The 115,343-nt window shown below is 49.9% G+C and carries 96 protein-coding genes and 1 riboswitch (2 of these 97 only partly in view); of the genes, 47 read left to right on the top strand and 49 right to left on the bottom strand.

The window, feature by feature from the left end; genetic code table 11:
* Nucleotides 1-735: the 5' portion of an EF-P beta-lysylation protein EpmB gene (epmB, locus tag ACXAH4_RS06335; protein WP_474845129.1), read on the bottom strand. The gene continues 291 nt to the left of window position 1, outside the view; 735 of the gene's 1,026 nt are visible here — the first part of the coding sequence; its start codon is at nt 733-735; its stop codon lies off the left edge, out of view.
* Nucleotides 736-771: 36 nt separating this feature from the next.
* Between epmB and efp the strand changes: the two genes are divergently transcribed.
* The 4 genes from efp to ACXAH4_RS06355 all read left to right on the top strand — a co-directional run bounded on the left by efp (nt 772) and on the right by ACXAH4_RS06355 (nt 5,705).
* Nucleotides 772-1,341 carry an elongation factor P gene (gene efp / locus ACXAH4_RS06340; protein ID WP_303573808.1) on the top strand — a complete coding sequence of 190 codons (570 nt, stop codon included), beginning with the start codon at nt 772-774 and terminating at the stop codon, nt 1,339-1,341.
* Between the two features lie 93 nt (nt 1,342-1,434).
* Complete coding sequence (gene epmA, locus ACXAH4_RS06345; RefSeq protein WP_474845127.1) at nt 1,435-2,412, top strand: elongation factor P--(R)-beta-lysine ligase; 978 nt, start codon at nt 1,435-1,437, stop codon at nt 2,410-2,412.
* Between the two features lie 218 nt (nt 2,413-2,630).
* Nucleotides 2,631-5,042 carry a TonB-dependent receptor gene (locus ACXAH4_RS06350; protein ID WP_474881150.1) on the top strand — a complete coding sequence of 804 codons (2,412 nt, stop codon included), beginning with the start codon at nt 2,631-2,633 and terminating at the stop codon, nt 5,040-5,042.
* Between the two features lie 129 nt (nt 5,043-5,171).
* Nucleotides 5,172-5,705, top strand: a complete 534-nt coding sequence (locus tag ACXAH4_RS06355; protein ID WP_474881152.1) for a GNAT family N-acetyltransferase — start codon at nt 5,172-5,174, stop codon at nt 5,703-5,705.
* A gap of 29 nt (nt 5,706-5,734) precedes the next feature.
* Here the strand turns inward: ACXAH4_RS06355 and ACXAH4_RS06360 are convergent, their stop codons facing one another.
* Both ACXAH4_RS06360 and ACXAH4_RS06365 read right to left on the bottom strand, forming a co-directional pair.
* Nucleotides 5,735-6,334, bottom strand: coding sequence for a peptidylprolyl isomerase (locus ACXAH4_RS06360; protein WP_119500043.1), 600 nt, complete (start codon nt 6,332-6,334; stop codon nt 5,735-5,737).
* 12 nt (nt 6,335-6,346) lie between these two features.
* Complete coding sequence (locus ACXAH4_RS06365; protein WP_474881154.1) at nt 6,347-7,540, bottom strand: methyltransferase; 1,194 nt, start codon at nt 7,538-7,540, stop codon at nt 6,347-6,349.
* Nucleotides 7,541-7,583: 43 nt separating this feature from the next.
* Between ACXAH4_RS06365 and ACXAH4_RS06370 the strand changes: the two genes are divergently transcribed.
* The 4 genes from ACXAH4_RS06370 to ACXAH4_RS06385 all read left to right on the top strand — a co-directional run bounded on the left by ACXAH4_RS06370 (nt 7,584) and on the right by ACXAH4_RS06385 (nt 11,419).
* The gene (locus ACXAH4_RS06370) at nt 7,584-8,237 is read left to right on the top strand and encodes an alpha-ketoglutarate-dependent dioxygenase AlkB family protein (protein ID WP_474845119.1); all 654 of its coding nucleotides are present in this window, start codon (nt 7,584-7,586) and stop codon (nt 8,235-8,237) included.
* Nucleotides 8,225-8,545, top strand: coding sequence for a BolA family protein (locus ACXAH4_RS06375; RefSeq protein WP_119500046.1), 321 nt, complete (start codon nt 8,225-8,227; stop codon nt 8,543-8,545). The genes ACXAH4_RS06370 and ACXAH4_RS06375 overlap by 13 nt, the downstream gene beginning before the upstream one ends.
* A gap of 269 nt (nt 8,546-8,814) precedes the next feature.
* The gene (locus ACXAH4_RS06380; RefSeq protein WP_474881155.1) at nt 8,815-9,771 is read left to right on the top strand and encodes a TIM barrel protein; all 957 of its coding nucleotides are present in this window, start codon (nt 8,815-8,817) and stop codon (nt 9,769-9,771) included.
* A 28-nt stretch (nt 9,772-9,799) separates the two neighbouring features.
* Nucleotides 9,800-11,419 carry a carboxylesterase/lipase family protein gene (locus tag ACXAH4_RS06385; RefSeq protein WP_474881157.1) on the top strand — a complete coding sequence of 540 codons (1,620 nt, stop codon included), beginning with the start codon at nt 9,800-9,802 and terminating at the stop codon, nt 11,417-11,419.
* 101 nt (nt 11,420-11,520) lie between these two features.
* On the opposite strand, the gene ACXAH4_RS06390 is transcribed toward ACXAH4_RS06385, so the two are convergent.
* A complete protein-coding gene (locus ACXAH4_RS06390) occupies nt 11,521-12,453 on the bottom strand; it encodes an AEC family transporter (RefSeq protein ID WP_474881159.1) in 933 nt (310 codons plus the stop codon).
* 208 nt (nt 12,454-12,661) lie between these two features.
* On the opposite strand from ACXAH4_RS06390, the gene ACXAH4_RS06395 reads away from it, so the two are divergent.
* Nucleotides 12,662-13,282 carry a phosphatase PAP2 family protein gene (locus tag ACXAH4_RS06395; RefSeq protein ID WP_474881368.1) on the top strand — a complete coding sequence of 207 codons (621 nt, stop codon included), beginning with the start codon at nt 12,662-12,664 and terminating at the stop codon, nt 13,280-13,282.
* 1 nt (nt 13,283) lies between these two features.
* Here ACXAH4_RS06395 and ACXAH4_RS06400 read toward each other — a convergent pair whose 3' ends face one another.
* Nucleotides 13,284-14,612: a nitrate- and nitrite sensing domain-containing protein gene (locus ACXAH4_RS06400; protein ID WP_474881160.1), complete on the bottom strand. Its 1,329-nt coding sequence runs from the start codon at nt 14,610-14,612 to the stop codon at nt 13,284-13,286.
* Nucleotides 14,613-15,053: 441 nt separating this feature from the next.
* On the opposite strand from ACXAH4_RS06400, the gene ACXAH4_RS06405 reads away from it, so the two are divergent.
* The 3 genes from ACXAH4_RS06405 (at nt 15,054) to cynS (ending at nt 18,188) form a co-directional block, all read left to right on the top strand.
* Nucleotides 15,054-15,911 (top strand): formate/nitrite transporter family protein, encoded by an 858-nt coding sequence (locus ACXAH4_RS06405; protein WP_119500049.1) that lies wholly within the window; start codon nt 15,054-15,056, stop codon nt 15,909-15,911.
* A 90-nt stretch (nt 15,912-16,001) separates the two neighbouring features.
* Nucleotides 16,002-17,723: a bifunctional protein-serine/threonine kinase/phosphatase gene (locus ACXAH4_RS06410; protein ID WP_474845107.1), complete on the top strand. Its 1,722-nt coding sequence runs from the start codon at nt 16,002-16,004 to the stop codon at nt 17,721-17,723.
* A gap of 15 nt (nt 17,724-17,738) precedes the next feature.
* Complete coding sequence (cynS, locus tag ACXAH4_RS06415) at nt 17,739-18,188, top strand: cyanase (protein ID WP_474845105.1); 450 nt, start codon at nt 17,739-17,741, stop codon at nt 18,186-18,188.
* Between the two features lie 84 nt (nt 18,189-18,272).
* Here the strand turns inward: cynS and ACXAH4_RS06420 are convergent, their stop codons facing one another.
* From ACXAH4_RS06420 to ACXAH4_RS06430, 3 genes are all read right to left on the bottom strand, one after another.
* Nucleotides 18,273-18,542, bottom strand: coding sequence for a hypothetical protein (locus ACXAH4_RS06420; RefSeq protein WP_474845103.1), 270 nt, complete (start codon nt 18,540-18,542; stop codon nt 18,273-18,275).
* Between the two features lie 98 nt (nt 18,543-18,640).
* Nucleotides 18,641-19,834, bottom strand: a complete 1,194-nt coding sequence (locus ACXAH4_RS06425; protein WP_474881162.1) for a JmjC domain-containing protein — start codon at nt 19,832-19,834, stop codon at nt 18,641-18,643.
* A gap of 244 nt (nt 19,835-20,078) precedes the next feature.
* On the bottom strand, nt 20,079-20,510 hold the full coding sequence (locus ACXAH4_RS06430) for an OsmC family protein (protein WP_474845099.1): 432 nt from the start codon (nt 20,508-20,510) through the stop codon (nt 20,079-20,081).
* Between the two features lie 430 nt (nt 20,511-20,940).
* On the opposite strand from ACXAH4_RS06430, the gene ACXAH4_RS06435 reads away from it, so the two are divergent.
* From ACXAH4_RS06435 to ACXAH4_RS06495, 13 genes are all read left to right on the top strand, one after another.
* The gene (locus ACXAH4_RS06435) at nt 20,941-22,506 is read left to right on the top strand and encodes a SulP family inorganic anion transporter (RefSeq protein WP_303573792.1); all 1,566 of its coding nucleotides are present in this window, start codon (nt 20,941-20,943) and stop codon (nt 22,504-22,506) included.
* A 355-nt stretch (nt 22,507-22,861) separates the two neighbouring features.
* Nucleotides 22,862-25,405 (top strand): nitrite reductase large subunit NirB, encoded by a 2,544-nt coding sequence (gene nirB, locus ACXAH4_RS06440; protein ID WP_474845096.1) that lies wholly within the window; start codon nt 22,862-22,864, stop codon nt 25,403-25,405.
* Nucleotides 25,406-25,417: 12 nt separating this feature from the next.
* Nucleotides 25,418-25,771: a nitrite reductase small subunit NirD gene (nirD, locus tag ACXAH4_RS06445; protein ID WP_474845094.1), complete on the top strand. Its 354-nt coding sequence runs from the start codon at nt 25,418-25,420 to the stop codon at nt 25,769-25,771.
* Nucleotides 25,772-25,823: 52 nt separating this feature from the next.
* On the top strand, nt 25,824-28,595 hold the full coding sequence (locus ACXAH4_RS06450; protein ID WP_474881164.1) for a nitrate reductase: 2,772 nt from the start codon (nt 25,824-25,826) through the stop codon (nt 28,593-28,595).
* A complete protein-coding gene (cobA, locus tag ACXAH4_RS06455; RefSeq protein ID WP_474845090.1) occupies nt 28,588-29,478 on the top strand; it encodes a uroporphyrinogen-III C-methyltransferase in 891 nt (296 codons plus the stop codon). Before ACXAH4_RS06450 ends, cobA begins: the two co-directional genes overlap by 8 nt.
* The gene (locus ACXAH4_RS06460; protein ID WP_474845088.1) at nt 29,462-30,460 is read left to right on the top strand and encodes a glycosyl transferase family protein; all 999 of its coding nucleotides are present in this window, start codon (nt 29,462-29,464) and stop codon (nt 30,458-30,460) included. Before cobA ends, ACXAH4_RS06460 begins: the two co-directional genes overlap by 17 nt.
* Before the next feature lie 500 nt (nt 30,461-30,960).
* Nucleotides 30,961-32,286, top strand: coding sequence for a CmpA/NrtA family ABC transporter substrate-binding protein (locus ACXAH4_RS06465; protein ID WP_442858449.1), 1,326 nt, complete (start codon nt 30,961-30,963; stop codon nt 32,284-32,286).
* Between the two features lie 21 nt (nt 32,287-32,307).
* Nucleotides 32,308-33,297 (top strand): ABC transporter permease, encoded by a 990-nt coding sequence (locus tag ACXAH4_RS06470; RefSeq protein ID WP_474845086.1) that lies wholly within the window; start codon nt 32,308-32,310, stop codon nt 33,295-33,297.
* A gap of 15 nt (nt 33,298-33,312) precedes the next feature.
* Nucleotides 33,313-34,170, top strand: coding sequence for an ABC transporter ATP-binding protein (locus ACXAH4_RS06475; RefSeq protein ID WP_119500064.1), 858 nt, complete (start codon nt 33,313-33,315; stop codon nt 34,168-34,170).
* A gap of 90 nt (nt 34,171-34,260) precedes the next feature.
* A complete protein-coding gene (locus tag ACXAH4_RS06480) occupies nt 34,261-35,463 on the top strand; it encodes an alginate export family protein (RefSeq protein ID WP_474845083.1) in 1,203 nt (400 codons plus the stop codon).
* Nucleotides 35,436-36,029, top strand: a complete 594-nt coding sequence (mobA, locus tag ACXAH4_RS06485) for a molybdenum cofactor guanylyltransferase (protein WP_474881166.1) — start codon at nt 35,436-35,438, stop codon at nt 36,027-36,029. Before ACXAH4_RS06480 ends, mobA begins: the two co-directional genes overlap by 28 nt.
* A gap of 488 nt (nt 36,030-36,517) precedes the next feature.
* Nucleotides 36,518-37,213: a carboxymuconolactone decarboxylase family protein gene (locus ACXAH4_RS06490; protein ID WP_474881168.1), complete on the top strand. Its 696-nt coding sequence runs from the start codon at nt 36,518-36,520 to the stop codon at nt 37,211-37,213.
* 64 nt (nt 37,214-37,277) lie between these two features.
* A complete protein-coding gene (locus ACXAH4_RS06495) occupies nt 37,278-37,718 on the top strand; it encodes a (R)-mandelonitrile lyase (protein ID WP_474881170.1) in 441 nt (146 codons plus the stop codon).
* Between the two features lie 145 nt (nt 37,719-37,863).
* Here the strand turns inward: ACXAH4_RS06495 and ACXAH4_RS06500 are convergent, their stop codons facing one another.
* From ACXAH4_RS06500 to ACXAH4_RS06510, 3 genes are read right to left on the bottom strand one after another with little or no spacing between them, the layout of a single operon-like run.
* Complete coding sequence (locus tag ACXAH4_RS06500; protein ID WP_474881172.1) at nt 37,864-39,300, bottom strand: efflux transporter outer membrane subunit; 1,437 nt, start codon at nt 39,298-39,300, stop codon at nt 37,864-37,866.
* Nucleotides 39,293-42,364: an efflux RND transporter permease subunit gene (locus tag ACXAH4_RS06505; protein ID WP_474881174.1), complete on the bottom strand. Its 3,072-nt coding sequence runs from the start codon at nt 42,362-42,364 to the stop codon at nt 39,293-39,295. The genes ACXAH4_RS06500 and ACXAH4_RS06505 overlap by 8 nt, the downstream gene beginning before the upstream one ends.
* A 1-nt stretch (nt 42,365) precedes the next feature.
* Entirely contained in the window at nt 42,366-43,448 is a 1,083-nt protein-coding gene (locus ACXAH4_RS06510; RefSeq protein ID WP_474881176.1) for an efflux RND transporter periplasmic adaptor subunit, read from the bottom strand.
* Between the two features lie 161 nt (nt 43,449-43,609).
* Here ACXAH4_RS06510 and soxR point away from each other — a divergent pair, with 161 nt between their 5' ends.
* A complete protein-coding gene (gene soxR, locus ACXAH4_RS06515; protein ID WP_474881178.1) occupies nt 43,610-44,041 on the top strand; it encodes a redox-sensitive transcriptional activator SoxR in 432 nt (143 codons plus the stop codon).
* A 119-nt stretch (nt 44,042-44,160) separates the two neighbouring features.
* Here soxR and ACXAH4_RS06520 read toward each other — a convergent pair whose 3' ends face one another.
* On the bottom strand, nt 44,161-44,310 hold the full coding sequence (locus ACXAH4_RS06520) for a hypothetical protein (protein ID WP_474881179.1): 150 nt from the start codon (nt 44,308-44,310) through the stop codon (nt 44,161-44,163).
* A 202-nt stretch (nt 44,311-44,512) separates the two neighbouring features.
* Between ACXAH4_RS06520 and ACXAH4_RS06525 the strand changes: the two genes are divergently transcribed.
* Entirely contained in the window at nt 44,513-44,866 is a 354-nt protein-coding gene (locus tag ACXAH4_RS06525; protein ID WP_474881181.1) for a cyclophilin-like fold protein, read from the top strand.
* Nucleotides 44,867-44,925: 59 nt separating this feature from the next.
* Here the strand turns inward: ACXAH4_RS06525 and ACXAH4_RS06530 are convergent, their stop codons facing one another.
* From ACXAH4_RS06530 to ccoG, 5 genes are all read right to left on the bottom strand, one after another.
* Nucleotides 44,926-46,314: a sensor domain-containing diguanylate cyclase gene (locus ACXAH4_RS06530; RefSeq protein ID WP_474881182.1), complete on the bottom strand. Its 1,389-nt coding sequence runs from the start codon at nt 46,312-46,314 to the stop codon at nt 44,926-44,928.
* Nucleotides 46,315-46,481: 167 nt separating this feature from the next.
* Nucleotides 46,482-47,084, bottom strand: a complete 603-nt coding sequence (locus ACXAH4_RS06535; protein WP_474881184.1) for an HD domain-containing protein — start codon at nt 47,082-47,084, stop codon at nt 46,482-46,484.
* Nucleotides 47,085-47,151: 67 nt separating this feature from the next.
* Nucleotides 47,152-47,775: a thiol:disulfide interchange protein DsbA/DsbL gene (locus ACXAH4_RS06540; RefSeq protein WP_119500069.1), complete on the bottom strand. Its 624-nt coding sequence runs from the start codon at nt 47,773-47,775 to the stop codon at nt 47,152-47,154.
* Nucleotides 47,776-47,869: 94 nt separating this feature from the next.
* On the bottom strand, nt 47,870-48,877 hold the full coding sequence (locus ACXAH4_RS06545) for a serine/threonine protein kinase (RefSeq protein ID WP_474881186.1): 1,008 nt from the start codon (nt 48,875-48,877) through the stop codon (nt 47,870-47,872).
* Nucleotides 48,849-50,282, bottom strand: a complete 1,434-nt coding sequence (gene ccoG / locus ACXAH4_RS06550) for a cytochrome c oxidase accessory protein CcoG (RefSeq protein WP_474881188.1) — start codon at nt 50,280-50,282, stop codon at nt 48,849-48,851. Before ccoG ends, ACXAH4_RS06545 begins: the two co-directional genes overlap by 29 nt.
* A gap of 265 nt (nt 50,283-50,547) precedes the next feature.
* Between ccoG and ACXAH4_RS06555 the strand changes: the two genes are divergently transcribed.
* From ACXAH4_RS06555 to ACXAH4_RS06565, 3 genes are all read left to right on the top strand, one after another.
* Nucleotides 50,548-50,913: a hypothetical protein gene (locus ACXAH4_RS06555; protein WP_474865243.1), complete on the top strand. Its 366-nt coding sequence runs from the start codon at nt 50,548-50,550 to the stop codon at nt 50,911-50,913.
* Between the two features lie 220 nt (nt 50,914-51,133).
* A complete protein-coding gene (locus tag ACXAH4_RS06560; protein ID WP_474845070.1) occupies nt 51,134-51,664 on the top strand; it encodes a DUF3016 domain-containing protein in 531 nt (176 codons plus the stop codon).
* A 231-nt stretch (nt 51,665-51,895) separates the two neighbouring features.
* A complete protein-coding gene (locus ACXAH4_RS06565; protein ID WP_474881190.1) occupies nt 51,896-56,389 on the top strand; it encodes an ExeM/NucH family extracellular endonuclease in 4,494 nt (1,497 codons plus the stop codon).
* Nucleotides 56,390-56,476: 87 nt separating this feature from the next.
* Here the strand turns inward: ACXAH4_RS06565 and ACXAH4_RS06570 are convergent, their stop codons facing one another.
* A complete protein-coding gene (locus ACXAH4_RS06570) occupies nt 56,477-58,237 on the bottom strand; it encodes an acyl-CoA dehydrogenase family protein (RefSeq protein ID WP_474845066.1) in 1,761 nt (586 codons plus the stop codon).
* Nucleotides 58,238-58,510: 273 nt separating this feature from the next.
* Here ACXAH4_RS06570 and ACXAH4_RS06575 point away from each other — a divergent pair, with 273 nt between their 5' ends.
* From ACXAH4_RS06575 to ACXAH4_RS06585, 3 genes are all read left to right on the top strand, one after another.
* Nucleotides 58,511-60,379, top strand: coding sequence for an acyltransferase family protein (locus ACXAH4_RS06575; RefSeq protein ID WP_474881191.1), 1,869 nt, complete (start codon nt 58,511-58,513; stop codon nt 60,377-60,379).
* A gap of 119 nt (nt 60,380-60,498) precedes the next feature.
* Nucleotides 60,499-61,248 (top strand): SDR family NAD(P)-dependent oxidoreductase, encoded by a 750-nt coding sequence (locus ACXAH4_RS06580; protein WP_474852318.1) that lies wholly within the window; start codon nt 60,499-60,501, stop codon nt 61,246-61,248.
* Between the two features lie 2 nt (nt 61,249-61,250).
* Nucleotides 61,251-62,090, top strand: a complete 840-nt coding sequence (locus ACXAH4_RS06585) for an amidohydrolase family protein (RefSeq protein ID WP_474881193.1) — start codon at nt 61,251-61,253, stop codon at nt 62,088-62,090.
* A gap of 57 nt (nt 62,091-62,147) precedes the next feature.
* Here the strand turns inward: ACXAH4_RS06585 and ACXAH4_RS06590 are convergent, their stop codons facing one another.
* The 5 genes from ACXAH4_RS06590 to ACXAH4_RS06610 form a co-directional block, all read right to left on the bottom strand.
* Nucleotides 62,148-63,512, bottom strand: coding sequence for a TrkH family potassium uptake protein (locus ACXAH4_RS06590; RefSeq protein WP_474881195.1), 1,365 nt, complete (start codon nt 63,510-63,512; stop codon nt 62,148-62,150).
* Nucleotides 63,509-64,165: a potassium channel family protein gene (locus ACXAH4_RS06595; protein ID WP_303573770.1), complete on the bottom strand. Its 657-nt coding sequence runs from the start codon at nt 64,163-64,165 to the stop codon at nt 63,509-63,511. Before ACXAH4_RS06595 ends, ACXAH4_RS06590 begins: the two co-directional genes overlap by 4 nt.
* Nucleotides 64,166-64,362: 197 nt before the next feature.
* Nucleotides 64,363-65,547: a mandelate racemase/muconate lactonizing enzyme family protein gene (locus ACXAH4_RS06600; RefSeq protein WP_119500080.1), complete on the bottom strand. Its 1,185-nt coding sequence runs from the start codon at nt 65,545-65,547 to the stop codon at nt 64,363-64,365.
* A 175-nt stretch (nt 65,548-65,722) separates the two neighbouring features.
* Nucleotides 65,723-66,490 (bottom strand): class II aldolase/adducin family protein, encoded by a 768-nt coding sequence (locus tag ACXAH4_RS06605; RefSeq protein ID WP_474881197.1) that lies wholly within the window; start codon nt 66,488-66,490, stop codon nt 65,723-65,725.
* Nucleotides 66,491-66,609: 119 nt separating this feature from the next.
* Nucleotides 66,610-67,026: a hypothetical protein gene (locus ACXAH4_RS06610; protein ID WP_474865255.1), complete on the bottom strand. Its 417-nt coding sequence runs from the start codon at nt 67,024-67,026 to the stop codon at nt 66,610-66,612.
* Nucleotides 67,027-67,361: 335 nt separating this feature from the next.
* Between ACXAH4_RS06610 and ACXAH4_RS06615 the strand changes: the two genes are divergently transcribed.
* A complete protein-coding gene (locus ACXAH4_RS06615; RefSeq protein ID WP_474845051.1) occupies nt 67,362-68,420 on the top strand; it encodes an efflux RND transporter periplasmic adaptor subunit in 1,059 nt (352 codons plus the stop codon).
* 2 nt (nt 68,421-68,422) lie between these two features.
* Nucleotides 68,423-71,530, top strand: a complete 3,108-nt coding sequence (locus tag ACXAH4_RS06620) for an efflux RND transporter permease subunit (protein ID WP_474881199.1) — start codon at nt 68,423-68,425, stop codon at nt 71,528-71,530.
* A gap of 58 nt (nt 71,531-71,588) precedes the next feature.
* Here the strand turns inward: ACXAH4_RS06620 and tmpT are convergent, their stop codons facing one another.
* The 3 genes from tmpT to ACXAH4_RS06635 all read right to left on the bottom strand — a co-directional run bounded on the left by tmpT (nt 71,589) and on the right by ACXAH4_RS06635 (nt 74,541).
* Nucleotides 71,589-72,215: a thiopurine S-methyltransferase gene (gene tmpT, locus ACXAH4_RS06625; protein ID WP_474881200.1), complete on the bottom strand. Its 627-nt coding sequence runs from the start codon at nt 72,213-72,215 to the stop codon at nt 71,589-71,591.
* Between the two features lie 30 nt (nt 72,216-72,245).
* Entirely contained in the window at nt 72,246-73,805 is a 1,560-nt protein-coding gene (locus ACXAH4_RS06630; RefSeq protein WP_474881202.1) for a sodium:solute symporter family transporter, read from the bottom strand.
* Nucleotides 73,806-74,013: 208 nt separating this feature from the next.
* Nucleotides 74,014-74,541 carry an NADPH-dependent FMN reductase gene (locus ACXAH4_RS06635; protein WP_474881204.1) on the bottom strand — a complete coding sequence of 176 codons (528 nt, stop codon included), beginning with the start codon at nt 74,539-74,541 and terminating at the stop codon, nt 74,014-74,016.
* 239 nt (nt 74,542-74,780) lie between these two features.
* Here ACXAH4_RS06635 and ACXAH4_RS06640 point away from each other — a divergent pair, with 239 nt between their 5' ends.
* On the top strand, nt 74,781-75,923 hold the full coding sequence (locus ACXAH4_RS06640) for an MFS transporter (protein WP_474845041.1): 1,143 nt from the start codon (nt 74,781-74,783) through the stop codon (nt 75,921-75,923).
* Between the two features lie 3 nt (nt 75,924-75,926).
* Here the strand turns inward: ACXAH4_RS06640 and ACXAH4_RS06645 are convergent, their stop codons facing one another.
* Genes ACXAH4_RS06645 through ACXAH4_RS06660 form a run of 4 tightly spaced genes read right to left on the bottom strand, consistent with a single transcriptional unit; the run spans nt 75,927 to nt 80,589 of the window.
* Nucleotides 75,927-77,333 carry an ABC transporter ATP-binding protein gene (locus tag ACXAH4_RS06645; RefSeq protein WP_474881206.1) on the bottom strand — a complete coding sequence of 469 codons (1,407 nt, stop codon included), beginning with the start codon at nt 77,331-77,333 and terminating at the stop codon, nt 75,927-75,929.
* The gene (locus ACXAH4_RS06650) at nt 77,330-78,121 is read right to left on the bottom strand and encodes an ABC transporter permease (RefSeq protein ID WP_474881207.1); all 792 of its coding nucleotides are present in this window, start codon (nt 78,119-78,121) and stop codon (nt 77,330-77,332) included. Before ACXAH4_RS06650 ends, ACXAH4_RS06645 begins: the two co-directional genes overlap by 4 nt.
* Entirely contained in the window at nt 78,121-79,059 is a 939-nt protein-coding gene (locus tag ACXAH4_RS06655; RefSeq protein ID WP_474881208.1) for an ABC transporter permease, read from the bottom strand. The genes ACXAH4_RS06650 and ACXAH4_RS06655 overlap by 1 nt, the downstream gene beginning before the upstream one ends.
* On the bottom strand, nt 79,060-80,589 hold the full coding sequence (locus tag ACXAH4_RS06660; protein WP_474881210.1) for an ABC transporter substrate-binding protein: 1,530 nt from the start codon (nt 80,587-80,589) through the stop codon (nt 79,060-79,062). It lies immediately after the preceding gene.
* Nucleotides 80,590-80,808: 219 nt separating this feature from the next.
* On the opposite strand from ACXAH4_RS06660, the gene ACXAH4_RS06665 reads away from it, so the two are divergent.
* From ACXAH4_RS06665 to ACXAH4_RS06680, 4 genes are all read left to right on the top strand, one after another.
* Nucleotides 80,809-82,941, top strand: a complete 2,133-nt coding sequence (locus tag ACXAH4_RS06665) for a TonB-dependent siderophore receptor (RefSeq protein WP_474881211.1) — start codon at nt 80,809-80,811, stop codon at nt 82,939-82,941.
* A gap of 28 nt (nt 82,942-82,969) precedes the next feature.
* Nucleotides 82,970-83,569, top strand: coding sequence for a succinylglutamate desuccinylase/aspartoacylase family protein (locus ACXAH4_RS06670; protein WP_474881213.1), 600 nt, complete (start codon nt 82,970-82,972; stop codon nt 83,567-83,569).
* Nucleotides 83,570-83,808: 239 nt separating this feature from the next.
* Nucleotides 83,809-84,621, top strand: coding sequence for a 2,5-didehydrogluconate reductase DkgB (gene dkgB, locus ACXAH4_RS06675; RefSeq protein ID WP_474881215.1), 813 nt, complete (start codon nt 83,809-83,811; stop codon nt 84,619-84,621).
* A 21-nt stretch (nt 84,622-84,642) separates the two neighbouring features.
* Nucleotides 84,643-84,936: a putative quinol monooxygenase gene (locus ACXAH4_RS06680; protein WP_303573757.1), complete on the top strand. Its 294-nt coding sequence runs from the start codon at nt 84,643-84,645 to the stop codon at nt 84,934-84,936.
* A gap of 67 nt (nt 84,937-85,003) precedes the next feature.
* Here ACXAH4_RS06680 and tyrS read toward each other — a convergent pair whose 3' ends face one another.
* From tyrS to rpsU, 10 genes are all read right to left on the bottom strand, one after another.
* On the bottom strand, nt 85,004-86,293 hold the full coding sequence (gene tyrS / locus ACXAH4_RS06685; protein ID WP_474845024.1) for a tyrosine--tRNA ligase: 1,290 nt from the start codon (nt 86,291-86,293) through the stop codon (nt 85,004-85,006).
* An 80-nt stretch (nt 86,294-86,373) separates the two neighbouring features.
* Nucleotides 86,374-87,153 carry a response regulator transcription factor gene (locus ACXAH4_RS06690; RefSeq protein ID WP_474845022.1) on the bottom strand — a complete coding sequence of 260 codons (780 nt, stop codon included), beginning with the start codon at nt 87,151-87,153 and terminating at the stop codon, nt 86,374-86,376.
* A gap of 68 nt (nt 87,154-87,221) precedes the next feature.
* Nucleotides 87,222-88,226: an N-acetyl-D-Glu racemase DgcA gene (gene dgcA, locus ACXAH4_RS06695; RefSeq protein WP_474881217.1), complete on the bottom strand. Its 1,005-nt coding sequence runs from the start codon at nt 88,224-88,226 to the stop codon at nt 87,222-87,224.
* Complete coding sequence (gene dgcN, locus ACXAH4_RS06700; RefSeq protein ID WP_474881219.1) at nt 88,226-89,221, bottom strand: N-acetyltransferase DgcN; 996 nt, start codon at nt 89,219-89,221, stop codon at nt 88,226-88,228. The genes dgcA and dgcN overlap by 1 nt, the downstream gene beginning before the upstream one ends.
* A 114-nt stretch (nt 89,222-89,335) precedes the next feature.
* Nucleotides 89,336-90,223 carry a LysR family transcriptional regulator gene (locus tag ACXAH4_RS06705; RefSeq protein ID WP_474865292.1) on the bottom strand — a complete coding sequence of 296 codons (888 nt, stop codon included), beginning with the start codon at nt 90,221-90,223 and terminating at the stop codon, nt 89,336-89,338.
* 151 nt (nt 90,224-90,374) lie between these two features.
* Nucleotides 90,375-91,100: an SHOCT domain-containing protein gene (locus ACXAH4_RS06710; RefSeq protein WP_349584199.1), complete on the bottom strand. Its 726-nt coding sequence runs from the start codon at nt 91,098-91,100 to the stop codon at nt 90,375-90,377.
* A 171-nt stretch (nt 91,101-91,271) separates the two neighbouring features.
* Nucleotides 91,272-93,113, bottom strand: a complete 1,842-nt coding sequence (gene rpoD / locus ACXAH4_RS06715; protein WP_474845012.1) for an RNA polymerase sigma factor RpoD — start codon at nt 93,111-93,113, stop codon at nt 91,272-91,274.
* Nucleotides 93,114-93,407: 294 nt separating this feature from the next.
* On the bottom strand, nt 93,408-95,183 hold the full coding sequence (gene dnaG, locus ACXAH4_RS06720) for a DNA primase (RefSeq protein ID WP_474881221.1): 1,776 nt from the start codon (nt 95,181-95,183) through the stop codon (nt 93,408-93,410).
* 174 nt (nt 95,184-95,357) lie between these two features.
* On the bottom strand, nt 95,358-95,804 hold the full coding sequence (locus tag ACXAH4_RS06725; protein WP_119500099.1) for a GatB/YqeY domain-containing protein: 447 nt from the start codon (nt 95,802-95,804) through the stop codon (nt 95,358-95,360).
* A 124-nt stretch (nt 95,805-95,928) separates the two neighbouring features.
* Nucleotides 95,929-96,144: a 30S ribosomal protein S21 gene (gene rpsU / locus ACXAH4_RS06730; RefSeq protein ID WP_012517258.1), complete on the bottom strand. Its 216-nt coding sequence runs from the start codon at nt 96,142-96,144 to the stop codon at nt 95,929-95,931.
* A gap of 252 nt (nt 96,145-96,396) precedes the next feature.
* On the opposite strand from rpsU, the gene tsaD reads away from it, so the two are divergent.
* Nucleotides 96,397-97,410, top strand: coding sequence for a tRNA (adenosine(37)-N6)-threonylcarbamoyltransferase complex transferase subunit TsaD (tsaD, locus tag ACXAH4_RS06735; protein ID WP_474845008.1), 1,014 nt, complete (start codon nt 96,397-96,399; stop codon nt 97,408-97,410).
* A gap of 82 nt (nt 97,411-97,492) precedes the next feature.
* The gene (locus ACXAH4_RS06740; protein WP_474881223.1) at nt 97,493-98,716 is read left to right on the top strand and encodes an alkaline phosphatase family protein; all 1,224 of its coding nucleotides are present in this window, start codon (nt 97,493-97,495) and stop codon (nt 98,714-98,716) included.
* Here the strand turns inward: ACXAH4_RS06740 and ACXAH4_RS06745 are convergent.
* Nucleotides 98,691-99,887 carry an MFS transporter gene (locus ACXAH4_RS06745; protein ID WP_474881224.1) on the bottom strand — a complete coding sequence of 399 codons (1,197 nt, stop codon included), beginning with the start codon at nt 99,885-99,887 and terminating at the stop codon, nt 98,691-98,693. The genes ACXAH4_RS06740 and ACXAH4_RS06745 overlap by 26 nt on opposite strands.
* 80 nt (nt 99,888-99,967) lie before the next feature.
* Nucleotides 99,968-100,567: a glycerol-3-phosphate 1-O-acyltransferase PlsY gene (plsY, locus tag ACXAH4_RS06750; protein ID WP_119500103.1), complete on the bottom strand. Its 600-nt coding sequence runs from the start codon at nt 100,565-100,567 to the stop codon at nt 99,968-99,970.
* Between the two features lie 144 nt (nt 100,568-100,711).
* Here plsY and folB point away from each other — a divergent pair, with 144 nt between their 5' ends.
* Genes folB through ACXAH4_RS06770 form a run of 4 tightly spaced genes read left to right on the top strand, consistent with a single transcriptional unit; the run spans nt 100,712 to nt 102,764 of the window.
* A complete protein-coding gene (gene folB, locus ACXAH4_RS06755) occupies nt 100,712-101,077 on the top strand; it encodes a dihydroneopterin aldolase (RefSeq protein ID WP_349584215.1) in 366 nt (121 codons plus the stop codon).
* Nucleotides 101,077-101,571, top strand: coding sequence for a 2-amino-4-hydroxy-6-hydroxymethyldihydropteridine diphosphokinase (gene folK, locus ACXAH4_RS06760; protein WP_474881227.1), 495 nt, complete (start codon nt 101,077-101,079; stop codon nt 101,569-101,571). The genes folB and folK overlap by 1 nt, the downstream gene beginning before the upstream one ends.
* A 2-nt stretch (nt 101,572-101,573) precedes the next feature.
* The gene (locus ACXAH4_RS06765; RefSeq protein WP_474881229.1) at nt 101,574-102,374 is read left to right on the top strand and encodes an undecaprenyl-diphosphate phosphatase; all 801 of its coding nucleotides are present in this window, start codon (nt 101,574-101,576) and stop codon (nt 102,372-102,374) included.
* 18 nt (nt 102,375-102,392) lie between these two features.
* The gene (locus ACXAH4_RS06770; protein ID WP_474881231.1) at nt 102,393-102,764 is read left to right on the top strand and encodes a histidine triad nucleotide-binding protein; all 372 of its coding nucleotides are present in this window, start codon (nt 102,393-102,395) and stop codon (nt 102,762-102,764) included.
* Between the two features lie 130 nt (nt 102,765-102,894).
* Here the strand turns inward: ACXAH4_RS06770 and ACXAH4_RS06775 are convergent, their stop codons facing one another.
* The 3 genes from ACXAH4_RS06775 to ACXAH4_RS06785 all read right to left on the bottom strand — a co-directional run bounded on the left by ACXAH4_RS06775 (nt 102,895) and on the right by ACXAH4_RS06785 (nt 108,592).
* A complete protein-coding gene (locus ACXAH4_RS06775; RefSeq protein WP_474881233.1) occupies nt 102,895-104,121 on the bottom strand; it encodes a PepSY-associated TM helix domain-containing protein in 1,227 nt (408 codons plus the stop codon).
* A gap of 128 nt (nt 104,122-104,249) precedes the next feature.
* Entirely contained in the window at nt 104,250-106,505 is a 2,256-nt protein-coding gene (locus ACXAH4_RS06780; RefSeq protein WP_474881235.1) for a TonB-dependent siderophore receptor, read from the bottom strand.
* Between the two features lie 398 nt (nt 106,506-106,903).
* Nucleotides 106,904-108,592 (bottom strand): dipeptidyl-peptidase 3 family protein, encoded by a 1,689-nt coding sequence (locus ACXAH4_RS06785; RefSeq protein ID WP_474881370.1) that lies wholly within the window; start codon nt 108,590-108,592, stop codon nt 106,904-106,906.
* Nucleotides 108,593-108,862: 270 nt separating this feature from the next.
* Here ACXAH4_RS06785 and ACXAH4_RS06790 point away from each other — a divergent pair, with 270 nt between their 5' ends.
* On the top strand, nt 108,863-110,860 hold the full coding sequence (locus ACXAH4_RS06790) for a cache domain-containing protein (protein ID WP_474881237.1): 1,998 nt from the start codon (nt 108,863-108,865) through the stop codon (nt 110,858-110,860).
* 49 nt (nt 110,861-110,909) lie between these two features.
* Here the strand turns inward: ACXAH4_RS06790 and ACXAH4_RS06795 are convergent, their stop codons facing one another.
* The 4 genes from ACXAH4_RS06795 to ACXAH4_RS06810 form a co-directional block, all read right to left on the bottom strand.
* A complete protein-coding gene (locus ACXAH4_RS06795) occupies nt 110,910-112,748 on the bottom strand; it encodes a TonB-dependent receptor plug domain-containing protein (RefSeq protein ID WP_474881238.1) in 1,839 nt (612 codons plus the stop codon).
* Nucleotides 112,749-112,913: 165 nt separating this feature from the next.
* Nucleotides 112,914-113,067, bottom strand: a riboswitch (cobalamin riboswitch).
* 53 nt (nt 113,068-113,120) lie between these two features.
* Entirely contained in the window at nt 113,121-114,170 is a 1,050-nt protein-coding gene (cobD, locus tag ACXAH4_RS06800; RefSeq protein WP_474881239.1) for a threonine-phosphate decarboxylase CobD, read from the bottom strand.
* Nucleotides 114,167-115,129 carry a cobalamin biosynthesis protein CobD/CbiB gene (locus tag ACXAH4_RS06805; RefSeq protein WP_474881241.1) on the bottom strand — a complete coding sequence of 321 codons (963 nt, stop codon included), beginning with the start codon at nt 115,127-115,129 and terminating at the stop codon, nt 114,167-114,169. The genes cobD and ACXAH4_RS06805 overlap by 4 nt, the downstream gene beginning before the upstream one ends.
* Nucleotides 115,122-115,343, bottom strand: partial view of a cobalamin-binding protein gene (locus ACXAH4_RS06810; protein WP_474881243.1) — the 3' portion only. 636 nt of this gene lie beyond the right edge of the window; only the last 222 of its 858 coding nucleotides appear in the window; its start codon lies off the right edge, out of view — the gene reads right to left on this strand; its stop codon occupies nt 115,122-115,124. The genes ACXAH4_RS06805 and ACXAH4_RS06810 overlap by 8 nt, the downstream gene beginning before the upstream one ends.

Raw genomic sequence — 115,343 nt, forward strand, 5'->3', positions numbered from 1 at the left:
CCTGCGTAATGCATCTAAACGGTCGTTCAGTGCCGGACTGAATTCATTGGCGTGGTTAGCATGTAATACCAGAATCGTTTTCACCGGCAATGACGTTAACCAGTCACTGAACTCTGCGTCCAGGCGTTGGGGGAGCACGACCGGCAGGCGTGTATGAATTCGCAATCTGCGGATATGGGGGATCCGTGATATTTCACCGGCCAGCCAGGCCAGATGGGTATCTTTTGCCATCAGCGGATCACCGCCCGAGAAAATCACTTCGTTAATGGCCGGATCGGCAGCAATATAAGCAATGGCGTTTTCCCATTCCTGTTTGCTCACCGCATTGTCGGCGTAGGGGAAGTGGCGACGGAAGCAGTAGCGGCAGTTTACAGCGCATCCGCCTTTTACAATCAGCAGTACGCGACTTTGGTACTTATGTAATAACCCCTTACCGGCAGTATCATGTTCATCCAGCGGGTCGGTGCTGTAGCCGGGGGCGGCTTCAAATTCCTGAGATAAAGGCATTACCTGGCGGAGCAACGGGTCATGCCAGTTGCCTTTTTCCATCAATGAGGCGAAGTGGCGGGGGACGCGCATGGGAAATAACCGTCTGGCAGCGCCGTGATGACCCAGTTGATCTACATCGAGATCCAGGTAGTCCAGCAGGTCTTCCGGGCGGGTAAACGCCATTGCAAGATCTTTTTGCCAGTTTGTCTCTACAGACAGCCGATTTTTAGGTATTATTTGCGCCACTTCGTATTTACACCTTATGTATTGGCAGAGAAAAATATGGCTTTTTACAGCACTAACGAATTCAAAGGCGGCCTCAAGATCATGCTTGACGGCGAACCTTGTAACATTCTGGAAAACGAATACGTAAAACCGGGTAAGGGTCAGGCTTTTAACCGCGTTAAAATCCGTAAGCTGATCTCCGGTAAAGTTCTGGAAAAAACGTTCCGCTCCGGTGAAACCGTAGAAGGCGCAGACGTGATGGATACGGAACTGGCCTACCTGTACACCGACGGCGAATTCTACCACTTTATGAATAACGATACATTCGAACAAATCGCTGCTGACGAAAAAGCGGTTGGCGAAAACATTAAGTGGCTGAAAGAGAACGATGTGTGCACCATCACACTGTGGAACGGCTCACCTATCACAGTAACTCCGCCTAACTTTGTTGAGCTGGAAATCACTGAAACAGACCCAGGCCTGAAAGGCGATACAGCGGGAACCGGCGGCAAGCCTGCTACGCTGTCTACCGGCGCTGTTGTTCGTGTACCTTTATTCGTTCAAACCGGTGAAGTTATCCGTGTTGATACCCGCTCCGGCGAATACGTATCACGGGCGCAGAAGTAATCTGAACCCGCTGCCGGCCGGTACGCACTTACGTGCACTGGCCGGATATATTCTTATGCCCTCTCCGGCCTGATAATTCCCGTATCCGATCTCATGTCATCAAATACTCCCTGGCAACCCACCGCATCGCTGAATAATTTGCGTAAGCGGGCTGAACTGCTGCGCCAAATCCGTGATTTCTTCGCCTGCAGAGATGTGCTCGAAGTCGATACACCATTGCTAAGCCACGGTACCGTTACCGATGTGCATCTGGCTGCCTTTTCCAGTGAATTTGATCACAGCGACACAGGCAGAAAGGAAACCCTGTATTTGCAAACGTCGCCGGAATACGCCATGAAACGGCTGTTGTGTGCAGGCTACGGTTCGATTTATCAGATATGCAAAGCGTTTCGTCATGAAGGGGCAGGGCGCTTTCACAACCCTGAATTTACTATGCTGGAGTGGTACCGTACCGGCTATGACCATCATCAGTTGATGGCAGAAATGGACACCCTGCTGCAACTGACATTGTCGACCGGAACTGCGGAAAAAATCAGTTATCAGGATGTATTCCTCAGGGAATTAAACGTCGATCCTCTTACCGCCACAGTTGAGCAACTGCAGCAAATCGCTTTGCAATGCGGGCTGGATATGCATGCCGGCATGCCGGAAGACGCAGACACCCTGCTTCAACTGCTGTTTAGCCTTTACATCGAGCCCCGTATTGGCGCTGCCGTACCCTGTTTTGTTTATGGCTTTCCAGCCTCGCAGGCAGCACTGGCAAAAGTGAATGAAGATGACCCCCGTACTGCTGATCGTTTCGAAGTGTATTTTAAAGGCGTGGAACTGGCGAACGGGTTTAATGAACTGGCTAACCCCGCGGAACAGCGTCAGCGCTTTCTTAACGATAATGCACAACGCCGTCAAACCGGCTTACCGGAACTGCCGGTGGATGAGCATTTCCTCTCTGCGCTGGAGCAGGGATTACCTGACTGCGCCGGCGTGGCACTGGGTATCGACCGATTGCTGATGCTGAAAACAGGTGCTGAACATATTCAGGACATCATTGCGTTCCCCGTATCGCGGGCCTGAATAAATTCCCTTATCCTACCCTGACAGTATTATCTGCTTTTTGAACGATTCCTGAAATCAATCTGTGATAATTTTGCAAAGTTTATGGCATGATATGTTATATCATCGATAAAACGCTGATGTTGTCGACAAAATGCCGTTGACGTTAACGCTAATTCGCCTGAAAATGTTATAACATTACGAAACAGGCGATAACTCAGTAGTTAACGGAAATCACCATGCATACTCCCTCTCTTATAGCTGTTGCTTTGATGACAGCATTCAGCAGTGCCGCACTGGCCACGACAATAACAGGTAAAGTCACTGATCAAGCCGGCGCTCCCGTTGCAGGAGCAGAAGTCTCAGTAGAAGGTTCAAGGCGCGTAGTCTATACCGACGAAAATGGCATTTATTCAATGGATAATGTCACCGCACAAGACGTCCATATTCATGTGGCAACGCCGAAATATCTGCATGGTGATAAAGATTTAGGCCCCGTTTCTGAAGACCAGCAGGTTAACTTTACGCTTCTGCCAGCTTCCATTGAGAACATCACGGTAACTGCTACCGCAATGCAAACCTCTGTACTGGAAAGCGTGACGCCGGTCTCGGTTATCGGCTCAGAAGAACTGCGCAGAAAACAACAGCCGACTTTGGGTGAAACACTGAAAACTGTTCCGGGTGTGCATTCCAGTTACTTCGGACCGGTCTCAAGCAGTCCGGTCATTCGTGGTGCCGGTGGTCCGCGGGTGAAAATCGTGCAGAACGGTCTGGATGTATCTGATGTGTCACGAATTGGTCCTGATCATAACGTAGCGGCCAGCACTTCCAGTGCCACTCAGGTGGAAGTACTGCGCGGTCCTGCCACATTACAATATGGCTCCGGCGCGATCGGCGGTGTGGTCAACGTGGTCGACAAACGTATTCCTCAGGAAATGCCATACGGCACAGAAGGGGAAGCAGAAATGCGTTATTCCACCGTGGACAACGGTAAGTTCGGTAAGGTGGACGTGACCACCGGAACCGGCAATGTGGCATTTCACTTCGATGGTTTCAAACGCAAAACGGATGACGTGGATATTCCCGGCTACTCAGAGGCTGAGCCGGATGATGATGCCACTTACGGCACACTGGCCAGTACAGATATGGATACAACCGACTTCAATGCCGGTATCAGCTATGTAAAGGATGAAGGCTTCTTCGGCTTTTCTGTAGAAAAACTGGATAACCTGTATGGCGTGCCCGGTCATCATCATCATCATGAGGAAGAAGAGCATGAAGAAGGTGAAGAGCATGAGGAAGAAGGCGCAGAAGAAGGTACCAAAATTGATGTGGATATGACCCGCTATCAACTGGCGGGTGAATGGCATTCGCCCACTGCCGGCATTGACAATATCCGGTTCTCTGCTGCTTATACAGACTACACCCACGTTGAAATTGAAGATGGCGAAATTGGTACGCAATTTAATAATGAAGGCGTGAATGCCAAGCTGACGATTGCCCATACCGGTATTGCCGGATGGCATGGTGTATTTGGTTTCCAGCTGACGGACAGCGATTACGAAGCGATTGGTGAAGAAGCATTTTCCCCGCCAACCAGCACAGATACACAAGCTGTTTTTCTGATTGAACAGAAGAAAGTGGGCGACGTGACTTTTGAGTTGGGTGGCCGTCTTGAGCAAACCTCCTACGATGCGGATGACGCTGAAGTGGAACTTCATGTGGAGCACCTTGACGAAGAAGAGCATGAGGAAGAGGAAGAACATGAAGAAGAGGCTATGGTCTTCAACTTCCCTGACTATGACTTCACCAGTGTTTCGGTATCTGCCGGTGCAAACTGGGAATATCAGCCGGGTTACTCTGCCGCATTGACATTATCCCGTAATGAACGTGCGCCAAGTCAGCAGGAATTGTTCTCCGGTGGTCAGCACATTGCGACCCGGACTTATGAAGTCGGGTTGGTGTATCAACTGGATGATGAAGGTGAGTTATCTGACACGCTCAGAAGTGTAGATGAAGAAGTCAGTACCAACCTGGATCTCACATTCCGTAAATTCAGCGGCAACTGGGGTTACACTGCGTCACTGTTCTACAACCAGGTTGACAACTACATTTATGAAAGTGGTACAGGCCTGATTGCTGTAACCGAAGAGCATGAACACGAGGAAGAAGGGGCAGAAGAGGAAGGTCATGAGGAAGAGGGCACACCGGTGTACTACTTCCGGCAATCCGATGCTGACTTATACGGTATGGAAGCCGAGGTGTTCTACAACATTACCGGTGAATGGCGTGTGGATTTATATGGTGACTACATTCGTGCCAAACTGGATAACGAAGACTTGCCACGCATTCCGCCTCTGCGTATCGGCTCGTCAATCCGTTATCAGGGGCAATCACTTTCCGGTGAGGTGGGGGTGGAATGGTATGACGACCAAACCCGTACTGCACCGTATGAAACCGCAACCGATGGCTACACCTTGCTGAACGCCAGTGTTGAATATGACATCGCATCTGCCGGGGTGGACTGGGTGCTGTTCGCAACTGCAGACAACATCACAGACGAAGAGGCCCGAGTACACACGTCGTTCCTGAAAGATTTAGCGCCGCTGCCCGGCCGCAACTTCTCGGTGGGTGTAAGAGCCGTGTTTTAAGTCCCTGGCATGCCGGCATGGTGATGTGTGTGTTCGTGTAGTTACTGAATCTGTCAGTTTGCTGCGTGAAGCCGGGCCGGCGAGACGCTATACTGACTCCCGTTATGGTTTTCCATTGCGGGAGTTTTTTTGTTAAAGGGCACATCTTTGATTCTTTCTACATCGCGGCTGCATCTGCGCAAGCCGGTGGCTGATGATCGCAACTGGATTTTTGCGTTAAATCACGATCCTCTGTGGCTGCGCTTCATTGGAAACCGGGGCGTCCATACACTTAAAGATGCGAACCGGTATATTGATAATGCGCTGGTGCATTTTGAAAACCATGGCTATGGCCTGTTTGCCGTAGAAGATAAATTAACCGGTAAACCGTTGGGGATGTGTGGTTTGATAAACCGCGGCATTTTCAGTGCACCCGATTTAGGATTCGCCTTGCTGCCGCAAGCCCGCGGGCAGGGGATTGGTGGCGAAGCCGGTGAAGCGGTTATCAGCTATGCCAGAGACATCCTTGGCGTGAATTATCTCACTGCGATGACTCATGCTGATAATACGGATTCTCAGAAACTGTTAATGAAGCTGGGCTTTATGAAGCGGGGCAATCTGTTTATGTCAGGTGTATCCGCGCAACATTTTTTCTGGCTGGATTTAAAAACGCGGCAGCGCTGAATTTACGCGCTGCCACAGCGTCAGCTTTTTTACACCGCCGGAAGTAAAGTGACAGATTTCAGAATGATGGGCTCTTTAGGGGAATTCGGTTCACCCAGCGCCGGCTGATAGTCCAGCTCTACTTCCATCATTTTTTCCACAACAGCTTCGCCTTCCACAATCATACCGAACACGCTGTAACCCCAGTCTCTGCCGGGATCCAGGTTGGTATTGTCATTCATGTTAAAGAAGAACTGTCGTGTCGCTGAATGCGGGTCGTTCTGGCGTGCCATGGAAACCGTGTACATCTTGTTGCTCATGCCACTGCCGGATTCGTTGAAAATCGTGCCGTAATCCGGCTTTTCATCAAACTCAGCATTGTAACCGCCACCCTGGACGATATAGCCGGGTACAACACGGTGAAAAATGGTGCCGTTATAGCTTTTCTTATCAACGTAACGCAGGAAGTTATTCACGGTGATAGGCGCACGGCGGCGGTACAGTTCGACGACAAAATCGCCCATTGTGGTTTCCATTTTCACCCGCGGGTAATAATTGTCCGGCTGAATTTGTGAGCCGTCATCTTTTGGTTTTGCTGCAATAACCGGAGTGGTTACGACAACTAAAGCCAGCAGCAAAGCACGCAGCATAGCATTCTCCCTTTAGCGTTTTGCACAACTTAAAATAACAAACTTCTGATGGCTGGCAACTTGCGTTACGCCACCAAACAAGCGCTTTAATTTAACATGGTAATCGAGATGGCGGTTACCCACCACCACCAGATGTCCGCCTCTGGCCAGACTGGCTTTGGAATCTGAAAACATTTGCCAGGCAATGTGGTCGGTGATCGCGTTCTGCTGATGAAAGGGGGGGTTGCAGAACACTTTGCTGAATCCGCCCTCTTCAGCCTCTTTCAAGGCGTCAAGGCAGTTCGATGGCACAAATTCACATTGCGCCAGTTGTTCAGGAAAGTTCTCTGCCACGTTTTGTCTGGCTGAGGCCAGCGCCATGAATGACTCATCAACAAAGGTGATCCGCGCCTGTGGTGCCAGTGCCAGCGCGTTCAGACCTAAAATGCCGTTGCCGCAACCAAGATCAATAACCCGTTCGTTGTTGGTCACGTTCATATGTTCAATCATGAACCTTGCCCCGATGTCTAAAGAGCGTCCGGAGAATACATTGGCATGGTTGGAAAGTGTCAGCGTTACGCCGTTCTGGCTTTTCGCTGTCCAGCGCACCGGATAAGGAGACTGTACGGGCTTTTTCAGTATCGCTTCATCCGGCTTTGCAAAAATAAGGCGGGATTTTTTCTTTGCCAGTGAAGTGGTGGTGTGACCGGTGTATTTCTCAAACAGCTCCAGCACATTTTTCGTGATGGCCTTCACTTTCGCACCGGCCACAATACGAGTTTCAGGGGTAATGACTTCCTGCAACATAATCAACTGATGTTCCAGCAACGCCAGAGTGCGGGGTATTTTTATAATCACCGTTTGCGGCTTTTCCGGCAACGGAGCAAGGCAATCAGCAGCTTTTAATGGTGAGGCTACCAGTCCGTTGTCATCCTGTGTGGCGGCAATATTGTTACCTTCCAGGTTGTCAGCCAGCGAGCGGTGAGCAATCCATGAATCTGAAATCCAGCATGGATTATCAGTGGCATACCAGCAGCCCAGGGTGCCGAAGTCATCATTAAATATGATACATTTGCCGGGGCCTTCAGGGGCTTCTGTGGCAAGATAATCGATGATCAACTCATCGGCGCTGTCCCAGGCCTGTAAACTGACATGCTGATGTTTTGCCGGGTGGCGTATTAAGTTCAGTTCGCGGTCGCGAAATACAAAGGCTGTGTTGTCGCTCATGCTGTGTTGTCGCTCATGATAACGTTAATCGGGTTCCGGATTTATGCAATTTTCACTGTTCGATGATGGCTGTAACGCCGGCGCTGCGCCTCAGAAACTGGCGTTACCCGGCGCGGATGTTACTTACATACCTGGCTGGATCGGGCCGGATGATGCTGACGCGTTGTACGCATCGCTGGCCTCATCGTTAAACTGGTCACAGGATACCATTAAACTGTTTGGTAAGCCGGTTAAAATTCCGCGTCTGCAAGCCTGGTATGGGGATGCTGTCAGCGAGTATTCCTACTCCGGCCTGACGATGGTACCGCGCCCCTGGACCGCTGATCTGCTGGCGTTGAAAACTCGTTGCGAAAACACCGCCGGTTGCAGGTTTAACAGTGTGCTGGCGAACTGGTACCGGCACGGGCAGGACAGCATGGGCATGCATGCCGATGATGAAAGGGAGCTGGGCGAGCAGCCGGTTATTGCATCTGTGACTCTCGGTGAAGCGAGGCCCTTTCTGTTTCGTCACCGCAGTGGTGCTCCGTCAGTGAAGATCAGTCTTGAGCATGGCTCACTGCTAATCATGCAGGGTGACACTCAGCGCAACTATCTGCACGGCATCAACAAGACGACCCGGCACGTTGATGGTAGAATTAATCTAACTTTCCGATTTATCTATCCCGCTGTGCCGGAGCAGAACCCATGCAAAATGTAAAACAGTTTATCGAACAGCAACTTAATGATGCTCTCACACCTGTGTATCTTGAAGTGCTGGATGAAAGTCATATGCACAATGTGCCCGACGGTGCCCAGAGTCACTTCAAAGTAACGGTGGTGTCTGAAGCGTTTGTTGACGTACGTCGGGTGCCCCGTCACCAGAAGGTGAACGGTTTGCTGGCTGAAGCTTTACAGGGGCCGGTACATGCACTGGCTTTGCACACGTATACCCCTGAAGAATGGGAAGCCAGAGGCGGCAGTGTAACCCCGTCACCGGATTGCCTGGGTGGCAGTAAGTTGGGATAATTTTCCATGATTTTTAAAGAGAAAAAGAGCACGCCGGTCGTGCTCTTTTTTTGTTTTTTGACCCGCCCGGGATCCGTCCGGAAGAGAAGAGATCTCAAACCGGCGTCCGGTTCTGTCACTTGTCTAAAAATGTTAAACAATAGTTGTAAAATGATATCGATGTCATTAATGTAAAGGCCCTAAAGTGAGTTTAACAAATAATTAACTTCTTGCAGGCTCAACGGGACCAACGTGTTGAGCCTGTTTCTTACCGGAGAGAGGAAACAATAATGACTTCGTCACTTACCCGTCGACATTTTCTTAAAGCTGGTCTGGGCGTAGCCGGTGTACTGGCAGCGCCGGGACTGATGGCCAACGCGATGACCGGAGGCTGTAATGCAGCTTCAGGCAGACCTTACGGCGTTCAGATGTACATGCTGCGCGACATGTTTGCAAAAGATCCCGCCGGTACAATTAAAAAACTGGCTGAAGCCGGTTTCAAGCAGCTTGAAATGTTCGGTGTAGGTGGCTCAGTGAATGCAGAAGGCGCGCCGCTGTTCGGTTTAAGCATCGATGATATGGCAGATCTGATGGCAGAATATAAGCTGACAGTGCCGTCTGTACATATTAATTCCGACCTGGAAGACATTGAATATATCAAGGAACTGGGCAGCAAACTGAATATCGATTACTTCATCGAGCCCATGGCCGGCGAATTCCTGAATTTCAAAGATGGTAAAGTAAACCTGAACACCCCTTCTTCTGTTGACGAAGTTAAAGCTATTGCTGCACGTCTGAACAAACGTGGTCAGACAATGAAAGAGCTTGGCTTCAAGTTCGCATACCACAACCACAACTTTGAGTTCGATAAGGTGGATGGACAGGTGATTTTCGACATCATGATGGAGAACACCGACCCGGAGCTGGTTAAAATTGAGCTGGATTTAGGTTGGGTTGCGGCAGCCGGTCATGATCCTGTTGCCATGCTGAATAAATACAAAGGCCGTGTTATCGGCTGTCATATGAAGGATTACGACGGCTCGGTTCCGCTGAGTGACGATCCGCGTATGATCATTCCTGAGATGTCACGCATCTCAACCCCGGGGGACGGCAAATCAGACTTTGCCGCCATCGTTAAACACCTGAACGAAAATGACGTGAAGTACCGCTACGTAGAAGTGGATGTAACAGATACGCCGTTTGAAGATGCTGTGCGCGGACTCTGTCATCTGAGTGCGTTAGGTTAACCGTGGATCAGAATAAGGAACGTTTGTTATGAAAAAACGGCTGTTTGCTTTGTCTGCTGTTGCAGCAGTAATGTTAAGTGCCTGTGGTGAGAAAGTGGCTGAAAGTCCTGCGCCGGTAGCTGAAGATGCATCACCGCAGGTAACGGTTAAAAATGGTACGCTGCAGGGCGTTAAAGATGATGATATCCGCGTTTTTAAAGGGATCCCTTACGCAAAACCTCCGGTTGGTGAAAATCGCTGGCGTTCTCCTCAGCCCGTTGCAGACTGGAACGGTGTGAAAGAAGTGCTGGATTACGGCAACGACTGTATGCAAAAGCCGTTTCCAAGTGACGCTGCACCGCTAGGGAAAGAGCCTGCGGAAGATTGTTTGTACGTGAACGTATGGGCACCGCAGGAAGATGATATCAAGCGTCCTGTGGTTGTGTGGATCCATGGTGGTGGTTACGTGAATGGAGGTGCATCGCCTGCCACCTATGACGGTAGCGAATTTGCCCGTGCCGGTGTGATTTTTGTCAGCTTTAACTACCGCCTTGGCCGTTTTGGTTTTTTCGCACATCCGGCACTTTCAGCCGCTGAAGAAGGTCCGTTAGGCAACTACGGTTTTGAAGATCAGATAGCCGCCATGCAATGGGTGAAAGATAACGTGGAAGCCTTCGGTGGCGATAAGAATAATGTCACCATCATGGGCGAATCTGCCGGCGGCGGTTCTGTACACAATCTTATGCAGACTCCGGGTGCACGGGGTACCTTCCAGCGGGCGATTATTATGTCCGGTGGTGGCCGTTCATTAACCGGCGAACGCAGCTTAACGGAAGAAGTAAACGGTCAGCCTTCTGCGGAGCAGATTGGCGTTAATTTCGCTGAAAAGAATGGCATTTCCGGTAATGGCGCAGAAGCGCTGGCGGCTTTGCGGGCATTGCCGGCAGACAAAGTGGTCGATGGCCTGAATCTGATGGCACTGTTTCAGCCTCCCGGCGGTGTACCGACGTATGTTGGCGGCCCTATTGCTGATGGTGACATTGTAAAGGGCAGCACCCAAACATTGCTGGAGCAGGGTAAAGTCGCGAAAGTGCCGGTAATGGTGGGTACGACCAGCCAGGATATCGGATTCAGCATGTTCCCGGATAAAGAGGCATTGTTCGCCTCATTCGGCGAGTACGCGCAGGCAGCGAAAGATGCCTATGACCTTGAAGGAACCGGTGAATTACAGGATATCGGAGCGGAAGTGGCACAGGACCGTATGATGCAGGAGCCTGCAAGGTTTGTTGCTGAGCGTATGACAGACCTGGACGAAAACGTGTACATGTACCGGTATGGTTACGTGGCAGAAAGTGTCCGTAACGGGAAGGGCGCCCCCCATGCCAGTGAGATCCCGTTTTTCTTTAAAACGGCCGACGTGAAGTATCCGGATGCCACTGAGCAGGATCTTAATGCCTCTGAACTGGTTTTCGACTACGTGGTGAGCTTTATCGAAAATGGTGATCCTAATGTGGCCCGGTTGCCGGAATGGAAGCCTTATGACAATGAAGCGCATAACATCATGACGTTCGCCATGGACGCTACAGCGGTGCATAGTGAAGACCCGTGGACAGAGCGTCTGGATGTGGTCCAGCGTTCAACCGAAGCGGCTCAGGCTGCCATGCGTTAACCGTGTTTTTCAGCGGTATTAAAACGTAAAAGAGCGCATCAATATGCGCTCTTTTTTGTTTTCAATATCTGTTCATTGTGGAGGGTCTTTGTATCAGGACACTATACCAGGTTCAGCGAGGTCAATGTTCCGAATGCCAGAGCTGTCACCGGTAATGAAACCAGTGTGGATACAGCAATAATACTGGCAGCCAGCCGGTGGTCTCCGCCCATATTTCTTACCATCACATAGCTGGCAGCGGCTGTCGGGGCAATCGACAGGAGCAGCACTATCCCCAGGCTCATTCCGGTAAATCCGGCAAGATACGCCAGCCCTACCATCAGCGCGGGATAAAGAATGCACTTGCTTACTGTACTCAACGTAATATTAAACCAGTCGGCGGAGAATGAGCGGAACTGCAGCGAAGCACCGGTACAAATGAGCGCAAGAGGTAAAGTTAACTGGGAAACATATTCACCGGTTTTAAGAATGGCGTCAGGCAGCGTCCATGAGTAATAGGAAAAGGGCAGCGCCACGACAATGGAAATGATCAGCGGATTTTTAGTGATACCCTTGATTTGTTTGCTCACAGAGCGGTGGCCGGTCTGATAAAAGTTAAGCACAATCACAGACAAAATATTAAATAAAATTGTGACACAGCCCAGGTATACAGATGCGGCAGCCAGCCCTTCGGGCCCGTACGTATTGGCGCAGTAAGCCAGGCCGATAATACCCATATTGGCTCTGAAACCACCCTGAACCACAACACCTCTTGCCTGATAAGGCGTCACCGTCATCCTTGCCGTAAGCACCAGCAGAGCACACATGATGAGTGTGCCGGCAATACCCACCCCAATCAGCGGAAAGTTTGCGGCATGGGCAAAGTCGGCCTGACTGATAGATAAAAACAGCAATGCAGGTAATGTGACGTTGAAAACCAGCTTAGAACCGGCTTCAACAAAACTCTCGTTCAGCCATTTTATGCGGAAAAATAACCAGCCCATCAGCAATAAAATCAGCACGGGTAATAGGGTTTCAGTGATAAAGGAAAACATGGGTAGTCAATACAGGAGATGATGGCGGCCATTATACCAAGATTTTCGATACTTGAAGGCGCTGTAACAGCAAAATCTGTTGTATTCAGCGTATTGATTCTTCCGGTAAAGCGATCCAAAGCTGCGCTCAAAAGGAATAAAGACTATCTGTCAGTGACCCTTCGTTTCTATGCAATCCGATCACATCAGGCCATCCGTGTTGCGACTCATGGCTTTTGCCGGACTTTCCGGTTTACTTCTGCTCGCTGCATGGGTACATCTTGACCCAGTGCCCGCCATCGATAAAAGCATTATGTTGATGTTACGCCGTGCCGGAGACCCGGGGCAGCCAGCAGGGCCGTTATGGCTTGCGGTACATTTCCGTGACATGACCACCTTGGGCAGTAACTGGTTTTTAATTGTGATCACCGGCCTGGCAGCTCTGGTGTTACATAAAAAGGGGCAGACCCGTCACGCTGTTTTTCTGATAACAACAGTACTGTCCGGTATGGTTGTCAGTTTTGCACTAAAATATGGTTTTCACCGGCCACGGCCAGATCTGGTTCCTCATATTACGAAGGTATACACCAGCAGTTTTCCTTCAGGCCATGCCATGATGTCATGTTTAACGTATCTTTGTCTTGCGTTCACCGGTGCATCAGTAAGTGGCAACCCGTCGTTGACCCGCTGGTTTTCCGGTATTGCCATGTTAATTATTTTGCTGGTCGGCATGAGCCGTGTGTTTCTGGGGGTTCACTGGCCCACTGACATTCTGGCAGGCTGGTGCGCGGCTGTCCTCTGGCTGTCACTGGCTTTAATGACGGCGGCATACGTACGGCGAACTGGATGAATCATTTACTGCCTGATGTGGCTTTTACCACACGTTCCGCCACATCAATCAGGCGACAATTCTGATCCATCGCTGTTTTTTGCAGGCGACGGTAAGCCTGATCTTCGGTTAGTTGCCATTGCTGCATAATAAGCAGTTTGGCACGGTCGATACATTTTTGATCGGTAATCGCCTGGCGGGCTTCCTCCAACGCTACTGACATGTTTTTGATGTGTTCAGTCTGATCGCATAACAAGTCGTAAAAAGACCGGTGTGCGGATAAATTTTCCGCATTGGAAATGGTATCCGGACCGGACATTTCTGAACCCCGTAAGCCCGGCATTTGCGGATCAAACAGCATTGTCAGTGGTGTGCCCGTTGGATTAGGTTGTTGTTCCAGCGTTTTTACCCGTTGATGATGATTTTTCAGCTCGGCATCTGCACGACTGACCAGCTCTGAAGCCAGTGAAATGAGTTTGGCGGTCAGCGCTTCGTCAATGGATTGCATGGCATCAATGCGGGTGGTGGCAATGTCATACCATACTTCACTGATTTGTCCGTCAATGGGACTGCCATCAGCCAGTTGTTTTATCATTGTTCGCAGGCGGGTAAGGTCGGCCTGGGCATCGCTCTGACAGATGACTTCCCATTGCTGCAGCGTTTGCGGGTCGGCAAAAGCCATAAATATGTCAAAGCTGTGTTGCTGATCCTGCTGCAGTTGATCAAGGCGGTCGCACAATGACTTATTAAAATGGGTTTCAGCAAAGCCAATAGCACCCCAGGCCCGCTCTTGTCCGGCCAGTTCTTTACCCTGTAAAAAATTGAACAGCGCCACCAGAAGCCGGGTGATATCCGGATCGCTCGCTACGTCAGCGGCCTCAAAGATAACCGAGAGTAAACCCGTTACCAGCCGGCAGTATGCCTGTGTTGACTCAAGGGATGTCAGTGCCTGTTCAGCTACCTGATCCCGCAGGGAAGAAAGGTTATCCAGCCCTTGTAGCGCCATGGTGATGCTCACCAGTAAGCGCATGTTAGCGGCACTTTCATCACCTGAGAGATATAGAGATTTTAGCTGGCTGCGTAAGGTTTGTTCGGCAAAATTACTGTCTGCAATCTGATCTTCCCGTTGCTGACCAAACCGTTCCCCTTTCGACGCAAGATATACGTTACTGATACCGCGCTCCCGCTGGAGTTGATGGATCATGTCTTTCACTGAGGTCACCAGTTTGCAGTTGGATGCCAGTTGATTAAGTGCGTGAATTTCGGCGTGCTTTGCCGCCAGTAGGAACCGTTTTGTCGCTTCGCTGAATACTGCCATGGTGGTGCTGGTGTCTTTCTGTGGTGGTCGCAATCGACGTTGCCTGTTTATAAGATTTAGCAAAGCCTGTTCCACCATTTTAACCTGTTGATAATTAGGGATTAGTTTCCTCTGGCTAACTTGTTAATACGCAATCCGTTTGGCTTTGACGGAATTTTCCCCGTTTCACAGGAAATTGCGGATCTTCATTGTGCGCGGATGAACTTTTTTGGTGCAATAAATAAATGAATGCTCGGCAAGTCACACGTGAATATTCATAACTGTCAGAAAAATAATGACAATTTAAATCTGGCCTTTTCCTTGCTGTTTAAAATTGCAACACGGGGTTTTGCATACAACACAATGTAAACTTGGATAACGGCGTCCAATACCACACTGGAAACAGTGCATGGTTGGGCGTTTTTTTGTGCCCGCATTTTGTTGTGTGCAACACATGTCAGCGACTAAACAACACACAACAAAAAGGTATACACAATGGCTTACTTACTTCCGAATGAATTTGTAACCAAGATGGTGGATGCGGGTGAATCCAAAATTTACATGTCTACCCGTGATACATTAATCCGCGGTTATATGGCCGGCGCAATCCTTGCTCTGGCAGCGGTTTTTGCAATTACGATTGCTGTACAAACCGGCGTATTTTTAATTGGTGCGGTGCTGTTTCCTGTTGGCTTCTGTATGCTTTATCTGATGGGATTCGATCTGTTAACCGGTGTTTTTGTACTGACACCACTGGCCTGGCTGGCGAAACGGCCCGGCGTCACATGGTCTCAAATTCTCCGTAACTGGGGGCTGGTATTCTGCGGTAATTTTGCCGGTGCACTGACAGTGGCGTTCATGATGTCATTTATCTTTACCATGGGTTACAACACTGATGGTGGTGCTATTGCAACAAAAGTAGCCGGTATCGGTGAAGCCCGTACCCTGGGTTATGCTCAGTACGGTATGGAAGGCTGGCTGACCATTTTCATCCGTGGCATGTTATGTAACTGGATGGTATCACTGGGTGTAGTAGGTGCCATGATCTCAACCCACGTGAGCGGTAAAATCTTTGCCATGTGGATGCCAATCATGTTGTTCTTCTTCATGGGCTTTGAACACTCTGTGGTAAATATGTTCCTGTTCCCGTTCGGCCTGATCATGGGCGGTGATTTCTCTGTAATGGATTATTTCTTCTGGAATGAAATCCCGACGGCTCTGGGTAACCTGGTCGGTGGTCTGGCGTTTACAGGTTTAACGCTGTACAGCACGCACTTCCGTACTGCTCCCAAGCGTAAGCTGGCTGCGCAATCTGCACCGGTAGCAACAGATTCAAAACCTGCTGCAGTTTAATGAAGATTTGCCGGATATTCTCCGGCACACAGGGCTTGCCGGGCAATGTCCGGCAGGCTCAATTCAAACCTCTCACTGAGCTGCTTCAATATGCTTAGTTTATCCATCGGTCAATATTCCAGTGCAGGAGAAAAGCCGCTGAACCAGGACAGTTATGGTTTCAGGCTTCCCGAAGGTGAATTGCTCACATTTAAAGGCGCTGCGGTGGCACTGGCAGACGGCATCAGTACCAGTTCAGTGAGTCACATTGCCAGTCAGGTATGTGTTAAACACTTTCTCGAAGATTATTTTTGTACCTCAGATACCTGGACGGTCCCCCGTGCGGCTACGCAAGTTATTACAGCAATAAACCGCTGGTTACTCGGCCAGAGTCGCAACAGTCCCTATGCCGGCGAACCGGACAAAGGTTACGTTTGCACATTCAGTGCACTGATTTTTAAACACCAGCGTGTACATATATTTCATCTGGGGGACGCCAGAGTGTACCGGCTGCGGGGCAGGGTGCTGGAGCAACTTACCCGCGACCACCGTCAGATGATAAATGGTGAAAAGCACTATTTGTCCAATGCCATGGGCATTAATGAATCATTGCAACTGGATAAAGACAGCCGCTCTCTGAAAGAGCAGGACTGCTTTCTTCTGCTCACCGACGGTGTGTATGAGTTTATCGATGAGGCCAGCCTCTGCAGTGTAGTGACTGAATATGAGCATGATCCGGATGAGGCAGCGAAGAGGCTGGTGGAAATGGCCTTTGCCAGAGGCAGTAACGATAACCTGACAGCTCAGATAGTCAGGGTAAATACCCTGCCAGCAGCCCATACCAGTGCCGCCGGGTCTGAAGAGGAAGAATTACCCATTCCCGGCGTGCTGCAAAGCGGGGATTTTCTCGATCAGTTTAAAATTGTTCGCAACATCTATCACAGTGCCCGCAGCCACGTTTACCTGGCTCAGAACACAGCAGATGGCAGCCAGGTGGTGCTGAAAGTGCCTTCTGTGGAAATGGCACATGAACTGGCACATCTTGAAGCATTCAGGATGGAAGAGTGGATAGCAAGGCGAATTCACAGCCAGCATGTGGTGAGCGCCCCCGATCAGCAGGCTGCCAAAACAGCATTGTATACCGTGACAGATTTTGTGCCGGGACAAACACTGGCCCAGTGGCTGAATGATAACCCGCAGCCGGATCTGGAAACTGTCCGCATGATCATTGAGCAGGTCGCCAGGGGATTGATGGCATTGCATCGCAAAGATGTTCTCCACCGTGATATCAGACCTGAAAATATCATGATTGATATCAACCATCACATCACACTGGTGGATTTAGGTGGGGCTTCTGTTGCCGGTATCAATGAATTTACCGGTGATAATGATGATATTCCCGGTACAGCTATTTATGCAGCACCGGAGTATTTTCTTGGTCAGGGTGGCAGTGAACAGTCTGAGCAGTTTTCGCTGGCGGTGCTGACCTACTATTTGCTTAGTGGCCGCTTCCCCTATGGCACGCAGGTTGCCAAATGCAGAAGCGTGACATCACAGCATAAATTGAAATATGAAAGCGTGTTAGATCCGAACCGGAGCATTCCCTTCTGGCTTGATCACACGCTAAGAAAAGCACTGCATCCCAATCCGTTCAAGCGCTATGACGCACTTTCAGAGTTTGTGTATGCCCTGAGACATCCGGATGCAAAATTTCTCAGCAGCGAGAGGCCGCCCCTACTGGAGCGCAATCCCGTTGCTTTCTGGCAGGGAGTCAGCGGTTTACTCCTTTGTCTTATTCTCGTTCTCTTACTGGAACGATTTTCACTTATCTAACCCGTGGAGCCCACTATGATTACTGACAGACAGCAAGTCACCGCAATGATTATGAGCGCAAAAGTCACTAAAGGCATTAAATGGTCGCAGGCCGCAGAAGTGATCGGCGAGTCGAAAGAATGGAGTACTGCAGCATGCCTGGGCCAGATGGCAATGACCAAAGCGCAGGCTGAAGCCACCGGTGAATTATTCGGGTTATCAGAAGAAGCCGTCGCCTGGTTACAGATTGCACCTTATAAAGGCTCTCTGCCAACGGCTGTTCCTACTGATCCGTTAATTTACCGCTGGTACGAACTGGTGAATGTGTACGGCACCACACTGAAAGAGCTTATTCACGAAGAGTTTGGCGACGGTATTATGAGTGCCATTGATTTTGAAATGGACTTAACCCGTGAACCTGATCCTAAAGGCGACCGTGTGAAAGTGGTGATGTCCGGTAAATTCCTGCCGTATAAAACTTACTGACCGTAGTCGTAACTTAAGGCGAGACGGCATCATGAAACTCGATGGTGCCGCGTCATGCCTTTAAAAGGATATTTTGAAATTAAATTATTTACGTACCACGTAAAGAAACCAGCCTACGAATACTGAAATCAGAATTGCGAAAAAACCAAGCAGGGGCAAAATCGAGAATACCCAGCGGCGAACTTCATCAGGCTCTGCTTCCACGCCGAGTGGCAGGTACATTAACCCCACAGATGTAACGATGAAAATGGAAAGTGCTGAGGTAAGCGTGGCGCGCCAGAATGGCCTTGGCATGAACCAGTTCACGATAAAGGCGACAACAATGGCTACACCTGCCAGAAGATATGCAATCAAGGGAGCTCCGTATTAGCTTAGCAAAAACGCACAGTTTGACAGGTCACCCGCCAAATGCAATTGCTGAACTCCGCTTTTGCACGGTAAATCATGGATGATTATTGGCGGGCTGGCGAAGGTTCAAGAAAGCCGCAGGCAAGCAAACGCTGTGTCAGGGCGACACGTACATCATCACCTATCTCACCCGGAATATCAGCAACCCTGAACGCAGACGTTGTTATCATGAATTGCAATTGTGCTTTTACGCCAGGGTGAATCAGTATTTGTTCGCCGGGAACAGATAAATCAAGAATATTGTCTGTCTCTACTAACTCGGCCATGGCAAGGGGACTGCGCTGAACATAAGTATTTACGGAGACAGGATGCCGCGCAGTCGCTGACGGCGTCAATTTTGGCATATCCTGAATCAGTCGTGCCCGCTGGCGTTTAAGTGACTCCATAATAAACTGATCGTGTTGTGCAGCACTCAATAAGCTTTGCAGATGCTCCTTTACCTGCTGAGAAACCTGCTCCAGTGCATTATGTGACGCAAGGCAGTCCGCTCTCGGGCCTATATCTTTCCGCAACGGCAAACTAACTTCAGTTAAATGGTCCAAAACAGCATTAACTGTATCCCTGACGGTGACCGGGACAAAGCCAATGGATAAGTGGATTGACTCTGAAGTCGACTGCACAGTATGGACGGTGCCCCGTGGCAGATAGATAAGATCGCCTGCCTTCACATCGACTGTTTGATAATGGGGCATTTGAGGAGGGAGTGAACCCGCCTTTTTCCATCGCGTAGGAAAGGAAGGCGGTGCGTCGGAAATAAACCAGCGTTTTGTGCCTTCCAACTGTATAACAATAACATCCACCTCATCGTGATGCACCGGAGCCTGTGCGCCCTGATGACTCCAGAATACGACGACACTGACCGGTGATTGAATGAGCTTTTCAAGTGACCGGGTAAAATTCGTAAGGTCAGGTGACAGTCCGGTGACATCGGGTATGCGGACTGTGTAGTCACGCTTAAAGTGATCAGAAATCAGCTGATAAAAAGCTTGTTCGTTTTCAACTTCCGTTGCCGCAGGAGGGGGCAGCTTGGGGGCATGAGAGTGACAGGTTACCGCAGGAGCATACCTGCGATGTCCCTGAAGTAATTTTTCCCTTGGAGATGTACCGCCAATCGCTGCTCTGAAAGGATTGTTGTCTTTAATTATTAGTGGCCTTTTACCCACATAGGAATTGAAGAAATCGTCGTAACTGACCGGGTTCAGGACCCTTTGCAGCGCTTCCCTGGCGTCTGAATGCATTGGTTTTCCTCCAAAAATTCTCATACTACATTAAGAATGGTTGGATAAATGTAACCTTTTGTAAAGAAATTTGAACAGTGAAACACTTAGTGAATTCAGCTTGAGTTATTTTCCCGTACCAGCCTCATTGTGTTTTACTGTGTTCTGGTGAGACTATCCACCAGAATGAACGGTCACAGCAAAGGCACAATTTCACAGGAGTAATTACTGAAACCGTCCCTGGCTTCATTTGCTTGCCGGCCGGTTAGCTTTGTAAAGTGTAATCGAGAGTGATTTTGGCGTTCAGCAATTTAGAGATCGGGCAGTTTTCTTTTGCGCCCTTCGCGATATCTGCAAACTTACCTTCATCAATCCCGTCTACTTTAGCTTCAAGGGTTAATGCAGATTTCGTTACGGTAAAGCCATCACCGTCTTTTTCCAGTGTGACCTCAGCATCAACTTTTAGATCACCGTTTTGATAACCTGCGTCTGATAACGCAAACGACAACGCCATGGCATAGCAACTGCTGTGAGCAGCAGCAATCAGTTCCTCAGGATTAGTACCGCTCTTGTCTTCAAAACGTGTATTAAAGCCATAAGGCTGATCAGACAAGGCACCACTTCCGGTGCTCACATGACCTTTGCCTTCTTTACCCAGCGGCTTATAGTGCGCAGAACCAGTTTTTACAATTGGCATAATTTCTCCTTTTTCGGGAACAGTGACGGGAAGCCTTTCTGGCCAGAAAGGGAATTCACATTTAAAACTCGCGGTAAACCCATCCCTGGGCGCTCGGCAGCCGCATCCATGCGGCTGACGGTTTTAAATGTGAATTCCCACTCTGTCCGCGGCTTCCCCGAACTAATCCCGAATGCAGTCCTTATGCCGTCAGCTATACTTTGTGCTGCAGCCCTTGCCATGAAAGAGCTGTATGTAATTTGGCTGCAAATTCTCTGCCTTACATTTATTGGAGATTACTGTAACCCTTACAGAGCCGCTGTACCTTTTTCTGGCAGCGTACAGTGACAGCGTGACAGCCGGTTTTAACATTCTGTTAAAGGACTTTGCAGGTCGATGGTGATAGAATCGCCGACCGTTTTCTAACCATGTACTGAATAATTGGACACCCATGTTTGATTTGATTAATAGCAAAGACAGCAATGTTAAAAACGACGTGCTGTCTGGCATTACTGTCGCACTGGCTTTAGTACCTGAAGCTGTGGCATTTGCCTTTGTTGCCGGTGTAGAACCTATGATTGGTTTGTATGCGGCCTTTATGATGGGCCTCATTACGTCTGCCATCGGTGGTCGTCCGGGCATGATTTCCGGCGCAACAGGGGCAATGGCCGTTGTAATGGTGGCACTGGTTGCAGAGCATGGCGTGCAATATCTTTTTGCTGCTGTGGTGCTGGCAGGCTTGCTGCAAATTTTGTGCGGGGTATTCCGTCTGGGTAAGTTCATCCGGCTGGTACCCTATCCGGTGATGCTGGGCTTTGTAAATGGCCTCGCTATCGTTATATTCCTTGCCCAGTTAGGTCAGTTTAAAGTGCAAAATGCGCCGGGTTCACTGGAATGGATGCAGGGCACCATGCTTTACATCATGCTGGGTCTGGTGGGGCTGACAATGGCGATCATCTATCTGTTGCCTAAGCTGACAAAGGCTGTTCCAGCCTCGCTGGTGGCTATCGTCACCATTACGCTGCTGGTACATGGTCTGGATTTAGAAGCCCGTACCGTTATCGATTTTGTCCGTGATTTACTACCGGCAGATCAAAAAGCCACGGCCACACTGGCCGGTGAGTTGCCAACATTCTCTATCCCTATGGTGCCGTTCACCTGGGATACGCTGATGATTATCCTGCCAACTTCAGTCATTTTATGCCTGGTTGGCTTAATTGAGTCACTGTTAACTCTCACACTTATCGATGAGATGACGGATACCCGTGGTCGCGGAAACAAAGAATGTATTGGTCAGGGTGTGGCGAACACCGTGAACGGTTTCTTTGGTGGTATGGGCGGTTGTGCCATGATTGGGCAGTCGATGATCAACATCAACTCCGGTGGCCGTGGCCGTTTGTCAGGGATTACTGCAGCGGTAGTGCTGCTGGGCTTTATCCTGTTTGCAGCGCCGCTGATTGAAATGATTCCCCTTGCTGCACTGGTAGGCGTTATGTTCGTGGTAGTAATCGGTACCTTCGAATGGGCATCGTTCCGCATAATTCGTGGTGTGAATAAGGAAGATGCATTCGTGCTGTTCCTGGTAACAGCGGTAACCGTTATCTCTGACCTCGCCATTGCTGTTGTTGTTGGTGTGATTGTGTCGGCACTGGTTTTTGCCTGGAAAGCGGCCCGCTACATTGAAGCAAAAACCCACATCGATGACGATGGCTGGAAGGTTTATGAGCTGCGCGGACCGGTTTTCTTTGGTTCGATTCATCACTTTAAAGAGATGTTTGATGTAGCTAATGACCCGAATGACGTGGTGATCGATTTTAATAACAGCCGCATCTGGGACTCTTCCGGTATCGATGCGCTGGACAGTCTGGCCGGTAAATACGAAGAGCAGGGTAAAAAGCTGCACATCCGGCATATCAGTTCTGAGTGTCGTGGCCTGCTTACAAAAGCCGATAAGTTTGTTGAAATTAATGTCAATGAAGACCCGCGTTATCGGGTAGCAACGGATAAATTAGGTTAAGCCGGTTAGTTGCGCCAGAGGTTGCCGGTCAGGACAAGGCTGGCACTAAAATAGTGCAATTGCAGTGTTAAGGTGCGTGTTTCCGGAAGCAGAATACGCATCTGAATCGCGCAGTTTAAGCTAACTTATTGATCTGTAGACATTGCTCAAACTGGCATCATACCTGCTATATCCAATACATAACCGTAAGTGATATCACGTAGATATCCACATAGCGTGAAGTTAAAGGCCGGCAAGAGCCTGACGCTGTGTAAGGAAACAATTTGTGCACGTTAAGTGCGTATCAGGCAAAGAAGCCCATGTTCAGTTTATCTGAGTGTGGGCTTTTTTTATGGCTCAAAGAAAGGGTTAAACAATGACAACATCAACAACACATCCAAAAGTACTCGTTATCGGTAACGGGATGGTTGGTCACCACTTTGTCGAACAACTGGTCGCCAGTGAGTACCCCTGTGACATTACAGTGTTAAGTGGCGAAAACCGTCTGGCATATGACCGTGTTTATCTTTCTTCGTGGTTTACCGGTGCAACGGCAGCCGATCTGGCCATGACAGATGAAGAAACTTATACCAAGTGGGGCGTTAACTTTAAGCTGAATGCCCGGGTCGAAAGCATTGACCGTAAGAACAAAACCGTCAGCACCAAAACTGACACCTTTGATTATGATGTGCTGGTGATGGCAACCGGTTCATATCCGTTTGTTCCACCTATTCCGGGTAACGACCAGCCTCATTGTCTGGTCTATCGAACCATTGAAGATCTTCAGGCCATCGAAGCCTCTGCTGCCGTCAGTAAAACTGGCGTGGTAGTAGGCGGAGGATTGCTGGGTCTTGAGGCAGCAAACGCACTGAAACAAGCCGGTGTAGAAACACACGTGGTTGAGTTTGCGCCTCAATTGATGGCCGTCCAGCTGGACGGGCAGGGCGGTGATCTGCTGCGCACTAAAATTGAAGATTTGGGCGTAACAGTACATACACAAAAAGCTACCCAAGTGATTGAGGCCGGTGAACAAAGCCGCTACCGCATGGTGTTTGCCGACGGCTCACACTTAGAAACCGACATGATTTTATTCTCTGCCGGTATACGCCCGTCGGATGCTCTGGGCCGGTCAGCGGAGCTGGCAGTAGGCGAACGTGGTGGTATTGTCATTAACAATCAGTGCCAGACATCTGACCCCGACATCTATGCTATCGGTGAATGTGCGTTATGGGACAACCGTATTTTTGGTCTGGTTGCGCCAGGCTACACCATGGCCCGTGCGGTTGCAGCAAACATCGCCGGTAAAGAAGGTGAGTTTGCCGGTGCTGACATGAGTACCAAACTTAAACTTATGGGCGTAGAAGTGGGCTCTATCGGTGATGCACATGCCAGAACCCCGGGCGCACTGAGCTATACCTATCACAACCAGCCAGACGGCGTTTACAAAAAGCTGGTGGTTGATGCGGCTCAAAAGCAGGTTATCGGTGCTGTGCTGGTAGGTGATACCAGTGATTACGATACCTTATTGCAATATGCGTTAAACGGCATTGAACTGCCTGAGCACGCTGAATCGCTTATTCTGCCTTCATCGTCAGACAAGCCTGCTCTGGGCGCTGATGCGCTGCCGGATACGGCGACTATCTGTTCTTGTCACAACGTGGCGAAATGCGATATTTCGGCAGCCATCGACGGCGGTTGCTGCAGTGTTGGCGACGTGAAGTCAGCGACCAAAGCGGCAACGGGTTGCGGTGGTTGTGCGGCACTGCTTAAAAATGTGGTGGACAGCGAGCTTGAGAAACGTGGTGTGGAAGTGTCAAAAGCCATTTGTGAGCATTTCAACTTTACCCGCCAGGAGCTTTACCACATGGTAAAAGTGGAAGGGATCCGAAGCTTCGATGCACTGCTTGAAAAGCACGGTACCGGTTTGGGCTGTGATGTGTGTAAGCCGGCAGTGGGCTCTATTCTGGCTTCAGTATGGAATGACTACATTCTTACGCAAACTAATTTGCCGCTGCAGGACACCAACGATACCTACCTGGGTAACATGCAAAAAGATGGTACTTATTCCATTGTACCCCGTGTACCCGGCGGTGAAATCACCCCGGAAGGCCTTATCCTGATTGGTGAAGTGGCGAAGAAATATGGCCTGTATACCAAGATAACCGGTGGACAACGTATCGATTTATTCGGTGCCCGTGTAGAGCAGTTACCTGATATCTGGCAGGAACTGGTCGACGGTGGTTTTGAAACCGGCCACGCCTATGCCAAAGCACTGCGTACGGTTAAATCCTGTGTGGGCAGCACCTGGTGCCGCTACGGTGTACAGGACTCTGTAGGTCAGGCTATTGATCTGGAAAATCGTTACAAAGGCCTGCGTGCACCTCACAAAATCAAATTTGCAGTATCAGGTTGTACCCGTGAATGTGCAGAAGCACAGGGCAAAGACATTGGCATAATTGCAACGGAAAAAGGCTGGAACCTGTATGTGTGCGGTAACGGCGGTATGAAGCCCCGTCACGCAGATTTGTTCGCCACCGATATTGATGATGAAACACTGGTCAAATATATCGACCGTGTACTGATGTTCTACGTGAAAACAGCTGACAGATTACAGCGCACATCGGTGTGGATGGAAAACCTGGAAGGCGGACTCGATTATCTTAAATCTGTCGTGATTGATGATGCACTGGGTATTTGTCAGGAGCTGGAAGATCAGATGCAGGCTGTGGTTGATGCTTATCAGTGCGAATGGAAAACCACACTGGAGTCACCTGAATCACGGAAGCGTTTCCGTCAGTTTGTGAACAGTAAAGAAAGCGATTCAAACATTCAGTTTGTAGACGAGCGTGGTCAGATCCGCCCTGCCACAGAGGCAGAGAAAATTGCGGGTACATCGCGTATTCCGGTAGAGCTGGTTTAAGGAGACAATATCATGCAAGCATCTGTAGAAATCATGCCGCGCTGGCACGACATCTGTGAACAAAGTGACCTGGTTGCCAACAGTGGCGTGTGCGCCCTGATTGACGAACAACAGGTTGCGATCTTCGCCTTGAACACAGCCGGCGGCACCAACCTTTACGCAGTCTCAAACTGGGACCCGGTAGGTAAAGCCAATGTGATATACCGCGGCATTGTCGGTTCTGTTAAAGGTGAAGCCGTGATTGCCTCTCCTTTGTATAAAGAGCATTACTCTCTGGTGACGGGGAAATGTGTCGAGAATGAAGCAGTCAGCCTGTCTGTATACGATGTCCGTCTTGAAGACGGCCGCGTACAGGTTGCACTGTAAGATTCCGGTTTAAAAGGTCTGCTGACCACCATTAAAAGCACAGGTAACTACCATGAATCACGCCCGCGCCACAGTAATTTCAGTACAGTCTGCCCCTAAAAGTGTTGCCAGGACACCAACGCTTGCGCAGACAACGTGCCCTTACTGTGGCGTTGGTTGTGGTGTGGACATCACGCTGGAAACAGCAGGCAATAAAACAACGCTTAAAGCCCTTACCGGTACGCCTGAACATCCGGCCAACTTCGGCAGATTATGTGTAAAAGGCACCAACCTGCTTGAAACCAATGATCTTAATGGCCGCCTGACTCAGCCTCAGATGGGCGGCAAGCCGGTATCCTGGGACACTGCAACCAGCGCCATTGCTGAAAAAATGCAACATGTGATTGATGAGCATGGCCCGGATGCTGTGGCGCTGTATGTTTCAGGACAACTGCTCACTGAAGACTACTACGTCGCCAATAAGTTTATGAAGGGGTATGTTGGCAGCGCGAACATCGACACCAACTCACGACTTTGTATGTCTTCTGCGGTTGCCGCGTATAAACGCGCTTTCGGGGAAGATATCGTACCGTGCAACTACGAAGACCTGGAGCAGACGGATTTGCTCATCCTTACAGGCAGCAACGCTGCCTGGACACATCCGGTGCTGTTCCAGCGTATGGAGCGGGCAAAACGACAAAATCCGGATATGAAAGTGGTTGTGGTTGACCCGCGGGCAACAGATACATCCACGCTGGCCGATTTACACATTCCGTTAAAACCGGGCACTGATGCAGTGCTGTTTAACGGTCTGCTGCATTTTCTGGCACAAAACGGTGGCCTGGATACTGATTTTATTGCCGCTTCAACCAGTGGTTTTGAGGCGGCACTGTCCAGTGCGGCAGAATATTCGCTGAGCCGTGTGGCTGAAGAATGTGACGTGCCGGAGCACGATATACTGGCACTGTTCACGCTGTTCCTCGAACGTCAACGAGCCATTACCTTTTTCTCTATGGGTATCAATCAGTCCACCAGTGGTGTAGATAAAGGTAATGCCATTATCAACTGCCATCTGGCGACAGGCAAAATTGGCAAAACAGGCAGCGGACCGTTCTCCATTACCGGACAACCTAATGCCATGGGCGGCCGCGAAGTTGGCGGACTGGCGAATATGCTGGCTGCTCACATGGATATTGATAACGCGCAGCACCGTGATCGGGTGCAACGTTTCTGGCAGTCGCCCCGTATGGCTGAAAAGCCGGGGTTAAAAGCGGTTGATCTGTTTAAGCGGATTAATGAAGGCAAAGTGAAGTTTGTCTGGATCATGGCCACTAACCCTGTGGTGAGCATGCCAAACCGCTGTGAAGTCGAAGCGGCACTGAGCAAATGCGATATGGTTGTGGTATCGGATATGGTGACCAAAAACGATACTCTGAAGTTTGCTCATATTGCGCTGCCGGCATCCGGCTGGTCAGAAAAAAACGGTACAGTAACCAATTCAGAAAGACGTATTTCACGCCAGCGCGGTTTACTGAAACCGGCAGGTGATTCCAGACATGACTGGCAGGCTTTATGTGCTGTGGCAGCAAAAATGGGGTTTGCAGAACATTTTGATTACCAGCACCCGGCTGAAATCTTCGATGAACATGCTCGCCTGACCGCTTTTGAGAATCACGGCAACCGCGCTTTGGATTTGGGCGGTCTTAGCGGCTTAACAATTGCGGAATACGATAACTTCCGTCCTGTGCAATGGCCGGTGCCGGAAAAAACAGTAGCCGGCGCGACGCGCTTGTTTGCTGATGGCGCATTTTTTACCGCAGATAAAAAAGCCCGTTTTATCGCGATTTCCCCCCGGTTGCCCGAACAGCAAACCACAACAGCATTTCCGTTTGTACTTAATACCGGTCGCAGTCGTGACCAGTGGCATACCATGACCCGTACCGGTAAAGCAGGGAAATTACTCAAGCATGCACCGTATTCTCAACTGTCTTTGCACCCTGAAGACATAAAAACGCTTGGACTGTCAGCACAGGGACTGGTTGCTGTGAACAGCGCCTGCAATACCGGTGAGCCGGTTATTTTACCTGTGGTTGAAGACAAACAGCTGCGTAAAGGCAATTGTTTTGCGCCTATTCACTGGTCTGCTACCTGGGGCTCTAACCTGACACTTGGGGCGTTATTTAATGGCGCCCACGACCCCTTATCCGGACAGCCTGAACTGAAACAGGGCGCGGTGAGTGTTGCTGCAGTCAGTTTTAATTTACACGGACAAATGATTATCAGCGACGCTGATGTGGCAGCGGCTCTGTCTCCGGCTTTTGATTACTGGGCGAAAACTACCACTGACGGCGGCACGGCCTTCCGCATTGCCAGCAACAACGACACCGGGAGTCTGTTCAGCAATTTGAAAAGCGTGCTTCCCGCGCACTGGTTGCTTGTTACCCGTCAGCATGAAAAAGGTCTGACGGTCATCGCAACCAGTGAGAATCGTTTTGTTTTCGGTTTATGGTTGGAGCAGAGCTACCGGGCGTTACCTGATGAGTGGCTGGACAGTTGTCTGCATCAGGACGACATCTCTTCAGAACTGCTGGCTAATCTGTTGCGCGGTACACCTGATGAAGCGTTCCTCAACGGTAAACTGGTATGCAGTTGCTTCTCCGTTCGGGAAAAAACCATTGAAACTGTCATACAGGCAGGTTGCTCCTCTGTCGACGGACTGGGCAATGAACTTAAATGCGGTACTAACTGTGGTTCCTGCAAACCGGAACTGCAAAAGATGATCGACAGTTATTCTTCTACTCAAGCTGCAAAAGCAGTTACACCTGAGGTGCTTCTCCATGATTAATTCAGCCATCGCAAAACTGCCGCAAATGTTCTTCCGTAAGCTGATGACCGGCCAGCAACGTCACCGTGTCATGCAGCCAGCGACGCCGGCATCCCTGACGGATGAGAAAAAACAGGGGCAGGTATTTATTGTCGGCGCCGGCCCGGGCGATGCAGAGTTGCTGACCATCAAAGCATGGAAGTGCCTGCAGCAGGCCGATGTGGTGCTGTTTGACTGGCTGGTGGATGAGTCTGTCATTGCAGAAATTCCCCGCCATGTGAAAACGGAATTCGTGGGTAAGCGGGCAGGCAAACATTCAATGGTGCAGGATGACATCTGCAAGCGGGTGGTTGAGCTGGCGCAGTCAGGATTAAATGTGGTGCGGCTAAAAGGCGGGGATCCGGCAGTTTTTGCCCGTACCTGTGAGGAAACCGCTGCGCTGGAAGCCGCTGACATTCCGTTTGCCATTGTGCCCGGGATCACTGCCGCTTCAGGGGCTTCGGCTTATACCGGCATTCCTTTGACAGAGCGCAACTGCGCGCAGTCGGTGACATTAACCACCGCCAGTTTTAAAGATAAAAACCAGATGCCCGACTGGGCAACGCTTGCAGATACCATGCAGCGTCAAACTGTTGTGGTGTACATGGGATTGTCCCGGTTGAGCAAAATCACGTCTGAGCTGGTGGATGCCGGTATTCGTGAAACCCTTCCGGTGGCGGTGATTGAGAACGCTTGCACTCCCAACCAGCAAGTGATCACCGGCACTGTTTCTTCTATCGCTGAAAAGGTAACGTCAGCAAACCTGCAAGGTCCTGCTTTGTTGATCTTCGGAGAGGTGGTAAAGTCTCGCCAACAGGTCTCCACAGCACTGCTTCAGCAGGTAACCCATGTCGCAGGAATTTAGTCAGTACATCAAAATAATAGGAAAGGGTCAGAAAGGCAGCCGTAGTCTGACCCGAGAAGAAGCATTCACCGCGATGAGAATGCTGCTGGCCGGCGAAGTGACCGGTGATCAAAGGGGCGCATTTTTAATGTTGCTCCGTACCCGTGAAGAAACTCCCGAAGAAGTCATTGGCTTTGTTCAGGCATGCCATCAACTTATCCCGCAAGATTTAGCCACACTCAAACCTGACGTAGACATTGGTTGTTATGCCGGTAAAAGACGCCAGTTGCCCTGGTACCTTTTATCTGCAGCTTTGCTGGCAAAAACAGGAAAACGGGTTTTTCTGCACGGTGCCCATGAACCCGGTTCCGGTCGCTTATATGCCAGCCACGTGCTGCCAACGCTGGGCTTGCAGGCTATGACATCAATCAGCGAAGCGAAGTCTCAACTGGACAGCTTCAATGCCAGCTATCTGGATTTAGGCGTGGTTCTGCCGCCGCTAAATACTCTGATAAAGCTCCGCGAAGTCTTTGCGCTGCGTTCCTGTGCGAATACGTTGGCGCGGTTACTGAATCCTACGGTAGCCCCGTATTGTGTGCAGGGTGTTTATCATATGCATCTTGATCATAAACACCGGCACGTCAATGAAGCCTTCACGGCGTGGGATTCATTGTGTTTCCGGGGAGATGGTGGCGATCCGGAAGTGAATAGTGAAAGGCCTACGGATTTGTTTATTACCCGTAAAGGTGAGACGGAAACGGCGGTGTTACCTGCTTTTACGGAAAAGTGGGCCATGAAAGACAGGGATATGGACATTGCTGATATGCTGGCCTTCTGGCGCGGCGATATTCAGCATCAATATGGTGAGCAGGCCGTTCATGCGACCCTGGTGAGCTATCTGATGCTGACAGATTCCTTATCATCAGAGGAAGCCGCGACGCAGGCTGTTACTCTCTGGCAAAACAGAGACAAGCAAGCTTTACCTTTCACTCAGTCTTTGTAAGGCTGAGTTCTTCATCCTGCCGTTACCGGCAATATTCTGCATTTTGTGGCGCAAATCAGGCAGTTTAACTGCCTTTTTTGTTAATTTAATGTTTATTTACACCTTAATGATACACGTCGGAGGGTTTCTATTTGCATCCCAATTGAGCGCAATGCGCGCTTTTTGTGCACAAATTTGAAACAGCCTTTACTGTTCCTAATGCTGTATTTTTTTAAGCGATTGATATTAATAACTTTTAATTTTTGGCATACCTGATGCAATAACCAATTTGCGATAGTTACTGCTTATTAAAAGAACATTCATAGTAACGCGCTTACAACTTATTCTTGCTTCAAAGTGATTTGGAGTGCGGCAACGAAGCCCACCACCTTAGCGGTCATTCGCTAAGGTGGTGGGTTTTTTTTTGGCAACGAGGAACCCACATGAAAGCGTCAAAACCGTTATTTGGTCTGACAAAGAAAGTAAAAGCGCTGGCATCTACGCTGGCTCTGTCGTTGACAATGGCAGGCGCAAGCGTCTCAGCTGTTACAGCACAGGAAATTGACTGGCCCGAGAAAGAAGAGCTTAAATTCGGCTTTATCAAACTGACTGATATGGCACCTCTGGCTATTGCTTATGAGAAAGGTTTCTTCGAAGACGAAGGTTTGTATGTCACGCTGGAAGCGCAGGCAAACTGGAAGGTTCTGCTCGACCGTGTCATTGACGGTCAGCTGGATGGTGCACATATGCTGGCCGGACAGCCTTTGGGTGCAACCATCGGTTTCGGAACTGAAGCGCACATCATTACTGCATTCAGCATGGACTTAAACGGTAACGGTATTACCGTCTCCAACGACATCTGGAAGGAGATGGAAAAGCACATCCCTCAGGAAAACGGTCAACCGGTTCACCCGATTAAAGCGGATTATCTGAAGCCGGTAGTCGACAGTTACCGTGAAGCGGGCAAACCTTTTAATATGGGCATGGTATTCCCGGTATCCACCCACAACTACGAGCTGCGTTACTGGCTGGCGGCCGGCGGTATTCACCCGGGCTTCTATGCACCGCACAAAGGTGACACATCCGGTCAGATTGATGCTCAGGCACTGCTGTCTGTGACACCTCCGCCGCAAATGCCGGCTACCATGGAAGCGGGTACCATTTACGGTTATTGCGTAGGTGAGCCGTGGAACCAGCAAGCCGTGTTTAAAGGCATTGGTGTACCGGTTATTACCGACTATGAAATCTGGAAAAACAACCCGGAAAAAGTATTCGGTGTCAGCAACGAATGGGCCGAAAAGTACCCGAACACGCACCTTCGTGTTGTAAAAGCGATGATCCGTGCAGCGATGTGGCTGGATGAAAACAACAACGCTAACCGTCCTGAAGCGGTAAAAATTCTCTCTAAACCTTCTTATGTGGGTGCAGATGAAGCGGTACTGGCGAACAGCATGACCGGTACGTTTGAATACGAAAAAGGCGATAAGCGTGAGGTGCCTGATTTCAACGTATTCTTCCGCTACAACGCTACTTACCCGTACTACAGCGATGCAATCTGGTATTTAACGCAAATGCGTCGTTGGGGTCAGATCTCTGAAGCGAAACCTGACAGCTGGTATATGGACATGGCGAAGAAAGTGTATCGTCCTGACATCTACGCTGTCGCTGCTAAAGCGCTAATCGCGGAAGGCAAAGCGAAAGCTGCAGACTTCCCTGATTTCGACTCAGAATCTGGTTTTAAACCACCTCAATCAGAATTCATTGACGGCGTAACGTACGACGGTACTAAGCCCAATGCTTATCTGGAAAGCTTTGGTATCGGCCTGAAAGGCGACACCGTACTTTAATTACGCATACGGGAGACGAACATGAGCAAGTCAGCGTCATTAGTCACATCCATTGGATTAAAAGAAGGCAATATGGGGAAGGTCATATTATCAAACCTGCAAGCGTTGTTGTTGCCAGTCATTGGTTTACTGCTTTTCCTTGCCGTTTGGAACGGGGTAGCAAAAACCATCGATACGTCACTGGGCCAGTTCCCTGGTCCGGCACAGGTATGGACACAGGCGCTGACTCTCATGGACGAACACAATGCGCAACGGGAAAAGGCTGACGCATTCTACGAGCGACAGGAAGAACGTAATGCAGCGCGGGCAGCAAAGGACCCGGACTATGTACCGAAAATTCGTCCTTTTACCGGCGCACCAACCTTCTTTGATCAAATCTGGACAAGCTTGTACACCGTTATGGTCGGCTTTTTTATTGCGTCGCTCATCGCTGTACCGGTAGGGATAATGTGCGGACTAAGCAAGTCTGCTTATACCGCGATTAACCCACTTATCCAGCTTTTCAAACCCGTGTCTCCGTTGGCCTGGCTGCCATTGGTAACGATGGTAGTCAGTGCCCTTTATGTGTCAGACGACCCGATGTTTTCCAAGTCATTTGTCACTTCTGCTTTCACAGTATCACTGTGCTGTTTGTGGCCAACACTGATCAATACGGCAGTGGGGGTCTCTAACATCGACAAAGACCTGGTGAATGTAAGCCGCGTACTGCGTCTCAAGCCGCCTACACACCTGACTAAAATTGTTTTACCTGCCTCAATTCCGATGATCTTTACCGGTTTGCGCTTGTCGCTGGGTATTGGCTGGATGGTATTGATTGCTGCAGAAATGCTGGCACAAAACCCGGGGCTGGGTAAGTTCGTGTGGGATGAGTTCCAGAACGGCAGCTCAGAATCACTGGCCCGTATTATGGTTGCTGTACTGACTATCGGTGCCATCGGCTTCGTACTGGACCGCATCATGCTGATGTTTCAGCGCATGGTGAGCTGGGACAAAAACAGCGTATTACGCTAATCAGGAGAAACAGATATGACTGCAAAACATCTTGAACTGACGCAGGTAGGTATCGATTTTCCTACCCCGAAAGGCCCGTTCACTGCTTTACGGGACGTAAACCTGAAAATCAGCAAAGGCGAATTTGTATCACTAATCGGCCACTCAGGGTGCGGTAAGTCCACCGTACTGAACATCGTTGCCGGTTTACATCAGGCAACTTCCGGCGGTGTCATCCTGGACAACGCTGAAGTGAAAGAGCCCGGTCCGGAGCGGGCGGTAGTATTCCAGAACCATTCTTTGCTGCCCTGGCTGACCGTTTACAAAAATGTAGAGCTTGCTGTTAAGCAAACTCTGCGTGGTAAGTCTAAAGCCGAAATCAAAGACTGGGTGATGCACAACCTTGAGCTGGTGCATATGACCCATGCGATCGACAAGCTGCCTTCGGAAATTTCCGGTGGGATGAAACAGCGTGTTGGTATCGCCCGCGCACTGGCTATGGAGCCTAAAGTACTGCTCATGGACGAACCCTTCGGTGCCCTTGATGCACTGACCCGTGCCCATTTGCAGGATTCACTGATGGACATTCATGCTGACCTTGGCAATACCGTCATCATGATTACCCATGACGTGGATGAAGCCGTTTTGTTGTCTGACCGCATTGTGATGATGACTAACGGTCCGGCTGCAACGGTTGGTGAAATTCTGGATATTAATCTGCCAAGACCACGGGATCGTCTGGTGCTGGCAGATAACCCGGAATACAACCATTACCGCCATGAAGTACTCACCTTCCTGTACGAAAAACAGAAAAAAGTTGAGCCGGTTAACAGCCGTCAAAAAGATTCAAAAAACACTAAGGCTACATCAGCAAAAAAGTCTGATGCTGCCTGACTAAAGCACACAGTTTAATAAAAACAATAGGATAGCTCAGCCGCAAGGCACGGGCGGGCTATCTCTGTCTCAAAATCAGAGGAACACACGATGAAACTAACTGCAATGTACCCGCGCACACTGCTTGCTGTTGCGCTCACAGGTGTCTTTTCCCCGGCTATGGCAGCCGACTGGTATGACGCAATGAAAGAAACCACTGCCACGGCAGCCTTTAATTTGCGTTACGAGGGTGTGCAACAGGATAACGCGCTGGCTGACGCCGATGCCCTGACGTTACGTACAATGGTGGGAATTACATCCGGCAGCTACAAAGGTTTTTCTTTCACTGCTGAAATGGAAGATGTGCGTATTGCTTTAGGGCAGGGCGATTACTCAGTGCCACCGGCCGGTTACCAGGCGGGTGAATATTCCGTTATCGCAGACCCTGAAACCACCGAGTTGCACCAGGGATTTGTACAATATAAGAATGAAGGCCTGACCATTAAAGGCGGTCGTCAGATCATTGCACTTGACGGTCACCGCTTTGTCGGCCACGTGGGCTGGCGTCAGGACTGGCAAACCTTCGACGGGGTAACCGCAAAGTACACGTCAGGTAATATGTCTGCATTTTACGGGTATGTTACCCAACGTAACCGTATTTTCGCTGAAGCGGCAGACCTGGACAGTAAAGATCACCTGCTGAACCTGTCTTACAGCAGCGATATCGGTAAGTTCACGGCGTATGCTTACTTACTGGAAGTGGATAACGGTGTTGATAACGGACTCGATACCTACGGCATCAGCTATGCCGGCAGCACCGCAACGGATTCCGTGAAATGGATTTATAATGCTGAATATGCCACGCAAACCAGCGATACCCCCGCGGCCAGCTATGATGCCGATTATTACATGTTAGAAGGTGGTGCAGTGGTTTCCGGCATCACGGCTAAAGTGACTTATGAAGTGCTGGGTTCAGACAATGGCATGTACGGCTTCTCTACACCGCTGGCGACCCTGCATAAGTTTAACGGCTGGACGGATCAATTCCTTGCTACACCGGCACAGGGTCTGGAAGACCTGGCCTTTACCGTCAGTGGCGGTCTGGCAGGTGGTAAATGGCTGGCAGCTTATCACGCGTTTGATGCAAATGAAGCCACTGAAGGGGTCAGTGATCTCGGTAGTGAAATCAATGTACAATACGTCACAAAAGTAGCTGAGCATTTCACACTGGGTCTGAAATACGGTACGTATTCTGCCGGTGATATTAAAGTGGACACTGATAAAGTATGGGTTTGGATCGGCGCGAAATTCTAAGTCATGAAACCGCAGGGTTAGTTCTCTGCGGCGGCAAGTCATCCAGAATGGGGCGGGATAAATCCCGCCTGACACTGAATGGGTTAACGCTGCTGGATACCACCCTGCAAACATTGTCAGGTGTTTGTGAGATGGTTTACACCCTTGGCAAAACAGACTGCGATTTTACCGATTTATACGAAGATAAAGGGCCGGCTATGGCCCTTTTCAGTATGCTCGGCCAGGCCCGTATTCAGGATGGTGCCAGATTACTGGTTATGCCGGTAGACATGCCCCTTTGTACGGTATCGTGCCTGCAGGCAATTCTGCAGGAGAGCCGCCAGCGTGAGACCAGCGTATATACCAGTGATGCTATCATGCCACTGGTGATCTGCTACTCGCAGCAGGGCATGAATAACCTCAAACAATGCGTTAAAGATCAGTCCTCATTATCCCTGCGCAGATTACTCAATTGTTTCGGCTGCGAAGCGGTAGCCCTGCCACAATTTGCAAACGAATTGACGAATGTGAATAACCATGACGACTGGCAGCGGGTTCTTGATATTTCGGCCTGCGAGAAGCGTTAATCTGAGTGTCAATGATTGACACATCATTCGAAGGTTTTTTCTTCTTTAGTGTGTGATCTTGGTCATTTCAATCATCAATGTCCTGAAAATGTTAACTCAATCAATTATGCCCCTCCGCATATAGCCAGGAACCTTATTTTTGGCATTCGGATTTTTGTGAATAGTCTATCTTTCGGCCTTTTCGGTAAAACAGTTCGTTAAAGGATTGGCTACAGGTATGTCATTCAACTTTTTATTTAAAACAATGAATTTCATTCATGGTGTCATTGAATATTAGAAATAAAACTTTGATGCATACTCTGCGTATTCTTTTTATTCCATCCTGAAAGGAAGTAATTGAATATGCGTTTAACGTCTAAACTCCTCAAATATCAAAAAGGAGCATCCCGATGACTCGTTTTATGTCGAGGACCTATTGTAATCCTGCAAAGTTTAAGTTGTTGGCGGCACTCTTCTCATTCTCATTTTATGCAACAGGACTAACTACAATGAAACAGTCTGATTATGCAGAAACCGTTGCACCTCAAGTACAACGAAACCTTAATAATGTCATCGACAACGATTTATGGAAGCGCAAAGTACTGTCTTCCCGTGACCGCAGCATCGTTACCCTTTCCGGTCTGATTGCTCGTGGTCAGCTTGACGCAATGCCTGAGATTGTGGGCAAGGCTCTGGACAGCGATGTGTCTCCTGAAGAAATTGCTGAAATTGTAAATCACCTCGCGTTCTATACCGGTTTTGCTAACGCAAAAGCCGCTATCGCTGTTATCGGGCCGGTTTATGCGGCTCGCGATATTAAAGCGAAGCAGTTACCGTCTTCTGAGCTGGAATTACTGCCACTGAATGAAGAGCAGGAAAAACAGCGTGCGAATTACGTCGGCAGCATCTTCGGTGACGTCTCGCCAGGTACGGTTCAGTACACTACCGACGCGCTGTTCCGTGACTTATGGTTACGCCCTGGTCTTGAACCCCGCGACCGCAGCCTGGCAACTGTTGCAGCGCTGGTTGCTACCAGCCAGGTTGAGCAGGTTAATTTCCACCTGAACAAAGCCATGGACAACGGTCTGAGCCAGGAAGAAGCCGGTGAAGTGCTAACCACCCTGGCATTCTACAGTGGCTGGCCAAAAGCATTCTCTGCGTTATCTGTATTTAAAGAAATCTTTGAAAAGCGTAACGAAAAATAATTTATCTGTCCGCCCGACAATTTGTTTGCCCGACGGTACATAAAGAACAGACAGGACATTTATCATGAGCGAAGATTTAAAAAATAAAGATTTTGAAATAGTACGTGCGAGCGACTTTAAAGCGATGGACGGCGGTGATATAAATTTTACCGGCCGCGTGCATATCTCCGGTTATTTTGCGGCCCCTGAGCCATCAAAAGCCGGCGTGGGTATCGTGAACTTCGATGTGGGCGCACGCACTAACTGGCACACCCATCCGGTTGGTCAGATCCTGGTTGTTACCCACGGTGTGGGCTGGCATCAGTGTGAAGGAGGCCCGAAACACGAAATCCGTGAAGGTGACATTATCTGGTGTAACTGCGGTCGTCGTCACTGGCACGGCGCCACCGATAAGACTTCTATGCAGCACATTGCCATCAACGAACATAAAGACGGCAGCGTAGTGGACTGGATGGAACCGGTCACTGACGAACAGTTTCTGGAGACGCCGGTAACTAAGGACTAAGTTTAGTCAAACGATGCTGAGCGTGTGGCTCCCTGTGACAAGATTAAAGCTGACTCGTACAAACTTGTCGTTAATCAAAAGTCCGGTTCGCTGTGAAGCGAATCCGGGCTTTTTTATTGCCTAAGCCCAGGGCCATTTTCAGCGCTCAGGGCTGTTGCGTCGGGCTTGCTGTATTGTCCTGACTGGCAGTCAGCGGAAGGTCTTCCCAACCGCCGCCTAATGCTTTGAACAGGGTGACGCGTTGTGCTACCTGCTGCTGTCTGGCATTCAGAAAAGCTTGTCTTGCCAGCAGCCAGTCACGTTGGGTTTCCAGCACATCCCGGTAGGAACGGGCACCGGCGATTTTACTCAGGTTACTGAGTTTGTAAGCCAGTTCGGCGTGTTCAGCCGCCTGTTCCAACGCGTCAACCTGCCGGTCCAGCGAAGTCACCCGGGTGAGGGCGGTTTCTACTTCCTGCAATGCCTGAATGATCCGGCCTTCAAACGCGGCTACGGATGACTCCACCCGGGCCTCAGCCTGACGGACTCTGGCGCGGCCTGCCAGCTGATTGGGAAATTGCCAGCTGATAAGCGGACCAACAGAAAACGACCAGTTGTCGCCCGTGGTCTGACGGCTGTCGAAGTAATTAATACTACCGCCCACAGAGATGCTGGGGTAAAGCTCCGCAATGGCCAGACTGTTCAGCGCGGTATCGCTGCGCAGCTGTTGCTCGGCTTCGCGAAGATCCGGGCGACGACGCAGCATATCCGCCACATTACCCACTGGCGTGACATCCGACAGCACCGGTGCGGAAGTGCATTCCTGTGCTGCCTGAGGTAACTGGTTCCGGGTGCTTCCCAACAGGGCCGCAAGCCGGAACAGCTGGGCCTGACGCTCAGCCTCCAGCGCCGGAATATCGGCTTCTGCCGTCATCAGCGCGGCCCTTGCACTTTCAATGTCCGCCCGGGTTGCGGCGCCGGCCTGCTGGATCTGTTCTGTAAACTCCAGTTGGGACCGGGTAACTTCTCTTGAGTTCTCGGCCACCCGTTTGCTTTCAGCCAAGGTACAGGCGCGCAAGTAGGCTTCCACCGTATCTGCGGCCACCTGCAGGGCCACACCGTCCCGTAGTGCCTGCTGGCGCGCAATGTCCGCATCAGCCGCTTCAAGGGCGTGGGAGACACGACCAAATAAATCGGCTTCCCAGTTCACACTGAAACTGCCCATATCCGTCCACTGGCGCGTGCCCGTCGGCATGCCTGTAACCGGAATGCTGTCACCGTAGGCCAGTGACGTATCAACAGACGTTGACGGCAACCGGCGGCTGTCGGTTTCATCAAACAGTGCCCGGGCTCGTTTCAGGTTAGCCCGGGCCACCCGCAGATCGCGGTTGGCTTCAATGGCCTGTTCAACCAACTGATTAAGCGTATCGTCCTGATACAGCTGCCACCATTTTGCTGGCGGGGCAGACTGGCCGAATTTGTCGTCGGCAGACTCAAATGCTACCGGTGAGGGCGCAGCCGTCTGTGGGGTTTCCACCCGTGTCATGCTGCTGCAGCCTGCCAGACTCAGCGCGATAGCAAGTGCTGAAAATGTCTTAGTCATGAGCAAGCTCCTTTGGTGCAGCAGGCGCGTCGTCCTGCTGTTTTACACGGTGATCACCTGCGATCAGTACGTACAGGGTGGGCAGTACAAACAAGGTAAAGAAAGTCCCCACTAGCATGCCCATCACCACCACGATGCCCAGCGCGAAGCGGCTGGACGCACCGGCTCCGGCAGCAAACAGCAGCGGAATAAGACCCGCCACCATGGCGGCTGTAGTCATCAGTACCGGACGCATCCGCACTGCCGCTGAATGACGGATCGCCTCGTGTTTGCCGACACCGTCGTGCTGTTGCATATCGTTAGCAAAACTCACCATCAGGATCCCGTGTTTGGAGATCAGTCCTATCAGGGTGACCAGACCAATCTGTGTGTAGATGTTCAGCGTGGTAAAGCCAAGGTACAGCGGAGCCAGCGCGCCGCAAATCGCCAGCGGTACGGTTATCAGGATAACCAGCGGATCGCGGAAGCTGTTGAACTGCGCTGCCAGCACCAGGAATATCACGATCAGCGCGAAGATGAAGGACACCGTCAGGCGATTCCCTTCCTGCACGAATTGACGGCTGTTCGACAGCCAGTCGATGGTGACGTTATCCGGCAGCGGCTGCTGACGCATAAAGTCCACCGCCTGTCCCATGGTCACGCTGGGCAGGAGCACACCTGAAACTGTGGCTGAATTCATCTGGTTAAACTGCGGCAACTGATTCGCCTGCGAACGCATATCCACGTCGATGAACGTCGACAGGGCAATCAAACGGCCTGTGTTGGCACGTACATAAATTTCACCCAGATCTTCGGCGGTCAGACGGTCCTGCTGATTCGCCTGCACAATCACATCGTAAGAGCGATCAAACCAGTTAAAGCGGTTCACGTAGTTTTCGCCTACAAGAATGGCCAGTGCATTAGCGATTTCCGTCATGCTCACGCCAAGCTGACCGGCTTTGTCTTTATCAACGGTGATATGCGCCTGCGGACTGTCAAAGGCCAGATCGCTGTCGACGAAAGCGAACAGACCGCTGCCCCAGGCCGCGCCTTTTAAGTCCTGTAAAGTCTGGAACAGGCTGTTGAAATCGTCCGGCGAACGCAGCACCATCTGGAACGGTAAACCGCCGGTACTGGCAGGCAGGGGACTGTCCTGAAATACCGATGAATACACGCCGGTAATACCTGCCGTGCGGCCCATGAGCTCGCCCTGAATATCATCGGCGGTGCGGCTTCGCTCACTCCATTCGTCCATGATCACGCCACCGAAACCCACGTTTTCGGTTTCCAGACCAATGGCGAAGAAGCTGCCGTTGAACTCTGGTAATTCCGCGAACTGGGCATCTACCTGAGCGCTGTATTTCTCGGTGTAATCCACGCTCACATGCTGCGGTGCCTTGGTCTGCACGAACACGTAGCCCATGTCTTCCTGGGGAGCGAGTTCCCGTTTAGCGCTCATGAAGAACACTACAATGGTGGCCAGTATGGCTACGCCAACCAGCAATACGGCCGGTCGATTTGCCAGCGTACATTCGAGCAGGCGGGTATAGCCGTTTGTCAGACTTTCCATGGTGTGTTCAACACGCTGGGCCATTTTTGATTCGGTCAGCTTAGAGTCAAGCAACTGGCTGCTCATCATTGGTGACAGGGTCAGGGCGATGACGCCGGAGACCACCACTGATGCGGCCAGGGTGAAGGCAAACTCTTTGAACAGCGCGCCGGTAAGGCCGCCCATCATGCCGATTGGTGCGTAAACGGCTGCCAGCGTGATGGTCATGGCGATAACCGGACCGATAATTTCACGGGTGCCGATTAGTGCAGCCTGAAACGGCGAGTGACCCTCTTCAATATGACGGTGAATATTTTCCACCACCACGATGGCATCGTCCACTACCAGGCCAATGGCCAGTACCATGGCCAGTAGTGTCAGCAGGTTCAGGGAGAAGCCGAACATGACCATCAGCGCGGCAGTACCGAGCAGCGATAGCGGGATGGTCACCACCGGAATAATTACCGCGCGAAAAGTGCCAAGGAACAGGAATATCACCACGATAACAATAGCAATAGCTTCAATCAGGGTGTGTTGCACTTCTTCGATAGAGGCATCGACAAAGTGAGCAACGTCAAACTGATTTGTGATCACCAGACCCGGAGGGGCCACATGCTGGATGTCTTCGATCAGCGCTTTCACACTTGCCACGATTTCCAGCGGGTTACCGTCTGGGGTGGGAGAGATGGTCATGAAAACGGAGCGTTTACCTGAACTCAGCGCTACGCTATTGGTATTCTGACCGCCGATATCCACTGTCGCCACGTCTTTCAGTCGCACTATGTCGTTGCCGGATTCACGGATAATCATGTTGCGGAAGGCGTCTACGCTGGTGAGATCGGTATCTGCAGTGATGCTTACCGCTGTGCCGCCGCCTTTTAGCTGGCCGGGGGCGGCTTGGACGTTATTTTGCTGTAGCGCAGTGGCAATATCGGACGGACTCAGATTTCGTCCGGCCAGCTTCACCGGGTCGACCCAGATGCGCATGGCCAGTGGCGCACCACCGGCAATGTCGGCAGACGCCACACCAGGCACGGCAGTCACCAGCGGTTGTGCCACCCGGGTGGCGAAATCCGCAATTTCAGACGGAGACTGCACGTCACTGGTAAACGCTACATACTGAATGGCCGAGGCACCATCGGTGATCTTATTGATCACCGGGTCGGTTACGCCTTCCGGCAGTTTGTACTTAACGGTCTGGACCTTGGCCAGAATTTCCGTCATTGAGCGGTCGGCATCGGCATTCAGCACCAGTTTGGCTGAAATGTGGCTACTGCCCTGACGGGAGGTTGATGACAGGTATTCGATACCACTGGCGGTGGCAATAGCCTGAGCGATGGGTTGGGTAACAAATCCCTGCATCATTTCCTGCGTGGCGCCTGGCAACGAGGTATCGATAGTAATCGTCGCGCTTTCCATTTTCGGATACTGGCGGATTTGCAGATTATAAAACGCGCTGACTCCGATCAGCAGGATCAGTAGACTGATCACCGCTGCCAGAGTCGGTCGTTTGATGAAAATATCGGTAAAGGCCATATCAATGCTCCTGTGCCGGAACCACAGTCACCGGCGCCTGTGGCTGCAGTCGGTTCTGACCGACGGTCACGACAATATCACCAGCAGACAGGCCGGATTCAATAATCACTTCGTTGCCTATACGGCGACCGGTTTTCACACCTACAAACTCAATGTTGCCGCTCTGTGCCGCATTGTCACCACGTACCACAGCCACGCTATTGCCCTGTGCGGTGTACATCACTGCAGTTACCGGCAGCAGGATAGCAGGCATTTCATCGCCGGCATTAATACTGGCTTCCACGTACATGGATGGACGCAGAAGTTTGTCGTCGTTAGTCAGCGTTGCCCGTACTCTTACGTTGCGGGTCTGTGGATCAAGTTGCGGGTCAATGGTGTCGAGAGTCGCGGTGAAGGTGGTGTCTGCATAGGCATCGGCGGATACCGACACCGACGCGCCGGCTTTTAGCAGTGACAGCTGTTGCTGGGGCACCGCGAAATCCACGTAAAGCGTGGAAAGATCGGTGAGGCTGACAATCTCGTCGCCCGGATTCAGATACTGGCCTTCGTTGATCTGGCGAATACCTAGAGTCCCGGAGAAGGGGGCTCTTACGGACTTCTGTATCAGACGAACCTGTGTCTGTTCCACCGCAGCGCTTGCCTGCTCATATTCAGCGACACGCTGATTCAGCAGCTCTTTGGACTCAGCACCAAGCGGTGCCAGTTCGCGGGTACGTTTAAGCTGGGTTTCCGCCAGTTGCAGACTGGCTTGTGCCGATTGTAGCGCAGCTTTCTCTTCGCCGTTGAACAGGCTGACCAGAGTGTTACCGGCTTTCACTTCATCGCCGGAACGGAAGTTAATGGCGGTAACGCGGCCTGCGACTTCCGGTGCCAGCATTACTTCGTGAATGGCGCGCAGTTCGCCGACCACAGTGATCGTGTCGATAACCGGTTGTGGCTGAACGGTGATGGCTTCCACCGGCACTGCCTGCTGCTGCCAGCCGCCGCCCTGTGGTTGTGCCGCCTGACGCCAGAAATACAGGCCGCCCAGCAGCACAGCCAGCACCACTGCGGTGATGATTAATCCTCGTAACTTAGAAGCCATGTTGTCTCTCCCTGACGGTGATTGTGTTTGAATGTGTGACCTTACTGCTCATGTCAGTTCCTCGAATGTGTTGAAACTATTTTTTTCTTTGCTTAACAGCGATGGCGGCTATACTAAGACCTCAAGTAATGTTGAGGTCAACAGCTTTTTGCAGGGGAAACATGAATAAAAATTTAACTGTGGGTGAGGTGGCAAAGCGGGCTGGCGTGGCAGTTTCAACCCTGCATTTCTACGAACAGGAGGGGTTGATAAAAAGCTGGCGCACTGCAGGAAATCAGCGTCGTTACGATCGTAGCGTGCTGCGCCGGGTAGCCATTATCAACATTGCCAAGCGTACCGGCATTCCGCTGAAACAGATAAAAGATCATCTGGAAAAATTGCCCAACGGACCGGTTAGTCCGCAGCAGTGGGAAGTGCTCAGTGCCGAGTGGCATGCATTGCTCAACGAACGCATTCATCGTCTTGAGCAGTTGCGGGATGAAATGGCCGGGTGTATTGGCTGCGGATGTCTGTCGCTGAAAGACTGTCCGCTGCGAAATCCCGATGATGTATTAAGTAAACAGGGTACCGGGGCGCAGTTGCTGGCAGGCTGAATTGTCCGTATTAAGTTCGATACTGGCGTGCCGGGACGGTAACCGGTCCAGTAAAACTGCCACTGGACCGTTGACGTTTTACGTCCCCGCAACTGATAGCGAGCGCCGTAAACGGTACTCTAAGCATCGTCCACGGGGCGCCCGGGAATGATTCTCGCGACAATCAGATTCACATGCTCTCCATCAGGTTCTTCCTCGATGCGCACAACCCCGGCAAAGTGCTGCCAGAAAGGCATATTAACCGGGTTACCCTTCGACCAGTTAATCACCAGCCTTATCTCGTCAATCTGCCGCAGATGGTAGATTCGGCTAGCTGGTATGTGTAGAGGGGATCTGGTAAGGAATACTAATGAACGGTAAACATCCCGGAGTATCAGGCAAAAATTCCACAGAATTACTACTGTTTATTTTTAAATTCAGGATAGACAATAACTACTTGAACTCATAACTCCGACTCAGAGTAGAATTATTATGTTACGAATAAAGCTGATTTTCGGCAAATCAGAATTGGACGCAACCCTTGAAAATACAGTCGTAGCGCGACAGTTTTGTGAGCTTCTTCCTTTAACGCTTTCTCTGGAAGATTTTGCCACAACAGAAAAGATTGCTTACCTCACGGAAAAGCTGGATACGTCATCAACCTCGCCTGGTTACGCTGCTATGAAGGGTGATATTGCCTACTACGCACCATGGGGTAATCTTGCTCTATTTTATAAAAATGGCAGCTTCGCAAAAGGTTTAGTTAAACTCGGCAAAATCGATTCTGGCATCGCGCAGTTAACCGGATATGAAAAGATAGATGTTAAAATTGCTTTAGTAGATTAGTGACAGAACTTATCTCCATTTTGTAGATTAACATCTTAAGATTCCTTTCAAAGTGCATATTACCTAATGCGATTCCGGCCGGCTTTTTTTGCATCGTAAAGTGCTCTGTCAGCCTCATCAAATGCCTGCTCAAATGGAGCACCTGTAGTTGCTTCAGCGACACCGAAACTACAAGTGGCAGTAAACTCAAAACCAGCAAACGAAAGTTGTGAGATGTTTTCTCTTAACGTAGCGGCAACCTGTCTGGCCCTGTGTACATTTGTCCGGGGTAAAAGTAAAACAAATTCGTCTCCGCCAAACCGCCCGAACACATCACTTTTGCGTAATTTTTGACGCACACAAATAGCAATCTCTCTGAGTACATTGTCACCCACAGAGTGCCCGTAGGTGTCGTTAATCACTTTGAACTTGTCCACATCAAAAACAATCAGGCTGACCGGCTTGTCGTAACGGGCTGCGTATTTCAGCTGCTGTTCAGCCAGAGCCGTGAAGTGTTCACGGTTTAAGGCCTGCGTCAGATAATCTATATGTACTTTTTCAAACAGTGCCCGGTTGTCCGCTGCCAGTGCAGGGACGCACATAGTAAAGTAAGCACTACAGGCGATGACATTGATGCCGAACTGGTAAATATAGGCCTGCGTGTCTACACCAATAACCGCCACTATTGCCGCAGTCAAAACACTCACTGCAGCCAGGCTGATACTGGCTCTGAATGGCGTCTCAGTAAATACAATCCAGGTGACAGGAATAGCGAGAAAGAAAATGAAGCATGCTATCTCCTCTGAGTTAAGCCATTCTGCCGTGACTAAAATTATGCTTAATAGCAGACCTGTCAGTACCAGTTTCCAGATAAACGTCGAAAGGGCTTTCGGGCGATCATAAAAATTAATTTCCGGCATGAATGAGTAACGTGGAAATAAACGGGTGACTATACCGGCAAATATCGGGGTCATAACTACAACACCCGTCATATCCCCAATCCACCAGGCAATCAGGCTGTCAACGCCATCGTAAGAATAAATCAGAGCCAACCCGCTTGCCGCCAGAATCAGACTGCTGACAGCGGCAATCAGCAAAAATCTGGTCACAAGAGTGACTAAGTTAAAAGACGCTGAAAGCGCCATCTGGCGCTTAAGCAGTAACGCGCCTCCACCATACAGGAACGTGTGCAGGGTAGCGAAGATACTGCCGGAAGCTAACAGTTCAGCGGTATCCCTGGCCGTATTAAATAAGCTGTTTTCCCAGAATGTAGAGAGCATGCAGGCAAGCCATACAGCAAGCGTTGCAGATCTGCTTCCCATGAGTAAGAAAGCTGCAAAGGTAAGTCCTGCAGGAGGAAACCAGAGACTCGCGTGGGGTGCATACTCCAGAAATACAGACAGCCTCCAGAGCAATAACCACAGTGGAAGCAGCAGACAACATTTAATGACAGCAGAGAAATTTAACAAGGATCCAGCACAGCATACGAGTATCTATACTTCCATCATAAAACGACCCTCTTGTTGTTCCAAATAAAACTGGAGCTTTTACCTGAAGACAAAAAGGTAAAGAGAAAAGTACAGTGCTTGTCTCATCGTGTGAGAGCGATTTGCAGACATCCCTCAGCTCAAACAGGCTAAGCCTTGTCACCGCTTTTCAGCCATCCCTTCTCAACGGCCACATCAAGCTGTTCGTTCACATAGCGCCATAAGCCCGGGGCGGCTTGTTGTAAGTGGGCGTTGCGGGCAAGAATTTTCTCTTTCGCTACCCCGTGACGCACCCAGCTTCCGCCTTCTGCTGCCATGTTCTGAAACACCGGTAATACTCTGTCCATGGCTTTGGCAAATTTAGCGTCGGGTGTTTCTGCAGCTTCAAACTCGTGCCACAACGCCAGCAAGGTTTCGCCCTGGCCCTTGGGAAGTAATCCGAAGATGCGCTCTGCGGCGGCAAATTCTTTTTCTTCCTGCTCAGCATGATCGGCCGCTTCAGCAAAAGCGAACATATCGCCGGCATCGATTTCAACCAGATCGTGGATAAGAATCATCTGTATGACACGGTGAATATTCTCGTTTTGTTCTGCGTACGGTGCCAGCACCGATGCCATTAACGCCACGTGCCAGCTGTGTTCGGCGCTGTTCTCCTGTCGGTCACCATCGCAGGGCAGGCGGACCTGACGTTTCACGGCTTTGAGATTATCGAGCTCACGGATAAAAGTGGCCTGAGCCTGAATATCTGTCATAAAAGGGTTCCTGTGTAGCAAAGAAAAAACGCGCCGTTCGGCGCGTTTTAAGTGATTTGTAAAAAGCTTACTGTGTAGACAACCACACGATCAGGTCTTTCACGTCATCCATGGTCATGCCCTGGGTGAACGTTGCCTGATAACGGCCATTCACGATGAAAGATGGCGTACCACGAACATAGGCGCGGTATTGATCCTGCAACTTGATGTTCTTTTTCACCATGTTGTTTACGCCGAAGCTGGCAGCCAGCTTATCGAACTCAGCCGGATCAACATCGTTAACTACGAAGAGGTTTTTCAGATCAGCCAGATTTGTCACCGGGGCACGTTGCTCATGAATGTATTTGAAGATTGCGCCGTTCAGCTTGTCTTCTTCTTTCATTGCACGGCCAATCATCATGGCTCGGGTAGCATCGTTCTGTGCTTCTTCTGAGGCACCGGGCATAAAGTTTACGTGAATTTTTGTGAACTTGGTGCCGGCAGGCAGATCTTTCTTAATTTCAGCTACAACCGGCTCGAAGCGGTAGCAGTGACCACACCAGAATGAATGGAATTCATACACTTCCGGTTTGGCTGTCGCCGGCTCATCCAGTACTTTATAGTGCGTACCTTCTTTCCATTTAACGTCATCTGCACAGGCCTGCAACGGGATCATCAGTGCCGCCAGCAGAAATAAACCTATTTTTTTCATTGTTTAACAATCCGTAAAACCAAAATACAAAAAAAGAGTACCACAGCAATTCCCGTCCGGGTAGCGTACGCGACAAGTCGCTCACATCTCAGGGCTAGTAACCCAGTTTTAACGGCGGTTCATGCAGGGCTGCCAGCTGTTCCTTCAGTGCCAGAATTTGTCCTTCCCAGTATTTGTCTTCGGCAAACCAGGGGAATGCACGGGGGAAAGCGGGATCTTCCCATCGCTGTGACAGCCATGCCATATAGTGCACCATACGCATCGCCCGCAGAGGTTCTATCAGGGTAAGCTGGCTGTTATCGAATGAATGGAATTCTTCATAGGCTTCCACCAGCACATCAAGTTGCAACATCTGTTGCTGCCTGTCACCGCAAAGCATCATCCACAAATCCTGAATGGCCGGACCGCTGCGGCAGTCGTCCAGGTCGACAAACATGGGACCATCTCGCCACAAAATATTGCCGGGGTGACAATCGCCATGTAAGCGGATAAGGGTTGAATTATGGTAGCGCTGGCGGGTTTCTTTGATCAGCGGATCGAGAATAGCGAAAAAAGCGGTTTCCAGATGTGACGGCAGCAAGCGGCTGCGGGTAAGCACGTCTCTTGGTGCATCCAGAAAGCTCTGAGTATTCAGTTCTGGCCGGTGAACAAAAGGTTTGGCCTGAGCCACACGGTGAATACGGCCTATGAAGCGGCCCATCCATTCAATCTGATCAAGGTTGTCGACTTCAAACTGTCTGCCGCCTACCGACGGAAATACCGCAAAGCGGAATCCGCAAGCATGCTGCATAGTTTTGCCTTCAATGGCAAGCGGGGCCACCAGAGGAATATCGGCACTGGCCAGCTCCAGAGCAAAGGCATGTTCTTCGAGGATCTGTTCATCTGTCCAGCGACCGGGACGGTAAAATTTGACCACCAGGCGCTGACCGTCTTCGGCTTTAAACTGATATACGCGGTTTTCGTAACTGTTCAGCGCCAGTAAACCGGACTCAGGATAAATGCCGCAGGTTTCCAGCGCGTCTAAAACAGTATCCGGGCTGAGCCCGGAAAAGGCGAAATCACCCTGAGGAGTTTCACCGGTAGAGGAATTTTGTTGGTTCATTGACTTCCACAACATTGCCCTCAGCGTCCTGAGTACGGACACGGAATGATATTTCCGTTACCGCCTCGCTGAGGTTCTTCGGAGAGGTTTCCAGAGATATTGGCATACTGAAGACTTCTCCGCCACCCACAGTCACGGTTGTGTCACCCAAAATGTTGTAATCGGGCAGGCCTTCAACCTGAATGGTATAGGTGTGGGTGTCCTGAGATTTATTCAGAATCTTAATGGTGTAGACGTTTTCCACGTTGCCTTTACCGTTTTCCCTGTACAAAGAATTACGGTCGCGGATTAAATCCACTTCCAGCGGCGTGCGGGTGGCAATGTCGGCAATCAGTAACCCGATCATCAGCAGCAGGACAATCAGGTAGCCTATCAGTTTGGGTCTGACGATATGGGTGGTTCCGCCGGTCAGCCTTTCCTCAGAGGTAAAGCTGATCAGCCCCTTCGGATAATTCATTTTTTCCATAACGCCATTGCAGGCATCCACGCAGGCGCCGCAGTTAATGCATTCGTATTGCAGACCATTACGGATGTCGATACCGGTGGGACACACCTGCACACACAAGTTACAGTCGATGCAGTCTCCCAGCTGTTTTGTCGCCAGATCTTCATGACTGAGTTTACGGGGGCGGGGTCCGCGTTTTTCACCACGGTTGTAATTGTATGACACGGTGAAAGTGTCTTTATCAAACATGGCAGACTGGAAACGGGCATACGGACACATGTGGGTGCACATGATTTCACGCATCCATCCGGCATTACCGTAGGTGCAGAAGGTAAAAAACAGAATGGAAAATACTGACCAGAAGCCGGCATTGAAGGTGAAAAAATCGATAAACAACTGTCCGATTGGCGTGAAGTATCCCACAAACGTCAGTGAAGTCAGCAGGGCAATGGCAATCCAGGCGCTGTGCTTGAGTGTTTTGCGCCAGAACTTGTCGAAGTCCATGGCCCTTTCATCCAGCTTGATACGCTTATTTCGGGGACCTTCAATTTTCTCTTCGCACCAGATATACATGTAGACCCAGGTCGTTTGCGGGCACATAAAACCACACCACACACGGCCTGCAAATGTGGTCACAAAAAACAGGGCGAAAGCACCGACGATAAATATGTAAGCAAGCAGGGTAAGGTCCTGAGGCCACAGAGTCAGGCCGAAGATGGTAAACCGCTGCTCCATGATATCGAGAAGAATGGCCTGATGGCCGTCATAGCGGATCCAGGGGATCACGGCGAACAAACCCAGAAAGATAAAACCGAACAAACGGCGGAACGTTTCGATGGGGCCCTTCACCGCGCGCACATAAATCTGACTGCGTGCAGACTGCCGTTTATGACTTACGCCGCCGGCGGGCTGGTGTACTTTTACCGTGGATACTTGTTTAACCTGAATTTGTTCGCTCATTAGGCAACCTTAACTGGCACAGGTGTGTAGTGTACTGCGGGCAGTATAACAAGTGTATGTCTGCCACACTTAATATAGATCAAATAAACCCCTTCTGTGCATACTACTCAGGCTTATAAAACCTCATAAATAAGTATGAAAACAAATCTGTTGCACTTGACGTTAAGCGGTTAAATTATCTACAGGGCTAATTGTCACCAATGATTTATTACCGGGCGGGGAACGGGCCGGGGTAGTCAGAAAACAACAGGAAAAAGTAAAGCAGATGTGGCGTAGTTTTGTGGTAGTTTCAGAGATTGTAGTACTGGTCTTTGTGCTTCGGTTACCCTTCGTCCAGTACATGTTCAAAGATGCACAGGATGTGGTCGGCCAGTGGTATGCCTATGTGGCTACCTGGCAGGACAGAAATGAACTTGCTGAGCTTCACACCATCAGTGCAGCACAACGGGACCAGCTTCGTCCCTTCCAGCAGGAATACGTGGACGGCATCATGGCAAGCCGCCACAGTGTGCAAATCTTCCATAAGAAATTCTGCGGTACAGACAACATCAATCCTTATATCCACGGTGCGCAACTGGCGCAGTTTTGCCACTCAATAGAGACCACCGGCCTGCTGGCGATGGACTACTGAACGCGGTTCAGCTTCCATTCATCTTTTCATGCTTTAATAATGGTGATTTAGCGGAACAATCTGCTTAATCACTGCTCTAACAAAGTGTCTGCTTATTGTCTCCGTGCGGGATTTCGCATGAGAGGCGCGGTAAATCCACTCAAAGCAGGCACCGGATAACCGGAGAATGTTTTCGCCGCCCGCGGGCAACGCGGCCGAAATTATCGGGGAGATGCAAAGCATGAACACATTGATTAGAACTGCACTGGTTTCTCTGACCGCCGGCAGTTTACTGCTGTCTGTACAGGCATGGTCTGCCACCACAGAAATTACCTGGGAAAAGCCGGAGAAGTACACTGATGTACGTCCTGCTAATGAAAGCCGGGTGAAGTTCCGTGAGCGCACATTTAAAGCGCTGGACGAATACTTCGCCAAACTGGCAGAGAAGCTGCCTGAAAAAGACAAGCTTGCGATCACGGTGACAAATCTGGATCTTGCCGGCCAGGTGTGGCCAAGCAGCTTTGTTTTTGGCAATGCTACCGGCACCGATGTTCGCATTGTGAAACGGGTGGACATTCCGCGTATTAAATTCAGCTACACCCTCACTAACGAAGCGGGCAAAGTCGTTAAGAGTGCAGATGTTGACTTAAAGGATATGGGATTTTTAGATAACCCCCGTACCTTCACCCAAAATACGCACCTGGGTTACGAGAAAGCCATGATAAAAGAATGGTTCAACGAAGAGATGGCCAGCGCGCTGGTACAAAACTAACCCGTTATCCCGCAGCTTTCTTCAGTGCCCTGAATCCTCGGGGCACAACCCCTTCCTTGTACATCAATTTTCTCTGATATTCCTGCATCCCTTTGCTGTCAGGCGGTACAGACCATGTGGTCAAAAAAGTACCGCTGCTGGCCAAAAAATTGTCATTTCTTTGTAGTAATTTCTTTATACTCTGCAACTGCACTTTGGGATAGTTTCTAATTACAAGCAGGAGCACTAATAATGAAAGCACCAATCCTGCTTCCTCTCGTATTGGGGATATCAGCATCTGCCATTGGCGATGAACTGCTTATTTCTCAGTATGTTGAAGGGAGTAGCTCTAATAAAGCGATAGAAATCTATAACCCGACAGACAGCGCGGTATTACTGACTGGTTATACACTGTCCATCTATTTCAACGGAAAAACTGCAGCGGGCGCGAACATCGAACTTTCAGGTTCAATCGCAGCGCAAAGTACACAAGTTATTGCCAGTTCAAGTGCCGGAGACACTTTAAAGGCATTGGCAGACGTGCTGACTTCACAGTCCATGTTTAATGGTGATGACGCCATTGTTCTGACTGACAGCAGCGGTAACGTTCTGGACAGTATTGGCCAGGTTGGCGTTGATCCCGGTTCTTCCTGGGGCAGCGGCAGTGTAACCACAGCGAACGACACACTCATACGTTTAAGCAGTGTTGCCGGTGGCGATACTGACCCGTTTGATGCCTATGATACGTCGGAATGGGAAGGTTTGGCTCAGGATGATTTCACAGGCCTGGGCAGCCATGATTACACCGGTGGTGGTGATGACGGCGGCGATGATGGCAGTGGCACCGGCGGCGGTGACGAAGACTTAAGCGGTGTTTGTACAAACTGTCCTGATCTGGACAAAGTTGCAGATGCCGGCGAATTTGATGCTGCTTCATACTACGCAGCGGTTCAGGCTGAAATCGATGCCAGTTCCGACGTCTCTGTTATCCGTCAGGTACTCAGTGAAACCATTTCCGGTCAACGGGTGCTGACTTATTCTGAAGTCTGGACGGCATTAACGGAAACCGATGAAGATCCTGCAAATCCGGATAACATCATTCTGATCTATTCCGGCAAATCCATTCCTAAGTCAGAAAACGGCTCCGGCGAGTATTCCAGTCAGCCTGACTACTGGAACCGTGAGCACAGCTGGCCAAAGAGTCATGGCTTCAGCAGCTCGTCAAATGAAGCTTATACTGATATTCAGCACCTGCGTCCGTCTGACATTACTGTAAACAGCAGCCGCAGCAACCTGGATTTCGACAATTCCGACAACGCACTTTCTGAAGCGCCGGCCAACCGTATCGACAGTGACTCTTTCGAGCCACGGGATGAGGTAAAAGGCGACATCGCGCGGATGATGATGTACATGGATATGCGCTATGAAGGCGCCGGCAGCGATGTTACGCCTGACCTGGTACTGGTTGACCGTATCACCTCAAATGGTGAAGCGGCGCTGGGCAAACTGTGTACGCTGATTGCCTGGAGCAATGCTGACCCGGTAGATGCTGACGAAACCCGTCGTCACAGTGCCATCTATGAATATCAGGGCAACCGTAATCCGTTTGTCGACCATCCTGAATGGATCGACTTATTTTACGATGCAGACAGCTGTGGTGATGTAACCGCGCCCGATCCTGAGCCGGACCCTGAACCGGAGCCGGAGCCCGATCCGGAACCACAACCTTCCGGCAGCGGTGCACTGATGCTTACCGGTGTATTTGACGGCCCGTTATCCGGCGGTACACCTAAAGGTATCGAATTACTGGTAACGCAGAACATTGATGATCTCAGTGTGTGTGGTGTCGGCGGCGCGAATAATGGTGGCGGTTCTGACGGTCAGGAATTCACTTTCCCTGCGGTATCAGCTGTGGCCGGCCAATTCATTTATGTTGCCAGCGAGGCCACAGGGTTCGCAGACTTCTTCGGTTTTGCACCGGATTACACCAGTGGTGCTATGTCTATCAACGGTGACGATGCCATTGAAGTCTTTTGTGACGGCGCGCTGGTAGATTACTACGGTGACCGTGATACTGACGGCACGGGCACAGACTGGGATTATCTGGACAGCTGGGCTTACCGTACCGGCGGCAGTGCTTCTTCAACGTTTAACATTGCAGACTGGCAGGTTGCCGGTACCAATGTGTTTGACGGTGAAACCAGCAATGCCACTGCGGCAATGCCTTTCCCGCTGGGTTCTTACGTAGCTCCGGCCACAGAGCTTTTCTTTTCTGAATACATTGAAGGCGGTTCTAATAATAAAGCGGTTGAGATTGCTAACCTGACATTGTCTGACATCGACCTGAGTACATACGATGTGCAGATTTACTTTAACGGGTCGGCCTCTGCCGGTCAGACATTCACTTTAACCGGCACACTGGCAGCGGGTGATGTATTTGTGCTGGCGCATACTTCTTCGGAAGATCCAATCCTGAATGTGGCAGACATGACCAGCGGCAGCGTTCAGTTCAACGGTGATGATGCTGTTGTGCTGCGTAACAATGGCGTGATCATTGACAGTATTGGTGTTATCGGAGAAGACCCCGGTTCATACTGGTCTGGTGGTGACGTGCGTACACAAAACCGCACGCTGGTGCGCAAGTCTTCTGTTACGGAAGGCGACAGTGATGCCTATGATGCGTTCGACCCCAGTGTTGAATGGGATGCGTACGCTCAGGATACCTTCGATTACCTCGGTTTCTACGGCACCGGCAATGATGATGGCGGCAACGCATCATTAGGTATTTGCGGTGACGAAGCGACATACATCAGTGCTGTACAGGGAAGCGGTGACAGCTCACCACTTTCAGGTCAGAGCGTGATTGTTGAAGCCATTGTGACCCATGTGACACCGGCTCTGGACGGTTTCTGGATTCAGGAAGAAAGCAGCGACAGTGACGGCGACGAGACAACCTCTGAAGGTGTGTTCATTGCCAGCGCTTCTCTGGCCGGCTCTGTCACTGAAGGTGAGATTGTCCGTTTAGCGGGTACGGTTGGTGAAGACTACGGCCGCACAATGATCACTGCCTCTTCAGAAGCCCTGTCCTGTGGTTCCGGCTCTGTATCTGCAGTGGCGATTACTCTGCCTATGACAGATGCTTCCGGATTTGAAAAATATGAAGGTATGCTGGTAACCAGTAACGAAAACTGGGTGATCAGCAATATCTATCCGTATTCTGACTTCGGTGAAATCTGGGTGTCTACAGAGCGTCTGTTCAACCCGACACAACTGTATGCACCGGGTTCTCAGGAAGCGGCAGACCTGGCGACAGCCAACGGGCTGAACAAGCTGATCATTGACGACAATGCAGACGGTTATGCGTCAGAGTGGATGCTGCCTGCAGGTGGTTTCACACCTTACAACACTATCCGTTCCGGCGACCTGATCACCGGTGTAACCGGCGTGATGGACTATGGCTATTCTGCATACCGAATCCGTCCGGTTGAGGTGCCGTCTTTACTGGCTGATAACTACCGTGAAGATGCGCCAGTGGTATCTGAAGGTAACCTGAAAATTGCCAGCTTCAACGTACTGAACCTGTTCAACGGTGACGGTAATGAAGGTGGTTTCCCAACAGAGCGCGGTGCAGATTCCTATGCAGAATATCAGCGCCAGCTGGCGAAAATTGTCAACGCGCTGGTAGCCATTGATGCTGACGTACTGGGTCTGCTGGAACTGGAAAATGACGGTTTCGGTGCTGACAGTACAGTGGCTCATCTGGTTGATGCGCTGAATGCGGAATTCGGTGAAGGCACTTACGCCTATGTAGATGCCGGTGTTGAACAGTTAGGCACCGATGCGATTACATCAGGTATTCTGTATCGTCCTGCCGTGGTTACACCTTCAGGTGCACCGCAGATTCTGATGGAAGCGAACAGTCCTTCTGATGAGGAAGGCGTGTTGTTTGCAGACTACGGTAACCGACCGTCGCTGTCACAACTGTTTACACACACTGAAAGCGGTAAAACCTTTGTGGTTGATGTTAACCATCTGAAATCGAAAGGTTCAAGCAGCAGCTGTCAGGAAGACGGTAATACCGAACAGGGTTTCTGTAACCGTAAGCGTACCCGTGCCGCCATGGCCATTGCACAATGGTTGCAAAGCACTTATCAGGACACGCCGATGATCCTGCTGGGAGACTACAACGCTTATGCTCAGGAAGATCCTGTGCAGGTACTGGCAGAAGCCGGTTTTACCGACACCGTGTCTGAATTGAAAGGCAGTGCGTCTTACAGCTATACCTATGACGGCCTTGTGGGTACGCTGGATTACATGTTCAACAACGCCGCTGCCCGCGATATGCTGGTGGATGTTACTGAATGGCACATCAACAGTGATGAACCGGAGTTCTTCGATTATAACGAAGAATATAAGCCGGCTTCATTCCTGAACGAGCTGCCCTTCCGTGCGTCTGACCATGATCCGGTTATCGGTACCTATCAGCTGGACGCAGATGTGCAGGCAGTGACAGGTGACTGGGACGGCGACGAAGACGTGGATAACAATGATATCCGCAGTTTCATGTTTGCTATCATCGCCCGTCAGGCTATCGACATGGCTTTCGATTTAAATAATGACGGCAAAGTGAATACCCGTGACATCGCAGTAATGCGTTCGTTATGTACACGCAGCCGCTGTGCGACGGAAGACGCGCAGAACAACGGTTCCCGCCGCAATCTTGGGGCGCTGTTACGCAGCAGATAAATACTGCTGATTTGATATAAATGAGAAGGGCGCCTTGCATTGCAGGCGCCCTTCTTTTTTATCTGTGGCTATCGTTGCCAGTGATAATCAGCGGTAGTCAAACTCACTGCCACTGACGGCAAGTACATTCTCAGCGCCGCTTAACATGGCTGACAAATGCGCGTCCCGCCGTGGCAAGATACGTGCAACGTAAAAATCTGCACACTTTTGTTTCGCTGCGGCAAAGGTGGGATTGTCTCCCTGCGCGGCTTTATCTGCCATGCTGTACCAGCAAAGACCAGTTAATGAATACGCTGTGTATGCCAGATAATCACAGGCCGCAGCCGCTACAAATACCGGATCTTTGTCCAGGCAGGCAGTGGATGCATCCATCCAGCTGCTCAGGAGAGTCTGCGCATTCTGTCTGGCGTCTGAATCTGTCATAGCGTCAACAAGTCCGCCGAACACATCGTAAGTCGCTTTCAGCATGTTGCCGCCATCGCGGGTCAGTTTTCGGCCAATTAAATCCAGCGCCTGTATGCCATTGGTACCTTCATATAACTGGGCTATACGCACATCCCGCATCAGTTGCTCCATGCCCCATTCCCGGATGTAGCCGTGTCCGCCGAATATCTGGATCCCCAGGCTGGTGGTTTCCAGCCCCATATCAGTGAAGAATGCTTTGCAGACCGGGGTCAGAAATTGCAGAACCTGACCGGCGTGCAGTTTCTCGTCCTCTGTCCCGTAGTGCTCCGCATCCATATACTTTGCATACAACAGTGATAAAGCGCGGCAGCCTTCTGTTAACGTTTTCTGGGTGAGCAGCATACGGGCCACATCAGGCTGAAATACAATAGGATCGGCTTTCGCGTCCGGTTGCTGTACGCCCTGTGGCGCGCGGCTTTGCAGTCTCTCTCTGGCATATGTAAGCGCGCCCTGGAAAGAGGCTTCTGCAGCACCAAGCCCCTGCAGACCTACCTGAAAACGGGCATCATTCATCATGGTAAACATACAGGCCAGGCCCTGGTTTTCACCGCCAACCAGCCAGCCTGTCGCACCATCGAAATTCATTACACAGGTGGGGCTGGCTTTGATCCCCATCTTGTGTTCAATACTGCCCACAGACAGCGAGTTAGCTTCACCCGGTTCTCCCTGACTGTCCGGCATAAACTTCGGCACCAGAAACAGGCTGATCCCCTTCACACCTTTCGGCGCATCAGGTAAACGTGCCAGCACCATATGGATAATATTCGACGTCCAGTCGTGGTCGCCGCCGGTGATGAATATTTTGCTGCCGGTAATGCGATAACTGCCGTCGTCCTGCGGCTCAGCTTTAGTGTTCAGCAAAGCCAGATCGGTACCGGCCTGTGGCTCTGTCAGGTTCATGGTTCCGGTCCACTCTCCGGACACCAGCTTTGCCAGATAAGTGGCTTTTAAATCCTCACTTGCATGGCGGCTGACAGCCAGAACGGCGCTTTCTGTCAGCATAGTCGTCAGGCGCCAGCTCAGGTTGGCTGAGTTCAGCATTTCATGCACCGGCACCGCCATGGTGTAGGGTAATCCCTGACCTTCGTAGTCCACCGGACCAAGCATGGCGTTCCAGCCATTGGCAACATACTCTTCATAGGCCGCAGCAAACCCTTGCGGCGTGGTTACTGCACCATTTGCAAACGTACAGCCGGCTTCGTCACCGCTGCGGTTTAGCGGTGCCACCACGTCTTCTGCAAATCTGGCTCCCTGAGTGAGCACTTCGCTGGCAAGCTCAAAATCGAAATCTTCCAGTCCGGTCGATTGATAATGGTCACTGACGTTCAGCCAGTCCCGCAACAGAAATTGAAAATCCGCCAGTGGCGCCTGATATTGCGGCATGATTCACTCCAAAGTTAAACGCTTGTTTGAATTTTAACATTATATGCACAAACTCACCGGACAAGATAGCCTGCAGGTTTTAAATTTAGTGTTTGTCATCTGAATGAAAGCATAGTCTATGAGCTGAGAAAGGGCAGCGGTAGCCGTACCAGCGTGAATTAAGCAGACCGGTTGCGGGGTAATCCTGATTATCCCTTTAAGCGTAGTTATGTGATGACAAAAAGTGCCTGGTCAGACGCTCTGAGTTCAGGTATGTGATTTACAGGGAATGAATTGCAATTTCGTAAAGATATAAACGGACTCCGCGCGCTGGCAGTGATTGCCGTGGTGCTTTTTCATTATCAACCGGAATACCTGCCCGGCGGTTTCGCCGGCGTCGATGTGTTCTTTGTGATATCCGGTTTCCTGATGACTTCCATTATCAGCAGGGGGCTGGATAAAAAAACCTTCGGTACCTGGCGGTTCTATTGTGCCAGAGCTAAACGTATCGTTCCTGCTCTGACAGCGGCTTGTCTGGTATTACTGGTGTGCGGCTGGTTTGCTGTCACGCCGGTTGATTATGCAGCGCTGAGTAAGCATATTGCGTCCAGCCTGACTTTTGTTTCGAATATTGTGTACTGGCAGGAGGCCGGTTATTTTGATGCGGCATCGACGCAAAAATGGTTGCTGCACACCTGGTCACTGTCTGTGGAGTGGCAGTTTTATCTCCTTTATCCACTGATACTCATCGGGCTACGTAAACTGTGTGGCAGTGTGTCCCTCAGGCATGTTGTGCTGGCTCTCACCCTGCTGGCCTTCATAGCTAACCTGTGGCTGTCTTTTGCTTATCCTTCAGCAAGCTATTTTTTAATTTCTGCACGGGCCTGGGAAATGCTGGCCGGCGGAGTGGCATTCTTCTATCCGTTAAATGTTTCAGACAAAACGCGGGGTTACCTTGCACTGGCGGGACTGGCGCTCATCGCAATAACCTATTTCGTTATCAGCGAAGATAATCTCTGGCCCGGTTATCTCGCATTCTTTCCGGTTGCCGGCACGTTTATCGTTATTCAGGCGCGGGACGAAAAGAGCGTCATCACCACCAATGTCGTCAGTCAGAAACTGGGATTGTGGTCTTACTCCATCTATCTCTGGCACTGGATCATTGTGGTGGCGAACAATATTTACCACCTTGAACTGTCTTTCTGGCTTTTTGTTGCCCTGACTACTCTGGCAGGCTGGTTATCCTACCGGCTGATAGAGCAGCACCACCGGCCCCGGCGTTACTGGTTGATGTTCATCCTGACCCTAGCGGGAAGTTTATGGGTTTACCAGCAACAGGGAGCGCCGGAACGCGTGCCGGAGAAATTCCGTCACGATGCTCTGTCTTACCATGAAACCTATTATGGCGGGGCGGGCTACAGTGCCGATGAATGGATTTATTTTCATGCGAAGGACAATGACTACAAGTTTATTCTCATCGGTGACAGCTATTCTCTTCAATATGGCCGTACGCTGAGTGACAGCGGGATCCCGGTGCTCGGACGGTTTTATCATGGCTGTCCCTTCTTTCCCACACTGGCCAAATATGAAGAAGGCGGTGAACTTGAAGCTTGCTCAGATCAGTTTGAGGAAGTGAAACAACGGATAGAAGGTAACGACAAGCCGCTGGTTCTGGCCCAGTCATGGGACAGCTATCAGGAAAAAATCATGAAAAAAGACGCCAGTAATAAGCTGGAGCTTACCGAAGAAGAATATAACGACAAAGTCATCGCTGAAATGGAAACCTTTATCTCAAGGTTGGGTGACAGAAAGTATTTTCTGGTTGGTGTGCCACAAAAGGCGTGGGTAAATGCTTACGAATGTCTGGCCAGGCAGTCTCTTCCCGCTGCCGGCTTTTTTCCTGTATGCAGCAGTACTCAGCCGAAGCAGGACTACTCCGTTAATAGCCGCCTGAAGCAATTTGCTGAAGCGCACAGTAATGTGTGGTACGTGGATCCTGATGCCGCCCTTTGTGAAGGCGAAACCTGTACCATCATTGATGACGGGGAACCGGTTCACTCAGACCGCTCTCATCTTGCGGTGCACGGGGCAGGAAAAGTCTGGCAGGAATTGATGCAGGTGATGGCGTCTGCTGATGTCAGCCTGGCGACGGAGAAGCCCTGACCGCCTGAGATTGTCAGTTATGAAACTGAACGCTGCCGGCACGGTTCATTTTTACTTTTCCTTCAACTGCAGGCATCCTGTTAGCCATTGTGAAGGCGAAAGCTGAAATAGGAAAAGTAATGCAACAATCATCACCTGTTTGCGTGGTCACCGGCGGCAGTTTAGGTATCGGTCTGGCCGTCTGCGAAAAGTTTGCGTCCGGGGGATATCAGGTTATCAATTTAGATATTCGTGATTTCGATAACCCTCCTGAGCACGCGCAATGGATGCAGTGTGATGTCACCAGTGCTGCAGCGGTCAGCGACTGTATCAGTGACATTGCAGCGCGTTTCGGACGTATCGATTGCCTGGTAAGCAATGCGGGTATGCATTTCTCTGCCACCATCGAAGACACTACGCCGGAAGACTTCGATAAGGTGTTCTCTTTAAACGTGAAAGGAGCCTATCATGCAGTACGCGCGGTGTTGCCGGTAATGAAACAGGCGAACAAAGGCGCAATCATCATCATGGCGTCAGACCAGGCGATCATCGGTAAGCGTAATTCTTTTGCTTATAACCTGAGTAAAGCGGCGCTGGCATCCATGGCTAAAACCACCGCGCTGGATTACGCGCCTTATAATATTCGTGCAAACGCGGTTTGCCCGGGCACAATTGAAACGCCTTTGTATCATAACGCCATCGATAAATATGTGGCCGCAAGCGGTGCGGATAAAGCAGAAGTGCACGCAGAAGAGGCCGCTGCACAACCCCTCGGACGGCTGGGAAAACCGGAAGAAGTGGCAGCGTTAACATTCTTCCTTGCCAGTGATGATGCGGCTTTTATCACCGGCAGTCTGCAAAGTATCGACGGCGGCTATACCACACAGTAACCATGAAAATCATCGACGCCCATCTGCACTTATTTGATTTACAGGCCGGTGAATACCGTTGGTTGTCTCCTGACAATCCGCCATTCTGGCCGGATAAACCGGTTATAGCGAAAAATTTCTCTGAGTCTGATTTAGTGGTGTCAGCCCCGTCGCAGCTTACCGGTTTTGTGCATATTGAAGCCGGATTCGACAATGCAAAACCCTGGCGTGAGGCTGATTACCTGGCGCAGCATTGCCATATGCCTTTTCGCGCAGTTGCCGGTTTTGACTTGCTGGCAGGTAATAATCAGCATGTGATTTCAGAATTGCTCAAACGCCCTTGTATTACCGGTGTCAGGCATATTCTGGACGACGAAGCCGCGTCTGTTCTGAACGATTCTGAAGCCAAAGCGAGCCTGGCATTGCTGGCAGAGGCGGGATTGAGTTTTGATGCCCAGTTATCCTTGTATGACACTGCCGGTGTTCAGGCGCTGTCTGCCGTGGCTGCGAATTTTCCTGCTATGCCGTTCATTCTGAATCATGCCGGATTTCCGTTGGCAGATAAAAACATTAAGGTGTGGCAGGACAACCTGAAAGCCTTAAGCAGGGCTGATAATATTGCCGTAAAACTGTCCGGTTGGGAAATGCATAACCGTCAATGGCGTGCTGATGATATTGCGCCGGTGGTGAACACCGTGCATCAGTATTTTGGCGAAAGCCGGGTAATGACAGGCAGTAACTTTCCCTTGTGTACCTGGCACAGTGATTACGGTGCTTTCTGGCGCACAATAACGCAGGCAGTACCCGCCGTGTGTGCAGAAAAATGGCTGAGTGAAAATAGTCTGTACTGGTATTTTGGTTAGCCTGCCGGCTATTCAGGTAATCCACACCGGCAAGCTTAAAGATAAGGTCTGAGACTTTTATCCGATAGAAATTCGGCTGTCAGGGTAGCGAACATGACGTTGTCTCGGACTTGCCAGCAAATAGGCGAGGGTAAGCGGCCCCAGCCGGCCAAGGAACATCAGCACAATAATAATGCCTTCACCGGCAGCGGATAAGCTTCCTGTCAGTCCTCTCGACAGGCCCACCGTGCCCATCGCGGATACGGCTTCAAAGACGATATCCGGGAAAGGGGCATCCTCTGTGATGGTCAGCAGAAAAATCGCCACCCAGGTCACCCCGCCTGAAATCACCGTGAGAGCCAGGGCCTTAGACACGGTTTCTGTCCGGATGGTACGCTGAAAAAGCGTTGGCGCGTGGTCGCGGCGCAGAAAATTGTAAGTGGCAGTCAGAAGTACCACGAAGGTTACGACTTTGATACCGCTGGCGGTACTCATTGACCCGCCGCCGATAAACATCAGCAGCAACATAAGGGTGACAGAGCCGTCTTCCAGCGCAGCGATGTCCAGGGTGTTAAAACCCGCGGTTCTTGGTGTGACTGCCTGAAACCAGGAAGCCCACCATTTACCCGCCGCGTCCAGCTTGCCCAGTGTGTCCGGGTTATCGTATTCAATGACATAAATAAGCAATAACGCGACTACGTTGATGATGACCGTACCGGCTATCATGGTTTTACTGTAAGGCGTAAGCGTTTGCCAGCTTCGTTTTTTAACCAGATCTATCCATACAGAAAAGCCCAGCCCGCCAGTGATGAACAACGCGGTAATCGTAATATTAACTACAGGATCGCTGACATACCGGGACAGACTGTCCGGCTGCAGTGCAAAGCCGGCGTTATTGAACGCGGATATGGTATAGAAGAAGGCTTCGTATGCGGCCGTTGACCAGCCTGATTCCGCCTGCCAGTAGCAGGTCAGGATCAGCATGCCTGCGGCTTCTGTTACCAGTGCAAAAAGAATAACGGCTTTGGCGGTACTGACCAGTGACGACGTGTCGGTTTCATTAAACGCTTCTTTCACCGCGCTTTGTTGCAGAAAACTTATCTTACTGCCTACCGCAACCAGTGTTACAACCGCAAAGGTCATTAAACCGAGACCGCCAAATTGAATGAGGCCGGCAATAACGGTTTGTCCGAAAAGGGTGAAGCCGGTTCCGGTATCCACAACGGCGAGCCCCGTTACTGTCACCGCTGAGGTGGCGGTGAACAGGCTTTGCGTCCAGGTGATTGGTGCTGTGGTGGCAAAGGGCAATTTAAGCAGCAGGGTGCCAAGAACGATAAAGCTCAGAAAGCTAAACGACAGGATAAGAGGCGGAGCCGCCTGAATTTTTCGCGCGCCTTTCGGCTTTCGTTCCAGCGGGCGGTTCGCCGGTAACCAGCGTTTCAATGTTTAAGTCTCGGCGCAATTTTTACCAGCACTTCCCTGGGACCACTCAGCACCAGCTGATCTTCTGGTTTCAGTTGAAACGCCATGTCAGGCGTACAGTGTATCTGATGCTTACGTTTAACCATCAGGCAGTGAATATCATCTTTGTAGCCGTTAATGACTGTATCCAGGGTCATGGGGGACTTAGTCTGCGGTACCACCACTTCTACAATGTAATGGCCGTGGCCCAAACTCAGATAGTCACTGACCATAGGGTAATTCAATGCCTGAGCCACGCGAACGCCCATCTCTTCTTCAGGGTGAATGATGCGGCTCACATCCAGTTTTGAAAGAATGGTGTGATGCGCCTTGCTGTTAGCCTTCACCCAGATATTTTGCACACCTTCATTTTTCAGGTTCAGCACACACAGCAAGCTGGCCTGCATATCTTCACCGATGGCGACAAGCACGGCATCACTGTCGTGAAGACTCAGTTCTGCCATGGCTCTTTCGTCGGTTGCGTCACAGATAAGGGTTTGGGTCAGTTCGGTAGAATATTGTTCAGCCAGCTTTTCATCGCTGTCGATACCGGTAACAGTGTGACCCAGATGGATCAGCTCTAAACTGGTGGTAATGCCAAACCGGCCAAGGCCGATGACAGTAAAATGCGCCATAAGTGCTCCAGAAAACGGAAACGGCGTCGCAAGGATTGCGGCAACTGGCGTATGATACGTGAGAGACTGGAAAAAGGAGCGGTTACTGAACGTGATAGTTAGTGGTTTCAGCTATGTAAGCCGTCGTTTTCCTGCGGACAGAAAAAAGCCGTTCAACGGATGAACGGCTCCGTAGATTTTAAATGCGTCGTTGAGACTTATTTCAGTTCAGTCACTGACATGTTGGGTGAGCGGTAAACCACTTCATCATTCAGCTCGATACCAATTCCCGGTGTGTCCGGCGCTTCAATAAAGCCGTTAACCGGTTGAGGATCCTGAATACATAATTCACGGTTCCAGGATTTTGTCGCGTAGGTGTGATGCTCGTGGATCAGGAAGTTAGGAATGGCGGTTTCAAGGTGCAGACTGGCTGCCGTTGCCACCGGACCACCGCAGACGTGAGCCTGAATACGCACATCGTATATGTCGGCGTAGTCACACACTTTTTTCGCTTCGGTAAAGCCGCCGCACAGACCAATATCAGGCTGTAAAACGTCCAGAGACTGATCTTCCAGATACGGACGGATGCCCCAGCGGTTATATAAACGTTCACCGCCGGCAATCGGCGCTTTCACGTTGCGGGCAACTTTGTCATGCAGTTTTGAGTTCAGGTAGTTAACCGGCTCTTCGTAATACATACAGCCAAATTCTTCTACCAGTTCGCCCAGTTGAATAGCCGTAGTCGCACCCGGTAAGCTGTGGCATTCAAAAATAATATCGCCTTCGTCACCCATGGCATCACGGATTGCCTGCAGACGTGCACGGAACAGTTTCATTTCACCTCTGGAAATGATTTTCGTGCGGTCATAATGGGTATCGCCGTTAATGTCATAAACGATTGGATCAACTTTCACCGCGGTGTAACCTTCAGCCATCGCCTTTTCTGCGGCACGGCCATATTCTTCAGGCTGGATCAGTTTGGTAATAGTGGTGTCCCAGTCGAACTGTAGCTGACTGGCGTAAGAACGCAGCTTGCCGTTAGTCTTACCGCCAAGCAGCTGATAAACCGGCAAGCCAAGTGCTTTACCTTTGATATCCCAAAGGGCTGTATCTACCGCACTCATGGCGGCGTAAATGACAGGACCGCCACCTAAGCCCCAGAAGCTCTCACGGAGCATTTTCGACCACAGGCCTTCGGTGTTGAAAGGGTTCCAGCCAATCAGCATGGCTTCTGCGATTTCTTTGATCATATGCGCAGCAGCAGAATGTCCCCAGTCGTAAGCAAGGCCTGCTTCACCTACACCGGTAATACCTTCATCGGTGTAAATACGCACAAAAACCGGATTCCATGGCGGACGTTCCGGGCACTCAATATCAAATATTTCAACTTTGGTAATTTTCATCTTTTGTCCTGAATGTAGTTGCTCAGACTACCGCGTCGCGCTGTTGCGGGAACGGGATTGTCATTCATAACACGGCGTAAACCCATCCATGGGGCCTCGACTGCCGCTTCCCTGCGGCAGACGGTTATGAATGACAAAACCCTTATCCCGCAGCGCCACCGCGATAGCATTTCGCTTATTCGCAGAATGTCGGGTCGAGTTTCCAGGCTTTTCTCAGCATGGCTGGCCAGGCTTTCTGGCCGCCGGTTTCGCCTGAGTGTACAATTTTTGCCTGATCATAAATGCCCTTTACAATGGGCTCTGGTATTTCAATCACTTCCTGACCGGATTGCATCAGTGACATTTGTATATCACAGGCGCGTTCCAGATCATAAAAGCGCATAAATGCGTCGCCTACCGTAGGGCCTAACGTCAAGCCGCCGTGATTGGGCAATAACATATGGCTGGTATCGCCCAAATCATCCTGTAACTGCTTTCTTTCATTATCATCAACCGCCAGACCTTCGTAGCTGTGATAGCTCAGCGAGGGCAGGGAAAACAGAGAATACTGGCTCCAGGGTTTCAAACCACCTTTAACTGACGCCACGGCAATAGTGGCTTTTGTGTGCAGGTGAATAACACATTTCGCATCTTCACGGACTTCGTGAATGGCGCTGTGAATGGTGAAACCGGCCGGATTGATCTGGTAGGGGGAGCCATCGAGAATATTGCCGTCGAGATCAACCTTCACCAGATTCGACGCGCGCACTTCATCAAATGCCAGACCAAAAGGGTTAACCAGATAATGTTGTGTACCCGGTACTTTAGCGGAAATATGAGTATAGATAAGATCGCCCCAGCGCATGTTATCCACCAGCCTGTAGCAGGCGGCGAGATCGACGCGGGTTTGCCATTCTTCCGGCGACACCTTGTCTTTCAAACTGAAATGTTCAAACTCAAACACGGGTATCACTCCTTTTATGTCCTGTTGATACAAAGTAGCAGACGGACTGACAGTCAACAATGCCAGTATCGTCTGACTTATTATTTATCATCCGGAGGAAAAAGCAGAGACGTTGAGATTTACTCTCCGGACTGGTTCGCTGTGGTGGTGTTACCACCGGCTGGTTGCGTATTCTGGTGCAGTATTGTGACGCTGTCACGCAGCGGGATCAAATGATCGCGATTTTCCATGTCTTTGATATTGATTGAAAAAACATCACGCTTTACCCAGCTGAGTGATTCGCCGGTCCAGCCGGGCGAGGGGAAGTCGCCAGTGATGCTGTCCAGGCCGGCTTGCTGGGTGCATTCGTACACGGCCATATTCTGGCTGGTGGTCAGCACAAGTTTACCCACTTCCACGTTTACACCGGTTTGTTGCCAGACCTGTTCATGCAGAGCGCACTGTTCACTTTGCTCTTCATTGATGCTGGCCAGCGGCATGGTCAGAAGACCTCCGGCGTTTTCCAGCAGTAATGCGTATTTATCTGTTTTGATCACACAGGCGAGAGCGTCATGAGCGGGTTCGGTGGATTCAACTGAACGGCAAACCGGGGGCGCGGGAACCTCAGAGCAGCCAAAAAGCGGCAGAAGTAACAAAACGACTGATGAGCGAATCCTAAAAAGCATACAACCAGGTAAAATAAAATTTAAATAATTATAAACAAACAGACCGGCGGCCTGATTTCATCAAGAGTTGTCCGGCAGTATAACAACAATAACAACAGCCACGTACCAAGGCTTGTTTTAATTTCTCAGTGCATGGAATAGAAATGCATACACAGTGTCAGCATCGCCCTGACTGTGCAGTTGAGAAACGTTGATAGGAATCAGAGATGTCGAAAAAGTCCTTTTTGTCCCCGTTACTGGTGGGCGTTGTCGCGTTAGGTGCGTTCTTAATTTATATCAATCTGCCTGCTGAAGAATCTTCCGCAGGCGGAGGCCGTTTACCTTCTCCCGTTCGCGTGACTGTAGTAGCCGAGCAAACCTTTCCGGTGACCATTGAGGCGCTGGGTACGGCCAATGCCAACGAATCGGTCACGATCACGGCGCAGCAGACCGACCGCGTTACAGACGTAAAGTTTGATGACGGTGATACGGTAAAGACCGGGCAATTACTGGTTCAGTTGAATAATGACGAAGAGCTGGCCCGCATTGTTGAACTTGAAGCGAACATTGTTGAAGCGAAAAGTCAGTATGAGCGGGTAGTGAACCTGGCGAAAACCCGCGCGGCATCGCAACAAATACTTGGCGAACAGCAAGCCAAACTGAAAGGACTTGAAGCGCAACTGGATGTTGCGAAGTCTCAGCTGGATGAGCTGCAAATCCGTGCACCCTTTGCCGGTCTGCTCGGGATCCGCAACATCAGCAAAGGCTCACTGGTACAACCGGGTGATGCCATTACCACGCTGGACGATATCAGCATTATCAAGGTAGATTTCAGTGTGGCAGAAGGGCAGCTGGCCAGCCTGTCTCCCGGTCAGCGGGTTATCGCACAGTCCGTAGCGTATCCGGGAGAAGATTTTGAAGGCACCATTGCCACTATCGGTTCCCGTATCGATCCGGTCTCCCGCTCTGTTCTGGTAAGAGCACACATTAAAAACGAACCGGTGAAAATCCGTCCCGGTATGCTGCTTCAAATCACACTGGAAAAGCAGGTACTGGAAACACTGGTTATTCCTGAAAAAGCGCTGGTGCCCATTCAGGATAAGCAGTACGTATTTGTTGTGAATAACGATGTGGTCGAGCAACGCGAAGTCATTATCGGTGAGCGTAAACCCGGTATCGTGCAGGTTGTCGACGGCCTGGTCAGCGGTGAACGTATTATTACCGAAGGCACGTTACGTGTGCAGGAAGGCTCTGCCGTTCGTGTACTGAATGCTGAGGGAGTGTAACCATGTGGTTATCTGATGCTTCCGTAAAAAGGCCGGTGTTCGCATCGGTGATTAATTTGCTGGTGGTGATCTTCGGCATCGTGGCGATCACTATGCTGTCGCTGCGGGAATATCCGGATATCGACCCGCCAATCGTATCAATCAACACCAACTACGACGGTGCTTCTGCCAACATTGTTGAAACCCGTATCACTCAGTTGCTTGAGGACCGGATCAGCGGAATTGAAGGGATAAAAAATATCACCTCAACCAGCCGCAATGGACGTTCGTCTATTTCTATTGAGTTTAAGCTGACCCGTGATATCGATGCCGCAGCCAATGATGTGCGGGAACGGGTGAGCCGTGCGCTGAACAACCTGCCTGAACAGGCTGATCCTCCCGAGGTATCAAAAGAAAGTTCAGACGAAGATGTTGTGGTGTGGTTTAACCTGCGCAGTACTAACCTGGATACCATGGAGCTTACCGATTATGCCGAGCGCTTCCTGGTAGACCGCTTGTCTATTGCTGATGGTGTGGCCAGGGTTCAGCTGGGCGGCGGCCGGACCTATGCCATGAAGGTGTTTCTTGACCGTAATGCCATGGCGGCACGTGGTATCACCGTTACCGACGTGGAAGATGTGATTCAGTCAGAAAACGTAGAGTTGCCGGCTGGTGAGGTCGAGTCCAATGACCGGGATTTTGAGGTGCGGGTAGCGCGCTCATTCTTAACGCCGGATGATTTTGCCCAGTTGACTGTCGCGGTAGGTAATGACGGTTATCTGGTACGACTGGGTGAAATTGCCAATGTGGAGCTGGCACCGGAGGATGACGAAAGTGAATTCCGCGGTGACGGTGTAAACATGATTGGCCTGGGGATCATTAAGCAATCGAAAGCCAATACCCTCGATGTGGTGCGTTCTGCCAAAGAGCAGATTGCTAAAATTGAAGAAACGCTGCCGGATAACATTTTCATTGTACCCAGTTACGACTCTTCGGTATTTATCGAGGAATCAATCAACGAAGTATACAACACCCTGATTATCGCCATGATTCTGGTGGTGGTAGTGATTTACCTGTTCCTCGGGAATGTCCGTGCAACACTGATCCCTGCTGTCACCGTGCCGGTGTCGATGATCGGTGCGTTCATTGTGATGTATATGCTGGGCTTTTCCATCAACTTGCTGACGCTGCTGGCAATGGTGCTTGGCATCGGGCTGGTGGTCGATGACGCCATTGTTGTGCTTGAGAATATTTACCGTCGTATCGAAATGGGAGAGCCGCCTTTACTGGCGTCTTACCGCGGGGCAAAAGAAGTAGGCTTTGCTGTTATCGCTACCACGCTGGTACTGATTTCTGTATTTGTACCGCTAATCTTCCTGGAAGGAAATATCGGACGGCTGTTTACAGAATTTGCTTTGGCCATGGCTGCCGCTGTGGCCTTCTCCAGTTTTACAGCCTTGTCGCTGTCTCCCATGATGTGCTCGAAATTACTGAAAAAGCAGTCGCGGGATAAAGGCTTCGGCAGCTGGCTGGATAAGCGCTTCAAGGCTATTGAGAACCGCTACGAAAGCAGTTTGGGCACCACCATTCACCAGCCGTGGCTGATGGCTGTGCTGTTCATCATTACACTTGTTCTCATCTGGCAGCTGTTCGGGAAAATTCCCGGCGAGTTCACCCCGAAAGAAGACCGGGGGACTTTTTATATCATGGTAAAAGGTCAGGAAGGTGCGTCTTTTGAAAATACAGCGGAAAGCATGAGAAAAGTGGAATCGATTCTGATGCCTTACCGTGAAGAAGGAACCTTTGATCGCCTGCTGGTACGTGCGCCGGGCCGGGGCACCATGGCCGGCCTGGCTGTGGTAGGCGTGATCCCATGGGATCAGCGTGACTTCACGTCTTTTGAATTAATGGAAGAGGTGACTAAGAAACTGGAAGTCATTCCGGATGTTACTGCGTTTGGTGTAATGCGAAGCGGCATCAGTGGCGGGACAGGGCGTCCGGTCCAGTTTGTGTTGCAGGGCGACACCTACGAAAACCTGGTCGCCTGGCGTGACATCGTCATGGATAAAGCCAGAGACAATCCGGGACTGGTACGCCTGGATTCCGATTACAAAGATACCTCTCCGCAGTTACTGGTGAATATCGACCGCGACCGCGCAGCCGATTTAGGGGTGTCGATTTCTGATATCGGCCGCACGCTGGAAGTCATGCTGGGACAACGCCGCGTATCTACTTACCTGGACAGAGGCGAAGAATACTACGTCATCATGGAAGGGATAGAATCGGATTACCGCAGCCCCAGCAGCATTGATAATCTGTATGTCCGTTCACAACGCACCGGTCAGCTTATTCCCATGGATAACCTGCTGAAAGTGGATGAGCAGGCGACTTCGGCGCTGCTGAACCGTTATAACCGCATGCGTGCTATTACTATTGAAGCGAACCTGGCAGAAGGTTATACCCTAGGGGAAGCGCTGGCGTATCTGGAAAACATCGTTGCGACAGAACTGCCTGATGCTGTGTCCATTGACTACAAAGGTGAGTCCCAGCTTTATCATGAAGCTGGAAACTCGTTTATCTTCGTCTTCATTCTGGCACTGGCGGTGACCTACCTCATTCTTGCTGCCCAGTTTGAAAGCTGGGTGCATCCGCTGGTTATCATGCTTACCGTTCCTCTGGCACTGGTCGGGGCGTTTATCGGCTTGTATGTGGCAGGCATGACCATGAATATCTACAGCCAGATCGGGCTGGTGATGTTGATTGGTCTTGCGGCGAAGAACGGTATTCTTATTGTTGAGTTTGCTAATCAGTTACGTGATGCCGGTGTTGAATTTGAAGAGGCACTGAAACGTGCTGCGGCCCAGCGCTTGCGCCCGATTGTGATGACGGGCTTCACTACTGTATTCAGTTCGCTGCCGCTGGTACTGGCAACAGGCCCGGGATCTGAAAGCCGGATGGTGATTGGTATGGTGATATTTGCCGGCGTAATCGTATCGGCCTTTATGACCCTGTTCATCGTGCCCACAGCCTATGCTGCATTTGCCCGCAATACCGGGTCACCGGAAGCCCGGGAAAAAGCACTGACAGAGCAGGATGCGGCAATACCATACCGCAAAGGCGAGTTGGAATAACCGGTGAGTAAATGACAAATGGCCTGCCTGACGCAGGCCATTTTTTATCCGCGGGAGACTATTTCAGCAACCAGACATTTTCCTGTGCCGGCACTTTGCCTTTCAGGGTGATTTCCTTACCCTGCAGTAATGTTAAGCTGTAGTGGTCGATGTAATGTTGTTCTACTTCGTTGCTGATCACTGAGAACGGCGGACCATCAAGCTTTTGCTGGTCATAGTCAAAGGTCACCAGTAACTGTGGGGCCGTATTGGTAATTTCACGAAGGTGTGAAGCATAGCGGACACGCATTTCAAACGGTAGGGCTACCAGTGCAGCCCTGTCGTAGATGGCGTCTACCTTGCCAAGCATGTCTGCGGTAAGATCAAAAATGTCGCCGCCGAAAAGGGTGAAATTGGGAACGTCGTAGCGGGTTACGCCGTTCAGCTTTTCTGAATCAGGAATAATGTTTAACTGATCGAATAACTGAATGATCGCCAGATGGCTTAATTCTGCTGCCACTACTTCATACCCCTTCGACAAGAGCCAGGGAATATCCAGTGTTTTGCCGCATAAAGGCACGAAGATACGACTGCCCGGAGCCAGCGATAACTGGTCAATATTGGCAGTCAAGTTCGGGTTCGCTTCAGGCTCATGAAATCCGGTTTCATTGTTTTGCCACTTTAACATCCAGAATTGCGGATCCATACATTCCCCTAAAGAAGATAAAAAAGCAGATTATCCTAACCAGTCCGGCAGGTAAATCACAGTCAGTACTAAAATACCGGACCAGGCGGTCAGTATTGCGGCAGCGCGGTAACTGATACCCCGCACCGAAGGCAGCTTATGTGCCGCATCGTTAGGTAAAAAGCGGGATAACACAAAGGCTGAAGACAAGGTGATCACAAAACCAATCAGGTTCCACCAGAACCAGAATAACGGGTTACCGCTCAGCCACAAAAACACGTTTACCGCTACACCGGCCAGCAATCCGGCATTAGCGGCAGCAGGAGACACCTTGCGGCTGTGAATACCGGCCAGGAATGTGGCCAGCACCGGACCGTAAAAAACTGAGCCGATTTTATTAATAGCCTCAATCACCGTCGGAGCAATGTTACCGGCATACAAAGACAGCACCAGAGTGATCAGTCCCCACACTATACCGGCAAGCCGTGCCCGTTTCAGATAGGTTTCATCATCGGGTTTGGCACCAGTGATCCGGCAAATGTCTTCTGTGGTCACCGCAGCCAGACTGTTAATGGCAGAACTGAGCGACGACATGGCCGCAGCCAGAATGGCGACTACCAGAATGCCGACAATGCCTGCAGGAAGATAGTTAATAATGAAGACGGGCATCATCCAGTCGGGTTCGCCTTCCGGGATTTGCGCCTGCAATTCCGGCGTTGCTATCACAAGGGCCCCGATCACCAGGCCCGCAGCACAATACAGCAAAGTGACGGGAAAACGCAGAAAAGCTACGGTCAGCATCATTTTCTTTAAGTCTTTTATGCTGTGGCTGGACAGCGCCCGCTGGGCTTCAGACTGATCGCACCCGTAATACGAGGCATACAGCACAAGACCGCCAAACAGCATTGGCAGTAAACCGAAATCGCTGCCATTTAATCCGGCTGTGCTGATATTGGCTGCCTGCAGACGTTCCGGCGGAATGATTTCAAATACTTTGTCCCAGCCTCCGGCAGCGTCCAGACCCGCCCACAGACATAAAGCTGCGCCGGCAACGATGAGGATCATCTGAATGGCATCACCGTAAACCACCGCTTTCATGCCGCCCATTGCTGAGTAGATCAGTGTGATAACACCGATAACCAGAATAGCGTGAAACTGGTTCAGTCCCATGGTGCCCTGTAATATCAGGCTGATAGCGTAAATCATAATGGCAGTTGCGAAAGATCGGCTGATCTGAAAGACGAAGCTGATCAGCAAGCGGGTAGAGCGGGAGAAACGCTGCTCAAGATAGTCATAGACACTTACCACACCGGCGCTATGTAAGGTGGGCAGCAAACGCCAGAGCATAACAATTACCGCCAGCGGCAAAGCCAGTTCGTAGCTCAGCCAGATGAGACCGCCACCTTCACGCAGTCCGACAAATGCCGGGGCGGAAATGAAGCTGATAGCGGAAAGTTGGGTTGCCATGACAGAGAGTGTCAGTGTGGGCCAGGCCAGTGAGCGCCCGCCGAGAAAGTATTCCTGTCCGGAATGCTGATGCCTGAACCTGAGTCCTAAAAACAGTAATCCCAGTAAATAAATACCTACTATGGAATAGTCCAGCCACGTCATTCCTTTCTCCTGAATTTGCTTCCGCTGCCTGCGCGTAATGAGGTAACACGTTGAATATAAAGGGGGCAGAGTGTTGATGATATTTCAACCATATCACACTGTCAGAAAGAGTTAAGCGCAGAATATATACAGATAAGAGAAAGGATACGTTCAGACGGGCGGGAATAAAAAGGCAGCCGCCGCTGCCCCTGTATTTTTGACGCTGTGATTAAGCCGTCAGCTTAGCCGCTGCCGCTTTTAATTCAGCCGCGACTGTGTCGTCTTTTACTTCACCGGTTTCCATGTCGAAAACATCGTAGAAGTTAGCCACAGAAACCGATGCTTTAACGTTTCCGCCGAAGAAACCTGCAGAACCGGTTGCCGCTGCCAGCACAGACTTCGCGCCGCCGGGACCCGGAGACGATGACAGATAAACGGCTGGTTTGTCGCCATATACCGCGCGGTTGATACGGGTTGCCCAGTCGAACAGGTTTTTAAACGCTGCGGGGTAATGACCATTGTGCTCAGCAAATGAGATAACCAGGGCATCAGCGCCGGCGATGTCATCTAAAAACTTCTGTGCGCCTTCAGCCTGACCAATCTCTTTTTCTTTATCTTCACTGAACATAGGAACATCATAATCGTTGATGTCCAGAACGGTAACATCAGCACCTTCTACCTGCTTTGCTGTGTAGGTTGCTAGCGCCTTATTAATTGAGTTTTTGCTTGTACTTGCACCAAATGCAACAACTTTCATGAATTGAATCCTTTTTGAGTTTTTCGTTATCAATACAGTACGTTTTTTATCGTAAATGGATAAGTGCTAAATACAAAATGGTTCGTTCGATTTTATGAAATGAACGTGTTTAGCTGAAATAGCTTGTTGCATATTGTGCCAACGGAATTTAAATTCAGTCCGGATATTGTATGATGCTGAGTGCGCTGCCAGCAGAGTCTGAATATTACCAGCGTCGTCAACTACATGTAGGATAGTGAATGTCTTCAGTGCCAGCAGGTCCTCTAATACCTGCGCAAAAACGTGCCACCCGGATTGCTTTTTTCAGCGCAGGATTCATTACTGCAGCCTGGGCGGCCATCATTCCATTTATTAAGATAAACCTCGCCATTGGTGACGGTACCATGGGGCTGATGTTGTTATGTCTCGGCGCCGGAGCGTTAGTTGGCATGCCTCTAGCCGGTAAATTCTCATCTCAGCTTGGCTGCAAACCTGTGCTGGTGGCTTCTATGGCATGCTTCTCACTGCTTTATCCGGCATTGATCTGGCTGGACTCTGTTACCCTGCTGGCTGTTTTTCTGGTGCTCTTCGGCTTGTGCGTAGGAACCACCGATTGTGCGATGAATATTCAGGGCGTTGCAGTAGAAAAAGAAGCGGATAAGCCGCTGATGTCGGGGTTTCATGGCTTTTACAGTCTGGGAGGCATGAGTGGCGCAATTTTAATGACAGCGATTTTATCTTCCGGTGTACCGGTGGAGTTGGCCAGTGCAGCCGGTGCGGTAATGTCAGTGGCCTTTTTGCTGACTGGCATAAACGGATTCAGAACCGGCAAGTCACAGGAGCCGGCGGCATTTTTTGCCCTGCCAAAAGGTGTGGTAGTACTGATTGGTATCGTGTGTTCCATTGTGTTTCTGGCCGAAGGTACTGTGCTGGACTGGAGCGGCATTTATCTGACTGAATACCGTGACGTTAATCCTGAGAACGCCGGGTTGGGTGTCGCCTGTTTTTCTGTTGCCATGACGTTAGGACGTCTGGCCGGGGATAAGATCACCAGCATACTGGGACCAAAAATGATGGTACTGGGAGGCGGCGGCATTGCAATTACAGGTTTTGCATTATCACTTCTGGTGCCGCTTCCTGTGGCAGCGCTTACCGGATATGTGCTGATTGGTCTCGGGTGTTCCAATATTGTGCCCATCATGTTTTCGGCCACGGGTAAGCAAAAAATTATGAGCGAAGCGTCTGCGGTAACAGCCGTATCAACACTGGGCTATGTGGGTGTTCTGGCCGGGCCTGCACTGGTCGGCTTCGGGGCACAGGTTTACGGCCTGCCTGCGGCATTGGGTGTGATTGCTGTGTTACTTTGTGTCGCTACTGCCCTGGCCGGAAGAGTCAGGGTATAGGTGTTACTGCTGCCTGAGGCTGTTTGTATCGATCACCCGGTCACAAAGCTTTTCCAGTTGTTGCCTGTCGTGGCTGATAAAGAGCAGTGTACACTGCCGCTCACGGCAGCTTGATACCAGTAACCGTGAGACCACTTCACTGGTTATGGGGTCCAACCGGGAAGCGGGTTCATCGGCGACCAGGAAAGCCGGTTTCAATAGCAGCGCCCGCAAAAGGGCGACCCGCTGTAATTCACCTCCGCTGATCATGCCTGCGTGCCGTTGCAGTAACTGGCGGGAAAGCCCGAGTTCATTGAGCAACGGGTCAAGTTCACTGTCGTCCAGCTGATGAAGGCGGATGACATCGTCCAGAAGCTGAATAACAGGCACGTTTTTAGCGAAAGCATTGGGCGGGTCCTGATAGATTTTTAGCATTTTGTGACGGGCCAGTGGCTCTGCAATGTGTCGCTTACCGTCTGCCGGAAGTAATCCCAGAAGTACATTCCCCAAGGTGGATTTTCCGCTACCACTGTCACCGGTCAAGCCGACAACTTCTCCTTTCCCTAATGCCAGACTGATATTGTCAAATATAACGTCGGTGCCACGTCTTATTGCGCAGTCCTGCAACGTGATCAGTGGAGCAAAACTCCTTTTCTTAGTGCTCAGTGGAGTCCAGTTTTCAGGTAAGGCGTTAAGCAGGGCTTGCCCGTATGGGGAGCGCGGAGTATTCAGCACGCGGCCCGCTGCACCGGTTTCCAAAACCTTACCTTTCTGCATTATGATGACTTTACCGCCAAGCAGCTTTGCAAGGCTCATATCATGGGTGATTGTGAGCAGGGTACCCGTTTTAGCGAACTGACGAAGCTCTTCACCCAGAACCGCTTTGTGATGATTATCCAGTCCTTTCGTCGGCTCATCGGCAATCATGATTCCGGCAGACGTTGACGCAACACAGGTATAAGCGGCCCGCTGCGCCATACCGCCTGATAGTTGCGACGGTATTTTATCTGCAGCCTGAGTCAGTCCGGTGCGCCCGAGTGCACCATCAACCGATGTCTGAGCATTGTGGCCGCTGAGATTTCTGATAAATCTGAATACTTCACCAACCTGCTGCCGGAGCTTCATCAGGGGGCTTAAGGCTTTCACCGGTTCCTGTGGCAACATGACAATGGTTCGTCCCCACAGAGACGATGGTGTCTGCGTGGCATGCGCCTGCAACATATCATGTCCGGCGGTGAGCACTTTACCGGTGGCCTGAAGATTCCTGGGTAAGTCTCCCATGATGGTGTGAGCCAGCAAACTTTTTCCTGAGCCGGTTTCTCCGATAACCGTTACCGGCTCGCCGGGGCTGACGGTGAAACTCAGGTTGTCTACCAGTGTGCCTTCTGAAGAAACGATGGTCAGATTTTCTATTTGAAGCACAGAATTCATGGCTGTTTACCCGCCAGAAGCTGGAAAGCAAAGACCATTAAAAACAGTGCTGCAATGGGCTCTATTAACAGCCAGGGCGCTTTATAGTAATACGGAAATAGTTCCACAATCATCAGGCCGAGTTCCGGCGTGGGAGGCTTTAGGCCGACGTACACAAATCCTGTTGATGACATAGCAATGACCGATGTCGCTGCGCCGAAGGCGGAAAGAGAATACACATCGGGTGCAATGGCAGGCCAGATATGACGTTTGAACAGATACCACTTTCCGAAGCCGGGCAATGCTGATGACTCCAGCTCTTCTCCCTGTACAACCGGCAGGGTAATGGCTCTGACGAGCCTGAAAAACTCTACCCACAGCACCAGCGATATGGCGATGTAGATCATCAAAAATGAACCGGGCACAATTGCAGCAAAAACGAGGATCAGAACCAGCCCGGGCAGTGCCAGAATCGTGTTGGCCAGAAAATTCAGACCTGTATCCAGCCAGCGCCGGTACCAGGCAGCGGCCAGACCGCAGGCTACACCGCTTACTACTGCGCTGAATACGCAGATTATCGCCAGCGCAAATGAAATCCGCATTCCGCCGCTCAGACGGGCAAGCATGTCGCGGCCAAAATGATCAGTACCTAGCAGGTGTTCTGCGCCCGGCGCGGCGAATGCATGGCGCAAATCCTGTGCATCAGGATCGGTGCCGGCAAGCGGTGCACAAAAGGCAAAGACAGCGAGGCATAACAGAATTACCATGCCAGCCCGTTGCTGCATGGTCAGCCTGTGAAAAACAGACATCAATTTTCCAGCCTCGTTCTTGGGTCAAGGTAGTGCTGGCTGATATCCACAAGGGTGTTAATCGCCACAAACAACATACCCATGACCAGCGCTGTACCTTGTAACATGGGTATGTCTCTGGCAAAAACAGCGTGAGACAAACCATGGCCTATACCCGGCCAGGCAAACAGACTTTCCACCATAATAACCCCTTCAATCAGGCCGATGAGCTGAATACCCATGAAGGCAAGGCCGGGTACGATGACGTTTGGTATTACATGGCGGGTGAAGGCTCGTGCATAGCTCAGTCCCTTGGTGCGGGCAAAATGAAAGTAAGCACTGTTAACGGCCTGACGGGTACTGTTGCGGACTACCCGGTTAGATACTGCTGCCAGGCTGAGTGCTAAAGTCAGTACCGGAAGTACAGCGTACTCAGTGCTGCCGAATCCGGCCACAGGGAACCAGTTCAGCTCCATGGCAAAAATAAAAATGAGTAACAGCCCCAGACAAAATACCGGCTGGGAGCGGATAAATGTTGATGTGATGAGTGAAGCCTTGTCTGGCACGGTTTCGGCTTTTGCACCACACAACAGCCCCACAGGAAAGGCAATGAGCGCTGCTGCAAGAATAGCCCAGAACGCCAGCACCAGAGTAAAGCTCATCTGGTTTTGCAACTCATGGACAACCGGCGCGCCGGTCACCAGGCTTGTACCCAGGTCGCCGGTGAGTAAATCTCCCAGCCACACCAGATATTGCTGAAAAGCAGGCCGGTCAAGTCCTAGTTCGGCGTTCACCGCATTGGCTGCAGCGGTGCTGACTGCATCATCGCCATAGCGTCCGGTTGCAATTTTATAGGCCATATCCCCCGGCAGCAGGCGGGTAAGGATGAACGTCAGTGTGCCCACGCTCCACGCCATCAAAAGGCACTGACCAAGTCTGGAGAGTAGTATTTTCAGCATTTATTTACTCTGAAAGCGCATCTGGTCGATTCTGAACGAACGCTCATAGGGGTCGAAACTGAAATTTCTGACCCGTGAAGATGTGGCTGATTGCTGAACATAAAATGCCACCGGGATAAGCGGCATATCTTCGTTCAGCGTGCTGATAAGTTCTTTTTGCAACACATAGTAGTTGTCATCCGGTTTACCGGACGCCAACTGATTAACGATGGAAAATACCCGTTCATTGCTCCAGTTCATGGGGCCCCATTCTCCGCCTTCAACCGAGGTGAAGTCGGCCAGTAAGATGCCAAGAGGGTCCGGGATATTGGCAAAGTTGCGCGCCAGCAAAGCCGTTTCCAGTGTGCCGTCGCTGTGACCTGAAGGTATGGCACTGGCATTCTCCATATGCACTGCCAGCTCAACACCAGCTTCCCGCCACTGAGCCTGAATTGCCGTGGCAATAGTGATAAGTTCCGGCCGGTTTGCGTAGGTAATCATTGATAAGGACAGCGGCTTACCGTCACGGTAGCGGATACCGTCATCACGAAGTTTCCAGCCTGCTTCATCAAGCAACGTTTTTGCTTTTTCAATATTTGTAGCAAGTGGTGGTAAAGAAGCATCGTGCCAGGTGCCCATAGATGGCCCGAACAGCTGATTAGCTTCAGCACCTTTAACATGAAGAATACCTTCTGCGATGGCCTGACGGTCAATGGCCAGACTCAGCGCCTGCCTTACCCGCACATCGCTGAGTTTTTCGTTCCCACTGTTAAGCTTGACCAGAGTTGTTCTGGGGATATAACGGGTGTGCACATTTACATCCGGATCCTGCTTCAGCATCTCTGTTGCCGGCGGATCGAGATTAAAAACAATATCTGCCTGGCCTGTTCTTACCATGAGTGCACGGGTTTCTGACCGGTGTCCGGTTACATAATCAACGGATTCAATGGTAGCAGGGCCATTGCGGTACTTTTCAAAACGCTTAGCTTTAATGTTATGGGGCGGTATGAATTCAGTAATTTCATAAGGACCCGTACCAATCAGTGCCTTCATCCGGTTAAATTTACCAAATGATGCGGGCGATAAGATTGCTGTCGTGTAGTTGGAAAGCAGGGACGGAAATGGCCGGTAAGGCGCTTTGAGTGTAAAACTGACCGTGAGCGGGTCAACGATTTCAATGTTGGTGAGGATATCGACCGGAAAGGGAGCCGGTTTTCCGAGCGCTACGGCAAGGCTCTTTCGCACTGACTCTGCGTCCATCAATGTGCCGTCGTGGAATGTTACGCCGGGTCTGAGATTAAATGTCCAGCGGGTCAAATCTGCATTGCTTTTCCAGGAAGTTGCCAGGCCCGGAATCAGGTTGCCTTCATTATCCACGTCTACCAGTGTTTCTATAATTTGCATCCGGGTAAACATATAGCCTGCGGAAGCCGGGTCCAGGTTGACCGGCTCAAAGGGGCCGCTGATATGTAAAGTCTTGTCTTTCGGCGCAGGCGAGCAGGATTGCATGAAGAATGTGAGCAAGCAAAGAAAAAAAACGCGGGAGATCACGACATACCTTATTGAATTGATATTTAGCAGATGGAACTTTACCCGCTAAGTATACATATCTCGCGTAAAAAAGTGGCGCTTTTTACGTTAGTTAACATCCAAAAGGCGTTTAGCGGACCGCTCTGATTATTAATAGAGTAAACTGTGATGATATGTGATAATGTATCAAGTGATATTGGTTTAATAATTATTATTATCTTTTAGAATGGAACTTGCACAGTGAAAACCTCAGTAACCCGGGTGACCAGGCTCACCTCTCTCGCCATACTTATCGGTACCAGTTTTCAATCTTTTTCACAAAATATTGAAGCAGAAGACGACAGTGTAGAACACGTCGAAGTGACCTCTCTGCGCCAGGCTTATCGCGGCAATGTGCCACTAAAGTCCTTACCGCAAGCGGTGACAGTCTTGTCAGATGAAACCCTGGATTCCTTTGGGGTTACCGATTTGCAAACAGCCTTGTCCCTTTCAGGAAGTGTTGCCAGCCAGAATAACTTTGGTGGTCTCTGGGACAGCTTTGCAGTGCGGGGATTTGCAGGTGATGAGAATTCACCTTCGGGTTATCTGGTCAACGGCTTTAACGTTGGCCGCGGATTCAGTGGCCGTCGTGATGCCTCAAATATTGAAGCGATAGAAATTCTCAAAGGTCCGGGATCAGCGCTGTATGGTCGTGGTGAACCCGGCGGCACCATCAATATTATTACCAAAAAGCCTGAGTTTGATCAGGAAGGCTATATTGAAGCAACGGCAGGCAGTTACGATTTATATCGTCTGGAAGGTGATTACACCAACGCAGTCACGTCGGATCTGGCTTTCCGGGTTAATGGAGCTTATGAAGACGCGGGTAGTTTCCGTGACACTGTTGAAAGCAATAAGCTCATTTTCACCCCTTCAGTGCTTTACCGGCTCAATGACACTACAAACCTGGTTTACGAACTGGAGATAATCGACCAGCAGGCCCCATTCGACAGAGGCATTGTGGTTGTGGGTGACAACTTTACCGGCGTACCCCGTGAAACCTTCTATGGCGAACCAGCCGACGGCGACATGAATATTGAAGCTGTAGGACATCAATTGTCACTACAAACATCTTTGAACGAAAACTGGGACGTAAATGCCGGTCTAAGTTACCGTGATTCTTCATTCGAAGGTTACTCAACAGAGGTTGAGTTGTCTTCCGGTCGCCAGCTGCTGAGCGAAGATAATCCTGTTGTCTCACGTCAGCGTCGTTACAGAGACTACGATACTAAGGACCTTTCTGCGCGGGCAGAACTGAGTGGCCGGGTACAAACCGGTGAAATGACTCATCACATTTTGATCGGGGTGGATGCATATGATTACACCTTTGAACAGGAAATGCAGCGCTGGAGAACGGCGTGGGGAGCAGGCGATACTACTTATTCAGTGAGTAAAATAAATCCGGAATATGGCCAGGTTCAGCCGGAGGTTGCGCCACTCACGGACCGTGAAGAAAATCAAAGTGCGCAAGGTATCTACATTCAGGATCAGGTCGATTTGTCGGAGCAGTTTAAGCTGTTAGTTGGTTTCCGCTTCGATGACTTTTCCCAGGATATTGAGAATTTCATGAACGGATCGGTGACCAGTCAGGATCGCACGGCAACCAGCCCGCGGGTGGGTTTTGTGTTTGAGGCGAACAGTAATTTCACCTTTTACACCAGTTATTCTGAAGGGTTCCGTCCGAATAGCGGTGCCGACGTAGATGGTAATTCTTTTGAGCCTGAAGAAAGTGAGTCTTACGAACTGGGGGTTAAATTCTCTACTGAAGGCGACAGGATCACCGGTACACTGGCGTTATTTAATGCCGAAAAGTCGAATATACTGGCTTCTGACCCGGTGAATTCCGGGTTCACAGCCGCGCTGGGTGAAGCGGAAAGTAAAGGACTTGAACTGGATGTAAAAGCGTATATTTCTGAGCAAACCTCTCTGAGCTTGTCTTATGCTTATACGGACGCAGCGACTTCTAATACAGTAACGAATTCCGACTGGGGTGTTGAGATCCCCGCAGGGACCAGGTTGCTGAACATTCCTGAGAACCGGTTTGTGCTTACCGCGCAACGGGAGTTTACCGTTTCCGGTAAAGCCGCCGCGGTGCTGGGGTCATTCCAATACGTTGGTGAACGTCCCGGAGAGCTGATTAACCAGTCATATGTACTGCCGTCCTATACTCTGGTGAGTATTGCCGGGCATGTAGACATTAACGAATCCTTGCAGGTGAAGGTGTTTGTCGACAACTTGCTGGATGAAGTGTATTTCGATAATTCATATTCTGCTTTATGGACTCAGCCAGGCACACCGCGAACGGTTAATGTAAGTGCCCGCTATCAATTCTGACCATTACTATTCGTTTTAAAAGGGGCAAATGCCCCTTTTTCTGTTATTCAACTACTTCATTGATATGCATTCAGGTAGTGCCAATCAACAATTACTGGATCATGTCTATTCGCCATTTGTGGGTAACAAAGTACTTGATGATCTAACTTTTGAATTTGCTAAAGCCACCGGTATGCAACACATCGTGATGTATGGCGACAGACCCCGCGACACTGACAATTCTATTTCATTTCCCAATACGGCAATGACAAGAGGCGTGCCCGGACTTACCACTGAAATCGGACACTTGGGTCAGTACACGGAAGAATCGGTCGGGTATGCTGTTCAGGTATCACGGAATGCGCTGTATTTCTTAGAGATGTTACCGGGGGAGCCGGGTCCGCATGCAGAGCCTGTAATTTATGAAACACTGACTTCGGCGAAAAGTCATCATACCGGCTTCTTTCTGCCAGGCGTGAAAATTGGTGCAAAGGTTGAAAAAGGCGCGTCGCTGGGCAAAGTCACGGACTACTTTGGAAATGTGGTAGAAACCATTTCCTCGCCTGTAGCGGGCACAGTGATGATGATTAATGAGATGCCGGCTATCAAAGAGGGGCAATCAGCCGTGACGATTGGTATTCTGCAATAAGAGGCAAAACCCTTTCCTGACAAAAATGACAGTAACAGAAACAGTAGCAGGTATGATATCTCTATCATTTCAGACAAAGGTATTTTGTCACTATTACTGTTTTTGTTAATTAAACTATCCTTCAAACTGCGCTTCATTTTTCTGCGACTGAACCTGCTTAATCTGAATTCAGTCGTAAATCGTAAAGATTGAGTATTTTCATCCCAATACTCATTTCATAGAACATGAAGGAGCAATTTATGGAATCCCATTCATCCATGCCTCAGTTAGGCGCGGGTACTTTCCGGTTAAAAGACGACGTGGCATACAACAGTGTGAAAGATGCACTGGAGGTCGGTTATCGTCATATCGACACCGCGCAAATTTATGAAAATGAAGAAGCGGTAGGCCGTGCGTTGAAAGACAGCGGTATTAACAGAGACGAATTATTTGTCACTACCAAAGTGTGGAATAACAAGCTGAACAGCAAGGACTTTCTGCCCAGTGTGAAGAAAAGTCTGGAGAAATTACAGCTTAGTTATGTTGATCTGCTGCTGATCCACTGGCCTTCCCCTGAGAACGGCGAGTCCATGGAGGAGTATCTGGGTGAACTGACGAAAGCGAAAGCACAGGGCCTGACCAGACATATCGGGGTATCTAACTTTACGATTGCCCACCTGGAAGAAGCGCAGCAGATTTTAGGAAAAGGGGAAATTTTTACCAATCAGGTAGAGGTACACCCGCATTTAACTAACGACAAGCTGCGTGCATACTGTACGGTAAATGATATTCATATCACAGGATATATGCCGTTTGCTGTGGGCAAAGTGTTGAAAGACGAAACGGTGATACAAATTGCTGAGAAGTATGAAGTGTCACCCGCCGAAGTAGTGATTGCATGGGAACTGGGGCACGGTCTGGCGACCATCCCGTCATCGACTAAGCGGGAAAATCTGGCGACAAACCTTAAAGGGGCATCGCTGACTCTTGCTATCGAAGACATGGATGCCATCGACAAATTAAACCGCAACGAACGTGAAGCGACGCCGGACTTTTCACCTGAGTGGGATTAATCCCTGACAAAAAAGGAACTGATGATGACTGTATGTGTAATTGCCACCGCAAGGACATCGCTGAGTGATGCAGCGAAAGTGACCGCGTTGTTTGAAACGTTGCAGGAACACTCACGAAAGGAAGAAGGCTGTATTCAGTATGATCTTGGGTTACGTGAAGTTGACGAAGAAGTGGAAGTGCTGGTGATGGAGCAGTGGACATCTCAGGCGGCACTTGATGACCATATGACATTGCCTCATTTCACTGCGTTTCAGGAAGTGTCGGAAGGCCTTATTAAAGACGTCACTATGCACGTATATACGCTGCATTCATAAAACTTTGAAGGCCTGGCTTGCTAGACAGGCCTTTATATCCGGAGTTTCGTCAGTAGTGACGCTCTGTTTATTGTGCGGGGCTGGCGACACGCATCATTCTTTCTGTGCTGTCCTCGCTCTCTCTTTTGATTAAACAAAATTGCTTTTTACCTTTTTGTAAAATCCAGTATGTGTTGAAGAGTGGCTGACCAACAGAGCTGGTATCAGATGACGCTTTTTTCCCGTTCACACTAACGGCATTGCAGGCAATAAGTTCCCTGGCCTCACGCCGGGAAGACGCAAGTCCGGTCAGGGTGAGTAATAGTACAAGCTCTTGCTGCAGAGTTTTCACGAGTGGCAGGCCGTCCATTTCCAGCTGTCTGATTTCTGATAGTGACAGCTTATTTACCTCTCCGGAAAACAAAGCTGAAGTAATTCTTATAGCGCTTTCAAGAGACGCCTGGCCGTGTACTAATGCTGTCACTTCTTTCGCCAGAATTTGCTGTGCTTCAGGTTTATTGCCTCGAGTTTTGTCTGCGAGCTCAATGGCTGCAATATCCTCTGTGCTCAGAAATGTGTAATAGCGAAGCAGGTTATAAACGTCTTTGTCATCTACTGAGAGCCAAAACTGGAAGAAGCGGTAAGCAGAGGTTTTGTCCGGGTCAAGCCAAATCGTGCCAGATTCCGTTTTACCGAACTTCGTGCCGTCAGCTTTTGTGATCAGAGGCAGTGTCATTCCGGAAACTCTGCATTGATTGAGCCTGCGGGTCAGATCAATACCGTCTAAAATATTTCCCCACTGATCGTTTCCACCAATCTGCAGCTTGCACTGGTGGCGACGGTTTAGTTCTGCAAAGTCATGCGCTTGTAACAACGCATAGCTGAACTCTGTGAACGATATTCCTTGTTCAGCACGTTGTAAACGCTTTTTTACTGAGTCACGTTTCAGCATAGCGTTAACCGAAAAGTGCTTGCCAGTGTCCCGAAAGAAGTCAATGATATTGATTGATCTAAACCAGTCAGCATTGTTTTCAATCAGGATAGGCTCCCCCACCAGTTCTTTAATCTGAATACCAAGCCTTTCAACCCATTCACCGACTTGCTCTGCAGAATTTAAAGTACGCTCACTGTCTTTAAAGCTCGGGTCGCCTATCATTCCTGTGGCTCCGCCGATCAGCGCTATCACTTTATGACCAGCTTTCTGCAAACGTTTGAGCATAATAAGCGGTACCAGATGACCTATGTGTAAACTGCCTGCAGTAGGGTCAAAACCACAGTAAATCGTCTGCGGCGACTCGAATAGGTTTTGCAGTTCTGCAACATCGCTTGTCTGGGATATCAATCCTCTGTCATTTAGATCATTGAAGATATTCATCATTGATAACCTGCCTTTCAATTTAATAAGGCGAGCGTACTGGAATGGACTTATCTACAGAATATCCCTAAAGGGACAGAACGTTATTTAGCGTGCGTAATGAGGTGATTAAGAAACAGCTGGAAAAACTCACTCAGAGATTTGACGTTTAACTGCTTATAGATTCGTTTCCGGTGATTTTTTACTGTTCCCTCAGAAATACCGGTAGCAACAGCGATTTCCTTAGAATCACAACCTTTTGCAATCAACATGGAGATTTCCTGTTCCCTGGGAGTGAGTATTGACTGTCCGAAAGTTGCCAGCGCGGATGAGATTAACTGACGCATATTGTCCGTTTGTTGAGTCGGGTTATAGACGCTTTCTGAAAAAATGAACTCTGTTTGTCCCCAGTGCTTCTGACAAATAGCCTCGATAACGGTGAAGTGTCGTGTAAGTAACTCAGTGTTCTGACGGGTAAAACGGGTAGCCTTCCTGATTGAGCCAAAACAAAACAGAACTGACTTACTGTCAGAAACATTAATCATCATGCCAAGCTCATCCTTCCAGCCAGTCTGATGATAAAAATGTCTGCAATAAGAGTTGTAGTCCGTGCGATCTATATTCAAATCGCTAAGCATATAAACGCCACTTTTTTTCCGCTTGCTGAAGTACCTGAAAAACGGGTCTTCATTGAAAGAGGATTTGAGATAAAGTTCGAACAGAAGGTCGCGGTTATCTTTAAGGGAGTCGTGAAGATAAACCGGGTGTTTGTCGGTCCGGCAGCCCAGAATCACAACACAGTCGAATTCCAGCATTGCGTCAAGCAACGTTGTTAACGTTGCAGCGAAGTTGACTGAATGAATGGCAGAGATTGTCTCTGCCATTAGTGTGTTAAATGATAAATCCCGCATGCCGGAAGTGTATGACTACAGGAGATTTTTCGCAACGTTTGCTAGGCTTCCTGGCTATTCACTCCGCCCCACAAAAACGTATCGGGTTGCCACATTTTGCCGTTGTCGAAACAGAAGCCGTTTTCTCTGTCCTGTGCAATGAGGATAGGGCCGTCGAGATCGACAAAGTCAGCGCCGTCACACAGCAAATAAGCCGGCGCCATTGCCAGCGACGTGCCTACCATACAACCTACCATGACAGAGAAATCCATTGCTCTTGCGGCTTTGTACAGAGCGGCAGCTTCGGTGAGACCGCCGGTTTTATCTAACTTGATGTTGATGCTCTGATAGCGTTTGCGCAATACGTCCAGCCCGGCTGACGTATGGCAGGACTCGTCGGCGCAAAGTGGAATTGGGCATTCATAATACTCAAGCACGTCATCGTTCTCTGCCGGTATGGGTTGCTCAATGAGTACAACATTGCAGGCTTTCAGCGGCTCAGCCACGGCTTTCAAGTCTTCGATGGTCCAGCCTTCGTTAGCATCTACAATCAGCCGGCTTTCCGGCGTGACTTCGTGAATAGCGCGGATCTTGTCAACAACGGCATCGGGGTCCAGCTTCACTTTGATTATTGGCGCGCCTTTGAGTTTACGCGCAGACGCCTGCATATTTTCGACAGTATCCACACTGATAGTTTGTGCGGTAAAGCAATGTGGCGTAACGGGTAAATCAAGTAGTTCCGACACCGGTTTGCCGGTTACTTTTGCGGTTAAGTCCCACAGGGCACAATCCAGCGCATTGCGGGCAGAGCCGGCTGGCAGCAATTCCGGTAGTGCTGCATGATCTTCAAGGCTGTCAATGCTGGCCCTGACCTGTTCTAACTGGGATGTAACCGATTCGATGGACTCGCCATACCTGCCATAGGGTACGGATTCGCCATATCCGGTATGCTTGCCGTCACTCACTGATACATGTATCACATCGGCTGCTGTTTTGGCTCCCCGGGAAATGCGAAACACCTGCGCCAGCGGAAAACGTTCGTGTTGAATTGTAATAGTTAATGCCATCAGAGGTTCCCGATAATATCACTGACACCAAAACGTACCGGGTCGGTACACGGTAAGCCGAGTTTTGAAGCCGTTTCTTCACAGTACGCCTTTGCTTCAGTTTCACTGACGCTGGATGTGTTTACCGCAACGCCAACAACTTTCACGTCAGGATTCGTTAATCTGGCAGCATTTACAGTCATTTCAATGACAGCTTCCAGCGTTGGTTGGGGATAGTGAGGTAACCCCCGCATGTGTGAACGGTTCAGCGCATGGCAGATCACCAGTGCATCAGGTTGGGAGCCGTGCAGCAACCCTAAACTGACACCGGCAAAGGCCGGATGGGACAGGGAGCCTTGTCCCTCGATAATATCCCAATGGTCTTCGTCGTTGTCAGGGCTGAGTGTTTCCACAGCACCGGATATGAAATCTGCTACCACACAGTCGATAGCGACGCCTTCACCGGCAACCAGAATGCCGCTTTGCCCGGTAGCACGGAAAGTCGCTTTCTGACCGGCTTCTTCCAGCGCTCTGGTCAGACACAGTGAAGTGTACATTTTGCCCACAGAGCAGTCGGTACCAACTGTAAGCAGACGCTTACCTGTACGTTTGATACCTTTGCCTGTCTTGAAGCGGGCTGTGGGATGACGGATATCAATGAGCTGGCGGTCACAACGCTGCGCGGCTTCCACCACGGCGGGGATACTGGTAAGTTTATCGTGCAGGCCGCTGACAACATGCATGCCGGCTTCAATGGCTTCTACGATTGTAGGAACCCACGCTTCATCAATAAAACCGCCGCTGTTTGCAAAGCCCAGCACAAAAGTGTTGGCGCCGGCATCGACCGCCTCATCAATAGTCATTGACGGGCAGCCGGTGGTGACCTCGCAACCCGGCAAGCGGTATTCACCGATGCAGGCTTCAGGATTCCAGTCTGCCACGCTCTTTGCCATTTTTATACTGAGCGGATCGGTGGCGTTGCCAATGAAAAGCAAATAAGGAGGAGTAAGTATCATAGTGCATCCTGAAAATTCTGAGAAGAAATCACTGTAAGGTCAGTGTGTTATTTCAGGCAGTGTAAAAGGCCGGAGAGCCGGTGATAAGTAGTAACTTTTGGCAAGGGTATAACGTCAGGTTATCCGCACGATAGTGTCGGACAGTGTACCGAGGAAACTTTCACACAGTTTGGATACCGGACGGCTGTCCAGAGAAAGCGCTTTTACGGTGAACGTTAATGAAGGGGCGAACCGGGCAATACCGGTTTTTTCTGTCTGATTACCCTCAGCGGTCAGTCTGTCAACAATACAGCATCCCAGACCTGCATCAACCAGCCGCGCGGCGATGTAATAGGTATCCACCTGGATTTGCGTTTTAATATCCAGGCCGGACTGTTCTATGTGACGCCAGGCCATTTCTCCTAACGGTCCGCTTTCCCAGATCCCGATAATGTCCAGGTTTTGTAAATCACTGATGGTCAGTGTTTCCGGCGCTTCGTTGAAAGCTTGTCTGGGATACATCACTACCATTTCCTGTTCACATAGCTGACGTTCTGCCACACCGGGCAATTCGGGAGATGAAAACAGTACGGCGGCATCACATTTGTGCGCCAGCAGGGTTTGCAGCGCTTCCTGGTTGTGAACGGTTTTAATATTCAGGGCAACATCCGGATGTTGCCGGCGGAACATTGCCATGGTTTGGGGAAGCACGTCGAAACCCAGCGCAGGAGTAACAGCAATATTGATGATGCCACTGCGTCCCCGTTGAATATTATTGGCAAGCTGCTTAACCGTATTCAGTTGCTTATAAATTTTGCTGATTTCCGGAAACATCATTTCTGCTTCCGCTGTGGGCGTTAACTTGCCTTTGTTGCGGTGAAAAAGGTCGAAGCCAAGCTGTTGCTCTGCATGGGCCAGTACTTTAGACACCGATGGCTGAGACACATACAGTAAGTTAGCAGCGCCGGTAATGGAGCCGGTGGTATAAATGGCATGAAATACTTCAATATGGCGCAAACGCATATCACTTTCCCTGGTTCAGCAAAGGCCTGACAAACCATTTAATTAAATTCGCAGCGGGATGACAAGGTCACGAAGACAAAAAACTCAGGAGGGGAGGGCCGCGCAACAGCAAGGAAGTGCTATTGTGCGGCAGGTTGGTATAAGGGATGACTCAAAGCTGGTCTAACAGTGCCTTACGTTTCTCTTCGTAATCCGCGTCACTGATAAGCCCTTCTTCGAAAAGCTCTTTAAGTGTAGCGAGTTTGGCACGAACTTCGGTTGAAATCGTGTCTGCTGCCTCACCGACGATAGAACTGCGTTTACCCGTTAAGGTTTCATCGATAGTTGCGACAAAAATTTTGCTGTATCTGCCGTTCGCTTCAAACTGACAATCTGTTTCACCATCGTAGGCCCATGGCACGTTAGACCATTCTTTGATCTGAGGGCTGTCAGACGCACATTTACGAATTTGACCCAGTTTTATCAGGTTCCGGCCTTCAAGCTGATACTTCTCAATCACACTCCATGACCAGTGTGAATTTTCCGGATGATGGCGGACATCTTTGGGAGATTCGAGGAAAAACTCCTCATGATGCCCGTATGTCATATACAGGTAGCTGCCGTCATACAGCGCGAGAAATTTAGAACGGGTCCAGTTACAGTTGGTACAGGTATACCAGCCGTAAATAATATTATTTTCGTCCATGCGCTCGAATTGAAGATAAATACCGTCACTCACGTACTGCCGGTAAATTTTTTCCTGCGGCTCCACAGGCTTTATACTGACGAGCTTCTTAAATACCTCTGTTTCCAGCATAGGCGAGGGCGGATTCCACGTGGCGCAACCACCCAGAGATAAACCTGCAAGGACCAGACAGGCCGATAAAAATTTGTTCACGGACACTTCCTTATTCAGTAATGCAATTGATTAAATATGGAACAAGTATACAAAACTGACAAGGAAGCGGGCGGGAACTTGCTAACGTTCTTTCATACCCGGGTATAGTAAGCCGGAAACAAAGCAGCCACCCGAAGGTGGCTGTTTTTAACGATAACTTATCTGCAAGTCTTACTCGTCCAGGAAGCTGCGCAGCTGCTCTGAACGGCTTGGGTGGCGAAGTTTACGTAACGCTTTCGCTTCAATCTGACGGATACGCTCACGGGTAACATCGAACTGCTTACCTACTTCTTCCAGCGTGTGGTCAGTGTTCATGTCGATACCGAAACGCATACGTAGTACTTTTGCTTCACGGGCTGTCAGACCGGCCAGAACTTCCTGGGTCGCGTCTTTCAGGCTGCCGCCGGTAGCTGAATCGAGGGGCTGAATAATGGTGCTGTCCTCGATAAAGTCACCCAGATGCGAATCTTCATCATCACCGATGGGGGTTTCCATGGAGATGGGCTCTTTCGCAATCTTAAGCACTTTACGGATTTTGTCTTCCGGCATTGCCATACGTTCTGACAATTCTTCCGGCGTTGGCTCACGACCCATTTCCTGCAGCATCTGACGGGAGATACGGTTCAGTTTGTTAATGGTTTCAATCATGTGAACCGGAATACGGATAGTCCGTGCCTGGTCAGCGATTGAACGGGTGATCGCTTGACGAATCCACCATGTTGCATAGGTTGAGAACTTATAACCACGACGGTATTCGAACTTATCAACCGCTTTCATCAGACCGATGTTACCTTCCTGAATCAAATCCAGGAATTGAAGGCCCCGGTTGGTGTACTTCTTCGCGATTGAAATAACCAGACGTAAGTTCGCCTCAACCATTTCTTTCTTCGCACGGCGGGCTTTCGCTTCACCGATAGACATGCGACGGTTGATGTCTTTAATGTCAGCGATAACCAGACCAGTTTCCTGTTCTACGCTGTTCATCTTGGAGACAGAACGTTCGATATCTTCTTTGTAGTTTTGCAGCATGCCGGTGTAAGGCGCACCTGAAGATAACGTGGCTTCTAACCAGTCTGTAGTGGTTTCGTTGCCAGCAAATGCCTTTATGAAATCTTTCTTAGGCATCTTTGCGTTTACAACGCAGTACTTCATGACCAGGCGTTCCTGGATACGTACTTTGTCCATCATGTCGCGCATGTTTTTAACCATGCGGTCGAACTGCTTAGGTACTAAGCGGAACTCTTTGAATACTTCGCTGAGTACGCCAATTTCTTCGCGGGACTTCTTGTCTGAACGGCCATGCTTTTCAATAACAGCACGGGTTTTCAGGTATTGTTCACGAAGCTTGCCGAACTTTTCACGGGCAACTTCCGGATCAACGCCGCTATCGTCCTCGTCGCTGTCATCATCATCGTCGTCATCATCGTCATCGTCTTCGTCATCTAACTCTTCAGCTGACAATTCAGAACCGATGTGGGTAGCGGTAGGTGCGAGATCCTGTTCTTCGTTAGGATCGACGAAACCGGAAATAATATCGCCAAGACGAATTTCTTCCGCTTCAAATAAATCCCACTGTTCCAGCAGGTAAGTGATGGCTTCAGGGTATTCAGCAACAGAACACTGTACCTGGTTGATGCCGTCTTCGATACGCTTGGCGATTTCGATTTCGCCTTCACGGGTCAACAGTTCAACGGTACCCATTTCACGCATGTACATGCGGACAGGGTCGGTTGTACGGCCAATTTCACTTTCTACGGTTGCCAGCGCCTGAGCTGCAGCTTCAGCGGCATCTTCATCGGCGGTGGTTTCTTGCATGAGTAATTCATCGGAATCCGGTGCGGACTCTGAAACCTGAATACCCATATCGTTGATCATACTAATGATGTCTTCGATCTGATCTGAATCGACGATATCTTGTGGCAGGTGGTCGTTTACTTCTGCAAAAGTTAAGTAACCTTGTTCTTTACCTTTTGCAATCAGGAGTTTAATCTGAGACTGCTTGCTTTGAGCCATATAACCTACACTTCTCACATTGAATTAATAAGCAAAAAAGCACGTTCAAGAGCCGGAAAAATCCCGTCTTGTCCATGCTTGCTATCGTTTGTTACCGCACCTGTCAGAACATCGGCTATTGTAATTTCGGCCTGAATTATGCATCTTATACGTCTCAAGATTGCATCAAGGTAAGCCCGATGTTTTCTATAAAATCTGCTTGCAGCGAATTAGCCAGTATAACAGAAAGACCCCATTTTTGACCAGACGTTCAGCGTGATTTTTCGCCAGAACTTTATCCGGCGGCCTCGTGAGCTACGACTTCTGACGTTCTTTCATCAATAAGGTCAATTCTGTTTTCTCTTCCTGAGAGAGCGACTGCATACGCGACCGTGAAATCAGCGTCTCAATTCTGCTGTCGAAATGCCAGTCGAGCAGCTTTGCAAAACTGTCGCAATACACGGTATCTGCGTCATCTTCCTTAATCAGGTGTTCCTGTAACAGCAACTTCGCGATGACAGAAGAATGGGGATGGTCACGGAAGTTTTCAAGGACCTGGGCGGTGGTGGATTGTGGATTATTTAAACAGTACCCGTGAATGTCGATGAGCACGTGGATACCGGCAACACCACTTTGTGCCAGTACCTGCGGCGAGCAGTGGGTGTGTCTGGCAGCCAGTGCCGGGTTATCCAGCAGTAAACGCACCATTGTACGGACCGGCGATATCTGGGTCTTTTGTTGGGTGTAGTGGGAATCCTTTGGTTTTGACGACTTTTGCTTTGCCTGTTGCATATCCTGCTGCAAACGAAAGCGGTCATATTCACCCACATGTTTCGCCAGTTCTTCCTGCAACATGGCTTTCTGACTGTCACCCAGTACCTGGTCTATCAAAGGCTGCGCAGCGGCTTTCAACGCCACTTTACCTTCCGGCGTGCCGACTTCATGTTGTTTCAGCAGTGATTCAAAAAAGAACCGCGATAAGGGCATGGCGTCATCGAGTAATGCCATAAAGGTATCTTTGCCCGTCTGGCGAACCATGGTATCCGGATCTTCACCATCAGGAAGAAACAGGAATGTCAGTTTCACACCATCTTTTAATGCGGGTAATGCATTTTCAAGTGCCCGCCAGGCAGCTTCACGCCCGGCACGGTCACCGTCGTAACAGCACACAATGTGGGAAGTGGTGCGCATCAGCATACTGAGGTGCTCCGGCGTCGTTGCTGTGCCCAGTGCTGCAGTGGCAATATGGATATCGAACTGGCTCAGCGCAACCACATCCATGTAGCCTTCCACTATCACCACTTTATCAAGGTGGCGCTGGCTTTGTTTCGCCTGATAAAAGCCAAACAGTTCGTAGCCTTTGTGGAAAATCCGTGTTTCCGGAGAGTTAAGGTATTTCGGGCCGCCGTCATCCAGCACCCGGCCGCCAAAGCCGATCACTCTGCCACGGCGATCGCGGATAGGAAACATGATCCGGTCACGGAAGAAATCATAAGTCTTGCCGCGATCATTTTTGTTTACCAGTTTCAGATCCAGCAACTGCTGAACCCGTTGGGGATCTGTGCCGAAGGTTTTCAGTACGCCATCCCATTCTGACGGGGCGTAGCCGATTTCCCAGTGCTTCACAATATCACCGGATAAACCGCGGCCTTTCAGATAGTCAATTGCTTTGTGGCTGTTGGCATGCTGTCTTAACTGCTGCTGAAAATAGCGGGTGACAGATTCCATCAGTGCATAGTCATCCTGTTGCTGCTGACGCTTCTCTTCTGTCATTGCAGGCCGGCTGCTCTGTTCCCGCGGGATCTCTAACCCGTGTAGCCGTGCCAGCTCTTCAATCGCCTCTACAAACTCCAGCCGGTCAAATTCCATGATAAAGGAGATTGCATTGCCGTGAGCGCCACAGCCAAAACAGTGATAGAACTGCTTGTCCTGACTGACGGTAAAAGACGGGGTTTTTTCATTATGAAACGGACAACAGGCCTGATAATTCTTACCCGCTTTTTTCAGTTTCACACGGCTGTCCACAATGTCGACAACATCGGTACGGGCTAACAGATCATCAATAAAATCGCGGGGAATTCTTCCGGACATGCAGTATATGTAACCTACGGGTATATAACAGAAACAGTAACAGCTGATCAGTGCCTGAGCGCGATGTCAGAAGGGTCAGCAAACGTGGGTTACTTTATCAGGGAGAGAAGAAGGCGCAACCTTTTCGTATTGCGCCTGATCTTTTTAAACGGCTATCTGAACTGACTCAGGGTGTTACGCGTTCAGACGCGCTTTGATTTTTCCACTCAGTGCGCCCATGTCTGTGCGGCCCTGAACTTTTGGCTTCAATGCACCCATGACTTTACCCATGTCCTGCATGCCGGTGGCACCGGTTGCAGCCATAGCTTCGTCAATCAGAGCAGCCACTTCTTCATCAGTAAGCGGTTGTGGCAGGAAAGATTCTAAAATTACGATTTCCGCACGTTCTGTGCTGGCCAGATCATCACGATTTGCCTGATCATACTGGGCGGCCGCGTCGGCACGCTGCTTAACCATCTTGGTTAAGATAGCCAGAATGGCGGTATCGTCTACAGTGATTTGCTCATCAATTTCTTTTTGCTTGATGGCGGCCAGTGCCATACGAATTGTGCCAAGTTTCAATTTTTCTTTGGCGCGCATGGCATCTTTTTGTGCGTTTTTTAAATCGTCAATTAAAGCCATAGTATTTTTCTTTCCTGATGTCGGGCTTATCAGAAGGACAGGGCGGGCAGGACGGGAATCACTTTTTCAGTGGTCCTGAGACAGCAAAGGTGCCTTAAGGCACCTTTGTTAAGCCAACACTATCTTAGTAGAGTTTTACGCGACGTGCGTTTTCGCGAGCCAGCTTTTTCAGATGACGCTTTTTAGCAGCCGCTTTTTTACGCTTACGTTCCCAAGTAGGCTTTTCGAAGAACTCACGACGACGAACTTCTGACAAAACACCTGCTTTTTCACAAGAGCGTTTAAAACGACGAAGAGCGACATCAAACGGCTCGTTTTCTCTAACTTTAACGATAGGCATTAAATTCTCACCTCAAAATTTTCAAGACTGTAGCCGGGCGTGAAAGTGTGCGATAAATCGACACCCGGGTTAAAAATGGTGCGAAATTCTATTCTTTTCTGAAGGGAAAGTAAAGCCGGTAGTGTTAATAAATTAACCAGCGATCGCAGATTTTTAGCTGAATCTGATTCGCGATCCTCGCATTTACCGTTTTCAGGGTGAACGAATAACGGTAAACTTGCCCGCCCTGCACCACCATAAAGAGGTTTATCAATGCGTATTCTGGGTATCGAAACATCCTGCGACGAAACGGGCATCGCGGTTTACGATGACGAAAAAGGATTGTTGTCCCACGAATTATACAGTCAGGTTAAACTGCACGCCGATTATGGTGGTGTGGTTCCCGAACTGGCATCCCGCGATCATGTGCGTAAGATCATACCACTGATCCGCAAAGCATTGAAAGACGCGGCTACTGAAGGTGAAGACCTTGACGGCATCGCATTTACTCAGGGACCGGGTCTTGTCGGGGCATTATTAGTAGGTTCATCCGTAGGTCGCGCACTGTCTTACGCCTGGAATATACCGGCCGTGGGTGTACACCACATGGAAGGGCATTTGCTGGCTCCTATGCTGGAAGAAAATGCTCCCGCGTTTCCTTTTGTGGCGCTGTTGGTATCAGGTGGTCACTCGATGCTGGTGAATGTGCAGGGGATTGGCCAGTACGAAGTGCTGGGTGAGTCCATTGACGATGCTGCCGGTGAAGCCTTTGATAAAACCGCCAAGTTACTGGGTCTGGATTACCCGGGCGGTCCGCTGCTGGCAAAGCTGGCAGAAAAAGGTGAGGGTGGACACTATAAATTTCCCCGTCCGATGACAGACCGCCCCGGCCTGGATTTCAGCTTCAGCGGATTAAAAACCTTTGCCGCTAACACCATCCGCGATGCCGACGACTCCGAACAAACCAAAGCGAATATTGCGTTCGCCTTTCAGGAAGCTGTTGTTGATACCCTTATCATTAAGTGCAAGCGTGCGCTTAAACAAACCGGTCTGAAGCGGCTGGTCATTGCCGGTGGTGTCAGTGCCAATACGTATTTGCGTGAGTCCATGGAATCGCTGATGAAAGAACTCCGTGGCGAGGTGTTTTATCCGGGACTCGCTTTTTGCACCGATAACGGCGCCATGATTGCCTATGCCGGCATGCAGCGCTTAAAGGCCGGACAATTCTGTGATTTATCCGCCGCCGCCAAACCCCGCTGGCCACTGGATTCTTTGCCCGCGGTGTAAGTTGCGAACTTTGCGGTCAGTGAATTGTTGTTGTCACAGTCCACTTTTATACTGTGCCAAGTATTAAAAGACGGACAAAACAATGAAACGAAAAGGACTGTGGGCAACACTTTTGCTGGCTGTACTGACAACCGGCGTGCAGGCGATGGATGACACGCCTTATGTGGTGATGATATCCATAGATGGTTTTCGCCACGATTATGTGGAAAAACACAACGCGGCCAATATTGCACAAATTGCGAAAGACGGGGTGCGGGCTGAGAAGATGATTCCGGTGTACCCGTCCAGCACATTTCCCAATCATATTTCTATAATCACCGGTTTATTGCCCGTTCACCACGGTATCGTAAATAACGCTTTTTACGACAAATCCCGCCCTGTAAAAGACAGTTATGCCCGATATTCCATGGGTAAAGGGTACGGCGATTCGACCTGGTTATCTGGTATGCCTTTTTGGAATCTGGTGGAGTTTAACGGTTTAAAGGCGGCTACGTATTTCTGGCCGGAATCTGATGCCAGAATTAACGGCAATCTGCCGTCTTATCACTATCACTACTCTAAATATGCGGATTATCAGGGAAGAATTGATCAGATAACCGAATGGTTGTCTTTACCTGAAGTATCGCGTCCGCATTTCATTGCGGGCTACTTTTCACTGGTGGATACGCAAGGGCACGATTTCGGGCCTGATGCTAAAGAAACCTACGACGCTGTTCAGCTCATAGACGGTCTGATTGGCCAGCTTTATGGCAGAATCAAACAGCTGGATATCCCGGTTAACCTGGTGCTGGTGTCTGATCACGGTATGACGGCTATCCGCCAGGAAAGCAAGGTGGTAGAGGCTGAGCTTGGGATCAGCGACAAGTTTGCCGTTGAGACCCGCGGTTCACAGGTACTTATCTATGGTAAAAAAGGCACAACGGAGCAGGAAATCAGTGCGCTGAAGGCGTCTTTAGAAGATGCTGCTAAAGGGCGTTATTCGGTGATGTCCGATTCACGCAGAGCCAGCGTTCATATGGAACGGGATCAGCGTACCGGCGACATCATGCTGGAAATCCGGCCCCCGGGTTACTTTGTCAGTGACAGCACCCACGATGGTAAAGGTGCTCACGGTTTTGATGCAACACTGGAAGACATGGCTGCCACCTTTATTGCTGCAGGTCCTGATTTCAGACAGGGGGCGACCATACCGCCGATGAAAAACCTGGAAATTTATCCTGGTCTGGCGAAGCTGATGAAGCTGGAATTTGTGCCTGAAACAGACAGTGGCAGCAACACCTTTAATCTTGGTCTGGTTGAGCAGTAATCTGACCCGTACCGCGGGGGCTGAAGCGTCGCTCAAAGCACCCTGCGGTTACCGGAATGATCAGAAGAAGCAGCAGTACTCCTACCAGCGTATTCCATCCGAAATGCTTGTATAAAAGGCTGGACAGGGTAATACCGGCCCAGCCACCCACATAGTAAAACAGCGTGTACAGAGCATTAGCACGGCCTTGTCCGCCGGTAAGTTTACTGTTCAGTGCACCTACAGCAGCGGCATGAATGGTGAAAAAACCTGCGCACAGTAAAATCAGCCCGGCAGTGACAGCCAGCACCGAGGGAAGCAACAACATCAACAGGGAAACACACAGTACAGCAGCACCTGTCAGTAAGGTGTTGCCGCTGCCAATGCGGTTACTGAGCTTGCCTGTTAACGGACCAATCATCACGCCGGTAAGATACACCATGTAAAGCAGGGTGGTGTCCTCAGTGGTGAATGCAAATGGGGCTTGAGTAAGGTGAAAAGGCAGAAAATTAAATACTGACGAGAAAATGCCGAATCCGCTCAGTGCACACAGGTACAGTCGTAAAAGCGGCCACTGCCTGACAAGTTGAATGTAACGGACTGCAGGCGCTTTCGGGTCAGACTTTTCGCGCTTATCACGTGGAAGACCGTACAGAGCCAGCGAAAAGGCAATGAGCGTGAACAGACTGGTTGCAACAAATGCATAACGCCAGTGCTCCGGAGAAAACGCCCAGCCACCCAGTAACCGGCCGCCTAGACCGCCGGCAACGGTGGCTGACACATAAGCGCCCATCACAACATTCAATTTTTCAGGGGGCAGTGAGCGGGAAAGCCAGGCAACGATACAGGTTGTCAGCGACGGAACGAAGATGCCCTGTACGAATCTTGCGGCAATCAGTACATTCAGGTTGTCTGTGACCGCACAAATCAGTCCGCACAGAACAATGGCGGTTCCGCCTGTTGCGATGACGGGGCGAACCGGAAATTTATCTGATATTAATCCGAAAGGCAGGTTTGCCAGCGCTATGCCCAACACCACTGCCGATACCGTGAAAGACACCATGACCAGGTCAGTATTAAAGTCCTGACGGAGTACAGGAAGTACCGGTTGAGTAATATAGATGTTGGTAAACGCGGCACAGACCAGCATGAAAATGATGAACTGCAAGCGGGTTTGCGCCTGAAAATGCATGATGTTTTCTCAGATTACAGAAAGAAATGAAGAGTTTGCCGGTAAACCGGTGACATTCGTTATTCTGGCAGTGTGCGGTTTTATTTTAAACGTACTTTATCCCACACTTTACTTTCTTCACCTTTGAGCAGGCGTTGAATATTGTCTTTGTGCCGAAAGATAATGAGCACCGACAACATGATCACCGGAACGGTGTACATAGGTTTGATAAACCAGGTAAATAACGGCGCCAGACTTACCGCAATAATGGCTGCCAGAGAGGCATAGCCCCAGACAAACATGACCAGCAGCCAGGTCAGGATCAGCAAGCCAGCCAGTTCCGGGCCCAGTGGCAACAATACACCAAAAGCGGTAGCCACGGCTTTGCCACCTTTGAAGCCGAAGTACAGCGGAAAAATGTGTCCCAGACAGGCCGCAACGCCAATAAAACCCAGAGCAACAGGTTCAATGCCCATCCAGTAGCTGCAATACACCGGCACCGTGCCTTTAAACACGTCCATGAACAATACCAGGGCTGCCGGAACGCGGCCGCCGAGTCTGAATACATTGGTGGCCCCGGGGTTATTTGAACCGGCGGCGCGGGGATCAGGAAGCTGGTATAACCGGCAAACCACAACGGCGCTGGAAAGCGAACCCATCAGGTAAGCGATACAGACCATAAGAATTACCAGGGCGATCATTTGTTGCAGACACTATCAATACGTTACATGCACGCAGACTAACAGGAATCGCAGGTAAAATACCAGCAAGGTTTAGTGACCGCAGGGGCAGTTGTGGTAAAGTGGCGGCCACCACTGTAAGGCGAGCCGCAGGCGCTGTAACTTATGCCACAAACGCAACACATTATTCTGTCCGGTCTTAAAGTTGATACCCTGATCGGGGTGTATGACTGGGAGCGGACCCGCAAAACCACACTATTGTTTGACGTGACCGTACAGGCCGACCTGTCTGCGGCAATGCAAAGCGATGATGTAAAAGACACCATTGATTATGCATTGCTGGCAAAAGCTATTCAGGATGCCGCCGCCGATCAGACCTTTGAGTTGCTTGAAGCCCTTGGCGGCCACGTGATGAACGCTGTCTTTAAGGATTTTCCTGTCGCGCACATTAAGCTGGCGATCACCAAGCCGGATATTCTGCCGGATGTAAATACAGTGACAGTTGTCTTTGAACAGAGTCGTGGTGACTGATGCACCTTATTACCATCAGTCTGGGCACTAACGTTCAGCGTACCTGGTACGCCAGACAAGGGTACGTTTATTTAAAACGTCACTTTTCTGCGGTAACGTGTTCCAGAATGTTTGAAAGTGAAGCGGTTGGCTTTGATGGTTCACCGTTTTATAACTGTGTGATCAGTGCTGAAACGACTTTAAGTCCCGGTGATGTGAATGCCACGCTGAAAGCGATTGAGCGTGAAAATGGCCGGACTCACAGTGAAAAAAAGTATTGTGCTCGCACTCTGGATTTAGATCTATTAACCTACGACAACGTAGAGACAACGCACCCTGTTGCGTTGCCGAGGGCAGAAATTTTGCACAATGCATTTGTACTGCAACCCCTTGCAGAACTGTTGCCTGACCACGTGCACCCCGTAACAGGAAAAACCTACCGGCAGTTGTGGCAGGAATACGATCAAACTTCCCAACGGCTATGGCCTATCGATTTTACATGGAGTGATTCTTAGGGATGACGCTTTTTGAAATTATTATTCTTGCCCTGATCCAAGGGATAACTGAGTTTTTGCCAATCAGCAGTTCGGGACATTTGTTGTTGCCGGCGGAACTGCTTGGCTGGGATAGTCAGGGGCTGGCCTTTGATGTGGCTGTTCACGTAGGCAGCTTGCTGGCTGTTATGCTGTACTTCCGTCAGGAAATCGCGCAAATGACAGTGGCCTGGCTGACCCGGGGATTTACAAAGAATCAGAATACCAACAGCAAGCTTGCCTGGTATGTCATTCTGGCGACTATTCCTGCTGTGCTTGTGGGCCTGGCACTGGATGACTGGATTGAAATGAATGCCAGAACTGCGCTGGTGATAGCGGCCACAACCATTATTTTCGGACTCTTACTGTGGTATGCCGACGTGAAAGCGACACACACGCAGTCGCTGGAAAATATCACCATGAAACAGGCGATCATCATTGGTATCGCTCAGGTGATGGCGCTGATCCCGGGCACATCACGCTCTGGCATTACGATGACGGCCGGATTGATGTTAGGTCTGGACCGCGAGAGTTGTGCACGGTTTTCTTTCTTACTGTCTATTCCGGTCATTCTGGGAGCAGGTACGTTGAAAACCTTTGATTTAGTTCAGGCGACGACAGCAGTAGACTGGAGCGCGTTGCTGTACGGTGCGGCATTCTCGTTCATCAGTGCCTATTTATGTATTTTCCTGTTCCTGAGCTGGATTTCCCGCATCGGCATGCTGCCGTTTGTTATCTACCGCATGATTTTAGGCGCGGTGTTGCTTTGGTTCGTGTTCGCTTAACCTGCATGGAGAATTAGAATGTCAGAGACCATTTTTACGAAAATTATCAACAAAGAAATTCCCGCTGAGATCATTTATGAAGATGATCTGGCGCTGGCATTCAAAGACATTAATCCGCAGGCGCCGGTGCACTTTCTGGTGATCCCGAAAAAACCCATCGCAACCATTAACGACATTGCAGAAGAGGACCGTGCCGTGGTCGGGCACTTAAGTTATGTGGCTGCGAAAGTCGCCGCAGAACAGGGCTTCGCAGAGCAGGGCTATCGTACGGTAATGAACTGCAATGAGTCCGGTGGTCAGACGGTCTATCACATTCATCTGCACGTACTCGCCGGCAAGCCGCTGGGCTGGCCTCCGTACACTGAGAAGCTGAAAACAGCGCTGGAATAAGCTAAGCGCTTAAGTGGCAATAGCTGAGCATCATCGCCTGTATTATTTATTCCATGGTATTTTCTTAGTGAAACTGCCTGAACATGAACTTCTGCCGGTATTTTTGAAAGTATAAAATGTATGGTTGGCCTCAGGTAAAACGTCCGATATAAAAGTACAGGGCTATTACCGCTAGCACGAAAATTGGTAACGTACCGATTTGTGCGCGCGATAAGGAAGTGGATTTAGTGCGTTTCCATGTCATCCACACGCCAGTAAAGGACATACCGGTAAGGGTGATGCCAAAAATAAACCAAGTGATTTTAGTCCAGATACCCCCAAAAGTGCCAAAATGTAACGGGTCGGCGTATTCATTTAAGTATGCATTTACACCAATAGATTCAGGTGTAAAAGTGCTTATGATTTCGAGGGTTTCAGGATGAATGAAAACCCGGTACGCTCTGTCTCGCAGCAGTGGGTTGTTTTTCACTCCTCGCATTTGAATTGGGGAAGTCTGATCGTTTGGTATAAAGATTGAGGTGATATGCCAATTTTTGTGGGCTTTTTGCGCTGTACGTATCGCTTTTTCAAACTCTTTAGACGTTAAATGAATGCCTTCAGTTGGTTGATTTTGGATTGATGCTGCTAGATCATTGTGTTGCACATTACGCTCAATTTCAGGCCCACGTGGCTCAACACTGCTTCCTGAGAACCGGTAGCCAAACTCGTAAAAATACCACAAACCCGTTACACAGATTAGCACGCTAAACCAGATTCCCCACAACCCCAGAAATTTATGCAGATCACTTAAAGCGATTCGGCCTCCTTTATCAAAGCGAACGCGAAACAGCGCTTTGCGCCAATTCTTAGTTGTTTTAATTCCTGTGTATATTGAAATAGATAAGGCGAATGCCATAGCACAAACGAAGATAATGCCGGGGAGGGCAGGCATAAACAGATATCTGTGGAAATCGCGGAAAAAACGTTGAACCGTCAGTCTTGGCATGGTGCCAGTCACTTCATAAGTCCATTGATCAACCTGAACAAATTGGTTGTCTATAGTTTCGTCTTCAATCGTAGCCCGAAAAGTGAGGTAATCCTCGCCCATTGTGAGCATAAAACGGGGTTGGCCATTAGGGTATGCTTCTTTTATCGCATCATATACTTCAACCCAGTCATCATCTGTGGGTTTACTGCTTCGTCCAGGTGGTTTTTCTGATGCGCGTAATTCATCGAAAATTAACCAGTCTATCTCATTTGAAATAGTAGCTACGGTGCCCGTGAACAATACGACAAACATTAAAATAGCCAGATGAAACCCAACCCATGCATGCCAGTTGTAGAGTTTCTTTAACCCTTTTCTATTTTCTTTTGTCACGTAGAACAAAACCTTTGAACGCATTATACACAGCCAGCCTCAACTGGCTGTGTATACTTCTCTGAAATCACACAACAAGTATGCGAAATGCTTTAACTACACCAGTATAAACGTGAGGGGAATTATCACTAAAAATCAAATGATACCGATGCAATTACTGTGCGCGGCGCACCTAAAGGGATACGCAGAACGGTAAAGCCAGCGCCATAGTATTCTTCATCAAACACATTTTTGGCTGCAAGTTGAAGACGGACATTTCCTGACTTCCCAACTATGCCCGAAGTCGGAAGCGTGAACCAAACCGATAAATCGACCAAAGAAACATCGCCCAGGTTTAACTGAGATGAAAGGTTCCCTTCAGCGTCCATAACCCGATCAGACTCATAGTAGTAGCCCGCACCAATACCAAGCCCTTCAAAATCTCCACTCTGCAATTCGTAAGATGCATAAAGGTTTAAAATGTTATCAGCAATACTTTCAGCTTGTCGTGTCACTCCGGCGCTATCCCTGTCTTCTGCATTGGTATATGCATAGGAAACTGAAATATTCATACCGTCCAGTGGCTGGCCTGTAACGCTGAGTTCAACACCATCAGAGGAACGCCCGTCAATAAATATGACGTTGCCGGCATCATCCAGGCCGTCGACAACGTTTACTTTATCGATACTATATAGTGTTAACGACCCCTGTACTTTACCGTTAAGCTGTTCGCTTTTTACACCAAACTCAAATTGTTCACCTTCTTCCGGAGCAATCTCTGTTACTTCGCCAGCATTGTTTGGCACAACAGCGTTAGGTTCAAAAGATTCTGCGTAAGAAGCAAAGAACGAAACCGTTTCAAATGGACGGTAGGTAAAACCTGCCTGTGGCGTTATGCCGGATGCACGAGTTTGAGCCAGTATGGTACCTTCGCGGTCGAACTCGTAATCGGTTTCGCTGTAACGAATTCCTGCAAGTACTGCAAATGACTCAGTAACATCAGTGAAGATGTTTGCATAATAACCTGTATCTTCATTTCTCCATGTATCAACTGGAACACCTTCTAAAGAAAAGCCATCGGAAAGTGTGTAAACCGGGTCGATAAAGCTATGAAAGGGAGCCGTAATGCCATCTGTTTGCGCACCGGTAACAAACCGGCGAGTGGTAACACTGTCAATATAATCTGCACCCACTATGATCTGATGTGTCATTCCTGCAAAGTCAAAACTTCCGCGTACTTTTACGTTAGCGAGGGTCGATTCGATGTCGCGGTCCCGACTCCCGTCCAGACGCTTAACTAAATATACGCGGTCGTCGGGATCATCATAAACAGCACCGGATGTGATGATCGCGGGGTCGAATAAACCAGTTGCATAACCCTGGTCGTTAATTGGCGTGTCTGCATCTACAACGAAAGCGATTCTGGGACGGGATTGCAAGTCATTGCCCGTTGAGTCCTCTCGTGCAAAGTTAGCTTCTATACTCCAATTGGTAAGGAATTCATGCTCTAAACCCAATTCGAGAATTTGATAGTCAACTTCAGCAATTTCCCAGGGACTACCGAAGCGCTGGCTATATGGCACATCCAGTAAATCGTTAATGATTTTAGGACCTTCGGAGGTCTCAATAGCTATTGTCCCTCTATCCAATGGGCGGGACTCATCACGCCATTCATAAGCAAGGTTCAACTGAGTGGTATCACTGACGAAATAGCGAGAAGAAAAAGCAATGGTATCGCGTTTGATCTCTGAAAAATCTCTGAAGCTATCAGAATTCTGTGTTGAAGCGACAACACGAATATCCAGATCATCGTTGACAGGTTGTGCGTAGTCAATCATGGCAAATTTATCGTTAAATGTGCCATAGCGCACCTCACCCGCGATGCGTTGTTTACTTAAGGGCCGTTTGGTGCGCACGTCTACAACACCACCAGGTTCAACCTGACCATACGTAATGGCTGCAGGGCCTTTAACCAACTGTACATATTCTGTGTTTGAAAGGTTGGTTTTAAAATTCGAAGTTACTTTAAAGCCGTTGCGATATAAAGCATTACGTCTGAAGCCACGCATGAAAAAGTCGTCGTTTGTGCCGCCGAAGCCATCGCCGGCACTTACTCCGGGGGCATTTCTAAGCGCTTCTTCCAGCGTGGTAATTTTTCTGTCCAGAACGAGCTGTTCAGGTATGAGCGTGACGTTGCGAGGGTTATCTAAAAATGAAAGTTTCAGGCCTGTCGCACCATCTTTAGCTTCAATTATGTAGCGGGACTGGTTTGTACCAACAACGCTGATAACCTCAATCTCTTTTGTTCCGTTGGACGCCTCATCCTGTTCCTGACCCAGGACACAAGGAGAGTTGAGACCATAAAACATGGTGGCGAAAAGTGTGCTTAAAAGTGTTTTATTCATATCGCGACTACTATATTTCCTTGTACTATTCACTAATAGTAATAATTTTTATTCTCAGTTAATGGTAAGCTAATAGAAATGAGTCAGCAAGCTAATTACTTACATACAACAGAACAAAAGGAATAAAACAGCGGTGACCGGTGGAATAATAAATGTTTCAAGTGATCACATGCTCAGGACTTTAGTCTGTGATCTTCACTAAATAATTGAGTTTGATTTGTCTGCATGTCTTTTTTGTTAAGCTGCAACCGTCATCCGGGGGTAAAATATTGACTCACCAGGTGTGTAAACAACAGTGTCCTGAGATTTAGATCGTCGGGGTAAATTTAGGTTTGAAAACAATAAGGCCCCTTCTTCTGAAGTGGCCTTATTTACGGAGAGCAAACTGGAAGTCGTGTCTACAATCCCAGAACATCTTTACCTTGTTTAAAGGTAATATCGACAGGAATATTAGCGGCTTCGAGCTTCGCCAGGTCAGACGCTAATTCAGGTTTTATGACCCCCATTTCGTCCACCAGTTTTGCAACACCGTCGTAATCGCCGTCACCCTGATAAGTTAAAATCAACCGGCTTAATGCCTCTACCGCGCTGCCCATTTTTTCCATGTTTACGCTGTAGTAGCCGTCTTCATCTTTGGTAAACGCACCTTGTTGAGCAAAGAAGTTAAACCGGATCATGTTGGCTTTGCCGTGGGCCGAGCTGGCACCGAAACGCACGGAACGGAAAATCCCGGCAAGGAAAGTCACGTAGTAATCTTCAAGTACACCTTCAGTGATCTCGCCTTTTTCCAGCAGGCTCTGCACCATGTATAAACCGAGAATGTCAGCTTTCCCTTCTTCAAGGGCTGATGCATGTTCTTTCAGTGCGGCACGGACGGTGCTGCTGCCGTCCAGCGTGTTTTTGATACCCAGACCATGAGCAACTTCATGGAACATAGTATTGGCAAAAAATGCGTCGAAGGTGATGTGATTGCGCTGTTCAGGGGTGATAAGTTCATCTGCAATGGGCATGAGGATTTCGTCGAACTTGGCGCGCATGGCGTTTTTAAGCTGCAAACGACGTGTTCCTTTCGCCAGTTGTACCCGTTCATCATTAGGCAGATTAATCGCTATGGTTTTACTGCCTGCATTGGAGTGGCCTGCATAGTAGATGACATCATAGGCGTTTAAATCAGCATCGGAGCCGGGCATTTCTGCTTTATAGGCATCCGGTACCGGTAAGCCTTTTTGCAACTCCGGCAAAAACTGCGCGTACTTAGACAGTTTGTCACTCCAGGCCAGGTCTTTTATCAGAACATAAGCTTCAAAGGCGGCACGGTAACCAAAAAGCTGATCTTCGTAGGTTTCAATGGGGCCAATCACCAGTTCAACAGGATTGGTTTTCATGTCCATCCAGGCCATATCAGACGCGTAATAATCGTTGCTTAACAGGGCGTCTGCCCGCAAATTCAGGTAATTCGCAAATTCTTCATTGCCGGCCAGTTTTGCGGCTTTTCTCAGCAGTGCTGCCGCTTCGGTGAGTTCAGGTTTGTATGCGTCTGAGTAAGGTACGCTATGAAGGGAGCCGTCGTCCTTGCGTTTTACCAGCGAATAAAGGCCGTCCTTATCTGCAAAGTCTGCTGCCGCGAACTCCTCTTTAGTCATGTCGTGAGGATAGAATTCTGCGCCGGCAGGCTTGCTGTCTGTGTTTTTAAGAAAAGCGGCGTCACCGTTCAGGCGATCCCAGGGGCCATAATTAATATCTGCAAAACGGGCAACGTCTTCGTTACTGAAAGACTTCAGGAACGTATCTTTATCGCCACTGAACGCCTGCTTCCAGAAAAGTCTGTCCATGATGACTGAGGCATCGATGAGCAGCGAAAGCATGGCCTTCTGATCATCAGAAAAACGTGACAGATCAGTCGTTAATTCGACAGGCTTATAAATAGATAGTCGGGCAGGGTCGACCAGCAACTGGCCGGACTTTTCAGAAGCAGATTGCGCTTCAGGTGTATGGGGGGTTGTCGTTTCCGGTGCTTTTGAGCAGGCTGACAGCGCAAAAACGGCAGCAGCAACGGCAATACTCAAACGGGCTTTACGGGTATTCATTATCATCGTTATTTTTCCAAACAAGTTTGTCCCACCGATTGATACACAAAACATTGTGCATGTTCAACATCTGCTGCGGTCACTTGCGCTGAATATCCGTCTGTTAAGGGGAAGTCCTTTTAACAACTTGCACTGGCAGGACGCATAAAAAAGTTTAAAAAAAAGCCATGTTTAACAAAATTTATACAAACCGGCGTTTTAATATCTGCTAGGGTAATTTAAAAATGCTGATAAAAAACAATAATTTATACTAAAGTATAAGGTGTCACAGTGGAAGCGCTACTCAAAAATAATAAAAGTCAGTTCCTCGATATTTTTACAACAGTATCCGGTCATAAATCGAATCTGGTCAGTCTCAACAGCTGGTGGGATAAGGTGGCACTGGTCGGCAAAATCAATTCTCTGAATGTACCCCAGAGTTTACTCAGCAATATGCTTGAAACAAAAGCCGAATTCAGCGAACTGCAGGAAATTCTCATAGACAATCTGCTGTCTGAAAACACGCAGCAATGCGGAGTAAAAAATCAGGCTGTTGCGCAAACGCTGATTGATATACCAGTCCGAAATCTGTTTGAACGCACTGCAGACGTTGGATTTCTGGCAACAGATGCTGACATACTGGCATTCCTTAGTGATAGCACAGATCACGGGCCGGATACGTATGCCATTGTGAAACGCCTGACTGAATATGCTGCCAAGTATTCTGTCTATGATGACATTATGTTGTTTGATGAGACCGGACAGTTAAAAGCACAGATGGATACAGGCGCAGATATTTCCGGCGATGATCCGGTGATTGCAGAAGTACTGACCGGCGAACATGAATATCTGGAAATTTGTCGCTATTCTCCTCTGAGGCCAGCCTTTCCCCTGTCCTCCCTTTTCCTTGCGCCTGTGAAAGATCCTGAGACCCAACGTGTTACCGGCGTTTTATGCATGAGTTTCAAACTGGAAGGTGAGATGCGCAGTTTGTTTGCCGATCTGGATGACGGATCCGGTGCGATCATGGCATTGCTCGATAAGCAGGGAAATACACTGGTGTCGGCTGACGAAACTGTGCTACCACGGGGGACGGCGCTGAATGTCAGTCGCAGTAATCAGATCATTACTCTGGGTAAGCATGAGTACTACTGCACCGTAGCCCGCACGCGTGGCTATCAGGGCTATGCGGGGCTTGGCTGGCAAGGATGTGTTTTGCTGCCGTTTGCCAGCATGTCGGCACATCCTGAGAACAGTGAAGGAAACAGTGACGATGTTCAGCGCTGGCGCGGCTTTTCACCGGCATTGAGTAACATACGTCACAAGGCGAAAATTGTGACTGAGGATTTGGATCTCGTTGTGCTTAACGGACGGATAGCTGCTGCCCGCAGTGATGCTGACGAGTTTATTCCCATTCTGGAAGAGATCCGGCAAATTGGCCGGCAAATGCAGTCAATTTTTACCGACTCAGTAAGTCAGTTGATGAATACTGCGCTGAACACGCATTACGACGGACTGATTTTTCAGGCTGCTCTTGCCATCGATATCATGGACAGAAATCTTTATGAGCGGGCGAACGATTGCCGCTGGTGGGCACTCACAGGGTTGTTTCAGAGTGTACTTAACAAGCGCCGGAGTTCCCCTGATGATGCTGCGGCAATGGCCGGCGTGCTTGGCTATATTAACGATCTCTATACTGTTTATACCGGCCTGTATATTTATGACCGGGATGGAAAAATCGTTGCTGTTTCCCGTCCGGCAATGAAAGCGCTGGAAGGAACCACGGTTCATGCTGATACTGGGGCCGGACAGGTGTTTAACCTGAAAAGCTCGCAGCAGTTTTGTGTATCAGAATTCGTGCCCTGTCATTACTATGAGGGTAAGCATACCTACATTTACAACGCAGCGATTACCGCAGACGGTCAGGTAAATGGTGGGATTGGACTGGTCTTCGACAGCGGACCCGAGTTTAAACAAATGCTGGAGGATGTCACCGGCGGGGAAAATGACGGTATATTTGGTCTGTACACCGACAGGAACGGGCATGTGATCAGTACCACTGACAATGCAAACTGGCGAACCGGTGACAGAATCACGTTGCCGGATATCATCAGTAAAGGTGGTAACGGGCACAAAGGTGCAGGTATTCATGAGATTAACGGCGAGGAATATATTCTGGCTTTTGCCGTATCAAAAGGCTACAGGGAATATAAAACGTCAGACGGTTATCATAATGATGTTATCGCTATTATCGGTGAGCCAAATCAACCGGTGAAATCACAGCAATAAAAAATGGCTGCCCGGGGCAGCCATTTTTGTCTGTATTAATGCACAACTATCAGAATGCGTAAGTCAGACCTACGTGGGCTGCCCGTCCACGTGAACGGAATGCTGATGCGCCCTGGTAATCTTCATCCAGCGCGTTTTCAACGCGACCAAATACGTCCAGGTGCTCATTAACACTGTAACGTGCGCTTACATCTACCAGTGCATAGTCTTTCAGCTTGACGCCACTGTCGACAGCATCAGCGACCAGACGGACGTTAGCTTCTGCGGTCAGTGCTTCGTACTGATACATAACCCCTAGTGAACCCAGTTGCCGCGGCCGGCGGCTTCGCTGAGCGCCGGTGGCATCTTCGGTATCGTTATAGGTATAGTTAGCTTTCAGTAACCAGGCGTCTGTTACCGCCCACTGACCAATCAGCTCGACACCGTCAGAATACGACGTGCCGGATTCCTGCAGATAGCCGGAGTAAGTGGCGAGATCAAAAGAAATGGCGTCATCGATTTTTTGATCGAAGTAAACCACCTCAACAGATGTGCCTTCAGACGGGGTAAATTGCAGGCCGATCTCGTAACCTTCGGAGGTTTCTTCTTTCAAATCGATGTCTGAAGCAGGGGCATAACCGAAATCACGGTTATACTGAATTTCGTACAGGCTCGGCGCGCGGAAACCCGTTCCGTATGCTCCACGTAATTTCAAATCACCCTGTTCCAGCGCCCAGATGTATGCAGAACTGAGACGGAAGCTGACATGTTCGCCAAAATCTTCGTTATCATCGTAGCGAACGCCGGCGGTGGTAAATAAGTTTTCAGTGAATTCGCTTTGTAGTTCGGCATAGTAACCGGTCTGTGTACGGCTTTCTCCGGAAGATGTAATGCTCTCTTCCTCCCAGTCGATACCGTAAACTACGTTGTTCTCAGCATTTAACTGCGTATTACCCAGATATTCGACCCGCTCGATATTCCCTTTCGTGAAGTAGCTTTGCTCGCCGAGAGTCAGGTTTTCACGCTCTACCAGGCTTTTCGAGTACGCCAGTTGCTGGTTACCTGAATCTGTTTCGTAGTTAGCATTTACGCGAAAGTTGGTCTGTTTGAAATTGCTCTGACAGTCGTCTACGTAACCATCGCTGTAGCAATGGTCATACTCACCTTCACCGTCGTTATTACGGACAACAAAACCCAGAGATAAATCTTCAACCGGACGAACATTCACGCGGGCGTGCACGGTGGTATTTTCATAACCGTCATCATCCTGCAGGGTGGTGTCGTCCAGACGTGCGTTAAAGCCATCCGTTGAGTAATCAGATACTGACAAATACCCATCAACCCGTTCTGTACCTGCACCCACTTCACCGGCAATGTTATTGGTGTTATACGCGCCGGCAGAGGCGGACACGCTGCCAAATGTACCTTGTTCAACACGGCCGGTCTGGATGTTGATAACACCACCGGCATCTGCGCCGTATACCAGGCCTTGTGTACCACGGAGGATCTCTACCCGCGACACATTGGCGCTCTGTAACTGACCAACATGAGGTTGAACCTGTGTGCCGGTAGGATCAGAGATGTCCACGCCGTCAATACGGATAAGCGTACGGTAACCTTCTTCACCACGGATCCGCAGTGCCGAAGTCGAACCGATACCGCCGCTGTCAGTCACATGAATGGATGGCTGAATGCGCAGTACTTCTGCCAGGTTGGCATAACCGCGAAGTTCGATTTCTTCCTGCGTAACAACAGATACGGAGGTTGCCAGTTGCCGCAGTGGCGTGGCAATACGGCTTGAAACGACAACGTGTTCAATAGTGTCTTCTGTACTGCCTGCGTCTGCCGCCATCACAGATGTAGCAGCGCAGCTCATAGCAACGGCCAGGGCCAGTTTGCTGGTTTTCATGTGTGTTCCTCAATCTTATTGGTGTCAACGATTGAAGGAGGGAAAGGGAGTGCGGAAACGTAAAGTCAGTTTAGCCTGAACATCCGGCATGGTGTTACATGCAGGAATGAAATGCATAAGGTAGTCACGAACAATGCAATCCGATGAAGCCCTCCGCTTCATTCGTAAAAAACTGTCTGACAGGCCGGTGTCGGGCTGAATGCATTAACTGCATTGTACCGTTGCGGGGGCAGCGGTGGATTAGAACCACACTTCCCGTTTACCTTACCCAAATACACATCGGTGTGTACCGGTAAGCACCTGAAACAGCGGGCGCAACCTTACAAACAGGAGAAGCTAAAGTCAATGTGAACAGGCGGTTTGCTACTAAATTTACGGCCTTTCCATGATCCCGCTCACCCTGGCGACAACTTGTGCCAGGCGAGGTCTTTGCGAAACAGTGACCATACCAAACCGCAGAGCGTCTTTCTCATCGGTAAGACGGGGATAAACCCCCTCTGCACAGAATGCTGCAAACAGGTCCGGAGCGCGGGGATGTGGCATGGTGCAAAAGAGCGGCGTGCCCGTACATTTAACGCCGAAGTGCGTTGTCAGTAGTTTACCAAGCCACAATGCAGACTCGTTGAGCTGCCGGCGCTGAGCAGATTGCCATGATACATCGTTAAATGCTGACTCCAGCACATGCAAGGCCGGCCCGTTAATCTGCCAGGGGCCCAGTACCGCGGAGCAACGCTCCCGCCATTGACGGGATGCAAACAAAAAGCCGGCGCGGATGCCGGCAAGACCAAAGAACTTCCCTGCCGAGCGCAATACCATTAAGTTTTCCCCGTGCAGAGACTCCAACATGGAATGTTCCGGTGTGCAGTCCATAAACGCCTCGTCAATGATGAGGAGGCCGTTCAGCGCATGCAGTTGTTCCTGAACGGTAGCGAGTGTGGTCCTCTCTTCAAGGGTGCCTGTCGGGTTGTTCGGGTTTATCACTACAACAATATCGCCGCTTGTCAGTGCGGTCAGATGAGGGAGATGCCGGTACCGGTAAACCGGTACGCCGATGTCTGCCCAGGCTTTTTCATGTTCCTTGTAACCGGGGTGCGGCACCCATACACGGGGTGGTTTGCGCCCGGCGCGGCTGACTATGGCAGGTAAGTGCTGAATAACGCTCTGTGACCCGGCAACCGGCAAAAGGCTTTCACAGCCATAATAGTCTGAGGCTGCCTTAAGAAACGAAGGGGTAATTTCGGGCAGACGGTGCCAGGCTGAAGACGGTAAATCCGGTAGCGGATAACTTTCCGGCGCAATACCAGTGGATATGTCCAGCCAGTCTGCAACCGGCCGGTTATATTGCTGTGCGATTGTATGCAGGCGGCCACCATGCTCAAGCGGTGACGGAGAAGATAATGGAGTTAAAGGTGATGACGTCAAAATGAAAGTGCCCCCGCAGCGAATATGGCGGAAAAGAGAGATACTACGACACAGAATATCTCCGCAGCTTTACTTACCAGAGTGAGACTTTGCCGGATATGCTCCGGCTTTGGGTTGCTGCCCCTGCCCAGCAGCGGTACCGGCACAGATACGCCGTGATAAACCGGCGTCCCGCCACCTATGGTCACGCCCAGCGTATTTGCGCCGGCAGCCATAACCAGCCCGCCATTGGCGCTTTTATAGGTCGCTGATTGTTTCCGGCTATTAGCCAGGTTGGTAAACAAATGTCCCGGATGTTTTTGTAATAAGTAGCCTGTGGCAGTAAGCCAGGCGCCGGGCAATGCCATCAGATCGTCAGCTTTAGCAGCTGCCCGGCCGAAGTAAAAGTAACGGGCATTTTTGTAGCCCCACATGGCATCCAGTGTGTTCACCAGCCGGTGGAGCAGGGCGAATGCAGGTCCTCCGGCTGCGAAGTAAAACAACCCGGAGATAACAGCGTCATTCCCGTTCTCCAGCACGGATTCAACCGTGGCGCTGGCCATCTCGTCTTTGCTCAGGCTGGTTGTATCCCTTGAAACCATATAACCGGTAAAGTGTCTGGCGGTGGTGAGGTCGTTCCTGCTCAGCGGTCCGGCAATCTGCAGCGCATGAACACGCAAGCTCTGCAGGCCGGTACATAAATAAAGCGTCAGTGCGCTGAAAATAACGTACAGCCAGCCGTTCAACGTCCATTGTAAATAAAGTACCAGGCAGAAGGCCGGCACGGTAAGTAGCATTAGCGCCAGCGAACCGGTAACGATACTGAATGATGACGCCGGAGCACGGTTAAGAAAATGCTCAACCTTACCGGCAAGGGAACCGAAGCCAACTAGCGGATGAAAGCGTGCTGGTTCGCCCAGTACTCTGTCAAGGAGCAGGGCCAGCCACAACACCAGCGGGATGACTATCCATTCATTCATCAGAGGCGTAAAACTGACGTGCTTTGTCTATGTCTTCACACATACTTTCTACTTCCCCGAGCATGCGGGTGGTCATGCGGTGAACTTTGTCTGCATCCGGTGTGAGAATAAATGCATTCTCTACGGCGGGGATGCCGGGCCACTTTTGCCAGTCCATTTTGTCCGGCTGTCCCCGTCCGTGGGTTGAAGGCTGAATAATGACCTGTGGTCTGGC

The sequence above is a fragment of the Alteromonas sp. ABV2_168 genome, from assembly GCF_056161165.1.

Excerpts from the sequence above, each read along its gene's own strand:
- efp (WP_303573808.1), top strand. The coding sequence starts at position 772 with ATGGCTTTTTACAGCACTAACGAATTCAAAGGCGGCCTCAAGATCATG.
- epmA (WP_474845127.1), top strand. The coding sequence starts at position 1,435 with ATGTCATCAAATACTCCCTGGCAACCCACCGCATCGCTGAATAATTTG.
- ACXAH4_RS06350 (WP_474881150.1), top strand. The coding sequence starts at position 2,631 with ATGCATACTCCCTCTCTTATAGCTGTTGCTTTGATGACAGCATTCAGC.
- ACXAH4_RS06360 (WP_119500043.1), bottom strand. The coding sequence starts at position 6,334 with ATGCTGCGTGCTTTGCTGCTGGCTTTAGTTGTCGTAACCACTCCGGTT.
- ACXAH4_RS06365 (WP_474881154.1), bottom strand. The coding sequence starts at position 7,540 with ATGAGCGACAACACAGCCTTTGTATTTCGCGACCGCGAACTGAACTTA.
- ACXAH4_RS06370 (WP_474845119.1), top strand. The coding sequence starts at position 7,584 with ATGCAATTTTCACTGTTCGATGATGGCTGTAACGCCGGCGCTGCGCCT.
- ACXAH4_RS06375 (WP_119500046.1), top strand. The coding sequence starts at position 8,225 with ATGCAAAATGTAAAACAGTTTATCGAACAGCAACTTAATGATGCTCTC.
- ACXAH4_RS06380 (WP_474881155.1), top strand. The coding sequence starts at position 8,815 with ATGACTTCGTCACTTACCCGTCGACATTTTCTTAAAGCTGGTCTGGGC.
- ACXAH4_RS06385 (WP_474881157.1), top strand. The coding sequence starts at position 9,800 with ATGAAAAAACGGCTGTTTGCTTTGTCTGCTGTTGCAGCAGTAATGTTA.
- ACXAH4_RS06390 (WP_474881159.1), bottom strand. The coding sequence starts at position 12,453 with ATGTTTTCCTTTATCACTGAAACCCTATTACCCGTGCTGATTTTATTG.
- ACXAH4_RS06395 (WP_474881368.1), top strand. The coding sequence starts at position 12,662 with ATGGCTTTTGCCGGACTTTCCGGTTTACTTCTGCTCGCTGCATGGGTA.
- ACXAH4_RS06405 (WP_119500049.1), top strand. The coding sequence starts at position 15,054 with ATGGCTTACTTACTTCCGAATGAATTTGTAACCAAGATGGTGGATGCG.
- ACXAH4_RS06410 (WP_474845107.1), top strand. The coding sequence starts at position 16,002 with ATGCTTAGTTTATCCATCGGTCAATATTCCAGTGCAGGAGAAAAGCCG.
- cynS (WP_474845105.1), top strand. The coding sequence starts at position 17,739 with ATGATTACTGACAGACAGCAAGTCACCGCAATGATTATGAGCGCAAAA.
- ACXAH4_RS06425 (WP_474881162.1), bottom strand. The coding sequence starts at position 19,834 with ATGCATTCAGACGCCAGGGAAGCGCTGCAAAGGGTCCTGAACCCGGTC.
- ACXAH4_RS06430 (WP_474845099.1), bottom strand. The coding sequence starts at position 20,510 with ATGCCAATTGTAAAAACTGGTTCTGCGCACTATAAGCCGCTGGGTAAA.
- ACXAH4_RS06435 (WP_303573792.1), top strand. The coding sequence starts at position 20,941 with ATGTTTGATTTGATTAATAGCAAAGACAGCAATGTTAAAAACGACGTG.
- nirB (WP_474845096.1), top strand. The coding sequence starts at position 22,862 with ATGACAACATCAACAACACATCCAAAAGTACTCGTTATCGGTAACGGG.
- nirD (WP_474845094.1), top strand. The coding sequence starts at position 25,418 with ATGCAAGCATCTGTAGAAATCATGCCGCGCTGGCACGACATCTGTGAA.
- ACXAH4_RS06450 (WP_474881164.1), top strand. The coding sequence starts at position 25,824 with ATGAATCACGCCCGCGCCACAGTAATTTCAGTACAGTCTGCCCCTAAA.
- cobA (WP_474845090.1), top strand. The coding sequence starts at position 28,588 with ATGATTAATTCAGCCATCGCAAAACTGCCGCAAATGTTCTTCCGTAAG.
- ACXAH4_RS06460 (WP_474845088.1), top strand. The coding sequence starts at position 29,462 with ATGTCGCAGGAATTTAGTCAGTACATCAAAATAATAGGAAAGGGTCAG.
- ACXAH4_RS06465 (WP_442858449.1), top strand. The coding sequence starts at position 30,961 with ATGGCAGGCGCAAGCGTCTCAGCTGTTACAGCACAGGAAATTGACTGG.
- ACXAH4_RS06470 (WP_474845086.1), top strand. The coding sequence starts at position 32,308 with ATGAGCAAGTCAGCGTCATTAGTCACATCCATTGGATTAAAAGAAGGC.
- ACXAH4_RS06475 (WP_119500064.1), top strand. The coding sequence starts at position 33,313 with ATGACTGCAAAACATCTTGAACTGACGCAGGTAGGTATCGATTTTCCT.
- ACXAH4_RS06480 (WP_474845083.1), top strand. The coding sequence starts at position 34,261 with ATGAAACTAACTGCAATGTACCCGCGCACACTGCTTGCTGTTGCGCTC.
- mobA (WP_474881166.1), top strand. The coding sequence starts at position 35,436 with ATGGGTTTGGATCGGCGCGAAATTCTAAGTCATGAAACCGCAGGGTTA.
- ACXAH4_RS06490 (WP_474881168.1), top strand. The coding sequence starts at position 36,518 with ATGAAACAGTCTGATTATGCAGAAACCGTTGCACCTCAAGTACAACGA.
- ACXAH4_RS06495 (WP_474881170.1), top strand. The coding sequence starts at position 37,278 with ATGAGCGAAGATTTAAAAAATAAAGATTTTGAAATAGTACGTGCGAGC.
- ACXAH4_RS06500 (WP_474881172.1), bottom strand. The coding sequence starts at position 39,300 with ATGACTAAGACATTTTCAGCACTTGCTATCGCGCTGAGTCTGGCAGGC.
- ACXAH4_RS06505 (WP_474881174.1), bottom strand. The coding sequence starts at position 42,364 with ATGGCCTTTACCGATATTTTCATCAAACGACCGACTCTGGCAGCGGTG.
- ACXAH4_RS06510 (WP_474881176.1), bottom strand. The coding sequence starts at position 43,448 with ATGGCTTCTAAGTTACGAGGATTAATCATCACCGCAGTGGTGCTGGCT.
- soxR (WP_474881178.1), top strand. The coding sequence starts at position 43,610 with ATGAATAAAAATTTAACTGTGGGTGAGGTGGCAAAGCGGGCTGGCGTG.
- ACXAH4_RS06525 (WP_474881181.1), top strand. The coding sequence starts at position 44,513 with ATGTTACGAATAAAGCTGATTTTCGGCAAATCAGAATTGGACGCAACC.
- ACXAH4_RS06535 (WP_474881184.1), bottom strand. The coding sequence starts at position 47,084 with ATGACAGATATTCAGGCTCAGGCCACTTTTATCCGTGAGCTCGATAAT.
- ACXAH4_RS06540 (WP_119500069.1), bottom strand. The coding sequence starts at position 47,775 with ATGAAAAAAATAGGTTTATTTCTGCTGGCGGCACTGATGATCCCGTTG.
- ACXAH4_RS06545 (WP_474881186.1), bottom strand. The coding sequence starts at position 48,877 with ATGAACCAACAAAATTCCTCTACCGGTGAAACTCCTCAGGGTGATTTC.
- ccoG (WP_474881188.1), bottom strand. The coding sequence starts at position 50,282 with ATGAGCGAACAAATTCAGGTTAAACAAGTATCCACGGTAAAAGTACAC.
- ACXAH4_RS06555 (WP_474865243.1), top strand. The coding sequence starts at position 50,548 with ATGTGGCGTAGTTTTGTGGTAGTTTCAGAGATTGTAGTACTGGTCTTT.
- ACXAH4_RS06560 (WP_474845070.1), top strand. The coding sequence starts at position 51,134 with ATGAACACATTGATTAGAACTGCACTGGTTTCTCTGACCGCCGGCAGT.
- ACXAH4_RS06565 (WP_474881190.1), top strand. The coding sequence starts at position 51,896 with ATGAAAGCACCAATCCTGCTTCCTCTCGTATTGGGGATATCAGCATCT.
- ACXAH4_RS06570 (WP_474845066.1), bottom strand. The coding sequence starts at position 58,237 with ATGCCGCAATATCAGGCGCCACTGGCGGATTTTCAATTTCTGTTGCGG.
- ACXAH4_RS06580 (WP_474852318.1), top strand. The coding sequence starts at position 60,499 with ATGCAACAATCATCACCTGTTTGCGTGGTCACCGGCGGCAGTTTAGGT.
- ACXAH4_RS06585 (WP_474881193.1), top strand. The coding sequence starts at position 61,251 with ATGAAAATCATCGACGCCCATCTGCACTTATTTGATTTACAGGCCGGT.
- ACXAH4_RS06595 (WP_303573770.1), bottom strand. The coding sequence starts at position 64,165 with ATGGCGCATTTTACTGTCATCGGCCTTGGCCGGTTTGGCATTACCACC.
- ACXAH4_RS06600 (WP_119500080.1), bottom strand. The coding sequence starts at position 65,547 with ATGAAAATTACCAAAGTTGAAATATTTGATATTGAGTGCCCGGAACGT.
- ACXAH4_RS06615 (WP_474845051.1), top strand. The coding sequence starts at position 67,362 with ATGTCGAAAAAGTCCTTTTTGTCCCCGTTACTGGTGGGCGTTGTCGCG.
- ACXAH4_RS06620 (WP_474881199.1), top strand. The coding sequence starts at position 68,423 with ATGTGGTTATCTGATGCTTCCGTAAAAAGGCCGGTGTTCGCATCGGTG.
- tmpT (WP_474881200.1), bottom strand. The coding sequence starts at position 72,215 with ATGGATCCGCAATTCTGGATGTTAAAGTGGCAAAACAATGAAACCGGA.
- ACXAH4_RS06630 (WP_474881202.1), bottom strand. The coding sequence starts at position 73,805 with ATGACGTGGCTGGACTATTCCATAGTAGGTATTTATTTACTGGGATTA.
- ACXAH4_RS06635 (WP_474881204.1), bottom strand. The coding sequence starts at position 74,541 with ATGAAAGTTGTTGCATTTGGTGCAAGTACAAGCAAAAACTCAATTAAT.
- ACXAH4_RS06640 (WP_474845041.1), top strand. The coding sequence starts at position 74,781 with ATGTCTTCAGTGCCAGCAGGTCCTCTAATACCTGCGCAAAAACGTGCC.
- ACXAH4_RS06645 (WP_474881206.1), bottom strand. The coding sequence starts at position 77,333 with ATGAATTCTGTGCTTCAAATAGAAAATCTGACCATCGTTTCTTCAGAA.
- ACXAH4_RS06650 (WP_474881207.1), bottom strand. The coding sequence starts at position 78,121 with ATGTCTGTTTTTCACAGGCTGACCATGCAGCAACGGGCTGGCATGGTA.
- ACXAH4_RS06655 (WP_474881208.1), bottom strand. The coding sequence starts at position 79,059 with ATGCTGAAAATACTACTCTCCAGACTTGGTCAGTGCCTTTTGATGGCG.
- ACXAH4_RS06670 (WP_474881213.1), top strand. The coding sequence starts at position 82,970 with ATGCCCCTTTTTCTGTTATTCAACTACTTCATTGATATGCATTCAGGT.
- dkgB (WP_474881215.1), top strand. The coding sequence starts at position 83,809 with ATGGAATCCCATTCATCCATGCCTCAGTTAGGCGCGGGTACTTTCCGG.
- ACXAH4_RS06680 (WP_303573757.1), top strand. The coding sequence starts at position 84,643 with ATGATGACTGTATGTGTAATTGCCACCGCAAGGACATCGCTGAGTGAT.
- tyrS (WP_474845024.1), bottom strand. The coding sequence starts at position 86,293 with ATGATGAATATCTTCAATGATCTAAATGACAGAGGATTGATATCCCAG.
- ACXAH4_RS06690 (WP_474845022.1), bottom strand. The coding sequence starts at position 87,153 with ATGGCAGAGACAATCTCTGCCATTCATTCAGTCAACTTCGCTGCAACG.
- dgcA (WP_474881217.1), bottom strand. The coding sequence starts at position 88,226 with ATGGCATTAACTATTACAATTCAACACGAACGTTTTCCGCTGGCGCAG.
- dgcN (WP_474881219.1), bottom strand. The coding sequence starts at position 89,221 with ATGATACTTACTCCTCCTTATTTGCTTTTCATTGGCAACGCCACCGAT.
- ACXAH4_RS06705 (WP_474865292.1), bottom strand. The coding sequence starts at position 90,223 with ATGCGTTTGCGCCATATTGAAGTATTTCATGCCATTTATACCACCGGC.
- rpoD (WP_474845012.1), bottom strand. The coding sequence starts at position 93,113 with ATGGCTCAAAGCAAGCAGTCTCAGATTAAACTCCTGATTGCAAAAGGT.
- dnaG (WP_474881221.1), bottom strand. The coding sequence starts at position 95,183 with ATGTCCGGAAGAATTCCCCGCGATTTTATTGATGATCTGTTAGCCCGT.
- ACXAH4_RS06725 (WP_119500099.1), bottom strand. The coding sequence starts at position 95,804 with ATGGCTTTAATTGACGATTTAAAAAACGCACAAAAAGATGCCATGCGC.
- rpsU (WP_012517258.1), bottom strand. The coding sequence starts at position 96,144 with ATGCCTATCGTTAAAGTTAGAGAAAACGAGCCGTTTGATGTCGCTCTT.
- tsaD (WP_474845008.1), top strand. The coding sequence starts at position 96,397 with ATGCGTATTCTGGGTATCGAAACATCCTGCGACGAAACGGGCATCGCG.
- ACXAH4_RS06740 (WP_474881223.1), top strand. The coding sequence starts at position 97,493 with ATGAAACGAAAAGGACTGTGGGCAACACTTTTGCTGGCTGTACTGACA.
- ACXAH4_RS06745 (WP_474881224.1), bottom strand. The coding sequence starts at position 99,887 with ATGCATTTTCAGGCGCAAACCCGCTTGCAGTTCATCATTTTCATGCTG.
- plsY (WP_119500103.1), bottom strand. The coding sequence starts at position 100,567 with ATGATCGCCCTGGTAATTCTTATGGTCTGTATCGCTTACCTGATGGGT.
- folB (WP_349584215.1), top strand. The coding sequence starts at position 100,712 with ATGCCACAAACGCAACACATTATTCTGTCCGGTCTTAAAGTTGATACC.
- folK (WP_474881227.1), top strand. The coding sequence starts at position 101,077 with ATGCACCTTATTACCATCAGTCTGGGCACTAACGTTCAGCGTACCTGG.
- ACXAH4_RS06765 (WP_474881229.1), top strand. The coding sequence starts at position 101,574 with ATGACGCTTTTTGAAATTATTATTCTTGCCCTGATCCAAGGGATAACT.
- ACXAH4_RS06770 (WP_474881231.1), top strand. The coding sequence starts at position 102,393 with ATGTCAGAGACCATTTTTACGAAAATTATCAACAAAGAAATTCCCGCT.
- ACXAH4_RS06780 (WP_474881235.1), bottom strand. The coding sequence starts at position 106,505 with ATGAATAAAACACTTTTAAGCACACTTTTCGCCACCATGTTTTATGGT.
- ACXAH4_RS06785 (WP_474881370.1), bottom strand. The coding sequence starts at position 108,592 with ATGAATACCCGTAAAGCCCGTTTGAGTATTGCCGTTGCTGCTGCCGTT.
- ACXAH4_RS06795 (WP_474881238.1), bottom strand. The coding sequence starts at position 112,748 with ATGAAAACCAGCAAACTGGCCCTGGCCGTTGCTATGAGCTGCGCTGCT.
- ACXAH4_RS06805 (WP_474881241.1), bottom strand. The coding sequence starts at position 115,129 with ATGAATGAATGGATAGTCATCCCGCTGGTGTTGTGGCTGGCCCTGCTC.